Origin of the sequence: Collinsella sp. LCP19S3_A7 (assembly GCF_052121995.1) — a bacterium.
Lineage (GTDB): Bacteria > Actinomycetota > Coriobacteriia > Coriobacteriales > Coriobacteriaceae > Collinsella.
In genome coordinates this window covers 1-92,864 of record NZ_JBQKDE010000008.1, presented here as the reverse complement: position 1 = coordinate 92,864, position 92,864 = coordinate 1, and the positions used below count along the sequence as shown (strand labels likewise).

Below are 92,864 nucleotides of genomic sequence, written 5' to 3'. Positions count from 1 at the left end.
CGCTTGTAGGGCCGGACGCTCACGACGATGCGCTCGGCCTCGATGCGCGCGCCCAGGACGACCGTGCGGGCCAGACCGAGGGCGAGAAGTAGTAGACTCTTCATGCGTCACACCTCTTCGGTTGTCTGAATTTGGCTTAGCAATCATAGGCGGATGACGCGGAAACGGCCCCTCCCGGGGCCGTTTCAGTTCCAGATCGTTGTTTTCGCCCGCTGAGCTGGGCCTATGCCGGAATCTCTCCCACAGAAACCACCGAAGAGCCCGATATTCTTCGTCGGCATCGAGCGGGCACCGGGTGATGCGTACGCGTGCCTCTGGACGGCTCGCCAGCTCATCATCACCGCGCAACGCCTCGGCACATTTCTCATAACAGCTGAATGGCGCGCCGAAGGCCCCACAAAGTTGCCCGTCGGGCACAATCTCCTCTTCATACTGATAAACGTAGCCCGTCCCACTCGCAAACGCATCGACGCACCGCTTGTTGTAATCGATTGTCCAGCGCAAAAAAGCATGGAAATCGGGGATGGCCGGCCTTCCAAGACCGGCATGGGTTGCCTCCAGCGAACAATTGGGCATGGTTCGGGCGATCTCCTGCCAAGCTTCGCATTTCTGATCGAGCGTGGCGATCTTCGAAAACCAAACCAGATAGGCGGCCTCGATGGTGTCGGGTTGAAAATTGATGCGGCGGAGATGCTCCCGAATGTCCCGGGAGTCCACAAAATCCAAGATGTCCATGGTTAGCTCCTCTTTGTTTCGAATCGCTCCGGCGGGGTTATCGCATCATCGAACAGCTCCGGATAGCGGGTCTTGAGCCCGCCGTCTTCCCCTTCAAACCGCTCGGCTTTTTTCTTGACCAGCGCCTGTAGCTCGCAAAGACTTGATAGCGCAATAAGTGAGTCAAGACCCAGATCGCCGTCGAGATATGCCCGCACGCCGTACAGAATTCTCGCCTCCGGCTTGAGCGGGATGCGGCAGTATTCCATATCGAGAAGAAAGCAACTTGGCTTTCCGATATAGACGGGGTACTCCAGGGGATATTCAATCTGACAGCCGTAGGCGTACATGTCGCTCGTATCGCCATTTTGACGATGGTGCCTGAGCAGGTCGTCGGCCTTTTTTGCGGCGCATTCCCTGTAGGTGGAAGGCGGAAGCTCATCCATGACCCGCTTCGTGGTCCATGTCTGCATATTGAGAAGCAGTATGGGGTCGCTAGGGTCGCCGTGACAACAGATGATGTCGCCGGCATGGAATGGCGTCGGGATGTCAAACCACATCAGCTCAAAGGCGAAAGTGGGGTCTTCTCCCTCGCGTTCCTTGTCGATGCAGCGCAGTTGACAGTCCATGGTCTCGCCTTTCGCGTTGAGCAAGAGTTTGTCGGCGGCATAGTGGCCATCGTCCGGATTGATCGGGCGGCGTGTTACTTCAACCGAGGTAGGATTCTCCTCCTCAAGCACATTCCAGATTGCCTCGAAACATTTTTCGTAGCTGGTGTAGGGGCCATAATTGCACTCGCTCTCAGGGGGACTTCCCGTCTTGTCCTCAAAGAAATACATGTGCTTGCCAGGCTGTTTGAACTGGGCGATTTTCTTGCGCTCCCATCTGATGACGTCGCGAAGAAAGACATGGAAGTTGGGGATATTGAACGTGCCGTATCGCCTGCTCATTGCACAATTGGGCATGTTTTCGAGAATCTTTTGCCAGGCCTCAATTTTCTGTTGCAGCGTCTTCTCTTTCGAATGGTCGACGATGAACGCTGCCTCGGGCGTGGTGGGCTCGTAGCCGATGCCTTCCAAATGCTCTCTGATATCGGGCGAGTCGAGAAACTCGAGAATGTCCGAACGTATGGCGTTGACGCCGGCGCCGGCCGATGTGCGATATGGCTGCAGGCAGTCGTGTACGACCGATCCATCCGACCAATGTTTGCCACAGCCGGGGTCATCGTGCAGTTTTTTCGAGAGTTCGAGCATAAAGGAGCAATCATCGGGCAAGTCGCCGATATAGCGTTCGGCGGTGTAGAGCGCAGAGGGTGTGAAGTCGTCGAGGAAGCCGTCCGTGAAATCCCTCAAGCGGAGATTGCCTTCCTCAACGCCGTAGATTTTGCTCGGATAGGCGCACCAAACCTGGCCTTTGAACGAACTATCGTAGTCGTCTTCGAGCACGATGGCGAAACGAGGGCCGTGGTCGAAGGGCCGACCGTCGATCTTGATGATGTCGCCGGGGACCCAGGGAGTGTAAAAGACCTCACCATTGGCGCAGAAGTGCTTGCTATTGTTCCACGGCAAGTGATTGATGCTTTGATGCGGAGTCCGCTGATTCCGGCGGTCGCTCAAAAAGACCAAATCGCCAGCCATGGTTGCGGCGAATATCAGCGAGGCTTGAGCGCGTGGGCGGTCGTGTAAGTCTTCGGCGGTATAGAGCTTAATCTGCCAGAATGATTCGGACCAATCTTCATCGGGGTCGTCATCGACGTATTGCTTCATAAGGGTTTGAGCGGCATCCCAAGAGGCAACGGGGAAGGGGCCATCAAAGGTGTCGTGCCCGCGCTCGTCTTCACTGTAAAACACGCCGGAGACCAGCAAGATACCGCGGTCACGGTCAACGTTGTAAAGCATATCGAGTGCAGTGTCGAGTTGTTCGAGGCCGGAGTCGATCGTCTCGGCGTAATCCGATGAGACCTCTTTGCGAAGCTGCTCGAGCATGGTCCGTTTTTCGTCGAGCGTCTTGAGGGAGCCGCCGATGGTTTTACAGAGGGAGCCATCTGCCATTCCCATGTGTTTGAACATATGAGCACGCAGCTCATCGTCCTTGATGCAACTGCAAACGAGCTCCCTGCCGGCATCGGTGATCACGGTATCTGCTTGGCTGTCCATTGCAACCTCCAATTCGGTCGTTGCCGTTAGCATCCATCAGAGGTTGTGCTTTGTGGTCCCATTAACGGGTCTGATATGAATCTCGCGTCAAACATACTTTTGGAAACGCACTGGTACATGAGTGTGCGCGTACTGAAAGGACAATCGGTAGTGGTGTTTCAAAAACTAAGTGTAACTGGCGCAACCGCCGTCTTCTTCTAAGAAGGGATCGGCCGTCGCATCGAACAGCTCCGGGTAGCGGTCCTTGAGCCAACCGTCTGCATCCTCGAAGTCACGCGCCTTTTTCTCCGCCAGCGCCTGTAGCTCGCATGCGCTGGCCATTGCGGCGAGCGAATCAACCGCCAGGTCGCCTTTGACATATGCCCTGACGCCGTAAAGGATTCGCTCCTCTGACTTGAGCGGCTTGCGGTAATAGTCGATGTCCAAAAGAAAGCCCTCAGGCTCCCCAATGTAGAAGGGGAAATGCAAGGCGGATGAGACTTGGCAGCCGTAGGCGTACATGTCGCTGGTGTCGCCGTCATATCGGTGCCAGCGCAATAGCTTGTCGGCCTTTTGAACGAGGCGCTCTTTGTAGACGGAGGAGGCCAGCTCTTTGTCGACTCGTTCGGATCCCCAAGTTTGCAGGTCAAATAGCACCATCGGCTTGTCGGGGCGTTGGAGGTTGCAGACGATGTCTCCGGCATGGAAAGGCGTCGGGATATCAAACCACATGTCCTCGAAATCGCTGGCGGTGCCCGCCTCGTCCCACTCGCTTTTGTTGCGGTAATCGCAAGACATTACTTCGCCGTTCGCATTGAGTAAGAGCATGTCGTCGGCATAGTGGTCTTCTTCTGGGTCGATGGGACGACGAGTGATCCTGATGGCTTTGGGATCGTCACCGTCGAGCTCTTTCCAGATGGCATCGAAGCACTTTTGATAACTGCTGTACGGGCCGTAAAGATAGCCGCCCTGCCCGCGCCGGTCCCACGAGTAGTCCTCAAAGAAGTACAGGCTTTGACCGTCCGTCCTTTTAAGGTGCGCGAGCTTTCGTTTCTCCTGCTTGATGACATTGCGCAGAAAGGCATGGAAGTCCGGGATGACGACCGTGTCATTTCTGCGGCTCATGGTGCAATTGGGCATATTGTCGATGATCTTTTGCCAGCCTTCGAGCTTTTGCTGCAGCGTTGCTTTATGCGAGCAATTGACAATGAAAGCCGCTACGGGCGTGGTGAGCTCGTAGTTGATTCGTCGTTGAAGATGCTCCTTAATACTTTGCGAGTCTAAAAACTCGAAGATGTCCGGACGAATATCCAGCTCGCTTTGGTTGGCGGGCTTGCGATACGGCTGAAGGCAGTCATGTCCGACCGAGCCTTCGGACCATTGCTTGCCGTAGTCGGGGTTGTCGTGCAGCATCTGCGAAAGCTCGAGCATAAAAGCGCAGTCGTCCGGCAGCTCACCGGTGTAGCACTCGGCGGTGTAGAGGGCGGAGGGGATGAAGGGGTCCAGGAGACTGTCGCTGTAGGTGCCGGATGAAAGTGAACCCTCCTTAACGCCGTGATCTTTACTAGGCCCTGCGCACCAGATCTGTCCCCGGAGCGTGTGCTCGTAGTCGTTTTCGAGCACAATGGCAAAGCGAGGCCCGTGATCAAAGGGGCGACCGTCGATTTTGAGGATGTCGCCTGGGACCCACGGCGTATAGATGGGTTCGTTGCTGTTGCAGAACCGTCTGCTATCGTTTCGCCAGGCGCTTTCGACATACGATTTGCGAGTGCGGTTATTGCGCTGATCGCGGAGAAATATAAGCTCGCCATCTTTGGTTGCCGCAAACGCCAGGGAGGACTGCGCCGTTTGATGTTCGTGAAGGTCTTCTGGGGTGTATAGGTCGATCTTCCAGTACGATTCGGACCAGTCGTCTTCAGGATACTCTTCGATGTAGCGCTTCATGAGTGCCTGCGCGGCCTCCCACGATGCGGTGGGGAAGGGACCGTCGAGGGCGTCGGCGTCGCGCTCCTCCTCGTTGTAGACCATGACGTATAGCAGGAGGATTCCATGGTCGCGCTCGACGTTGTGGAGCATATCGAGTGCGCTGGTGAGCTGGGCGAGATGCGAATCGATATCTTCGACCAGTTCCGGCGAAACCTCCTTGCGGAGTTGCTCGAGCATGGTGCGTTTTTCATCAAGCGTCTTAAGAGAGCCGGCGATGATTGGCGCTGGCCAGTATAGGTATTTACGCATGTGGTCGCGCAGCTCTTGGCTCTTGATGCAGCTGAGGACGAGGTCCTTGCCGGCATCGGTGATGCCATCGCATGCCTGATTGTTCATGTCGGCCTCCTTATCGATCATTACCGGCATGATGCAACGGGCGTGGCGATTGTTGGTCCCATTAACGGGACCAAGCAGCGGCTCGATGTGACAAAGGGACTGCCCCTTCGTCGCATCCAAATATTGCCTTTACGTGTTGATACACACGGTGTGCAATAATACTCGCACTGTGCAATAGCGCACAGGCAGAGTAACAAGGAGGACGCTTGTCCCAGCTCGAGAAATGCGATCGCCGGTCCCTTCGCTCGCAGCGTGCCCTTCGCCAGGCACTTGCCAGCGAACTAGCCGAAAGCGGCGATCTTTCGCGCATTAACGTCGCGTCGCTCACCGAGCGCGCCGGCCTTACGCGCCGTACGTTCTATTCGCATTACCGCGATATCCCCGACTTTATCAATCAAATCGAGGACGGCTTGCTGGCCGAGATTCGTGAGCGTATTGAGCTCATCACCGCAGCTCGGCTGCCCGATCTCTATCACAACATCGATGAGCTCGAGCCGGCGCCCGGTTCGGTTGAGCTACTGCGTTATCTTGCGGCCAACCGCGACTTGATCGGTGCTCTGCTGGGTCCGGGCGGCGACCAGGCCTTCATTAAAAGGATTATCGACACCGCGCGTGAGGCTGTGGTGCCGCGTGCACAGACGGGCATTTTGGGCCTGGCGCTGGGCACGTTCTTTGACTACTACGTCACCTACGTCGTGAGTGCCGAGGTCGGCATGATTCAGCGCTGGTTTGAGCGTGGGCTCACCGAATCGCCCGAGGCCATGGCGCGCATGATGACGGTGCTCGCTTTTGTGCGTCCTGGTGACCTGTATGGCCAACCCATCGATATCAACGTGCCGGAGTACGGCATGAAGCTATTGAACTTGCAGCTCGAGGACGCGGCCGACACCGCCGTAACCGTCGAGTCCAACAACTAAGAGGAGAGACAATGAGCAAACTCGTCGAGGGCATCAAGGACCGTATGGTCGCCGCCGCACGCGAGGCTGCGCCCACCGTGGTGGACGCCGCGCAGAAGGCCGCGACCGCGGCTGCCGAGAAAGTTGCCGAGGCAGTTGCCGATGCCAAGAATGCGGCAGGGGAGACGTCCGTCGCTAGCGAGCCCGCCACCGCCGCCGAGCCCGCAGCCGCCGCCCACGCCCCCGAAGGCGCGATCTTCAACCCCGACAACGCCCACGGCAACCTGCACCTGGGCATCGACGTTGGCTCCACCACCGTCAAGCTCGCCGTGCTCAACGATGACAACCAGATCGTCTACGCCAAGTACCAGCGCCACCATACCGACGTCCGCGCCTGCGCCCGCGACCTGTTCGAGGGTGCTGCGGCCGTGCTGCCGACGGCCCAAATGACCTGCGCCATTACCGGCTCGGGCGGCCTGCTGCTGTCCCAGTGGCTCGACCTGGAGTTTGTCCAAGAGGTCATCGCCAGCAAGCGCGCCGTCGAGACCCTCATCCCGGCCACCGATGTCGCCATCGAGCTGGGCGGCGAGGACGCCAAGATCATCTACTTCGATAACGGCATTGAGCAGCGCATGAACGGCACCTGTGCCGGTGGCACGGGTGCGTTCATCGACCAGATGGCAACCCTGCTGCACACCGACGCCAGCGGCCTTAACGAACTCGCGGCCAACGCCACCACCATCTATCCCATCGCCAGCCGCTGCGGCGTTTTTGCCAAGACCGACGTGCAGCCGCTGCTCAACGAGGGCGCCCGCCCCGAGGACGTGGCCGCCTCCATCTTCCAAGCCGTCGTGACCCAGACCATCTCGGGCCTGGCGTGCGGCCGTCCCATCCGCGGTAACGTCGCCTTCCTGGGCGGCCCGCTGCAGTATCTCTCCGAGCTGCGCCATCGCTTCTACCTCACGCTCAATCTGGACGAGGAGCACCGCATCGTGCCCCAAAATGCTCACCTGTTTGTGGCGAGCGGTGCCGCCATGGCGCACGAGTCCAATAAGCTCAGCACGTTCCCGCAGCTCATCGAGGCCATCGATGCCCTGGGTGACACACAGGGCGCCGAGGTCGAGCGTCTGGATCCGCTCTTTGCCACCGACGAGGACTTTGCCGAGTTCAAGACCCGCCACGACACCGAAGTCGTCCCCAAGGGCAAGCTCGAAGGCTACACCGGTCGCGTGTTCATCGGTATCGACGCCGGTTCCACCACCATGAAGGCCGCGCTTGTGGGTGAGGACGGCCAGTTGCTGCATACCTGGTACGGCAACAACAACGGTGACATCCTGGGTACGGCCAAGGTCATCATGGCCGATTTCTACAACCACATCCCCGCCGGCTGCACCATCGGCCACGTGACCACCACGGGTTACGGCGAGGCGCTGCTCATCGAGGCCCTCAAGGCCGATTCCGGCGAGATCGAGACCGTCGCGCACCTGCGCGGCGCCAAGGCGTTCCTGCCCGGCGTCGAGTTTATCCTGGACATTGGCGGTCAGGACATGAAGTGCCTGCGCGTAAAGGACGGCGTCATCGAGCACATCATGCTCAACGAGGCCTGCTCGTCGGGTTGCGGTAGCTTTATCGAGAGCTTCGCCGTCTCTATGAACATGGACGTGCGCGCGTTCGCCGATGCAGCCATCCATGCCAAGGCTCCGGTGGACCTGGGCAGTCGCTGCACGGTCTTTATGAATTCGCGTGTTAAGCAGGCGCAAAAGGAAGGCGCCACGGTGGGCGACATCGCGGCCGGTCTGTCCTATTCCGTCATTAAGAATGCCCTGTTCAAGGTCATTAAGCTGCGCGATCCCAAGGAGATCGGAAGCCAGGTGATCGTCCAGGGCGGCACCTTTATGTCCGATGCCACGCTGCGCGCGTTTGAGCAGCTCACCGGCGTTCACGCCGTGCGTCCCGACATCGCCGGCTGCATGGGCGCCTATGGTGCGGCCTTGCTCGCCCGCGATCGCGCTGGCGCCGATGGCACCTCGACCATCCTTTCGGCCGAGGACATCGCGCACCTCACTGTGACGCAAAAGCACGTCCGCTGCGGCCGTTGCTCCAACAACTGCCAGCTCACCGTCAACGACTTTGGCGGCGGCAGGCGCTTCATTACCGGCAACCGCTGCGAGAAGGGCGCCGGCCACAAAAAGCAAAAGACCGAGGCCCCTAACCTCTTCAAAAAGAAAAACGAGTTGCTCTTTAATCGCGAGGTGCTGAGCCCCGACGAGGCCCCGCGCGGCACCGTGGGTATCCCGCGCGCACTCAACATGTACGAGAACTACCCCTTCTGGCACGCGTTCTTTACGCGCTTGGGCTTTAGCGTGCAGCTGTCCGACCAGTCGAGCAAGAAGACCTACCAGGCGGGCATCGAGTCCATGCCGTCCGAGAGCGTGTGCTATCCGGCCAAGATGAGCCACGGCCACGTGATGAACCTTATCGACCGCGATGTCGACTTCATCTGGATGCCGTGCGTGCGCTGGGAGCGCAAGGAGGATCCGACGGCTGGCAATTGCTATAACTGCCCCATCGTCATGAGCTACCCCACGGCGCTGGCACTCAATATCGACGAGATTCGTGAGCAGAACATCGAGTTCCTGTACCCGTTTGTGCCCTATCACGACAAGACCGAGCTCAAGCGCCGCTTGTACCAGGTGCTTGCCGTCGACCGCGTGGCCGATGCTGAGGCCGGTCGCGGTCGCGTGCGCGGTCCCAAGATCACGCGCTCCGAGGTCGATGCCGCCGTCAACGCTGCCTTTGAGGCCGATGCACGCTTCCACGAGGACATCCAGACCATGGGCGAGGAGACCCTTAAGTGGGTCGAGGACCACGGCGGTCACGGCATCGTGCTCGCCGGCCGCCCCTACCACAACGACCCCGAGATCAACCACGCCCTGCCCGAGCTTATCTCGAGCTTTGGCTTTGCGGTCTTTACCGAGGATTCGCTTGCGCACCTGGTGAAGCCCGAGCGCCCCATCCGCGTCGTCGACCAGTGGATGTACCACAGCCGCCTGTACGCCGTCGCCCGTTTTGTGACGATGCGCAACGACCTGGACCTGATCCAGCTCAACTCTTTCGGCTGCGGCCTGGACGCTCTGACTACCGATCAGGTGCAGGAGATTCTGGAGGCCAGCGGCAAGATCTACACCGTGCTCAAGATCGACGAGGTGTCCAACCTGGGCGCCGCGCGCATCCGCATCCGCTCGCTCATGGCCGCGCTTAAGGACCAGGAGGCCGAGCGCTTGGCCGAGGCCGCGGCCGCGGGCGAGACCTACGAGCAGGGCGATGCCGCGCCGGTGGCTCCCTCCACGGATGCCCCCGCATTCGCGAGCCGCAAGTACACGTTCGAGGCTCAGCGCGAGAGCGCATCGACCGCGTGGCCCAAGGTGCCCTTTACCGAGCAGATGCGCGAGGAGGGCTACACCATCCTGTGCCCGCAGATGGCGCCGATCCACTTTGACCTGGTCAAAGAGGTGTTCCGCGGTGCCGGCTACAACTTGGAGCTGCTGCCCTCGACCGATCACGACGCCGTCGAGGCCGGCCTGCGCTATGTGAACAATGACATTTGCTATCCGTCCATTTTGGTGACCGGCCAGATTATGGAGGCCATCGAGAGCGGCCGGTACGACCTGTCCAAGACGGCCGTGGTTATCAGCCAGACCGGCGGCGGCTGCCGTGCCACCAACTACATCGCACTCATCCGCAAGGCCCTGCGCGAGAGCGGCCACCCCGAGATCCCGGTGATCTCGCTTTCGGCGGTGGCGCTCGGTGAGGATAACCCCGGCTTTAAGATTACGCCGGCGCTGCTTAAGCAGGCAGTCTACGCGGTGCTCTTTGGCGACGTGATGATGCAGATGCTTTATCGCTGTCGTCCATACGAGGCTACGCCCGGCGCCGCCAACGCACTCTACGAGGAGTACATGGCGCGCGCCCGCAAGCTGGCGCCCAAGTTCAACCGCCACAACTACACCAAGCTGTGCCGCGAGGCCATCCGCGCGTTCGACACCATGCCGCTCGTGGGTGAGGGCACCAAGCCGCGCGTGGGCGTGGTCGGCGAGATCTTGGTCAAGTTCCACCCTACAGCCAACAACCACGTGGTCGACGTTATCGAGCGCGAGGGCTGCGAGGCCGTGGTGCCGGGCCTGCTCGACTTCTTCCTGTACTCCATGAGCAACGCCGAGCTGCAGAAGGATGAGCTCGGAAGCTCTGCAACCACGCGCGCTGGTATGCAGGCGCTCATCAAGCTCGTGGACTGGATGCGTACGCCGGTGGAGGAGCTGCTCCAAAAGTCCCGCCGCTTTGAGGCGCCCGAGCGCATCGGCACCATGGCGGACAAGGCCCGTACGGTGCTTTCGGTTTGCAACAACATGGGCGAAGGCTGGCTGCTCACGGCCGAGATGCTCGACCTGATTGACCATGGCGCGCCCAACATCATCTGCACGCAGCCCTTTGCGTGCCTGCCTAACCACGTGGTGGGCAAGGCCGTGATCAAGGAGCTGCGCCGTCAGCACCCCGAGAGCAACATTGTCGCGGTGGACTACGACCCCGGCGCGTCCGAGGTCAACCAGCTCAACCGCATTAAGCTCATGATCAGCGTGGCCAAGGAAAACATGCGCACCGGTAAGGGCTTTAAGCTCGAGAAGGTGGCGCCGCTCGCGATGGACGAGGTCACTGGCCAGATGCGTGCCCATGATGGCTGCGTGAGCTGTGGCTCGGCCAGCGAGGAGGCCGTTGCATCGGTCGCCAAGCGTCTGGGACGCGGCATTAAGAAGTAGTTGGCCTGCTATGTGCTAGATATGAGACAAACGGGTGGTAGCCGTATCGGCTACCACCCGTTTTTGCTGGACATATGCTGCGTAAACGCCCCAACTATCATCTCTTCCGAAAGCGACGTGTTAGTGGCACCAAAAATCGCCCTTGGAACCCTGAGATAATGAACATATGTAGCCGTTCGCCGCAAATTACCGTCCGTTTATGGAACCCACCCCCAGCGGGCGTCATCCTTACGGTTGAATAAATACACATCCATGGAATTACGTAAGAGAGGACTGTTCCTATGAGCTACAAGACCGTTTGTGTTGCCGGTGGCGGCGTGTTGGGAAGCCAGATTGCCTTTCAGGCTGCCTACTGCGGCTTCGATGTGACGATCTGGCTGCGCAGCGAGGGCAGCATCGGCCGCACTCAGCCCAAGATCGATCATGTGCGCGAGGAGTACATCGCGGCTATCGAGGGCATGGCGGACGGCACGGGCGAGTGGTGTGCCGGTATCGCCGATAGCGACCAGCCCTTCGACAAGGAGGCGGCGCTCGCCGCCGTCGAGCGTGCCTACTCCACACTCAAGCTAGAGCTCGATCTTGCCAAGGCAGTGGCCGACGCCGATCTGGTTATCGAGTCGATGGCCGAGGACACCCAGGCAAAGATTGACTTCTACAAGAAGCTCGCCCCGGTTCTCCCGCAAAAGACCGTTGTCGTGACGAACTCCTCCACGCTGCTGCCGAGCACCTTTGCCAAGTACACCGGCCGCCCCGAGAAGTACCTGTCGCTGCACTTTGCCAACTCCATCTGGAAGAACAACATGACCGAGGTCATGGCTCAGGACCAGACCGACAAGCGCTATTTCGATGAGCTCGTCGACTTTGCCAGCGATATCCGTATGCTTGCCCTGCCCGTCAACAAGGAAAAGAACGGCTATCTGCTCAATTCCATGCTGGTGCCGTGGCTGCTTTCGGGCCTTGATCTGTACGTCTCGGGCGTCAGCGACCCCAAGAGCATCGACCTCGCATGGACACGCGGCACTGGCGCGCCCAAGGGCCCGTTCCGCGTGTTCGACACCGTGGGCATCCAGACGGCCTACAACATCGTCATGCAGTATCAGAAGGTGCCGGGCTTGGTGAGCCCGCTGCTCAAAAAGATGATGATGCCCTACAACTTTAAGGCCATGGCATCCGTCCTCAAGCAGATGCTCGACGAAGGCAAGCTGGGCGAAAACTCGGGCGAGGGCTTCTTCAAGTACTAAAAAGATCCCTCGGCAACATTGAGAAACGTGTCATTTGCAGTGTCAGTGCGCCGCAGCGCCGCTCGGCAACGGGACAATCCGCTTTATGCGCCAACGCGAACTTGTCGACTTTGCCGTGGACTGGATCGAGCACCATCGCGGCCGCCCCGATTGATCACTTGGGAGCGGAAGAGTTGCGGATTCCCTTCGCGCCCCGCGTTTCCGTATCGCTACAAGCTTAAACTTGCATTAAGGGGCGTTTGTTAAACTGCGAGTCATAATTAGACAGGGCTGGGCAAACGCCGTGGTATATGAGGGAACAACAATGGTATTCAAAGACGGTAACGATATGGAATTGAGTGACAAGGACAGCAGACTGTTTTCGCGTCGAGCGGCTCTTGCGGGTGCGGCGGGCACGCTGGCGCTTGCCGGGACAGGGCTCATGGGCTGCTCGGTCGGCGGGGCCGGCACGGGCGCCGCATCTACTGCGAGCAACGAGCTCACTGACGAGCAAAAGAAACTCCACAAGCAGATTGTCGCGACCTACGACGTCGAGAAGCAGGCGGCCATCAAGGAGCGGCTCGATGCCGAGTACGCTGACGGCGGCTACAACGAGACCACTCCGTTTATCGCGCAGGATCCCTTTGGCACCGATACCCTGAGCTGCTACGTTCGCTTTGCGACAACGGATTCCGTAACCGTCTCCTACAAGGTCGCCGGTCGTAAAAAGACTGGCGACACGCCCAAGGTCGCCGCGTTTTCCCATACGCCCCACGGCGGCGACGCGCCGGCCACGGAACACGAGTTCAAGGTCATCGGCCTCATTCCCAACCACAAAAACACGGTAACCATCACTTGCACGGCACAAGATGGTATCAGCCGCACCTCGACGTTCACGGTCAAGACGCCGGCTCTCAAAGGCGAGGAAGAAGAGCAGCTTGCCGTTACGTCGGGGGAGTCCAATACGCCGCTTGCCGATGGTCTCTTTACCATCTTGGGCAACGACTCGTCCAAGCTCGACTTTATGTACCTCTACGACAACGACGGCCAGATTCGCGGCGAGGTGCCGATTGTCGGCTACCGCAGCCACCGCCTGCTGTTCCCGGGCGACGGCAGCATGATCATGAGCGTCTCGACTACCAAGATGGCCCAGATCAACGCCATCGGCCAGGTGGTAAACGTCTGGAGCACGGGCGACTACGAGCTACACCACGACTACGCTTTCGATGACGATGGCAACCTGCTGGTGCTGGCGAGTCACGCCGGCTCCGAAGCCGATTTGGACGTCGATCGCGCGGCTGCCAAAAAAGATAAGGACGATCGCGTTAATGTAGAGGACCTCATCATTAAGGTCGACATAACAACAGGTGACGTCTCTCTCGTCGTGGACCTGGGCGATATGTTCCCCGACCTCAAGGCAAGCGCCAAGGTTGCCTCGGACGGCGACCTGGATTGGATTCACATCAACACGATCCAGTGGCTCGGCGGCGGCACCGTTTTGCTCAGCTCGCGCGAGACCTCAACGGTCATCAAGCTCACGGATATCTACGGTACGCCTACGGTCGATTGGCTTATGGGCTCGCCAGAGTTTTGGGCCGGCTCGGGCTTTGAGGACAAGTTGCTGCAGGCTCAAGGCGATTTTTCGCTCAACGCAGGCCAGCATAGTGTGACCTATCTGCCAAACGACGAGACGACCGCGACTGGTCGCTACCAGGTGCTGCTATACGACAACAACTTTGGTGTTGCCGAGAGCTATCCCAAGTTCGACTGGGGCCAGCTGGGCGCTGCGGTAGTGACCGACTACAGCAAGGGAACGCATTCGTTTGGGCGCATTTTTACGGTGGACGAGACCACGCGCACCTACGAGCTTGTGGACCAGATCGCAGTGCCGTTCTCAGGTTACGTAAGTAGTGCGCAGCGCGTCGGCGATTCGAATAGCATGCTCGTGGCATCGGGCATAGCCAAGACCTTTGCCGAGTACGATCGCTATGGACTGCCCATTGCCACGTACGAGATGGAAGCCGAGAAGTACATCTACCGCGTGTACAAGTACGAGCTGTAGCGCTGCGCTTGGCTGTGCCTGTGCCCCGCGGCTGCGCGCGCTCGTACCGGGCCTACCTCACGTTCCGCATCACTTCACGTCAAACTCCACGCGATCGAGTTCGGGTACGTTGAGGTCGATGAGCTTGCGGGCAACACGGCGGTCGTGCGCCCCGAGCGTCTCGCTTGTCGTTACGCGAGCGACAGTCTGGCGCTCGACAACGCCCTCCTTGTCGCCCTCGGTAGCCGAGGTCTCGACGGCGACGGTGTAATCCTTAAAGCCCGGCAGCACCGCCGCAAGTTCGCGCGTGGTTTCAGTGACGCCGTAGCCGTCTTGCACGCCGGCCTGCGCCGAGCCAATAGACCCCGCCGTCATAATAATGCAGGGGATGGCAAAGATCACCGTGCCCACGATGATGCGGCGGCGCACCTTGCGCGATAGCTCGTTGACCTCGGCGTTTTCTTCAGCAGTCACAATACCGTCGCCGTTCAGGTCGCGCTTGAGCGGCACGCGCAAAAGAAGCAGCACGGCTTCGGCAGCCAGTGCGATAAAGACCACGTTGATGCCAAACTCATAAAGCGCCGAGAGAAACAGTGACCCGCTTGCAATGGCGATGCCATAGCCCGCCGCGCACAGGGGCGGCATGAGCGCGGTCGCCACGGCCACGCCGGCGATAAGCGTGGCAGGTTCCTGGTCACGCGAGTTGCCCAGCCCGCCCGCAAAGCCGCCCGCGAGCGCGACGGCAAGGTCCCACACAGTGGGCGTCGAGTTGTCGATGATGGCGGCCGTGGTGGTGCCAAGGGGCGAGAGCTTAAAATACAGCGTGGACGTGATCAGACAAAAGGCCATCTGTAGCGCGAGGCCGGCGACGGCCTCGACGGCAATCTCGCGGTCGAGCGTGGCGATGCCATATGCCATGGCAAGGACCGACCCCATGAGTGGGCAGATGAGCATGGCGCCCACGATGGCAATGTCCGAGTCGATATCGAGGCCGATGCTCGCGATGAGCATGGCGATGATGAGGATGCATAAGTGCGAGCCGGTCAGCCGCGCCCCGTTTACAAAGCGCTTGCGAATCACGTGATAGGGTGCGCGACCCTCGCGAATGTTGAATGCGCGCTTTAGGAAGCGGCCGGTGTTCTCCAGGGCCTCACTATGGGCAGGTCGAATGCCGTGGCGCCGGTGATGGCGTTTGCGTAGTCGCTTGATCTGTTGTTTGTCGAGTTCCATGTCCACCTCGTATTGCCGCAGGAACGCGGGTGCGCTCGTAGCATGTACTCTACACCGTGGCGGGCGGGGCGGTCATCTTGACGTGAAACTTAGACGAGCAGGTAAGGGGGACGTCAAATGCGGTTGCGGCCGAGTGTTTCGACAGTTACAGAGCGCGGGGCCGGATGGTCTCCGGCCCCGCGCTCTGTACGGGTACGTTGTTGTTGGGTTTAGCCCAGCAGACTCAGGCCGACGGAGACAAACGCCAGGATAACGCCAACGACAGACTCGCCTCCCAACAGGCCGCTGGCGACGACCAGGCCCTGCTCCTGGAAGGCAGCATCCTTGGAAGCCTTCTCTTTGCCCGAAAGACCGGCGGCGTCGCGGTGTGCGGCCCACTTGTCGTAGGCGAGCTTGACGCAGGAGCCCAAGAAGGCCGTGAGCGACATGTAGAACGGCAGGTACACGCCCAGACCGATCATCATGGCCGGAATGCCGAGCCAATACATGACGATGCCGGCGATAAAACCGCCTGCGAACCACGGCACGCTCGGGATGCCCGAGACCATGGTGGCGACTACGCTTGCCTGCGTGGCCACAAAGCTCTTGTCGGGACCAAAGGCGTCCGGACCATAGGCGGTGACGAGCGCGACCATGACGGCGGCAGCGACCAGTGCGCCCACGATGCCGCCGATGGCCTGGCCGATCCACTGTGCGCGCGGGTTGGTGCCCAGCACGGCGCCGGCCTTAAAGTCGTTCATGACGTCGCCCGCAAGGCCGCACGCCACGGCCACGATGCCGGCGATAAAGAACAGCTTGACCTGCGCAAGCTGCGCGAAGGCCGCTACGATGAGCATGACGATGAGGCCAAAGATCTCCATGGGGTCGATACCCGTCTGACCGCAGCTCTGCGCACTCATGATGGTGGTGACAAAGGTGAACAGCGTGACGATGACGGCTGGGACGGGGCCAAGGTCGAGCGCGATGGCGATGATCACGGCGATGGCGGCGGTGCCCAGGCCGATGATGCCGGCGTCGAGCTTAAGCGAGCCCGAGATGAGCGACTGCTCGTCGGTGTCGGTGGAGCTGTCGGCGGCAAGACCGCGGACGATACCGGCGACCTGCGGCAGGATGTCTTTGAGGACGACGGCGACGCCAAAGCCCATCATAAGGCCCATACCTAAGGACTTGACGATACCCTGCGCGGTCACAATATCGAACAGGCCGGCAGCGGTGCCGCCGACGATAATGCCAAAGTTGCCCAGCAGCGCGCCGGCAAACCAGAAGGCGACGGGGGCAAAGCCCACCAAAAAGCCGATGGACAGCAACATGGGCGAGTTGTAGATGGCAAAGGTCACGCCGGGGATATTGAGCGTGCACAGCATGCTGGGCACCACGCCCAGGGCGTCGCGCAGCACGCTATAGATGCCTGCGATGGCCATGGAGCCAAAGAGCTGCTTGCCGGTCTTGCCGCCGGCCTCGGTAGCACGCAGGGTCTGGGCTGCGGCGTTGCCGGTGGGAAACTCCAGCGCGGCGTCCACGATAAAGTGACGGTGGATGAGCGCCGTTGCCAGAAGGCCCAAAATGGTGCCGGCGAGCGCCACGATAAACATGTCGAGCCAGCTGATCTGGTCGGCATAGCCCAGCATCCAGGCGCCCGGGATGGTAAACGCCAGGCCGCCGGCGACCATGGCACCCGCGGACATGATGGTGTGGGTAACGTTGGCCTCGTTGAGGCTGGCATTGCCCATGAGCTTAAGGAAGAACAGCGAGATGACGGCAGCGAAAATGATCGGCCAGGGGAGGGCGCCCATCTTGAGGGCCGTGTAGGCCGAGCTTGCCGTGATAATCACGCAGCCAAGGACGCCGATGACGACGCCGCGCAGCGTGAGTTGACCGCGCATAGAAGTGCGGTTCGAGGGATTGCCCATATAGAACTCCTTTGCGTATATCCGCTTCCCCCGCAAGCGCCGCTACGGATACGGCTCGGGAAGTCGGGTTACCAAGGGCCGCCGCGTGAGCTCGCGCACGACCGCGCATCAGTATAGCGGCATCGCCCATCCCATGCCCTGCCAAAACCAGCTAATTTGGGACGGGGCTTTTTAGTCATTTTGGGACGGGGCTATTTTAGCTACCCTTTGACAGTCGACGAATTATCTGGGATTGGGGCAAATATCAACCGACATATTGGGGTAGCTAAAATAGCCCCGTCCCAAAATGACTACCTGGGATGGCTGGTTCGGGTAGGCGATATACTGCTGGGCAGACGAAAGGAGCGCCGACGATGCTTAATGGGTGCGCATATATATTGACGGTCGACGTGGGCAACACGTTCATTCGCTTTGGTCTGTTTGCCGAGGATTCGGCCGCGGCGCAGGAATGCCCGCTTGCGACGTGCGAGATCACGACGCCGCCGAGCATTACGGCCGATGAGGCGCGCATGAGGCTCGCGCGGGTCATGGGCGCACTGGCAGCCGATGCGGGCATGCCTGGTGTGCTCGTTCCCGCGGCAGCAGTGCTGAGCTGCGTGGTGCCGGCGCTCGAGCGCCCGTGGAAGGCGGCACTTTCCCGTACCTGCACGGGGCGCGTGCTCACCGTGGGGCCGGGACTTAAGACCGGCATGCCCGTGCACTACGACGACCCGGCCGAGATCGGTCCCGATCGCATCGCCGACGCCGTGGCGGCCCGTGTCGTCTACGGCTCTCCGTGCATCGTGATCGACCTGGGCACTACGACCAATATCGAGGTCATCGATGCGCGCGGAACCTTTGTCGGCGGTGTTATCGCGCCGGGGCTGGCGCTCGGCGCTCGCTCGCTCTCGGCCGCTGCGGCGCGCCTGCCGCAAGTCGAGCCCTCGGCACCCACGCATGTGATCGGTCGCAACACGCGCGAGGCCATGCGCTCGGGCGTGGTCTTGGGCGAGGTGGCCCGTATCGACGGCATGCTCGACATGGTGCTTGCCGAGATGCGCTCGACCAAGGCGGCAGGCGAGGGCAGCGTGCCCATTGTCATCACCGGCGACGATGCCGAGGCGCTCGCGTCGTTGGTCGGCCACAGCCTGACGGTAGACGACGCGCTGACGCTGCGGGGTCTCGCCGAGCTGTACCGCATCAACCAAAAGCCTCGCCGCGCATAAAGCCAAGAACGTCGGCGGGGGGAGGAAACAGCCCCGCCTTTCACCTGCTACAATGGGCCAAACTATTTCGATTTCGGAGGTGTCTGCCATGTCGGACGATCTTCATCAAACCGCGTCGGGCAAGCGCCGCGACGTTATTAGCTGGGACGAGTTCTTTATGAGCGTGGCCATCGCCGCGCAGCGCCGCAGCAAGGATCCCAATACGCAGGTGGGCGCGTGCATCGCCAGCACCAACCACCGCATTCTTTCGGTGGGCTACAACGGTACGCCCTCGGCGCTCAACGACGACTTTTTCCCGTGGGGCACGAGCGATGACCCGCTGCAGGACAAGCATAACTACGTAGTTCATGCCGAGGCCAACGCCGTGCTCAACTACCGCGGCTCGCTCAAGGACCTTGAGGGTTCCACGGTCTACGTCACGCTGTTCCCGTGCCACGACTGTGCCAAAATCCTGGCGCAGGTAGGTGTGGGCGAGGTTGTCTATCTGGACAATAAGTACGCCGACACCGACGACGGCCGAATCAGTCGCCGCATTCTCGACTCCTGCGGCATTAGCTTCCGCCAGGTTATCGTCGATGTCCACATTGGTACCGGGGAACAAACGCAGCAGTAGCGGCAGCGTGTACGAGCGCCGGGCGTTGGCAAAAGCGGCTAATTAAGCCCCGTTCCAAATTGACTGTCAAATTAACTGCTCGTGAAAGTCGTGTCCGCGCGCATGGACGGCTCGCGAGCGGGTACATGGCTGTAGTAACATAGCTCTGTCCGCGGGCGCGCCCGCGTTATTGTGAGAAAGGAGCCCCTGTGGCTGTTAACGAAGAGCTGCTTAAGAAGGTTCTTGAAGAGATTCGCCCCAACCTGCAGGCCGACGGCGGCGACATGGAGTATATGGGCGTTGATGACGAGGGCGTCGTCAAGCTGGAGCTCCAGGGCGCCTGCGCCGGTTGCCCCATGAGCGCTCTGACGCTTTCCATGGGCGTCGAGCGTATCCTCAAGGAGCACGTGCCCGGCGTTACGCGTGTCGAGCAGGTCAATGCCTCCGGCGAGGTCGAGGATCTGTACGACGAGTATGCGCCGTTCTGAGAAGCGAAAGCTGCGGGCGATGTGCTCCGCATAGACGTCATGCCCAAATGTGCGGCTGCGAGCGAAAGGCCCGCGGCCGCATTTGTATGTAGGGAACAGGGGGACCGATATGCTCAACGACCTCTACCATATGCTTGATCCTGTCGCCATTTCGGCGGGGCCCATCACCATCTACTGGTACGGCTTGGCCTATGTGGTCGGAGCTCTGCTCACGGCGGTCGTCATGTACCGCACGCAGCGTCGTTGGGGTTTTGACATTACGGTCGACGACCTGATGAGTGTCGTGGTTGGTGTGGTCTTTGGCCTCATCATTGGCGCCCGTCTGTTCTACGTCATCTTTTACGGTGACGGCTACTACTGGTCGCATCCGCTTGAGATCTTTGCCACCAACGAAGGCGGCATGAGTTTCCATGGCGGCCTGGTGGGCGGCATCATCGGCGGCGTGCTCGTGTGCCGTATGTACAAGCTCGACGCCTGGACCATCGCCGACCTTGCCGTTATCGGTGCTCCGCTGGCCTTGTTCCTGGGGCGCTGCGCCAACTTTGTCAACGGCGAGCTGTGGGGCAAGCCGACCGATCTGCCCTGGGGCGTGATCTTTGGCGGGACAGCGGGCGATATGCCGCGCCATCCATCCGAGCTCTACGAGGCATTTCTCGAGGGCATTGTGCTCTTCTGCATTCTACAGGTGCTCAGCCGCAAAAAACCGCTGCTGCCCCAGGGTGCGTTTATGGGTGTGTTTGTGATGGGGTACGGCATCGTCCGCTTTTTCGTTGAGTTCGTGCGCGTGCCCGATGCCCAGCTGGGCTATCTGCTGGGCGGCGTCATCACCATGGGTCAGCTGCTGAGTTTGCCACTCGTGATTGCGGGCCTGGCGCTCATCATTTTTGCCCTCCGCCGCAACCGTCCCCAGCGCATCTATCTCGACGCCTAACCACCACATACACCACAAAGGGGACAGGCGCCTTTGTGGCGGTTTTGCAAGGCAACGATGACAGAACCGTAACGTTTCCCCAGATAAAACCTGCCAAAATAAACCTGTCCCTATTTGGCAGGTTTCTAGAAAGGCTTTTCGGACTGTGAAGGATTCCGATCTCTCCACAACGGCTGCGCGCGACGCCGCCCGCATCGTTTGGTTTAAGCGCTATCCCGCCAAGCAGACGCTCGTCGCATTTTTGCTCGCCCTGCTGGCGACCACGGCGTTTTCCATCGATCCCGCCCCGGTGTCGAGCAACGCGGTCCTGGCGATCGATCCAAAGGCCTCGGGCATGCTTTACGTGTGCTACGAGGTACTCCTCTCATTTGCCGGCCATACCGACGCTGTGATGCTGCTCGCGCTGGCCTGCCTGCTTACGCTGCCGTTTCGCTATGTGTTCTTTGGCCGCGGTGACGCTTGGCGCCCCTCGGTCGTGCTGCCATCGCTATTCTTTGCCGTCTGCATGGTGTTCGGCCGCAGTTACGACCTCACCGATTCGGCCGAGATTGTGCTGGGCGACAAGGCGCGCGTTATCTGCGCCTGGATTGGCGGCGCGGGCTGGATGCTTCTGGCGATTGTGTCCTTCTATCTGGCTTTTGAGTTTTTGGATTGGTTGAGTTCTCGCCGCATTCCGTTTTCGGAGGCGCATTTTGGCCGCGTGTGGCGTGTTACCCACGCCGTGCTCTCGGTCCATCCTTTTGTTGGGCCGTTTCTTGTACTCATGATTGTCTGGGCGCCCACGCTTATCGCCTCACTGCCCGGCCTCTTTATGGGAGATACGGGCGCGCAGATCCGCCAATGGTTCAACTACCCCAACGGCACGAGCGACTATCTGCGCCTGCTTAACCCCAACGTGCTACTCAACGGCCATCATCCGGTGGTGCACACGGCCATCATCGGCTCGTGTGTGCAACTGGGGCTTTCGCTATTCAATAGCGCCAATGCGGGTCTAGCCATCTACACCTGCGCCCAATTTGTCATCACGGCCGCCTGCGTGGCCTATTCCATATCGTCGCTGCGTAAGCTGGGCGTGAGCCTGCCGGTCCGCGGCGTCATCTTGCTGTTCTTTGCGTTTATGCCGATGTTCTCCAACTACGCGGCGCTGCTGACCAAAGACGTACTGTTTGCCGATGCGTTTCTGGTACTGCTCGTTCAGACCGTCAAGCTCGTGGCATGTGGCCTGCCCCGTCGCGATGTCAATGCCGAGCGCGCGGGCGAGCGCACGCCTGTGCTCTTTGCGCGCCACGACTGGCTGTTGCTCGTGCTGGGCGCCATGGGTTCCACGTTTTTGCGCAATGGCGGCCTGGTCTTTCCGTTGGCGGCCTGCGTGATTGCGGCGGCGTTTTGCGCCTGGGACGCGCATGTGGCCCGTCGCGTGGTCAAACAGTCTGGCGTCGCACCCTCATGCGCCACGCCGCGCTTCCGCTGGGCCGGCGTTCTCGCGGTGCTCGTGCTCTGCCTTGCCTCCAACATGTACTTTACCAAGGTCTTTATGCCCGCGCACGATATCACGCCGGGCTCCAAGCGCGAGATCCTCTCGATTCCGTTTCAACAGACGGCGCGCTTCGTCCAAAAGCACGACGGCCTTAATTCGGGCGTTAACCCCAAGGTCAAAGACGACGGCACGATTGAGGAAGCTCCCTGCGACGGTCTGGTGACCGATAAGGAACGCGCTGTGATCGACCGGGTGCTTAAGTACGAGAATCTGGGCCGCCGTTACAACCCCGACAAGTCGGATGCCGTAAAAAACTGTTTTAACGAGTACGCCTCGCAGGAGGACATCAAGGCCTATTTTGAGGTGTGGGCCCAGATGTTCAAAAAGGATCCCGAGTGCTATATCTCGGCGCTCATCAATAACTACTACGGCTACTTTTATCCGAGTGCCCGCGATGCGTGGGTCTACAGCACGGCGCGCAGTGCCGAGATCATGGCGAAGCCCGATAACCTCAAGTACTTCGACTTCCATCCGGTCGATAGCAAGGTTGTGCGCTGGTGCGACCACCTGATCAACCTGTATCGCGTGGCAGTACAACGCATCCCGTTTATCTCGCTCACCATGAGCTCGGCCACCTACGTGTGGATCATGATCGCTGTGGTGGTCTATCTGCTACGTCGTCATTCGTGGCGCGGGCTGGCCATTTGGGTGCCGCTGCTGGGCGTGCTCGCCGTGTGCCTGATCGGTCCCTGCAACGGCTCGACCTACATGCGCTACCTGTATCCAGTCATCGCCTGCATGCCCTTTGCCATCGGCGCCACCATCACCCGCAGCGACCTTCTCTGGTTCTAACTTGGTGCAAAGGGGACAGGTTACTTTGCACCAAAGGGGCTGCATCATCACGACGCCTTCATTTTGGGGTTTATCTCGCAGGCCAGTAGGTATATCATAACGACGTTTGTTTATATTGCCCGAGCATCTGCGCTGGGCTTTAGGTCGAAACCGATAGGAGACACGTATGTCCGGACACTCTAAGTGGGCCACAACCAAGCATCGTAAGGGCGCGCAGGACGCCAAGCGTTCCGCCCTCTTCTCCAAGCTGAGCCGCAACATCACCGTTGCTGCCCGTCTCGGCGGCGACCCGCTGCCCGAGAACAACGCCAGCCTCGCCGCTGCCGTTGCTAAGGCCAAGGCTCAGTCCATGCCCAAGGACAAGATCAAGTCCGCTATCGACAAGGCCTTCGGTTCGGGTGCCGATGCCGCCGTCTACGAGAACATCGTGTACGAGGGCTATGGCCCCGCCGGCGTTGCCGTCTACGTCGACTGCCTGACCGATAACCGCAACCGTACCGCCGCCGATGTCCGTTCCGCCTTCTCCCACGCTGGCGGCAACCTGGGCACCTCCGGCTCCGTCGCCTTCCAGTTTGAGCGCAAGGGCCAGATCGTCGTCGCCAAGGAGATCCTGGACGAGAACGCCAAGAAGGAGACCATGATCGCCAACGGTGCTGCCGGTGACGAGGAAGAGTTCATGATGGCTATCGCCGAGGCCGGTGGCGACGACTACGAGGACGCCGGCGAGGAGTGGATCGTTTGGACCGCCGCCAACGACGTCATGGCTGTTTCCAAGGCGCTCGAGGAGCAGGGCATCCAGGTCAAGGGCTCCGAGACCACTATGGTTCCGACCACCCCGACCGAGGTCTCCGGCGCCGATGCCAAGAAGGTCCAGCGCCTCATCGACCGTCTCGAGGAGCTCGACGACGTTCAGGATGTTTATAGCACCATGGACATGACCGACGAGGTTATCGCCGCCCTCGAGGAGGAGTAGCGCCTGCACGGGTTAAGCCGTGCATATCTGGGCATAATGAAGCGAGCATACAAGCCTCGTGGAATAGATGAGCCGGATCCGCGTGCGTATGGCACCGGACCCGGCTCTTTTATAATGATGCGAATCGTTTTGCATTCTGTGGACCGAAACCTGAAGGGAGCGCGCGTGCGCGTACTCAAACGAGCCCTAGCAATCGTGTACCTTGCCGCCGCCATCGTGGCGCTGGGCACGCTTGTCTGCCAGTTCTGGGGACCGTATACGTATCGCTTTATGCTGCTGTTGCGTGACACCATGCCTCGCGTCGTCGTTACGGTGTGCGCCGCCATCGTGGCACTTGGCGTGCTCATCGGGTTTTTCCGCCTGATGTTCGCGCGTCGCGAGCCGTCTTGCGTGCATCCGGCGGGGGAGCGCAACATCGAGGTCACCCTCGCAGCGCTTTCCTCGTGCGCTCGCGCTGCGGCAGAGCGCGACGACCGTGTGATGGTCGAGCATGTCGAGGCGCGCGTGCAGGGTTCCGACGAATCGCTCGTCCGTTTTAAGGTCGACGCCATCGCGCTCGATGACCGGGACGTGGCCTCCCTTGCAACCGCGATGCAGCAACGTATCGAGGAGGCCTGCGACACCATGCTCGGCACGCCGGGCACGACCGCACGCGTCCGTTTTTTGCCGTCCAAGACTACCGTCCAGACCGTGGAGGTTTCCGGTGAGTGATACCAATCAAGACAAGACCGTCCGCACCCCGCGCCTGACGATCGACCAGAACGCTACGCCGGCAGGCGAGTCCGCCGACACCAAGCCCGAGGCCGGCGAGCGGCACGACAGCGCCGCCAGCGACTTTGACGAGGCCATGGGTCTCATCAAGGGTACGGGGGCGGCCATCTGGAGCTATGCCGTCCGTCATCCCAACACCACGCTCGGAGCCGTCGCTGGTTTTGTGCTCGCCGTGCTGGTGCTCACGCTCGGCCTGTGGGACACACTCGTCATCGCATTCTTTGTGCTGATCGGCGCCGTGATTGGCCAGATCCGTGACGGCGAGAACGGGATCGTCAACTTCTTCGGCCGTCTGTTTAGCGGCCGCTAGTATGTATTCGACCGCCGCGTGTGCGGTGGGCATAAGGAGGAACCATGGCTTTTAACACGAAGGTCGATGTGGCCGATACCGAGCTCGAGGCAGACGAGACCGTCGCCGCCGAGGCTGAGGACGTAACGCTCGAGGACGGGGCGCTCGTCGAGGCCGAGCCCGCCGACGATGCGGACGAGGATGATGAGGAAGCGGACGAGTCCGAGGATTCGCTGACCTATTCCAACGGTGTCATCGAGAAGATCGTCGCCATGGCCACCCGCGAGGTGCCGCACGTCCTGGGCATGAAGGGCAACCTTATGCACTTTGTGCAGGAGCAGTTTGGTGCCGAGAACCTGACCAAGGGCGTGACGGTCGAGGTCACCGATGACAACCGCGTGGTCGTCAACATTTCCGTCATTATCGAGTACGGCGCCTACGCACCCGCGATTTTCGACGACGTTAAGGCGCGCGTGACCGAGCGTCTGGCCGCGATGACCGGCCTTGAGGTGGCAGGCGTCAACCTGCGCATCGAGGATGTCATCACTCCCGAGGAGTACGAGCACCGCACCAGCCAGCACGAGTAACCTACCAAATAGGGACAGGTTTGTTTCGATAGGTTTTACCTGCGAAAACGCTAAACGGTCGACCGCGCAAGCAAAAGTGCGGTCGACCGTTTTCTATATGCCCCCGATGTAGGCATACCGCTCGTCTAACTAGGGGTTGCAATCTTCGCGCTCCGCGTTACCCTAATGGGCGCATTGTTTCCAAATTGTTAACGAGGGGTTGCCGTAATGGCCGACGAGCACGAAACAGAAAGCAAGGCATGGGCGATTGAGGCCGCTGCGGCAGAGGCGGCGTCGCGTGCCGCCGAGGAGGTGCATCGTCCTCCCGTGGTGCCGATGGAGCGCGTGGTCGATCGTGCCGATATCGAGCGCGGCGAGCGCGCCGGCCGCAAGCGCAGCCAGGAGCCGGGCTTCCCGCGCTTTTTCGCCGAGCTCAATCTGGGCCTGATCCTCACGGCGTTCGCCATCGTGGCCTTTAAAACCCCCAATCACTTTGCCTTCGGCGGAACCTCGGGCGTGTCGGTCATTCTTTCCACGCTGTTCCCGACTCTGCCCGTCGGCGTCTTTATGTGGATCATCAATGCGGTTCTCGTCGTCTTGGGCTTTATCTTTTTGGAGCGCAAGGCAATCCTGTGGAGCGTTTTTGCCTCGTTTGCGCTTTCGGCCTACGTCTCGCTGTTTGAGCTCTTCATTCCGACGGATGTTTCGATGACGGGCGATATGTGGCTCGACCTGTGTTTTGCCGTGATTTTGCCGGCGCTGGGCAGTGCCATTGTCTTTGACATTGGCGCCTCGACGGGCGGCACCGATATCCTTGCCATGATCCTCAAGCGTCGCACGACGCTCGAGATCGGACGCGCCTTGCTACTGGTCGATATCGGCATCGTGACCATCGCGGCCTTTTTGTACGGTCCGCGCGTTGGCCTGTACTGCGTGCTCGGCCTGTTTGCCAAGACGCTTGTGGTCGACAAGGCCATCGAGAGCATTCACTTGCGCAAGGTCTGTACGATTATTTGCTCCGAACCGCGCAAAGTCGAGGAGTTTATCGTCAAGCATCTCAACCGCACGGCAACGATCAGCCGCGGCTACGGCGCCTTCTCGGGCAATTGCGTGACGGTGATCATGAGCGTGCTGAGCCGTCGCGAAGCAGTGCAACTGCGCCGCTATACCCGCGATATCGATCCAGATGCGTTTATCACGATCGTTGACAGCTCCGAGATCGTGGGCAAGGGCTTCCGCGGCACGAACTAGCGCGGATATACCCTTCGAACCATTGAATAAAGCCGCCTACGTTTCAAATCGGTCATCTTGGGGTATTTGTCCCCACATTGCGCGATAATGTTGCCAAAGACGTCGTTTGCGATCCAGGTGATTCACTCTAGATACGAAGGGATGATTTCGATGTTCTGTTCGCAGTGTGGCGCCCCCATGGGCGATAACGACAAGTTCTGCGGCGTGTGCGGTGCCCCTAATACCGAGGTCAGGGCCGCCGGCCCCGCTCCCCAGGGACAGTCTCAGCCCCAGCAGTTTGTTCCGCAACCGCCCGTGGCGAATGCGCCAAAGGGCTGTGTGGCTCAGGCGTTCCAAGACATGACCAAGACTCCGGGCGTGCTGCAGCGCGTGTGTCAGATTGCTTTTTTGCCGGCGCTTATCTGTGTCGTGTCGGTGCTCGTGCTGTTCATTCCCGTTATCGGCGGTATTGCAGCTGCCATCGGCTTTTTGGCCGCCTGCGTGGCGAGTGTGTGCGGTTCGGGCTTTGGCATCGAGTGGGGTCGCGACCTGTCGCTTAAGATCGATGACGGCATGGATCGTCCGTTGATGCGTTCCACATCGTTTGGCCTCGGGGTCTTTTCGAGCGTTATTTCGGTCGTGCTCGAGATTATCGCTGCCATTCCCGTTATTGGTGTAGTGCTTTCGCTGGTGGAGAGCGTGGTAATTGGCGCGGCGGGCTCGTATTCGTATTACGGCTCTTCTGCGCTCGAGACTGCGCTGTTTGGCTCGCTTGGCCTGCTTGTCCTGGCTATGATTGCCACGGCGGTCCTGGGAGTCTTCTTTAAGATGTTCGCCGATATCGCCGTGATGCACTTTGCGGTGACCGGTCGCGTCGAGAGCGCGTTTTCGCTCGACAAGGTCTGGGCGGCCTTTAAGAACAATAAGACCAAGCTGTTCTGCGCTTCATTCCTTCCCGAGTTTTTGACGGGCCTGGTCGCCAACGTTGTCACATGGATCTTGACGGCGGTCTTTGGCGCTATTGCCTCTGTCGGTATGTATAGCTACTACTATCGTCCTACGGGTATTGAGGCAATTGTTACCGGCGGTGGCATCTCACTCGTGCTGTTCCTGGTGCTGGTCGCTTTCGTCACCGTATTTCTAACGGTCTTTGGCAAGATGCTCAAGCACCGTGCCGTTGGCTATTGGGTCGCACGTTATGCAAGCGAGTGGGCCGACGAGGACAAGGACGACGTCCTGACTTTTGTATTGCCCTTCGAGAAGAAGTCCGCTCCTTCGGGTTACAGCGCTCCGGATGTCGCGCCTGAGCCCGAGCCTGAGTCTGTCCCGGGATCTGCGCCGGAGTCCGAGCCCACGACGGAGCCCGCGCCAAGCTCCGACGAGGACCCGCAAGACGAGTAGCCCTGTCACCTGCCATTTGGGGACGGGGTGGAAATGGTAGAAATAGTGCTTGACGAATGAGCGGGGGCGGACGTGTCGAAACGTCCGCCCCCGCTTTGACATCGCGATGTGGCTACGGCTGCGAGATGGTCGCGATTCGACTACTCGCCATGCTTCTCCTCGTGGCGAGCGGCGGCACGGGCATCGTGAATGCCCTTGATGGCGGCATGGCGGGCGGTACGGGCGTCGTGCATGGCGTCGCGGGCCTCGGCGGCTGTTGCCTTGGCAGAGCGCAGTTTGGCGGCCAAGTCGGGATTGGTCTCGGCAACCGCGGCGATCGTGGGGCCGTCGAGCTCCTCTTGCGTGGGCTCGGCCAAAAAGTCGATGGCATACTGAGCGGCTACCATGGAGCCCTTGGCGAGCACGCTCTCGTCGATCTTATAGAAGCAGGAGTGCTGGGCGTACGTGGCGCCGATCTGGGGATTGCGCGTGCCCACAAAGGCAAGCACGCCCGGTACACGGCGCAGGTACTCCGAGAAATCCTCGCCCGAAAGCGTGCCGCGATAATGGCCTTCGCCGGCTGCACCCAGACACTTGACCACGGCCTGACGACAACGCTCACTCGAGGCGACGTCGTTTTCGACCTTGTAGTTGGCGATGGTGTAGTCGGTAAGTTCAGCCTCGGCGCCCAGGGCCGCCGCAGTGTGCTCTACGATGCGGCGCATGAGCTCGGGCATTTCCTCGTGCGTCGAATCGCCATAGGTGCGCACCGTGCCGGCGAGGTAGGCGGTACCGGCGATAACGTTGCGCGCGGTGCCGCCGTGCAGCTCGCCGACGGTAATGACGGCCGGCTCGTAGGGGCTGATCTCGCGCGAAACGATGGTCTGCAGGGCGTTGACGATCTCTGCCGCCACCATGACGGCGTCGTGGCCGCGCTGGGGCATGGCGCCGTGGCACGAGGTGCCGCGGACATCGATGCGGAACCAGTCGGTATTGGCCATGCGCGGACCGGGCTCGCAGCTTACGGTGCCGGCGTCGACCTCACTCCAGATATGTGCGGCGTAGGCGCCGTCGACGCCGTCGAGCACGCCCGTGCCGATCATGAGTTTGGCGCCTTGGCCGTTTTCCTCACTGGGTTGGAAGACGATGCGGACCTCGCCGTGGATGTCGTCGGTCATATGGCGCAGGATCTGCAGCGTGCCGAGCATCATGGCAATGTGGCAGTCGTGGCCGCAGGCGTGCATGCAGCCCTCGTTGACGCTGGCGAACTCCTCGCCGGTCTGCTCGGTGACGGGTAGGGCGTCGATATCCGCGCGCAGCAGGATGCGGCGGCGCGGCGTGCCGTCCTCGCGGTAGGCGTCGGGTGCGGTGCCGCGAAGGGTCGCCACCAGGCCCGTCTTAAGCGGGCGCTCGTAGGGGATATTCATGGCGTCGAGCTGGTTGGCGATGTCAGAAGTCGTGCGCTCTTCGGCGAGGCTCAGCTCCGGGTGCTTATGGAAGTGCCGGCGCTGCTTGATGATGTAGGGCTCAAACTCGGCGGCGATATCTTGGATGGCTGCGGTGACGTCATCAGCCGCGCGGGCCTCGGTCGCTGCCATAATCTGCTGTGCCTTGGTCTTCGTCATGGTCGATTTGCTCCTTGCTGGTTTATCGCAAAATCGTACAGGCTCTTTCCAGTATGCCACCTGCCACTTGGGGACGGGGCAGAAATGGTAGAAATGGATACCTCCGTAACCTTGACAGGTCCAAATTGCTTGTGCACGCAGCCTTGGATGCGGCTTTCAAGCTTGAAATCTACCATTTCTACCCCGTCCCCAAGGGGCAGGCGGGGCCGTTGGGGTTGGGAAAGGTGCCGTTTACCGCTTGACGTTTTGCAGCTGTGGCGGTGGAGTACACTCGGGGGTGTTGAATTTCCTGCCAGAGATGGGGATGCCCATGCAACATATCGATCGGATTATCCGCTCTAAGAACGTCTTTACCTCGCAAGATGGCATCGATACCGCCCGTGAGCTGGCGATTGCCATCGCAGGCGACCGTATCGTCGCAGTCGGCAAGCCCGATGACGTGATCGCCGCCGCGCCTGCCGCCACGCCGGTTATCGACTACGGCGAGCAGTTTGTCTGCCCCGGTTTCCATGACGCTCATCTGCACTTCTTTCATACCTCGGTCGGTTCCTCGCCGTATATGCTCATGGATGGGGGCACGTCCGAGGTGGCGCTGGTACAGCACGTGCTCGAGTTTTCCCAGGATCTGCCCGACGACGCTTGGGTTGTGACGCAGGGCTGGCGCGACTACCGTTGGGACCCGCCCGAGCATCCTACCAAGGCGTCGCTCGATGCGGTATTTCCCGATCGTCCCTGCGTTATGTACTCGGGCGACGGCCACACGCTGTGGCTCAACAGTCGCGCTCTCGAGGCGCTCGGCGTCACGCGCGATAGCGAGCCGCCAGCGGGCGGCAGCTACGACAAGGACGCAAACGGTGAGCTCACGGGCATTGCTCACGAGGCGGCTGCCATGCAGCTGTTGCCGCGCTGCCTTGAGTGGCTGGGCGAAGATCGCATCGCAAGCGCTTACGCCGATCAAATGAGGCGCATGGCCGAGCAGGGCATCACCTCGATCTGCGACATGTCGCTCATGCCCATGCCGGGCTGCGATTTTATCCGCGACGACGTCTACGACAAACTGCAGACAGCCGGCAAGCTGGGCATTCGTGCCCATCTGTTCCCCACGCTGCTGGATGACCAGTCGCGTCTAGAAGAGCTGCAGGCACGTTACGCGAACAACGCACTGCTTTCGGCGCCGGGCTTTAAGCAGTTCTTTGACGGCGTGTCGAGCGAACATACGGCATATCTCACCGAGCCCTATACCAATCCGCGCTTCCCGGGCGACCAAGGCCGTCTGACGGTTTCCGCCGAGCGCATGCGCAAGCTGGTTCTGGCGGCTGCGGAGCGCGGCCGCGCCGTGCGCATCCACGTTATCGGCGACGGTGCGATTCATGCCGCGCTGGATATCTTCGAGGAAGCCGCCGGTCTGTACGGCCTGCCCCAGCACGGCCACAACACGCTCGAGCACCTGGAGAACCTCCTGCCCGAGGACATCGACCGCCTGCGCAAGCTCAACGTCGTCGCCTCGAGCCAGCCCTGCCACATTACGCTCGACCCGGGTGGACCGGAGCGCGATTTGGGCTTGGAGCGCAGCCGCATCATGTGGCCGTTCGCAACCTATAAGCAGCGCGGCATTCGCCAAGCCTTCGGTACCGACAGCCCCATCACGCCCGTTACCAGCATGGACGTGCTCTACACGGCTATCACGCGCCAGGACCCCAAAAGCCACTGGCCCGAGGGCGGCTGGTTGCCGAGCGAGCGCATCGACGCGGCAACGGCTTTGCGCAACTACACCTTGGGCAGCGCCTATGCAGCAGGCGACGAGCAAAACCTCGGCAGCTTGGAGCCCGGCAAGTATGCTGACCTGGTAGTCCTGGACCAAAACCCGCTCACTGTTGACCCCCAAGAGCTTCAGGCCACCAACGTTCAGGCCACCTACCTGGCAGGTAACGTAATCTACGAGCGCTGATGCTCATGCCGTGTCGTTAAACGCGGCCCGGGCGACTTATTTTGGGATGGCGCTCGAGCCACGTCTGCATATCGGTGGGGACTCGTTATGAGCGTCCCTGCTCTGTCGGATTTGTGCGTGGGGTGGAGGCGCTGCTGCCCCGCGCGTTCAAATTGGACATTTGCAATGCTGCCTCATGGTGTTTTGCATACTTCCCATTACAGATTGCATAAAAAGGTTGGGATGTTCTTTCTGGCCCTGATGTACCCCCGCCTGGGCCGTGCAAAAAACGGAGTATTCAGCACTGCGAGCTCTGCCGGCGCCGTTGCGGTTGGGTAATGTCATGGGGATTGACGTCATTTTGGCGTCCGGGCAGGCACGAGGCATGCCTTTATGCCCTGATGGGGTCTGCCTGCCGACCCAAATCGCCGGTCGAAGGCGTCCTTGGGACCAATAAGATGTGTCTGGCGCGTATACAGCCATCCTGGTCTGCTGAATACTCCCAAAAATGCACGGTGCTCCCCAGGGGACCCGTGCGTGCAGCGAAAGCCATGCCCATGTTCCCATCTGCATCGCCATTTTGCTGCACTGACGTTTCTGAATGCCGCGCCCGAACTAGTTAACTTGGCTCCCGTGTGGCGCCGGAGGGGCGGGATATAAGGTTTATCGCGAGTTCCGCACGAGCCGAAGGCCACTTAATGTGGCCTTCGTGCGAGCAGGACTGCCCGAGCAGGAAACCTTATGCCCCGCCCCTCCGGCGCCACACGGGAGCTGCGCACAAGTTATCCCCCCGGCATTCAGAAAATCTAAGTGCCAAAAAATAAGATTTTTTGACTCTGTGTTGTATAACCCGCCATTCGTGGGTACCATTCAACGCGTACGCAAACAAATAGGGTTAATTCGCGTGGCATAACCACGCGGCCCAAAAAGGAGGAGACAAGCATGTCGTCTTTGAAGCCGCTTGCAGATCGTGTTCTGGTCAAGCCCGACGAGGCCGAGCAGAAGACCGCTTCTGGTCTGTATATCGCCAGCAACGCTCAGGAGAAGCCGCAGCGCGGCACCGTCATTGCCGTTGGCGCTGGCAAGGTCAACGACAAGGGTGAGCGCATCCCCATGGACGTCAAGGAAGGCGACGTTGTCATCTACGGCAAGTTCGGTGGCAACGAGGTTAAGGTCGACGGCGAGAAGTATCTGCTGATGCGCGCCGACGACATTTACGCCGTCGTCGAGGCCTAGTCTCATCAGGCTCTCTGATTCGTCTTTGAACGCGGTCGCCGCATAGGACTCGGAAGCGGCGACGTGAGTCACATTTCTTTTGGAGGATTACCTACCATGGCAAAGAACATTACGTTCAATACCGATGCCCGCGCTAAGCTCGCCAAGGGCGTCAACACTCTGGCCGATGCCGTTACCGTCACCATGGGCCCCAAGGGCCGCTATGTCGCCCTGCAGCGCACGTTCGGTGCCCCGACCATCACCAACGACGGCGTTTCCGTCGCCAAGGAGATCGAGCTCGAGGACAACATCGAGAACATGGGTGCCCAGCTGGTGAAGGAGGTCGCCACCAAGACCAACGACACCGTGGGTGACGGCACCACCACCGCAACCCTGCTCGCTCAGGCCATCGTTAACGACGGCCTGCGCAACGTCGCCGCTGGCGCCAACCCGCTGGCCATCCGTCGCGGCATCGACAAGGCCGTCAACGCCGCCGTCGCCGAGATGAAGAAGCAGGCCAAGCCGGTCGAGACCAAGGAGCAGATTGCTTCCGTCGGTACCATCTCCGCCGGTGACCCCGAGGTCGGCGAGAAGATCGCCGAGGCCATGGAAGTCGTGGGCAAGGACGGCGTCATCACCGTCGAGGATTCCCAGACGTTCGACATCACCATCGACACCGTCGAGGGCATGCAGTTCGATAAGGGCTACGTCTCCGCTTACTTCGTCACGGACAACGACCGCATGGAGGCCGTGATGAAGGATCCGTACATCCTCATCACCGACCAGAAGATCTCCAGCGTCCAGGACATCATGCCTGTTCTCGAGGCTGTCCAGCGCGCTGGCCGTGGCCTGCTCATCATCGCTGAGGACATCGACGGCGAGGCTCTGCCCACCCTCGTCCTCAACAAGATCCGCGGCGCCCTCAACGTCTGCGCCGTCAAGGCTCCGGGCTACGGCGATCGCCGCAAGCGCATTCTCGAGGACATCGCCGTCCTCACCGGTGGTCAGGCTGCTCTGGACGAGCTGGGCGTGAAGGTCGCTGACATCACCGCCGATATGCTCGGTACCGCTAAGTCCGTCACCATCTCCAAGGACAACACCGTCATCGTCGGCGGCGCTGGCTCCAAGGAGGCCATCGACGCCCGTATTGCTCAGATCAAGGGCGAGATGGAGAACACCACCTCTGACTTCGACCGCGAGAAGCTCCAGGAGCGCCTGGCCAAGCTCTCCGGTGGCGTTGCTGTCATCAAGGTCGGCGCTGCCACCGAGTCCGAGCTCAAGGAGATCAAGCATCGCGTCGAGGACGCCCTGCAGGCAACCCGCGCTGCTGTCGAGGAGGGCATTGTCGCTGGCGGCGGTGTCGCCTTCATGGACGCTGTGCCTGCGCTCGATGCAGTCGAGATCGACGACCCCGAGGAGAAGATCGGCGTCGACATCGTCAAGAAGGCTCTGACCGCTCCGGTCGCAACCATTGCCAAGAACGCTGGCTTTGAGGGCGCTGTCGTGGTCGACAAGGTCGCCGAGCTGCCCGCTGGCCAGGGTCTCAACTCTGCCAGCGGCGAGTGGGGCGACATGATCGAGATGGGCGTCCTCGACCCCGTCAAGGTCAGCCGCGTCACCCTGCAGAACGCTGCTTCTGTCGCCAGCCTGATCCTCATCACCGAGGCCACGGTTTCCGATGTGCCCAAGAACACTCAGCTTGAGGATGCTATCGCTGCTGCTACCGCTGGTCAGCAGGGCGGCGGTATGTACTAAGGCCGACAAGGTCTAGAACTCCCACCGGGAATCCCGGGGGCGTGACGGGGTTTCTCTCCGGAACGTCCTCGGACATGCAAAGAGGCTCCGCATCGCGCTTCGCGCTGCGGAGCCTCTTTGCGTCCTGCGGAATGTTCCGGAGAGAAACCCCGTCACGCCCCCCGGATCCCCTGCGTTTACGGCCTTGAAGTCGGCTCGCGGAGAAGGACGTGGTTGTTGGGGATACGTATCCCGGACGCTGTTTCGCGGCTTTGCCGCGAAAAGCGCGTTACTTTGGGGAGGGTGGGGAACGTGGTTATTGCGGCAACTGATCCCCACCACAAATTACCTTTGGCGTACTTGCGCGAAAGCCTGCCCGTGCTAGACTTGGAATTGCTGTTTCAGGGCGGGGTGAAATTCCCCACTGGCGGTAAATCGGACGGTGCCAGAGGGGCGCCGTGGCGCAGGCGAGGTACCTGCGTCCGAGCCGATGAGTCCGCGACCCGTGCGTGCGTTGGTTCGCATGTCGGCTGAACTGGTGAGATCCCAGTACCAACGGTTAGAGTCCGGATGAAAGAGGCAGGTGATCTTATGTCTGAACAGTCGCAGCATATCCATTTTGAGAACACGAATAGGTGGAGCACCAAACAGCTCGTTACCATGGCGCTGATGTGCGCCTTGGGCGCCCTGTTTATGTACGTGCAGCTGCCCATCCTTCCTTCGGCGCCGTTTTTGACCTACGACCCGTCGCTGGTGCCGGCGATGGTGTGCGGGTTTGCGTATGGTCCCGGCGCCGGTACTGCTGTTGCCGCTATGGCTATCGTTATTCACGCGCTCACCACGGGTGACTGGGTCGGTGCGCTTATGAACCTGGTTGCCACGCTGGGCTACATTCTGCCCGCGGCTATCGTCTACCAGAAGATGCATACCTATAAGGGTGCCGTGATTGGCCTGGTGTTCGGCGTCATTGCCGCTACGGCGCTGTCTATGGTTGCAAACCTTACCATTGGCGTATGGTTCTGGTATGGCTCGGTCGATGCGATCGCTCCGCTCATGGTTCCTGCCGTGCTGCCGTTCAACCTTATCAAGACCGTGCTCAACTCGGTGCTCACGCTTGCAGTGTACAAGGCGGTCTCCAACCTCATCACGCCTAAAAAGAACCAGGTCAAAGGCCGCGCATGATTGATTGTCGAGGCGTTTCCTTTAGCTATGACGGTGTCACGCCGGCGCTCGACGGTATCGATCTGAACATCGAGGATGGCGAGTTTTTCTGCATCCTCGGCGGCAATGGGTCGGGCAAGTCGACGTTTGCCAAGCATCTGAATGCGCTGCTGCAGCCCGATGCAGGAACGGTGCGTATCAACGGCATGGACGCGTCCGATCCCGAGCTGGTCTACGACATCCGCTCGACTGCGGGCATGGTGTTCCAGAATCCCGACGACCAGATTGTGGCGACGCTTGTCGAGGACGATGTTGCGTTTGGTCCCGAAAACCTTGGCGTGCCATCGGCGCAAATTGCGCAGCGCGTACGCGAGGCGCTGAAGGGTGTGGGCCTGGTGGGCTTTGAGCGCCACGAGACCCATGCACTTTCGGGCGGCCAAAAGCAGCGCGTGGCGCTTGCCGGCGTGCTCGCCATGGAACCGCGCGTGCTCATATTGGACGAGGCTTCCTCGATGCTCGATCCGCGTGGACGTAAGGGCCTCATGAAGGTTTGCCGCGCGTTGCACGATCGCGGCATGACCATCGTGATGATTACGCACTTTATGGAAGAGGCCGCCGAGGCCGATCGTGTCGCGGTGTTTCGGGCGGGGCGCGTTGCCATGCTCGGTGCGCCCGAGGAAATCTTGACGCGGGCGGACGAACTTGCCCAGCTCAACCTGGATATGCCGGCGTCGTGCTGTCTAGGTAGGGCACTCCGCGCGAAGGGCGTACCCGTTTGCGCGCAGGTGCGTGAGGCGGATATGGTCGCCGAGATTGCACAGGTTTATGCTGAGCGGAGCGGGGCGGACGTCGCTGGGCGGCCCTCCGCATCCGATTCTCGTGTGCTTGACCATGCATCCTCTGCAGCCGACGGGATGGTCGCGTCGGAACCCGTCATCGAGATTTCGCACCTCTCGCATAGTTACTCGCTGAGCGCCCGCGAGCGCCGCCGATGGCGCAAGCGCTCGACCACTGTGGGCGCATCGGGCAAACAGGCTCTTTGGGGCAACGATCCAAACAGCCCCTGGGCGCTACGTGATGTTTCGCTGACGGTGCGTCGCGGCGAGTTTCTGGGCCTGGCGGGTCATACCGGCTCGGGTAAATCAACGCTGGTTCAGCATCTCAACGGGCTGATTCGTCCACAGGAGGGGAGCGTTTGCGCACTGGGGCTCGACCTATCAAGCAAGAAAGGCGCCGCCGCGGTTAAGGCCAAGGTCGGCGTGGTGTTTCAGTATCCCGAGCGCCAGCTATTTGCCGAGACCGTGGCGCAGGACGTGGCGTTTGGCCCGCGCAACCTTGGCCTGCCGCAAGACGAGGTTGTTCGCCGTGTCACAACATCGCTTGCGCGCGTGGGCCTCGACCTTGCCGCGATAGGCGACAAGAGCCCCTTTGAGCTTTCGGGCGGTCAGCAGCGCCGCGTGGCGTTTGCCGGCGTGCTCGCCATGGAGCCCGAGGTCCTGGTGCTCGACGAGCCCATGGCGGGGCTCGATCCGGCTGCGCGCAGGGATTTCCTGGAGCTCATCGATCGGCTCCATCGTGAGGGCCTGACCGTTGTCATGGTTTCGCACAGCATGGATGACCTGGCAAATTGTTGTGACCGTATCGTTGTGATGAACGAGGGCGCGGTGTTTGCCGATGGAACGCCCGCACAGGTTTTTGCGCACGCGAACGAGCTCAAATCGATCGGTTTGGGCGTTCCCGCTGCGCAGCGCATGGCATTGTCGCTCGTGCAAGCCGGTGTGCCGCTCCGCTGCGACAAGCTTTATACGGTTGAGTCGCTGGCCGACGAGCTGTCCGGCATGCTGCTAGGCTGCGCGGACGGACCTTTGAGGGCGTCGCGTCAGGCTGGTTTCAAGATGGCCACGCAAGAGGAGGGCTGCTAATGGAGGCATTCTCATTTGGCAGCTACTATCCGGGGGAAAGCGCAGTGCATCGCCTGGATCCGCGCACTAAGTTGCTCCTAGGTTTCGCATTTCTGATCACTGCGCTCACCGTCGGCAGCTTCCGCGGGCTGGTTCCGGTCGAAATTTTTGTCGTGCTGGTCTATGTCGCGGCCCGGGTTCCGTTGCGTCGGGTCCTATCGTCGATGGCACCACTGCTGGCGATTGTCGTGGTGGTCGCGGTGCTCAACCTGTTTTCCGATCAGAGTGGCCGCATTTTGTGGCAGTTTGGCTTTTTGCAGGTGAGCGAGGGCTCGCTGCGTTCTGCGACGTTTATGGCGTGTCGTCTGACGATGATGATGGCCGGCATGAGCGCCATTACGCTCACCACGCCGACGCTCGACCTCACCGCGGGTTTTGAGCGCCTGCTCGCACCATTCGCGCGCGTGGGGCTTCCGGCGCACGAGCTCGGCATGATTATGGGTATCGCACTGCGGTTTATGCCACAATTTGCCACCGAGATGAAACAGACGGCCGATGCACAGGCAAGCCGTGGCGCGCGCGTGACGGGCGGTCCGCTCGGTGGCGTGCGCATGCTCGGCAGTGTGGCGATTCCGCTGTTTACTGGCGTGTTCCGTCATGCCGAGACGCTTTCGGCCGCCATGGATGCGCGCTGCTATCACGGCGAGCGGGGACGCACGCGTCTGCATGCGCTTACGTTTGGCCGCGGGGATGCACTGGCCGCGGTGGCGATGGCGCTGCTGGTGGCATGCGTTGTCGTTATCAATCTTCAACTCGTCTAAGCTCGATTCGAGCGCAAGAAAGGGGTCTCTATGACCGACATCGATCGCACGGCTCAGCTCGAACGCGTCTGCTCGTATCTCAGGCGCATTCCGGCGTGGTATCTTGCCACGACCGATGCAAACGACGGGCATCAGCCCCGCGTGAGGCCGTTTTCGTTTGCCATGGTCGATAACGACAAGCTGTGGTTTTGCACGTCGCGCGACAAGGACGTGTGGGCGGAGTTGAGCAAGAATCCCAAGTTTGAGGTGTCGGGCTGGAAGCCGGGGGAGTGCTGGATCGTGTTAACTGGCGAGGCCGCACTCGAGGACGATGCATTCGTGAGTGACAAGGTGCGCCAGACGGGCTTTAAGCACATGGTGGGCATTGGCGAGCAACACGATAGTGCCAACGATGACCGCCTTGCGTTCTTCTCGGTCCGCAACATCGCCGCGCGGTTCTGCGATATCGACGGCAGCGAAGAGCTCCTCGAGCTTTAATTTCCCAAATTGGCTGCCCATTCCAAAAAGACTGGTCAGATGACAGGAGGAAACGTGGACGGATTGAATACGGTGCTGGAGTATCTGACGTCGGTGCCGGCGTGGTACCTAGCGACGAGCGTGGACGGGCAGCCGCATGTGCGTCCGTTCTCGTTTGCGCAGATTCAGGACGGCAAACTGTGGTTTGTAACGGCGCGCACCAAAGATGTGTGGCAAGAGCTGCTGCAAAACCAGCGCTTTGAGGCCACGAGTTGGTGGCCGGGCCATGGTTGGTTGATCCTGCGCGGACGTGCGGGTCTGGACGACCGGGCTTCGGATGAAATGCGCGAGGCCGGGTGGAAGCATCTTGAGCGCTTGAGCGAGCACTATGAGGGGCCTAACGATCCCACGCTTGTCTTCTTTAGCGTCGAGGACCCCGAGGCTTTTATCTGCAATCACGACGAATGGGTTCCGGTCGAGCTCTAGGCTGCTCTGGGCGACCCTTAAGTTTGGTATTCCGTATAAGGTGGGCTCCGCATTGGCCAGCAGTATGATGCGCTGCGGCTAATGCAGAGCTCGCTTATTTTTTGTCAATTCTTTCAAGCGAATGTGTCGGGTATGCTTCAATGCATGAAGACACAAATTATTTGCGTAAATATGCATTCTCGGGTGCTAAAGTTTCAACCTACCTCATAACGACGGCTGCGGAATGCGCAACGACGCATAAGACCGCAGACAAGGAGTCCGATATGTCTTTAAAGGTTGGAATCGTCGGCGCGGCTGGATATGCCGGCGCCGAGCTTATTCGCCTCGTGCTCGGCCATCCCGAGTTTGAACTTGTTGCCATTACGTCCAACGCCGATGCCGGCCAGCTGCTGTCCGCGGTGTATCCGAGCTTTGCTGGCGTGAGCGATCTGGTTTTCACCACGCATGACGCCCCTGAACTCAAGAGCTGCGATGCGGTATTTCTCGCCGTGCCGCACACGGCTGCCATGGCACAGGTGCCCGCTCTGCTTGCGTCGGGTGTCTCTTGCTTTGATCTTTCGGCCGATTACCGTCTGAGCGACGCGTCCGTCTTTGAGACATGGTATGCCGCCGAGCACACGAGCCCCGAGTTGCTTAAAACACGTGCCTTCGGTCTGCCCGAGTTGTTCTGCCAGGACTTAGAGACCGCTGCATCCGACCACGCCGACGGCAAGCCCGTACTGGTCGCCTGCGCCGGTTGCTATCCCACCGCAACGAGTCTTGCTGCCGCGCCTGCCGTGCGTGCGGGCTGGGTGGCCCAGAGCGGCCCCGTAGTCGTCGACGCCATCAGTGGCGTGACGGGTGCCGGTAAGTCGTGCAACACCCGCACCCATTTTTGCAGCGCGGACGAGAATCTGGAGGCCTATGGCGTAGGAAAACATCGCCATACGCCAGAAATCGAGCAAATTCTGGGCCTTACCGATCGCGTCGTCTTTACTCCGCACCTGGCACCGCTCAAGCGCGGCCTGCTCTCTACGGTGACGCTGCCGCTCGCAACGCAGGCTCTCGAAGCGCTGACTCTTGAGGATGCCGTCGACCATTACAAGAAGTTCTACGCCGGTCGTACCTTTGTGCGCGTGCTCGATGCCGGCCAGCAGCCCAAGACGGCTTCGGTTGTCGGTACCAATGCCGCCCAGATCGGCCTTGCGCTCAACAAGCGTGCGGGCGTGCTGGTGGCGACGGGCGCCATCGACAATTTGTGCAAGGGCGCTGCGGGCCAGGCGGTCCAGTGCGCCAACATCGTCTTTGGTTTTGACGAGCGACGAGGCTTGCCCACAGTGGCGTGCCCGGTGTAGCACATTCGATTATTAACGATTTGGTAGTCGGGTATCGAGTTTGGCGCCACTTTTAAGCTGGTCTCATGATTGTGGCTGGCATGGCGCACCAACCGATGCCCATTTTTTGTTTGACATAAGGAGTCGTAAAGACGATGAATGCTGAGCAGTTCGATATCAAGATTCGTGCCGTAGAGGGCGGCGTAACGGCGGCAGCCGGCTTTAAGGCGGCGGGCATCCATGCCGGATTCCGCAAGAATCCCGAGCGCCTGGATTACGCGCTCGTTGTGCCCGATAAACCCTGTCCCGGGGCCGGCGTGTTTACGACTAACCGCTTTTGTGCGGCGCCCGTGCAGGTGAGCCGTGCCAACCTGGGCGGTACGGACAAGGGCTATGGCATCATCGCCGGTGTTTCAATCAACTCCGGCAACGCGAACGCCGCCACGGGCGAGACCGGCCTTGCCTGTGCGCGTGAGACGTGCAATATCGCCTCGCAGGTCATTGGCTGTGAACCCCAACAGATTTTAGTTGCCTCCACGGGCGTGATCGGACAGATTCTGCCGATCGACACGTTTGAGACGGCAATTCCGTCCGCCTACGAGGCACTCTCTGCCCATGGCGGCGCCGATGCAGCCCGTGCCATCATGACGACCGATACGCATTCCAAGGAGTATGCCGTTCGCTACAGCAGCGAGGCCGCGGGGCACGCAGGCAATACCTATACGGTGGGCGGCATGTGCAAGGGATCGGGCATGATCATGCCCAATATGGCCACCATGATCGCGGTCATTACTACCGATGCCCCCGTCGAGTCGGCGGCGCTCCACACCCTACTGCTCTCGACCGTTAAACAGACCTTTAATAAAGTGACGGTCGATTCCGATACCTCGACCAACGACACCTGTATCATGCTGGCTTCTGGCGCTGCCGCCGCGGATGCCGAGGCCATCGTCGAGGGCACTGACGCCTTTGACGAGCTGGCCTTTGCCGTGCACGAGGTGTGCGAGAGCCTGGCGCGTAACATCGCGGCCGATGGCGAGGGTGCGTCAAAGCTCGTGACGGTTAACGTCACCGGCGCCGCCAACGACGAGGAAGCCGATATCGCCGCCCGCGCCGTCGCCAACTCGCCGCTCGTCAAGACCTGCATCGCTGGCCACGACTGCAATTGGGGTCGCGTTGCCATGGCGCTCGGCAAGTGCGGCGTAAAGTTTAATCAGGAAGACGTTTCCATCGACATGATGGGCATGCCCGTCTGCCGCGATGGCCTGACTGTTCCTTTTGACGAGGACGAGGCCCTGCGACGTTTTGAGGCGCCCGAGATCGTGATTTCGGCCGACCTGGGCGCAGGCGACGCGGCAACGACCGTGTGGACCTGTGACCTCACGCACGAGTACATCTCAATCAATGGTGACTACCGCTCCTAGACTCCAGGCACGCTGCGCATCTCGCCGCGATTGCGGGCAGCGGAGCACAGCGCGATAACGATACGAAAGACGAGGCAGATTATGAAATTCGCACGCGATTGTCGTTCGAGCGAATCCAACGAAGCAACTGCGCAGCTGCTGTTCGAAGCGCTGCCGTGGATTAAAAACCTGACCGGCAAGACGGTCGTTATCAAGTATGGCGGGGCCGCCATGGTAGACGAGCAACTGCGTCGCGACGTGATGAGCGACATCGTTTTGCTCAAGATTATCGGCATGCGCCCCGTCATCGTGCATGGCGGCGGTAAAGCCATCAACGAGGCGCTGAGCCATTACGATATGCCCGTCGAGTTTAAGAACGGCCAGCGCGTGACCACGCCGGCGACCATGGATATCGTGCGCGAGGTGCTGGGCGGCAAGGTTAACCAAGAGCTGGTGGCGGCAATCAACCACCACGGTAACTTGGCCGTGGGCGTATCGGGCAGCGACGCCGGCACGCTCATCGCCGAGCCGCTCGACCCCGAGCTCGGACGCGTGGGCAAAGTGACGCATGTCAACACCGACTACATCGAGAACTTGCTCGATAGCGAGTATATTCCCGTCATCGCTACCGTCGCGGCGGGGGAGGACGGTGGCTTCTTCAATATCAACGCCGACACCGCCGCCGGTGCCGTTGCGGCGGCGCTCCACGCGCACAAGGCGATCTTTTTGACCGACGTCGACGGCCTGTACAAGGACTTTAGCGATAAAGACTCGCTCATCTCCAACCTAACGCTCGACGAGGTTAATGAGATGCTCTACGCCGGCGAGGTCGATAAGGGCATGATTCCCAAACTGCGCGCAGCCGTCGATGCGCTTGTCGGCGGCGTATTTCGCGCTCACATCATTAACGGTACCACGCCGCATTCGCTGCTCCTGGAGCTGCTGACCGATGCCGGCGTCGGCACCGTGATCCACTCTACCGAGACGGCCTACGAATTTGATACGCACCCGCACCCGCTTTCGACCTTTGCGGCGCGCCTGACCGAGAACCTCGACGAGGTCGAGAAGCTCCAGACGGTCTAGCTGGTTAGAAATCGTCACACCGTTACACCCACAGTCCGCGCCACCTGGCGCTTAACGAAAGGCATCTCATGTCACTTGCAGCTCAACAATCGCTCGAATCCCACTACGTTATGCAAACCTTTGGCCGCTCGCCGGTCGAGTTTGTCGAGGGCCACGGCATGAAGCTCACCGGCGACGACGGTCGCGAATATCTCGACTTTCTTGCAGGTATTGGCGTATGCAGCCTAGGCCACGGCAACCCGGCGGTGCTCTCGGCGCTCGAGGCCCAGGCCAAGAAGCTCCTTCATGTCTCCAACTACTTCTACATTGAGCAGCGCGGCCAGGTCGCGGCGTTGCTGTCCAAGCTCGCCAACGACGATGCGGACGGTGCGCGCGTGCTTGCCGACGCGATTGCCGCTGGCGACGAGACCACGGCGGCGGCGCTTGGCGCTCCGGCTGCGGGCGAGCAGGTGTGGGAGACGTTCTTTGCCAATTCCGGTGCCGAGGCCAACGAGGGCTCTATGAAGCTCGCGCGTCTGTATGCCAAACGTGCCGGCAACGGTGGCAACACCATCGTGTGTATGCGCGGCGGATTTCATGGTCGTACGCTCGAGACCATTGCGGCGACCATGCAGGATTGGCTGCAGGACAGTTTCCGCCCGCTGCCGGGTGGCTTTGTGGCATGCACACCCAACGATGTAGATGAACTGCACGCAATCTTTAAGCAGTTGGGAAGCGAGATTTGCGCTGTGATGCTCGAGCCGATCCAGGGCGAAAGCGGTGTGCATCCCATGACTGAGGAGTTTATGGCTGCGGCGCGCGACTTGGCACACGAGGTGGGTGCCGTGCTGATCGCCGACGAGGTCCAGTGTGGTATTTTCCGCTCCGGCAAGCCGTTTGCGTTCCAGACTTATGGTGTGGAGCCCGATATCATGAGTCTTGCCAAGGGCATCGCCGACGGCGTGCCCATGGGTGCCGTGGTGGCAAAGAAAGAAATCGCTGACATCTTTAAGTCCGGCGACCATGGTTCGACCTTCGGCGGCAGCTGCTTGGCCATCGCGGCGTGTGCCGCGACGCTCTCCGCGCTTGTGCGCGGTGACTACGCAGACCATGCCGCCAAGGTGGGTGCCTATATGGAGGCAAGGCTCGCCAAGCTGCCGCATGTTACCGAGGTGCGTGGTCGCGGCCTAATGCTCGGCTGCGATTTGGACGATGCTGCGGGTGATGCGCACGACGTTGTGGCTCGCGCATTGGTGGCTGGTACCGTGATTAACGCTACAGGTGCACATACACTGCGCTTCTTGCCGCCGCTCGTGTGCGAGGAAGCCGATGTGGACAGCCTAATCGAGATCCTGGCGGGTGTCTTGGGCTAACGCGGCGCAATAACTCAATTTGGACCGGATTCCGGACTGCGGACGTGCCCTATGCGGCATGATTCAGCGGTCTGGAGCCCGTTTTGCCTTAGATTTGCTAAGGCAGGGAGACCTGCTGGTCAAAAAACATCAAATATGAGTACTGTTACCGATTTGGTAGCAGCAATTTTGGACTAATAAGGCCAGATGGCAAGTCGAAATGGCGATGAATACACGATTTTGATCTGACTGTTAGTCCTTATAATGGACATATGTTGCGTAACCTAAGCAAACACTATCTGTTTATATGTTGCAAGCAAAGTAGCAGTACTCATTTTTGCCATTTTTTGACCACGGACCTTGAAATAAGGGGTCCTTAGGGTTCGAATCCCATGCGCCGGGCACAAAAAAGAAAGGCCTCCAACACCGGAGGCCTAACAATTCAATGGTGGGCGATGAGGGATGTCCGCGTGCGGCTGGCGCCGCCCGCTTCCGCTTCGCCGCTCCGCTCCTCGCGTGCTGCGCTGGAAAACGCTTCGCGTTTCCTCAGCTCCGCACCCTTGCGGGTTCGAATCCCTCTGCACTGGGCCCAAAAGGGAAAGGCCCCCATCGCTGGGAGCCTTTTCAATCAAGTGGTGGGCGATGAGGGATTCGAACCCCCAGCCTTGTGCGTGTAAAGCACCTGCGCTAACCGTTGCGCCAATCGCCCGCGGGAATTGAGTATAGCGGAAACCCTGCGGGGTTCACCGCTAATTCATAACGAAATCTAAGCGGAGACTTCGGTGCCCTTGTTCTCGTCGATAAAGAAGCGCTTGTACCAAATGAGGAACGTCAGCGTGGTATAGATCTTGCGCTGGTTGAGCGCGCGGCCCTCAAAGTGATCGTCGAGCAGCTTCATGAGCGCATCGGTGTCAAAGAAATCGGCAGCCCACGGTGCGGTGAAGTACTCCTTGACGTAGTCGTAGTACTTCTGCTCGCGCAGCCAGAACTTAACTGGCACCGGGAAGCCAACCTTCTTGCGTGTTGCCCACTCATCGGGCAGCGTGCGATTGGCGGCGTGGCGCAGGACAAGCTTGCAGCCCTCTTCGTTGACACGGTAGTTGGCGGGAATATGCTCGGCGAACTCCATGACCTTTTTGTCTAGGAACGGAACGCGGAGCTCCAGGGAGTGTGCCATGCACATCTTGTCTGCCTTGAGCAGGATGTCGCCCGGAAGCCACATGTTCATATCCAGATATTGCTTCTTAGAGAGCTCGCAGCAGTCGGGGACCTGCTTGTAGTACTCTGCGCACATTTCGGAGGCGTTCTTGCCGGTGTCGTAAGCTGGCTTGAGAACCTCGTCAACCTCGGACGGGTCGAACACCTTTGCCTGGCCCACGTACCAGCGCTCGGGGACCTCGGCGCACTTGGTCAGGAAGTTGTGACCCTTAAAGTAGGGGAGATGCTGAACGAGCGATCCCAGGGCACGGCGCACGCCGAGCGGCACGCGCTTCTTGAAGGATCGCATCTCGGGGGTGTCCTCGTACCACTCGTAGCCGGCAAACAGCTCGTCAGCGCCCTCGCCCGAAAGGACGACGGTAACTTCCTCGGCGGCCATCTGTGCCAGATAGTACAGCGGTACGCTGGAGAGGTTCGATTGCGGCTCGTCCATGTGGTACTGGATATCGGGTAGCGCGTCGAAGAACTCGTCGGCGGTGATCATCTTGCGCACGTTCTTAATGCCAAGCTTGTCGGAAAGCTCGGCGGCGTAGTTGGTCTCGTTGAAGTTCTTGTAGTCAAAGCCGACGGAATACGTGGTGTCGGGCATGAGGCAGGCGGCAATGTAGCTGGAGTCGACGCCGCCGGAGAGGAACGAGCCAACTTTAACATCGGCGATGCGGTGCGCGGCAACGCTCTCGTGCACGACCTTGTCGCACTCGTCCACGTACTCCTCGAAGCTCTTGGAGTTGTCATCGGTAAAGTCGCAGCTCCAGTAGCGCTTGATATCCATAGTGTTGGTCGTAAGGTCGTACGTAAAGCAATGCGCGGGGGCAAGCTTGAACACGCCCTTAAAGAACGTCTCCTCCGTGGCAGGGAACTGCAGCGTGAGGTAGGGACGCAGCGCGTCGCGGTTGACGGCCTTCTCAAACTTGGGGTGGTCCAGGAAGCTCTTGATCTCGGAGCCAAACAGCAGCGAGCCGTCGGAGGCCCGGTAGTAATAGAACGGCTTGATGCCAAAGATGTCACGGGCGCCGAAGAGCTTGTTCCTGTTCTGGTCGTGAATCACGAACGCATACATGCCGCGCAGGCGGTTGACCAGGTCCTCGCCCCACTCCTCGTAGCCGTGCACCAGGACCTCGGTGTCGGCGTTGCAGTGGAAGACGTAGCCGGCAGCCTCGAGCTCGGCGCGAAGCTCCTGGAAGTTGTAGATCTCGCCGTTGAAGACGATGGTGACCTTGCCGTCATCGCTCGACATGGGCTGAGCGCCAGCCTCGGAAAGGTCGAGAATCGAAAGACGGCGGAAGCCGAGGGCGACGTTATCGACGATGTGCTGGCCACCCATATCCGGCCCGCGATGGATGATGCGATTCATCATGGCCGTGAGAACCAGCTCACTCTGTTCATCTGTACCGGTAAAACCGACAAAACCGCACATGCAAGATCCTTTCTGCTGACGGCTTAGGTGCGCTGCCGCAAGGTTTGCAGCAGTCGATATCAATCAATCCTTACTATCATGCCAATCTTTTGCTTCGTGATGGGGCATAAGCGCCGAGGGGACCGAAAAACCACGGCCCGCACGTTGGGTGAAGCGGCGGGCCGTGACTGCGACGATTGCTGTGTGGGAGAGCGCGAGAGGGGCTAGCGCTTGCCGCGCTTGGCAAGGCGGTGCTCTACCTTGGTGACGACGTGGATGAGCGGAATCGTCACAACCAGATAGTAGAGTGCGGCGCAAATGTAGGATGTGATGTTGCCCGTGGTGGTCGTGAGGTTTTTGGAGAACAGCATGAGTTCCATGACGCCGACGCTCGAAAACAGCGACGTGTCCTTGTAGAGCATGACAAACTCACTGGTCATCCCCGCATCACGCGCATTTGTAGGGCGGGGTTTTGTTATTTCGAATTAACCGTGCGCTGGTCCTTGCAAGTTTTTAGGGTGCTGAGACACTCGCAAGGTCAGGTGGCATATTAGGATGGTTGATAATACAGGGGCGCGGCCGGATTCATCTGGGACGGTTTTTGCTCTTTTAAGGTTAGGTTTAGCGAGAAAGGTCGTTATATGTCGGGTACGACGAAGGAGAAGCTGGCTTTGATGCGCTATGTGGAGCTGCTCGAGGCCGAGGCCCTTGTTGTTTCCAAGCCGGATACTCTTTGCGACCAGCGCATCGAGTTTGCGACCGACGACTCGCGCCAGGTACGTCCGGGCACATTGTTTGTCTGCAAGGGCCGTGCGTTCAAGCCCGAGTATCTGGTCTCGGCGATTGCCGAAGGCGCCGTGGCGTACGTGTCCGAGGTTGATTACGACGTCGATATTCCCGCTGTGATCGTCAACGATATCCGCCGCACGCTCGCTGTGGTGGCGGACGCCTATTACGGTCATCCCTCGGGCAAGGTGAAGGTCTGCGCTTTTACGGGCACCAAGGGCAAGTCGACCTGCAGCTTTTATCTGCGTGGCATTCTTGCCAACGAGGCTAAGCTCACGGGCCGTCATCGACCAGCCCTCAACACGGGTATCGAGTTCGATGACGGTATCGAGGCCGGTCCTTCTAAGCTAACGACCCCCGAGTCCTTCCTTTTGCAGTCGCGTATCGCACATGCCGCCGAGGCGGGCGCTCCGTGGCTGGTCATGGAGGCGTCGAGCCAGGGCCTCAAATACGAGCGTACGGGCAAGATTGACTTTGAAGTGGGCGCCTTTACCAATATCGGTGAGGACCATATCTCGCCGATCGAGCACCCCACGCTCGAGGATTACTTTGCCAGCAAGCTCAAGATTTTTTCGCAGAGCCGCTTTGCCGTGGTCAACCTCGATATGGACCACGTCGACCGCGTGCTCGAGGCGGCGTCCCGCTGCGAGCGCACGGTGACGTTCTCGCTGACCGATGGACGCGCCGACGTGCGTGCGTTGGCCATTCGCAACGGCGATTGCGGCGTGATCGCCACGGTCCGCACGCCGCGCTTTACGCGTGACATCGTGATCCCCACGCCCGTCAAGTTCAACGTGTCCAATGCGCTTGCCGCTATTGCCTGCGCCGAGGCCCTCGGCATTTCCGAAGAGGGCATCGTCCATGGCTTTGAGGGCGTCTTTGTTCCCGGTCGCATGGAGCTCTATCCGTCTGCATCGGGCAAGATTTTGGGCGTCGTTGACTATGCGCACAACGGCATGAGCCTCGAGACGCTTTTGCGCGACCTGCGCGAGAACTATCCCGAGCGCGAGCTGGCGGTTGTCTTTGGTGCAACGGGAGGCAAGGGTGTCGATCGCCGTACTACGATGGGTATCGCTGCCGGCAAGTACGCCGATCGCATCGTGATTACCGAGGATGACCCGGGCCCCGAGGACGTCGAGGACATCTGCGCCGAGATTGCGCGCAATGTCCAGGCGCAGGGAAACGATAGCTGGCAGATCGTGTGCGACCGCGCCGCCGCTATCGAGACGGCCGTGCGCGAGACCGACCGCCCCGCTGTGGTTATCGTGACCGGCAAGGGCGAGGAGGAGTGCATGCTGCGCAAGAACGGACCCGAGCCCTGCGAGCGTGATGGCTCGGTTCTCAAACGCATCCTTGCGGCGTACGACGCCTAAGCGCCGCTGCCTTTAGGATGGCGTTTGCGGATCCTCGACGCCCGATGATGCGGTGCCTCTCAAGCGTGTTCACCTTAGGGAAAACACGGTACCAAGATTAAGTCTTTTCTACGTAATAAATGGAGTAACCATGTCCCACAACACCCTGCCGACCGTTGCCGAGCTTTCGGGCGAGATGCGCGAGCGCCTTGCCAAGGTCAAGTACGTCTTTACCGATCTGGACGCCACGATGCTCGCGCCCGGCTCGTGCGTGCTGCGCGACAACGACGGCAATCCCTCGACCAAGCTCGTCGAGGCCGTCGTGGCGCTTGCCCGCGCTGGTATCCAGGTAATTCCCACCTCGGGTCGCAACCGCACCATGATCCACGAAGATGCCCGCGTGCTCGGCCTCAACTCCTACATTGGCGAGATGGGTGGCCTGGTCATGTACGACCTCAAGGCCAACGACTGGGAGTATCTGACCGGCGACATGCCTTACGACCCCGCCTGCGGCCTTACGCCGCACCAGGTGATTGAGCAGACCGGCGTGTGCGAGAAGATTCTCGCTCGCTGGCCGCACAAGATCGAGTACCACAACGACATGTCGACTGGCTATAAGTACCGCGAGGTCACCGTCGGCATGCGCGGCGATATTCCCGATGACGAGGCGCAGGCCATCCTCGACGAGGCCGGCTGCGGTCTGGTCTGGGCCTGCAACGGCCACTTGACTCATCTGTCCAAGCCGACGACCCTCGAGCTCGATCGCGTCGAGGACGGTCGTGCCTTTAACATCAATCCGTCGGGTCTCGACAAGGGCGTGGCGGTCGCGCGTTTCTGCGAGCATCTGGGCATCGAGCGCGACGAGACGCTGGCACTCGGCGATTCCGAGTCTGATTTCTACATGGCCGACCACGTGGGCACGTTCTGCCTGGTCGAGAACGGTCTGACCAGCGCCGGCGCGTCCGAGTTTCTTGCGTCCTGCGATAACGCCTTTGTCACGCGCGGCAGGATCGTTGACGGCTGGGCGGCGACGGCGGAGCTGCTCGTCGCGGCCCGTTCATAGCGCAGTGCCGTTACGCTTGGCCATATCTTTTCGAGAGAGAATCTGGTGAGGTAATGTCCGATATCGAGAATCTGGCCGGTGATACGCGCCCCATCGGCGTGTTCGACTCGGGTCTGGGCGGCTTGACGGTTGCGCGCGCGATTGCGACGGCGCTTCCGCACGAGTCCGTCTACTACTTTGGCGATACCAAGCGCTGCCCTTACGGCACCCGCACCGAGGACGAGGTACGCTCGTTTGCGCTACAGGCGGGGCGCTGGCTTTCGAGACACGACGTCAAGATCATGGTCATCGCCTGCAATACGGCGACGGCAGCGGCGCTTCGCCTGGCTCAGCAGGTGCTCGATGTCCCCGTGATTGGCGTAATCGCGCCGGGCGCGCGTGCCGCCATCAACAGCACCCGCACGCGCCGTGTGGGCGTGCTCGCCACCAACCTCACCATCCGCTCGGGCGCCTACACGCGCGCCATCCAGGACTTGGATGCCGGCGTGGACGTGTATGGCTGCCCTGCCTCGAGCTTTGTCGAGGTTGTCGAGCACGAGCTCGCCTCGGGCGCGCACCTGCAGGAGCAGTGGCTCGAGAACGAGGATATTTTTGATACGCCAGCCGTTCGCGCGCTGGTCAACGCCACTGTCGAGCCACTGCACGATCGTGGCATCGATACCGTGGTGCTCGGCTGTACGCACTTTCCGCTGCTGGTGGGCCCCATCCGTCATGCGTTGGGGCCCGGGGTGCGCGTGGTGAGCTCCGCCGAGGAGACCACCCGCGAGCTGACCGATATCCTCACGCGCCGTGAGCAGCTGGCGGGCAACACCGCCGAGCCGCAGCATCGCTTTGCCACCACGTCCGACAACATTGCCGAGTTTGCGGTGGCGGGCAGCTTTATCTTTGGCCAGCCGCTCAAAAGCATCGAGCATGTCGATATCGACGAACTCGGTTAGGCACGCAATGTCGCCGGAGTCTTCGCCACATCTTTTGCCGAAAGGATAGTTCCATGGAATATATGCAGGTCAACCGCGCCAACGGCCGCGCCGCAAACGAGCTGCGTCCCGTTAAGCTCACCCGCGGCGTCATGAAGCACGCCCACGGCTCGTGCCTGGCAGAGTTTGGCGACACGCGCGTGCTGTGCGCCGCCACCATCGAGGAGGGCGTTCCGGGCTGGCGCAAGGGCGCTAAGGCCGGTTGGGTAACGGCGGAATATGCGATGCTGCCGGCGTCGACCGGCAAGCGCTGCAAGCGCGAACATGCCAACCGCAAGGGCCGTTCCATGGAGATCGAGCGCTTGATCGGCCGCAGCCTGCGCACCGTCGTCAATATGAAGGCGCTCGGCGAGTACACCGTTACCGTTGACTGCGATGTGATCCAGGCCGATGGCGGCACGCGTACGGCGAGCATCACCGGCGCCTGGGTGGCGCTGCACGACGCCCTTGCCATGTGGGTCGAGGCGGGCAAGCTCGAGCGCATTCCGCTTACCGGTCAGGTTGCCGCTATTTCCATGGGCGTCGTCGACGGCAACACCCTGCTCGACTTGGATTATTCCGAGGACAGCCACGCCGAGGTCGACATGAACCTCGTCGCCACCGACTCCGGCGAGATGATCGAGCTCCAGGGTACCGGCGAGCAGGCGCCCTTCGACCGCAAGCGTCTCAACGCCCTGCTCGATCTGGGCGACAAGGGCATCGCCGAGCTCATCGAGCTTCAGCGTCAAGCCCTCGCCTAACCTGCCAAAAGGGGATGTTGATTTTGGCAGGTTTAATCTGCGAAAACGCCGAAGTATAAGACTGCCGTTGATTGAGAGGGGAGAGGCCGAGGCCCTCGTCGTCCTCTACACGGCATTGCTATAAGAGACAAGGAGGCCAGCTATGGCACTTGAGAAGATTGACATCGACACCCTCGACCCGGCGGCGACCATTGTTGTGGCCACGGGTAACGCCCATAAGCTCACCGAGATCGAGGCCATTTTGGGCACGGTCATGCCCGAGGTGCGCTTTGTGGCGCTCGGCCAGCTGGGCGATTTTGAGGACCCCGAGGAAAACGGCACGACGTTTTTGGAGAACGCCATCATCAAGGCGCAGGCTGCGGTCGAGGAGACGGGCCTTATGGCCATCGCCGACGATTCCGGCTTGGTCGTAGACGCGCTGGACGGTGAGCCGGGTGTGTATAGCGCGCGTTATGCGGGCGTACACGGCGATGATGCCGCCAACAATGCCAAGCTTCTCGTTAATCTGGAAGGCGTGGCAGACGAGGATCGCACCGCACGCTTTATGAGCGTCGTTGCGCTCATCGACCAAGACGGCCTGGTCACCTATGGCGAGGGTGCCTGCGAGGGCGTTATCGCACACGAGGGCCGCGGCGACCACGGCTTTGGCTACGACCCGCTGTTCCTGCCGGTCGATACGCCGGGCAAGACTATGGCCGAGCTCACAGCGGACGAGAAGAACGCCATCAGCCATCGTTTCCATGCACTCGAGCACCTGTCCGCCAAACTCACGGGCGAGGAGTAGGCCGTGCGTGCGGTGGTGCAGCGCGTGCTCAACGCCGGTGTGACGGTCGACGGCGAGTGCGTGGGCCGCATTGGGCGCGGCTATCTGGTATTGCTGGGTGTGGGCCATGGCGATACGCGTGCCGAGGCCGATAAACTATGGGGCAAGCTCCGCGGGCTGCGTATCAACGAGGACGAGAACGGCAAGACTAACTTGGCGCTTGCCGATGTCGACGGCGAGGTGCTCGTGGTGTCGCAGTTTACGCTGTTTGCCGATTGCCGCCACGGCCGTCGTCCGTCGTTTACGGATGCTGGCGCGCCCGATGTCGCCAACGAGCTTTATGAGTACTTTCTGACGCTCGTCGCCCAGGACGTCGACCACGTGGCGCACGGCATCTTTGGCGCCGACATGAAAGTCGACCTGGTCAACGACGGCCCGTTCACCATTGTCCTCGATACCGACAATCTGTAAGTAGCCTAATTAGCTACTTGCGTGGGGTTGTAACAGGGTGCTATAGTATTAGAGTTTTGTCTATCTTAGGGGTATTATCCCCTTTTTGAATTGCACCTTCTGGAGGCCCTGTTCATGGAAGAGATGGAAGTCAATTACGTCGACGACATCCACGAGAAGCTGACCGATATGGTGGGCGATCGCGTCAAGGTGAAGGCCAACATGGGCCGTACCCGCGTTGTCGAGCGCATGGGTACCATCAAGAGCGTCCACCCGGCTGTCTTTATCGTCGAGGTTGACGAGCGCCGCGGCCGCAAGTCGCGTCAGTCCTACCAGTACATCGACGTCCTTACCGGTCAGGTTGAACTGTTCGACCCCGAGAGCGGCGAGCACATCTTTACTCCGCTCGGCAACCAGCTCGAGGAGCATTAACGGTGACCGATCGGTCCCTCATCCTTACTGCGCCGGCAAAGATTAACCTCTACCTGGGGGTTCATACCGAGCGCGATACCCGCGGCTACCACAAAGTCGATTCCCTGATGGCAGCTGTCGGCCTAGCCGATACCGTGACGGTCACGCCGGCGCAGGCGTTGACCGTCCAGACGGTTCCGGCATCAGATTTTCCCATGCAAAAGAATACTGCCTACCGCACCGCCGTCGCCATGGCCGATCATTTCGGGCGCGAGGCAAACGTGTGCGTGACGATTGAGAAGCGCATCCCGCTGTGCGCCGGCCTGGGCGGCCCCTCGACGGATGCCGCGGCGGTTATCGTTGCCCTGGCTGAGCTGTGGGGCATCGACCGCACTGATCCTGCGCTGGACGAGATTGCGCGTGGCATCGGCGCCGACGTGCCGTTCTTTTTGCATGCGAGCCCCGCATTCTACGTGGGTGGGGGAGACGTTCTGGCAACTGAGTACCCCGCGCTTCCTGTGACGCCCGTTGTGCTGGTCAAGCCGCGGGAGGCGAGCGTTTCGACAATTGAGGCCTATCGACGTTTTGACGAGGCCCCGGTGCCCGCGACTGCGCCCGGTGCCATTGCATCGGCTCTTAGCGTGAGTGATGCGAAGATGGCGTATTCGCTCATCCATAACAACTTGGGCGTCATTTCTGCTTTGATGGAGCCGCAGATCCAGGCGGTTCTCGACTGGCTGAGCGAACAGGAGGGAACCGTTGCCGTGGACGTGTGCGGGTCGGGTGCCTGCTCGTTTGCCATTTGCGACACCGCCGCCACGGCCGAAAGGCTTGCCGGGGCTGCCCAGCAAAATGGCTGGTGGTCCTGCGCGACTGAGCTTATTCCCAACACGGTTCAAATCGACGCGCCAAAGAAATAAAAATTTCTCTAGCACGTGGCGAAAAACTTTGTTACTATAGTCGAGCTAACGGGTTGTGGCTCAGTTTGGTAGAGCACTGCGTTCGGGACGCAGGGGTCGCTGGTTCAAATCCAGTCAACCCGACCAGAGCATGAGAAGGGACCGCTTCTTGCGGTCCCTTTTTTTAGCTATTGTTGTGATACCGCGATACCCGCGGTATACTCATTCGAGCTTGTCTCGCTGTTTTGTGGAGGTCTACATGTTTGGACTGAGGGCTCCTGAGCTCATCATTATTCTCGTCGTTGTCCTGATTATCTTCGGGCCCAAGAACCTGCCGAAGCTCGGCAAGTCCCTCGGCTCTACCGTCAAGAATATCCGCGAGGGTATGGAGGGCGACGATAAGGACGAGACCAAGCAGGCCGAGGACGTTGTGGTCGAGGAGTCCGAGGAGGACAAGAAGATCGCAGAGCTCGAGGCCCAGCTCGCCGCCGCCAAGAAAAAGAAGGCAGAGGACGGCGACGCGGACGCAGAGTAGTCCCATCCCTTTGGGGTGAGCACCTGACCGGCTTGCCCGCAGGCTAGCCGGTCTTTTTCGTTATGTTGACAGTTGATTGTTACATCATAGTTGGGGAGATATCCGTATGGACGCAAGCCAGATCGTACTGACCGCTGAGGGCCGCCAGAAGCTCGTCGAGGAGCTCGCTTGGCGTGAGGGCGATTACGCCAAGGAGATCGTCGAGGACATCAAGGAAGCCCGCGCGTTTGGCGACCTTTCGGAGAACTCCGAGTACGATGCCGCCAAGGACAAGCAGGCTCAGAATGCTGCTCGCATTGCCGAGATTCAGGCTATTCTCGCCAACGCTCAGGTTGCTGCCACCACGGGCGATCTGACCGTCTCCATCGGTTCCACCGTTTCGCTGATTGATCCCAACGGTGAGGTCATGGAAGTCACGCTCGTCGGTACCACCGAGACCAACTCGCTCGAGCACAAGATCTCCAACGAGTCCCCGGTCGGCCACGCCATCATCGGCCACGGCGAGGGCGACTCCGTCGAGGTCGTTACGCCTTCCGGCAAGACTCGCGTCTACACCATCGCCAAGATCACACGCTAGACCACGGTCCCGCGTAAAGGTATGTTTTCGCTCCCTGGGACCGAATCCTGGGGAGCGTTTTAGTTTGAGGAGCTAACTTATGGCAGAGAACCAAAACGCCGCCGAGCAGGCATCGACGCTCAACGACGAGCGTGCCACGCGCCTGGCCAAGCGCGCCGCCCTGTTCGAGGCGGGCCAGAACCCCTATCCCGAGCACTCCGAGATCGAGGACTACGTTGCCGACATCGAGGCTAAGTATGCCGATCTTGCCGATGGCGAAGACACCGAGGACGTCGTGAAGATCGGCGGCCGCGTGGTCGCCAAGCGTGGTCAGGGCAAGATCATGTTCATCGTCGTGCGCGACGCAACCGCCGAGATTCAGCTGTTCTGCCGCATCAACGACATGGACGAGGCAGCCTGGAATACGCTCAAGGCCCTCGACCTTGGCGATATCCTGGGTGTGACCGGTGTGGTTGTGCGCACTCAGCGCGGCCAGCTCTCCGTCGCCCCTAAGAGCGCGACCCTGCTCTCCAAGGCCGTTCGCCCGCTGCCCGAGAAGTTCCACGGTCTCTCCGACAAGGAGACCCGCTATCGTCAGCGCTACGTCGACCTGATCGCCAACGACGATGTTCGCGAGACCTTCCGCAAACGCTCGCAGATCCTCTCCACCTTCCGTCGCTTTATGGAGTCCGACGGCTACATGGAGGTCGAGACTCCCATTCTGCAGACCATTCAGGGTGGCGCTACGGCTAAGCCGTTCATCACGCACTTTAACGCTCTCGATCAGGAGTGCTACCTGCGCATTGCTACCGAGCTGCACCTCAAGCGCTGCATCGTCGGTGGCTTTGAGCGCGTCTTCGAGATCGGTCGTATCTTCCGTAACGAGGGCATGGACCTCACCCACAACCCCGAGTTCACCACGATGGAGGCCTACCGTGCCTTCTCCGATCTCGAGGGCATGAAGGCGCTCGCCCAGGGCGTCATCAAGGCTGCCAACAAGGCCATCGGCAACCCCGAGGTCATCGAGTACCAGGGCCAGACCATCGATCTTTCCGGTGAGTGGGCAAGCCGCCCCATGACTGATATTGTCTCTGACGTGCTCGGCAAGAAGGTCACCATCGACACGCCTGTCGAGGAGCTTGCTGCCGCCGCGCGCGAGAAGGGCCTGGAGATCAAGCCCGAGTGGACTGCAGGCAAGATCATCGCCGAGATTTACGATGAGCTGGGCGAGGACACCATCGTCAACCCGACCTTCGTGTGCGATTACCCCATCGAGGTCAGCCCGCTCGCCAAGCGTTTTGAGGACGATCCGCGTCTGACCCACCGCTTTGAGCTGGTCATCGCCGGCCACGAGTACGCCAACGCATTCTCCGAGCTCAACGACCCGGTCGACCAGGCTGAGCGCTTTGCCGCCCAGATGGCCGAGAAGGCCGGCGGCGACGATGAGGCCATGGAGTATGACGAGGACTACGTGCGCGCCCTCGAGTACGGTATGCCTCCCGCGGGCGGCATTGGCATTGGTATCGACCGCGTGGTCATGCTACTTACCAACCAGGCTTCTATCCGCGACGTCCTGCTGTTCCCGCACATGAAGCCCGAGAAGGGTTTCCAGTCCGGTGCCGCTGCCGCCAAGGCCGCCGAGGCCGGCAACGCCGCGAGCCCGTTCGTTAAGTCGCTTAAGCCCACGCTCGATTACTCCAAGATCGCCGTTGAGCCGCTGTTCGAGGAGTTCGTCGACTTCGATACCTTCTCCAAGAGCGATTTCCGCGCTGTGAAGGTCAAGGCGTGCGAGGCCGTCAAGAAGTCCAAGAAACTGCTGAACTTTACGCTCGACGACGGTACCGGTGCCGACCGCACCATCCTTTCTGGCATCCATGAATACTATGAGCCCGAGGACCTGGTCGGCAAGACCCTGCTCGCCATCACCAACCTTCCTCCGCGCAAGATGATGGGCATCCCCAGCTGCGGCATGCTCATCAGTGCCATCCACGAGGAGGAGGGCGAGGAGCGCCTCAATCTGATTCAGCTCGACGCTTCCATCCCCGCCGGCGCAAAGATGTACTAGGGGGTTACGCGGTTCTACGAACCGCGTAACGGCTCGACGCTGCGCGCCGCCCAGGGCGACAATTTGTCATTCAAAAGGCAAGGCATGACCAGAAGGTCTATGCCTTGCCTTTTTCATGCCAACTTGTTCGCCCTGGACGTCGCTCGCTGTCGTTGCCAAAACATCGGCGTTGCCGGAGTAGTCGTTGGGGACGTTCTTAAACGACTACCCAACGGCTATTGTGCACATGTCTCGCATGACAGTTGTCTCTTTTATGTTTCCTTTAGCCGTCGCTGTCTAGGATGGGGGTTAGTCGATAGGAAGGGAGCACCGGGATGGACGATGCGAGCGAGCGCGCAATCGAAGAGGACATGCTCGATCAGTTCAATTACTTTGATGATGAGGACGAGGAGCTGATCGACCGTCGCGAGCCAGCGCCGCTTGATTCCTTTGATCTGGTCGATGAAGAGACTGATGAGGTTGAGGACGAATCAACGGAGTCCCCACAGTCTTCGCGCCTTAACTCGCTGCTTTCGAGAGCCCCCATGCACCACGGCGTTCGTGCCGGCGCGCTCCATATGAAAACTGACTGGCACCAGATCGTGACGGCAGGCGATGAATTTGCCGTCGATGCGCCGCTCACCGATAAATCATCCATCGTCTGCCGCACCGGTATGCTTATGCTCGCGAGTGGAACGGGTGCCTGGCGCGTACGCGATACCATGAATCGAGTCGCCGCCGTACTCGGTGTCACCATCCATGTTGACTTAAGTCTCCTGTCGTTTGAGTGTACTTGCATCGAAGATGGCCACTGCTTTAACGAGGTCGTCAGTCTGCCGACAACCGGCGTCAACACCCATCGCATTTGGATGATGGAGAGTTTCCTCAAGGAAATCGAGACCTATGGTCGTCGCTTCACGGTGCACGAGTATCACGAGATGCTCAAGACCGTTGAGAGTTCAAAACCTGATTACGCGCCCTGGCAACAGGGCCTTGCGGCAGCCTGCGCCTGTGGCGCCTTTGTCTTTTTACTTGGTGGCGGTCCCATTGAGATGGCATGCGCGTTCGTGGGCGCGGGTGTCGGCAACTTTGCCCGCTCCCATATTCTCAAGCAAGGCCTTGGTCAGTTCAGCGCTTTGACGCTCGGTGTCGCACTGGCCTGTATCTCATATTTGCTGGCATTGCTCGGCCTCGCCCAGGTTGTTCCGGGTGCAATGTCGCACCAAGAAGGCTATATCGGCGCCATGCTCTTTGTGATTCCTGGCTTTCCGCTCATTACGGCAGGTCTCGACATCGCTAAGCTCGACATGCGAAGCGGTATCGAGCGTCTTTCGTATGCTGTGTCGATTATTGTGATGGCGACCCTCGTAGGTTGGATGGTTGCCGAGTGTGTGGGACTGGCGCCGGACGACTTTGCCCCACTGGGCCTTTCGCCGCTTGCCCTTACGCTCCTGCGCGTGGTGATGAGCTTCGTTGGCGTATTCGGCTTCTCGGTGATGTTCAACAGCCCGGTAAAGATGGCCGCGGCAGCTGGGTTGATCGGCGCCGTGTCAAATACCCTGCGTCTGACCCTTGTCGATGCGCCGACGATGATTCCCTTCCTGGGCCTCAGCACGGGAATGCCTCCCGAGGCAGCAGCGTTTATCGGCGCGCTGGTATCGGGTCTGCTGGCAAGCTTGGCCGAAGTCAAGCTCACCTACCCGCGCATCGCCCTCACGGTGCCTTCGATTGTCATTATGGTGCCCGGTCTGTATCTCTATCGCTCTATGTATTACATGTGCACCTTCGACACAGTCAATATGCTCGGCTGGTTTGTGCGCGCAGTGCTCATCGTAGCGTTTCTGCCCGTTGGGCTGGGTGTGGCGCGTACGCTCACCGACCCTCGCTGGCGCTACACCAGCTAATTGGTACAAGGGGGACAGGTTACTTTGCACCAAATGAGTTGCGGTGAAATAGGGACTGAATTGCTGCTTAAAGGGTCAAAACAGTCCGTATTCCACTGCAACTTATGGGGTCGGGGGATTATCGGTGCCCTGCATCTTCATAAACTCAACGCTTACGAAGCGCGCGCCGTTCGTGTTAGGGTAGTTCCACCACATAAGTAGTCGCAGACGCACGTACCACGGGCGGGCGAGATGAAGTCCCAGTAGCTCCATCTCGCCCGCCCGTTTTTGTTGTGCACCGCGGCGTAACACAGAAAGGATTTTGCCCTTTATGCCTATCAATAAACGAGAGAGCTTGCTGTTTACCTTTATCATGTGCTTTTGCATGGTGCTCTGGATGAGCATCTACAACGTTGCCCTGCAGCATGGGGCCATCAACGGCGAGGTCATTGCCGCCGCGTGGCTCGGCTTCCCCGTTGCCTATATTTTTGCCATGTGCTGCGACTGGTTTGTTGCCAGTCCCCTTGCCAAGGGTTTCGCTTTTAAATTCCTGGTCACGCCGGGTAAGAGCTCACCGCTTGCCATGACGCTCGCCGTCAGCTCCTGCATGGTCGTTCCCATGGTCATCATCATGTCGCTCTACGGCGCGTGCGAAGGCCTGCTCCATATGCCCGGCGGCCCGCTTGCCAATCTGCAGGTGCTGCCGATGATGTGGCTCGTCAACATTCCGCGCAACTTTATCATGGCCCTGCCCTGGAACCTGCTGGTGGCTGGTCCGGTTGCTCGCTTTATCTTCCGCCATGCCTTCCCCATGGGAACCGTCTTTGAAGAGCAGCATATGGAGCTCGTACGTATGCCGGGCGCTCCCGTTGCCGATGTCGTCGATGACGTTGCCGAGAGTATGGACGCCGAGCCCGTCTGCTAGGCAAGAGCCACTAACCTAGAGCGCCCGCCGCACCCGGCGATTCCTTTTTTGTAGACGTTGTCGTATGGCTGCACGCGGAAAAGGCCACAGCGGTTAACATATACTCCATATGGGTAAAGAGACCAAAGCGCCGCCACGAGTGGCGCTTTGCGTTTGAAAAACTAGCTCGTCTAAGAGGAACTAGCATGTTGGACCGTTTTACCGATCGCGCGCGCAAGGTCATGTCCATGGCCAAGCAGGAGGCGCTCGATCTTCACTCAAATAAGGTGGGTACCGAGCATCTGCTGCTCGCGCTCGCCAAGGAGGACGAGGGCATTGCCGCCGAGGCACTGCGCTCACTCGATATCTCCTACGATGACATCATGGACACGCTCAAGGAGGTCCAGACCACCGTTCCCGAGCCCAGCGAGGAGACCGAGGCCGCTAAGCTCGCCTTTACGCCGCTCGTCATCAGCGTGATGGAGCGTTCCTTCCGCGTGGCGCGCGAGAACAACCAGACCTATGTGTCGACCGAGCACCTGCTCATCGGTATCGTCGAAGAGGGCAACGGCATGGCCATGGACATTCTCATGCGCCTGGGTGTTTCGTCCGCTTCCATTAAAAAAGCCATCGAGAAGCTTACCGCCAAGGATCAAGACAAGAAGCGCCCGCTCGCCGGTGCCGGTGCCGGGCGTCCCGGTACAGGCCTGCCGTTCTTTAGCGGCTCGGACGCCTCGCAGCAAAAGGGGAGCGGCACCGACACGCTCAAGCAGTTCGCCACCAACCTTACGCAGAAGGCGCGCGACGGCGAGCTCGACCCGGTGATCGGTCGCGAAAAGGAAGTCCAGCGCATGATGGAGATCCTTTCGCGCCGCACCAAGAACAACCCGCTTATCTTGGGTGACCCCGGCGTGGGCAAGACGGCCATCGTCGAGGGCCTGGCGCAGCAGATCGCTGCCGGCAACGTGCCCGAGAACCTTATGAACCAGAACATCTGGACGCTCGACCTGCCGGGTCTTGTCGCGGGCGCCAAATATCGCGGTGAGTTTGAGGAGCGTCTCAAGAACGTAATCCAGGAGGCAACCGAAGCCGACGACGTCATCCTGTTTATCGACGAGATGCACACCATCATCGGTGCCGGTTCTGCCGAGGGATCCATCGATGCAAGCTCCATGCTCAAGCCCGTGCTCGCGCGCGGCGCTTTCCAGATCATCGGTGCCACCACGGCCGAGGAGTTCCGCAAGTACCTCACCAAGGACCCGGCCTTCGAGCGCCGCTTCCAGACCATCGATGTTGAGGAGCCAAGCGTCGAGGACACGGTCAAGATCCTGACCGCGCTCAAGCCGCGCTACGAGGAGCACCACCACGTGCGCTATACGCAGGGTGCCATCGAGGCCGCCGCGAACCTCTCCAACCGCTACATCCAGGATCGCTTCCTGCCCGATAAGGCCATCGACCTCATCGACGAGGCCGGCGCCCGCGCCCGCATTGCCGCCAACCGTGCGCCTGAGCCGGTGCGCGAGGCCGAGCATCGCGTGGAGGAGCTCAAGGCTGCCGCGCAGGAGGCCACCGAGGGCGACGACATGAACAAGGCCGCCGAGATTACCGAGCAGCAGAAGGCTGCCGAGATTGAGCTCGCCGAGGCCAAGGCAGCTTGGACGGCCGAGCTCGACGCCAGCCCGCTCACCATCGATGTCGCCCAGGTTGCCGACATCGTGTCCGTGACCTCGGGCGTGCCGGTGTCTTCGCTCACCGAGAGCGAAAGCCGTCGTCTGTTGCAGACCGAAAGCGTGCTCAAGACCCGCATTATCGGCCAGGATGAGGCTGTCGAGGCCGTGGCCAAGGCAGTGCGCCGCAGCCGCTCGCCGCTCAAGGACCCGCGTCGTCCCGGCGGCAGCTTTATCTTCTTGGGTCCTACCGGCACAGGCAAGACCGAGCTCGCCAAGACGCTCGCCGAGTATCTCTTTGGCAGCAAGGACGCGCTCATCAGCTTCGACATGTCGGAGTTTGGCAGCGAGTTCGAGGTCTCCAAGCTTATCGGTAGCCCCCCGGGCTACGTGGGCCACGACGAGGGCGGTCAGCTCACCAAGGCCGTTCGCCGTCACCCGTACTCGGTCGTGCTGTTCGACGAGATCGAGAAGGCGCACCCCGATATCTTCAACATCTTGCTGCAGGTGCTTGAGGAGGGTCGCCTGACCGATAGCCAGGGCAAGACGGTCGATTTCCGCAACACCGTGATCATCATGACGTCCAACGTGGGCGCCCGCGAGATTGCGCAGGATGCGAGCGTTGGCTTTGGCACCACCGGTGAGCAGGGTCTTACCTCGAGCGAGATTAAGGGCCGTGCGATGGGCGAACTCAAGCGCCTGTTCCGCCCCGAGCTGCTCAACCGTATCGATGACATCGTGGTGTTTCAGAAGCTTTCGGGCGAGAACCTGACCAAGATCGCTCACCTGCTGGTGGACGACCTGCGCCAGCGCCTGATTGCCAACGGCATGAACATCAAACTCACCGATGCGGCCTACGACAAGATCGTAGCCGAGGGTACCGACCTCACCAACGGCGCACGTCCGCTGCGCCGCGCCATCCAAAAGCTCATCGAGGATCCGCTATCCGAGGAGCTGCTGGCCGGCGAGTGGGGCAGCGGCGATACCGTCATGTGCGACGTGGCCGACGGCAAGTTCGTCTTTAGCCACGGTACGGGCGAGATCCCAGCGCCGCGTCCGGCAGGTGCGCTTGGGGGCGATACCGCTCCGGAAGCGCCGCACACCGGAAACGCCGCGCCTGTGAGCAGTGGCGTAAGCTCGGGCCCCGGCGGCATGATGCAAGCCGGTTCCGGCGCGCTGTAGGGCGTAACAAAACCTTGTGTCCACGAGGGCGTTCCAAAGGAGCGCCCTTTTTTGTTGGAAAGGCCCCTCGTTCAAAGCAAATCTCATTAAACATACCAACGGTGTATGCATAAGCGTTGATCAGGCGTTGAGGTTGGTTGAAGGGTCCAACGTCCCTTCGGCGCGGTCCGTCTACCTGCTTTATCTTAATAAAGCGGCGTTTCTCCGCCGTTAGCCGATGATGCGAGAGCGCTCGGCGTTTTCGACTGGTTTATGCAAACGAAGTCTGGGAATATACAAGGCGCATGTCTTATTGTCTAACCAGTTGCGCCAAGGAGGCACCATGGACTACAAGATCACCGGCTATGAGCCCGCCCAGCTGTTCCATTTCTTTGAGGAGGTCAGCGCGATCCCCCGTGGGTCTGGCAACGAGAAGGGCATCAGCGATTTCCTGGTTGCGTTTGCCAAGGAGCGCGGTCTCGATGTGTATCAGGACGAGGTCTACAACGTCATCATTCGCAAGCCCGCATCTGCCGGTGCCGAGAATGCCCCGACCGTGATGCTGCAGGGCCACATCGATATGGTGTGCGACAAGTTGGGCTCCGTTGAGCACGACTTTACGACCGATGGTATCGATCTGCTCGTCAAGGACGGCGTTCTCACCGCTAACGGCACCACGCTGGGCGCCGACAACGGTATCGCCGTCGCTCTGATGCTCACTGTTCTCGATGACGATTCGATCGTTCACCCCGCCCTCGAGTGCGTATTCACCACCGACGAGGAGACTGGCCTGGTCGGCGCCGAGACGCTCGACAAGTCCCAGATTAGCGCCCGCACCATGATCAACCTTGACTCCGAGGAAGAGGGCGTTGCCACCGTCAGCTGCGCCGGCGGCGTCGTCGTTACCTACACCTGCCCGATCGCGCGCGAGCACAAGACCGGTAGCACCCTCACGTTCGACATCTCCGGCCTGCTGGGCGGTCACTCCGGCAGCGATATCCACCTGGAGCGCGGCAACGGCAACCTCATCATGGCCCGCATCATCGACCGCCTGATGGTTGCCGGCGAGCCCGCCATCGTTAGCTTTAACGGCGGCACCAAGGACAACGCCATCAACCGTGAGTGCAAGGCTGTTCTGGTCTACGCCGACCACGCTGCCGCCGAGGCCGCGGCCCAGATCGCAAAGGGCATTATCGCCGACGTCACTGCCGAGCTCGAGGTCTTCGACCCCGGCTTTACCTGCACTGTCGAGATTGCCGACGACGCCGAGGTCGAGGCCATGGACGAGAAGTCCGCGCTTGCCCTCATCCGCGCCCTGCGTCTTGCCCCCAACGGCGTGATCCGTCGCAACGTCGCTACCGACGGCTCCGTTGAGGTTTCCTCCAACATCGGTGTGGTTGCCACTTCTGACGACGAGGTCAAGATCATGCTGTCCCCGCGCTCCTCGATCACCTCGCTGCAGAACGAGTTCAAGGACCGCCTGCAGACGCTGGCCGATGTCCTGGGCTTCGACGCCAAGTTTGAGTTCGAGTATCCCGGCTGGAGCTATGCCGAGCATTCGCCGGTCCGCGACGTCTTTGTCGAGAGCTATCGCGAGCTCTTTGGCTCCGAGCTGCGCATCGAGTCCATTCACGCCGGCCTTGAGTGCGGCCTGTTTGCCGAGGCCCTGCACGGCCTGGACGCCATCGCCGTGGGCCCGACGCTCTCCGATGTCCACACCCCGGACGAGAGCATGGAGCTCGCTTCTGCCGAGCGCTTCTACGAGCTGCTCATCGACGTCCTCAAGCGCCTTGCCGCGTAAAGGTCGCCTTGGTTAAGCCGCTCTAAAACGGCTGGCTATGAAAACGGCCGCCTGGCGTAATGCCGGGCGGCCGTTATTCGTTACAGTGCGAGGATCCCAAGGTGCTCAAGTAGGATCTTAAGCCCGATGAGGACGAGTACGACGCCACCCACGATGGTGGCGGGTTTTTCGTAGCGCGCGCCAAAGGTGTGACCGATCGCTACGCCGGCGACGGAGAAGATAAACGTTGTGACGCCGATAAGTGATACAGAGGGCACGATATCGACCGAGAGCGCGGCAAACGAGATGCCCACGGCGAGCGCGTCAATCGAGGTGGCGATGGCAAGGATTAGGTACTCGCCCAGGTCGATCTTTTCGGCATCCTTGCCGTCGCCTTCGTCCTCATCCTCGTCTTCGGTAAAGGCTTCCCACAGCATCTTGCCGCCGATAAAGGCCAAAAGGATAAAGGCGACCCAATGGTCTGTGGGACCGATGATGCCCATGAACTGGCTACCGAGTGCCCAGCCGATTACGGGCATGCCGGCCTGAAAGCCGCCAAAGAACAGGCCGAGCACAACGGCGACTTTAAGGTTGATCTTTTTCATGCCGAGACCCTTGCAGATGGAAACGGCAAAGGCGTCCATCGAAAGGCCAACGGCGAGCAACACGAGCTCTGCGAGTCCCATAGTCTGGCCCCCTCTCTGCGGGCGAACCCGATTACACGACCACTCCCTCATTTATATGAGACCCGATGCTACCACATGAGCAGCCAAAAGAGCCCCGTCCCAAATGAGCTACCTAAGCGGTGTTCGCTCATTCTGTAAGCATCGGAATTTGCGGGCGTCACAGGGGCAAACCGTGAGAAACTTATTGACGTTTATGGAGCGTATACGATGGGAGCGATGCCTTGGATAAGAACGAGCTGCAAAAGCGTATGGAACAGGCCATCCGCCTGACGGCACCTGGTCAGCCGATCCGCACCGCCCTTGACATGATCATCGCCGGTCACCTGGGCGCCCTTATCTGCGTCGGCGACACCGAAAACGTGCTCGCTGCCGGTAACGACGGCTTCCCGCTCAACATTTCGTTTACCTCGAACCGCCTGTTCGAGCTTTCCAAGATGGACGGCGCCATCGTCATCGACGGCGACCTTACCCAGATCCTGCGCGCCAATTTCCACCTCAATCCCGACCCCTCGCTCGCCACGAGCGAGACGGGCATGCGTCACCGTACTGCCGCTCGCATGTCGGTGCTCACCGACGCCATCGTGATCTCGGTCTCGGCCCGTCGTGCCGTCGTCAACGTGTATGTGCACGGCAAGAGCTATGAGATTCAGCCCGTCACCACCATCATGAGCTCGGTCAACCAGCTCGTCGCTACGCTTCAGACCACCCGTCAGTCGCTCGACCGCTCCCTGCTGCGTCTGACGGCCCTCGAGCTGGACGACTACGTCACGCTCGCCGACATCACCGGCATTTTCTCGAGTTTCGAGATCATGCAGCAGGCAAAGACCGAGCTTAAGGATTGCATTGTCAAGCTGGGCAACCAGGGCAAGCTCGTGCAGATGCAGCTCGAGCAGCTCGCCGGCTCCAGCATGGATACCGAATACGACTTGATGATTCGCGACTACGCAAGCGATTCCTCCGAGGCAAACGCCGAGAAGATCCGTGCCGAGCTTAGCCGTATGACGCCCAAGGACTTGTCCGACCCGCAGCATGTGGCGGCGGTTCTGGGTTACGACGACCTGGACGAGGACTCCGTCATGACGCCGCTGGGCCTGCGCACGCTTTCGCGCGTGTCCGTCGTGCGCGACGGCGTGGCCGAGAAGATCGTCGACGAGTATGGCTCGCTGCAGGAGCTCATGGACGACATCAGCAAGGATCCGGAGCGCCTGGGCGACTTTGGCGTTAACAACCCTGCCATTCTTGCGGACTCCCTGTACCGCATGAAGGGCACCAAACAGGGGAACGCATAATGGCGCCCGTATGCGCCGTGGTCGTTGCCGGTGGCAGCGGCCAGCGCTTTGGTAATCCCGGTGGCAAGCAGCTCGTCAATGTAGCGGGCCGTCCGCTTATGAGCTGGTCCATCCGCGCGTTTGACCGTAGCGATAAGGTCGGCCACATCGTCGTGGTTTGCCCTGCCGAGCGTCGTGCCGAGATGCGCCGCCTGGCCATCAGCCCGTATTCGTATAACACACCCATCAGCTTCGCCGATGCCGGCGATACTCGCCAGGACTCCACTCGTGCCGGCGTGCATGCGGTGCCGGCAGGCTTTGAATACGTCGCCATTCACGACGGCGCTCGTCCGCTCATTACTACCGAGGCCATCGATCACGCTATCGACGTGCTCGTGAGCGACCGCTCGCTCGACGGTGTCGTGTGTGGCCAGCCCGCGATCGACACGCTCAAGATCGTCGATGGGGACAACATCGTCGAGACGCCGCCACGCGAACTCTATTGGGCCGCGCAGACGCCGCAAATCTTTAGTGTCGACGCCATGAAACGTGCCCATGCCGCGGCGATTGCCGAGGGCTTTATCGGTACGGACGATTCGTCACTGGTCGAGCGCATGGGTGGGCGCGTCCGCTGCGTCCAGAGCCCGCGCGACAACCTTAAGGTGACGGTGCCCGAGGACTTGCGTCCCGTAACCGCGATTTTGCTCGGGCGGATGGCCGAGAGAGAGGACCTTCCCCATGTTCAGTAACCTGCGCATTGGCCACGGCTACGACGTCCACCGTTTGGTGGAGGGGCGTCGATGTATCATCGGCGGGGTCGACATTCCCTACGAGCGCGGCCTGCTGGGCCACTCGGATGCCGATGTGCTCGCGCACGCGCTGGCCGACGCTATTCTGGGCGCCTGCCGCGGGGGAGACATTGGCAAGCTGTTCCCCGACACCGACCCCGCCTACGAGGGTGCCGACTCGATGGTGTTGCTTGCCCGCGTAATGGACTATGCGCGCGAGCTGGGCTTTGAGTTTGTCGATGCCGACTGCACCATTGCCTGCCAGCAGCCTAAGATCACCCCGCACCGCGATGCCATGCGTGCCAACTTGGCCCATGCCCTGGGCGTTGACGTCGAAAACGTGGGCGTCGCCGCCACCACGACCGAAAAGCTCGGTTGGGAAGGTCAAGGCGAGGGAATTGGCGCCTGGGCCGTCTGCCTGCTACAGAAAACCGTTAAGGAGTAACGAATGCGTATCTACAACAGCGCTACCCATAAAAAGGAAGAGTTCCAGCCCATCGAGCCCGGCAAGGTCCGTATGTACGTGTGCGGACCCACGGTTTACGACAACATCCACATCGGCAACGCCCGCACGTTCATCAGCTTCGATGTGATTCGACGCTGGCTCATCGCGAGCGGCTACGAGGTCACGTTCGCCCAGAACCTTACCGATGTCGACGACAAGATCATCAAGCGCGCTAACGAGCAGGGCCGTACGGCCGCCGAGGTCGCGACGGAGTTCTCGGATAAGTTTATTGGCGTCATGCGCGCTGCCAACGTGCTCGATCCCGATGTGCGCCCCCGCGCAACCAAGGAGATCGGCCCCATGATTGCCATGATCAAGGCGCTCATCGAGCAGGGCCACGCTTACGCCGCCGATAACGGCGACGTGTACTTTGCCGTGCGCAGCGATCCCAACTACGGTCAGGTCTCGGGCCGCAACATCGACGACCTTATGGTGGGTGCGCGCATCGAGGAGAACGAGGACAAGAACGACCCGCTCGACTTTGCCCTGTGGAAGGCCGCCAAGCCCGGCGAGCCCAGCTGGCCGAGCCCCTGGGGCGAGGGCCGTCCCGGCTGGCACACCGAGTGCGCCGCCATGGTGCACCGCTACCTGGGTACCCCGATCGACATTCACGGCGGTGGCTCCGACCTTGCCTTCCCGCATCACGAGAACGAGTGCGCCCAGGCTGCCTGCGCCTGGCACCAGGGCTTCTCCAACACCTGGATGCACACGGGCATGCTGCTGGTCGACGGCGAGAAGATGTCCAAGTCGCTTGGTAACTTCTTTACGCTGGCCGAGGTGCTCGAGCAGCACTCCGCTGCCGCCCTGCGCCTGCTGATGCTGCAGACGAGCTATCGCTCGCCGCTCGACTTTTCCTGGGAGCGCCTGGAGGGTGCCGAGAATTCGCTCACGCGTATCGCCGGTACGGTAGAGAACCTGCGCTGGGCCGCGAACCATGCGACGGCCGATGCCGATGAGGCAGCATCTGAGGCGTTTGCCGCCAAGGCTGCCGAGACCCGTGCCGCCTTTAAGGAGTGCATGGACGACGACTTTAACACCGCCGGTGCCATGGGCGTCGTCTTTGGTTTTGTCACCGAGTGCAATCAGTATCTGGAGCAGGCGGGCGACGCTGCCGACAAGGCCGCGGCTCTTGCTGCCGCCGATACGCTGGTCGAGCTGCTCGATACGTTTGGCGTTGAGCTTCCCGAGCCCAAGGTCGAGCTGCCGCTGGGCCTTTTGGGCGTTGCCGCCGGCTTGGTTGCCTACACTGGTGACGACGTGGACGAGGCCGCTGCCAAGATTCTCGAGGCTCGCGCCGAGGCCCGTGCCGCCAAGAACTGGGACTTGGCAGACGCCATCCGCGATCAACTCAAGGACCTGGGCCTGACGATTGAAGATACCGCCGCCGGCACCCGTATCAAATCCCTCTAACCCCTGCGGGTTTCCCAAGCACCCGACCGCCCGAGCCACGGCACCTTGCCTTTCAATCGTCGGGCATGGCCCCAAGGTCTATGCCCTCCTCTTTCAAGGCAATCTGCCGCACCTCGGGCGGTCGGTCTATTTGTTTCGTTTGATAGTTGTATTTAGGAGGCCGTCCTATGGCCGACAATCGCAAGCGTGCGCCTCGTGGCGGCAAGCAGGCCGCTTCTGGCTCGCGTCCGATTCGCCGAAATGACCGCGCTGCCGCTTCCAAGGGCCAGCGCGATCGCACCCAAGCTGCGCGTCCGCAGCGCGATCGCAACCGCGACGCTGTCCAGGCTCCCAAGGGCGAGTTTATCGAAGGTCGTCGCGCTGCCGCCGAGGCACTACGCACCGGTTTTCCCATCAAGTACGCGCTCATTGCCGAGGGCGGGGAGCGCGATGCCGCCCTGTCTCGTCTGGTCGATGACCTCAACGCCGCGGGTATCCGCATTAAGTATGTGCCGCGCGCGCAGCTCGATGCGCTGTCGAGCCACGGCGCTCACCAGGGCATTGCACTCGAGGTGGGCAACTTTCCTTATGCGGATGTCGCCGATATCCTCGACCGTGCAGGCGAGGGTCCGGCACTTGTCGTGGTGCTCGACCACGTGACCGACGACGGTAACTTTGGCGCCATCGTGCGCTCCGCTGAGGTCGTGGGCGCCGCGGGCGTCATTATTGCCAACAAGCGCGCTGCCGGCGTGACCGTGGGCAGCTACAAGACCTCAGCCGGCGCCGTCATGCATCTGCCTATCGCGCAGGTCCCCAACATTGCCCGTGCGCTCGACGATCTTAAGGCCGCTGGCTTTTGGGTGGGCGGTGCCTCCGAGCACGCCGAGGGCAGTTGCTGGGATGCTCCCTTCGAGGGCCGCGTGGCGCTTGTCATGGGCTCCGAGGGCGACGGCATCTCGCGCCTGGTGCTCGAGAAATGCGACTTTTTGACCAAGCTTCCTCAGCGTGGCATGACCGAGAGCCTCAACGTTGCCCAGGCAACGACGGCACTGTGCTTTGAGTGGCTACGTCGCAACGCCGGCGAGCTCATGGGGGAGGAGTAGCGCATGTCCAAGAAGAACCGCGCCAAGTCTAAGGCCAAGCGCTTTGGCGAAGGCTCGGCCAAGCCGATTGTCTCGGCCACGACCTACGGCGTAGGCGGCAATGCGTTTGCGCAGGCTATCGCCGACCCGGTCTCGACGGTGCACTCCAATAAGCCCGAGCTGCTGGTGGTCGACGGCTACAACGTGATCCACTGCACGCCGCGTTACGAAAAGCTCGTGTACGACCATTCCGACGATCCGTATTCCAGCGACGTTCACGATATGGCGCGCACCGCCCTTATCAACGACGTTGCCGCCTTTGCCCAGGGCCGCTACGAGGCCGTGATTGTGTTTGACGGCGCTGGCAATATCTCTAGCGAGCGCCCCAACCTGCCGGCTCGCGGCGTGCGCATCGAGTTTTCGCCGACGGGTGTATCGGCCGATACCGTGGTACAAAAGCTCTGCATTGAGGCGCGCGAGGAAGGCCGCGCGTGCTCCGTGGTATCGAGTGACGGCACAATTCAAGCCGTCGTCATGGGCAAGGGCGTTACGCGCATCTCGAGCCGCATGCTGGTGGACGAGATCAAACAGATCGATAACGACGTCCGCGAGGCCGAGGAGGCTCCGCAGATCAAGATGACTCTGGGCAGTCGCCTGAGCCCCGAGGCACTGGCAAAGCTCAAGGCCCTGCGCGGGAGGTAGGGGAGTTGGCGGGGCGATACTGTTTCGCTAACTCCATTCAGCGATGTCGATCATTCTTTTGAGGCGCCATGTTAGCGCCTCTTTTAGATAAGGCAGTCTTGCTGTAAGAGCGTCGTTTTTGGATAGGATTTCGATTGCCTCGTCAACGAAACCCTCGAGCTTGCCGTCGTCAAACCAGCTCATATCCTCGACAAGCAGCATTTGTTTCGCGGGGCTTGAATGAAACTGCGCGCTGGTAAAACTGTGCTCCCCTGCCTTAAGCTCCTCTAGAGAAACGTTGCACCAGAGCGATGAGCCCGAATCGAAGATGGGGGCAGGTCTGCAGGCTAGCGTGTTGACGTTTCGCACAAGGCCAAAGTTACGCCAATGACGATCATAGTTGGCGATGATGTCGTCGCACACGATCATGCGGTCAAGGGCATCCTTGACGCCTGTTACCCCGAGCTTCTCGCAGTTTGCTACATATCGCTCGTAGTCGGTTAGTCTTTCATCTGCGTTTGCGTACTGGTTTACATAGAACGCAGGGACATACTCTTCTTCATCAGTTAAGAAGACATCGCATATGCTCAGGGCGGAAGTGCCCGTGCCCTCGAGCGAGTAAGGCACATAATCGCAGGCGTTTAGGATGCGACGATGGAGCGCGGTCGCTACCAGCTCGTTATATGGTTCTTGGTTCAGGTGCGCTCCTGCCTTGTGCAGAATTCGACGCCCGCCCTCGCATGTCCAATACTTCTGAAGGTTGCCGTCCGAGGTGTTATCGGGCTTTGCGGCGGCTGCTTTACCCTCTGGGGCGAAGGGTGCGATGGACAGAGAGACGTCGTCAAAAGCATTATTGAAGAAGTTAATATCCTCCCACGCGAGACCGGAATCTTGGGGTCTAATCCAATACTGGTCGGATAGGGAGAGGCCGAGATTTCGCTGGATGAGTTCGTCGGGAACATCGACTGCTGCTTCTGCCAACAGGGATGCAAGTCCTATGCGCGCGAGCGGGATACCGCGGCCTCGCCACCAAATGCGGAAAGAGTCGAGCGACACGGGACTATTGGGGCCAAGTATTCCAATAGGGGCGTGGGTGTAATCGATGTCGGCACCGATGTGGGTAAAGTCTTTTCGCGATGTGCTGTAGACCAGCTGGGCGACTTCGTGCGTGCGGTTCATGAGGGTAAACGTAATCTCGCTTTTTCCATGGCCTCGACGGGGACGTCCCCCCGCTTTGGTCACGGAGCGGAGTCGTGCGTTGACGCTGCCTTTGTCGATGAGCCATACACCAGAAGCCTTGCATGCCTCAAGTGCTCCGTTTTTTATGAGCTCTTGCACCCTGCGCGGGGTGATGTCGAGTAGCTCTGCAGCTTCCTTCGTGGTCAACATCGCGAAACCCTTCGCCAGAACGAATAGTTTTATCTATTCCATTGTAATTAATACTATTCGTTCTGACGAATAGTTTTGAAATTGAGGTCGAAATGGCTGAAATGAATGGGCTTTTGGCTGAACGATTGTAGAGAATTACGCATTTTAAATGCCTGCGGAAGATCAACCGCAACGCACGGTAGCTTCTTAGCGGACAAGGGGGTTGATTGCTTGGCACGGTTGTTGAAGCTGTCCAGATAACATGCAGACTTTTTATCTGGCTAAGATGGTGAGCGATGCGGGTAATTACGTTAATAGAAAGGGGCAAGCCGAAGCTCGCCCCGGAGAGTAACGTCTATGCGTTCGCTGTGACCTCGATTACGGGATGGTTGCCGCGGTATGAGGTGACATACGCCTTGGCAGTTTTATTTTGTTCCGCCGCTTTGATTCGATCAGCGAACTCCTTGTTGAGGGCGCCGACCGGCTCGCCCACAAGGTTAGTGGCTACGAGCGTGTCTCCCTCCTCTTGGAACGTAATGCTTGAACCAATGGGGGCATCTACGGCGCCGGTACAGGCTTCGAGCTCCATAGGCGTGTCAATTGCCTTCTGGACTGCGAGGATGGTGCGCTTATTGGCAATGAGGAGATTCGTTCCGATCCATGCGATGCCAGAAACGACGGCAGCGGAAATTGCCAGTGCGGATACTCCTATACAAAATGTGGCGGTTGAGGTCGCGTTGTTGTATTTATCCAGGTAGTCGCTCCCGTCGAGAAATTCGTACGTTGACGTAATACGCAGGTACTCTGAGTAGTTGCTCTGTGCATCCGACTGGACTGATACGGCAATAATGACGAATACCACCGAGATGACGATGAGCGCCAGGGTCGTGATGACGGTCTTCTTTCGGAACTGGCCGAGTGGAGTTGAGTCGATATCGTTCACGGCTGATTTTCTTTCTTAGAACATCTGCTTATACGGTGTGCTGTAATCGCTGCGCGTGGGGTCGTCCTCGTCCCCATACTCGCAGTAACGACTCTGCATGCCGGCGACGTTGTCATCGACGGCCTCGGTGAGGTCGATCGTATAGGACTGCCCGGGTTCCACAGTGGTGTAGGCAGCGTTCTTGTTATAGGACATGTAGGAGTCGATGATGTTTCCGTCCATATCTAGCTCGTCGATGTGGAAACCAAGGAACTGCTGGGGTTCCTTGCTGTTGTTCACGACGGTGACATACATTTCCCAGTAACCGTAATCATCGTCCTCACCACGTTCAACACCGCTTATCGTGAAGACGTCTTTGGGTTCTGCTTCACCCTCAGTCTCTTTGGATTCCTGGGTGTTTTCGCCCTCTGTCTCCTTGGGCTCTGAATTGGATGCGCGCTGTTGGCAGCCTGCGAGGGTCAGAAGTGCACCGATGCCGGTGGCAACGAAGGCCTTGCGAGACATGGGTTGTGTTTGCAGCATGGCAAATCTCCTTTTGCTAGTTCCCGACAAGCAGATTATAAAATTACCGTTTGTGCGGCGGTGTTGCCGTAATCACTGTTCAGCGCGCACGCTGCTATTAGGCGCTTTCATAAAAGTCTGTGCGCTTTGATACAGTTATCAGTGCGGAATGAATATGCCGGGTTAATTAAACAGGCTAAACGTGCATCACGTGCGCATGTCGTGTCGCAGACCTGTTGCGCCGTGCCTCTAATTCCTTTATTCTTATCTGGCTTCGCGCGAAAGCGCCAAGTGTGCCAGTGTGGCGCAACGGTAGCGCAACTGATTTGTAATCAGTGGGTTGCAGGTTCGATTCCTGTCACTGGCTCCATGAGAGTTTCGGGCTCTGTTCCTTGTGGGACAGGGTCCGTTTCTATTATATGTCGATATGTAAGCGGGTTTGACTCCCACCAAGCTTCAGGTTGGTCTCGATCTGTAACACGAGGACGAGCTTTCAGCTCCCAGCTGTTACAGATTTAGACAATCTGGGGGCGAGCTGAGATGTGTCTCAATCTGTAACAACTAGGGAAGGAAAACCGTTCTAACTGTTACAGAATGAGACGTAAGCTAGGGTCTCTGCGAAACATCTCAATCTGTAACAACTAGGGAAGGAAAACCGTTCTTGCTGTTACAGATTTAGATAAATGGGAGACCGCCAGGGAAACATCTCGATCTGTAACAGATAGGGGAGAAAATGTTCTCTAAATGTTACAGATCGAGACAAAGGCCGGACCGGTCCCAGTCATCCTGGTTGAGCGAGGATATTCGGACGCACGAGGATCGGTATCGAAAGTCGATACCGCAAGGGTACTCCACCATACCAAAGTGTTCCCTCGGGAAATGTCGCCAGCGCAGCCAAATCCGCCGTCCTTCATATCTAAATTCAGCAAAACCGCAGGTCAAAGGTATATAGATACGCCCGGCACCGTGTATTTAGAGGTTTTCGTTGACAGCCCCCAAGGTTGCATCGTATTATCTTTTTCGTTCGCGGGGGCGGAGGCCCAAAAGACCAAAGAACCTGCGGATACTTGAACGATTGGGAGTTTGCCCGAGTGGTTAATGGGGACGGGCTGTAAACCCGTTGGCTCTGCCTACATAGGTTCGAATCCTATAGCTCCCACCCGTCAAGTGCCTGTATAGCTCAGTCGGTAGAGCACTTCGTTGGTAACGAAGAGGTCACCAGTTCAAGTCTGGTTGCAGGCTCCATCCGGCGGTGTAGCTCAGTTGGTTAGAGCACACGGTTCATACCCGTGGCGTCACTGGTTCGAATCCAGTCACCGCTACCATAGGTAACACGGTGGCTTCTCAATAGTATGTTGAGAGGCCACTATGGTATAAAGGCATAGTCCCGTCCGGGGACGACCTGTTTAGAGGAGGGCTTTATGGCCAAAGAGAAGTTTGAGCGCACTAAGCCGCATGTTAACATCGGCACCATCGGTCACGTCGACCACGGCAAGACCACGCTGACCGCTGCCATCACCAAGGTTCTCTCCGAGACCGAGGGCTGCAAGGCTGACTTCACTGCGTTCGAGAACATCGACAAGGCTCCCGAGGAGCGCGAGCGCGGCATTACGATCTCCGTCTCCCACGTCGAGTACGAGACTGCTGCCCGTCACTACGCTCACGTTGACTGCCCGGGCCACGCTGACTACGTCAAGAACATGATCTCCGGTGCTGCTCAGATGGACGGCGCTATCCTGGTCATCGCCGCTACCGACGGCCCCATGGCTCAGACCCGCGAGCACATCCTGCTCGCCCGTCAGGTCGGCGTTCCCTACATCGTCGTCTTCCTGAACAAGTGCGACATGGTCGACGATGACGAGCTCATCGACCTCGTCGAGATGGAGACCCGTGAGCTCCTTTCCGAGTACGAATTCCCCGGCGACGACATCCCCGTCATCCGTGGTTCCGCTCTGGGCGCTCTCGAGGGCGACCCCAAGTGGATGGACGCCATTCGCGAGCTCATGTCTGCCGTCGACGAGTACATCCCGACGCCTGCTCGTGACAACGACCTCCCGTTCCTGATGGCCGTTGAGGACGTTATGACCATCTCCGGCCGTGGTACCGTTGCTACCGGCCGTGTCGAGCGCGGTGAGCTCAAGCTCAACGAGCCCGTCGAGATCGTCGGCATCAAGGATACCCAGAACACCGTCGTTACCGGTATCGAGATGTTCCGTAAGTCCATGGACTTCTGCGAGGCTGGCGACAACGTCGGTCTGCTGCTCCGCGGCATCAAGCGCGAGGACATCGAGCGCGGCCAGGTTCTCTGCAAGCCCGGTTCGGTTACCCCGCACACCAAGTTCACCGGTGAGATCTACGTTCTGACCAAGGAGGAGGGCGGCCGTCACACCCCGTTCTTCGATGGTTATCGTCCTCAGTTCTACTTCCGTACCACCGACGTTACCGGTACGGTCAAGCTCCCCGAGGGCACCGAGATGGCTATGCCTGGTGACCACATCACCATCGAGGGCGACCTCATTCACCCGATCGCTATGGAGGAGGGCCTGCGCTTCGCTATCCGCGAGGGTGGCCACACCGTCGGTTCGGGCATCGTCTCCACGATCATTGAGTAAATTAGCTCTCTGATACAGCTGACTTAGAGAACCCGGCACTTATATGGGTGCCGGGTTCTTTTCTACGCTGGTCTTTTTGCCTGATGATTACGCTTAGCTCGCTCTTAAGTTGAGCGTGAGGGATTGATTAGATCTCGTTGGCTCCATTGATGTGTTCCAAATATGAATGGATCTACCGAGAACCAATTGATGCGAGGTTTTCATTGACAGCACTTACGTAGAGCTGATAAAGTACCAACTCGTGCCCGTACGGGGCGGATATGAAAGGTTCAGGATACATGCGTACTCTAGTTACTCTTGCGTGCACTGAGTGCAAGCGCCGCAACTATACGACCACTAAGAACAAGGCGAACATGCCTGATCGTATGGAGATCAAGAAGTATTGCCCCTGGTGCCGTCACCACACGCTGCACAAAGAGACTCGCTAGTCTCTAGTCACATACGCCAGTAGTTCAATTGGTAGAGCATCGGTCTCCAAAACCGAGTGTTGAGGGTTCGAGTCCTTCCTGGCGTGCCAGTCATTATTCCGTAAGCTCCCATTTGGGGGCTTACGGTTTACTCATGTATAAGCGCATTGCGCGGAGGTAACCCAAATGGCCAACAAGAAGAACAAGAAGAAGGCACAGCAGCAGGCGCCTGCCAACAAAGCTGCCGCCAACTCCAAGGTTGAGGCCAAGAAGGCCGTTGCCAAGAAGAGCGAGAAGGCTGCGAAGTCCAAGAAGAACGAGAAGCCCGGTTTCTTCGCCCGCACCAAGAAGTATTTTGCTTCGGTGAAGTCCGAGATGAAGCGTGTCACGTGGCCCGATAAGAAGGAGCTCGTGAACTACTCGGTCGTCGTTTGCGCTTCTCTGATCGTCGTCGGCGTCGTCATCGCTCTGCTCGATGCTGGCTTTGGCGAGGCTCTTGCTCTGTTCTCTGGATTGAGGGGCTAAACCATGTCTAAGCGTTGGTACGTCGTCCACACTTACTCTGGATACGAGAACCGCGTTAAGTCCGATCTCGAGCATCGCATCGAGACCATGGGCATGCAGGATCGTATCTTTGATATTGAGATTCCTATGGAGCGCGTCACCGAGATCAAAGAGGGTGGCAAGCGCGAGACCAAGGATTCTAAGATCTTCCCGGGTTATGTCCTGGTTCGCATGGAGATGGATGACGATGCATGGACGTGTGTTCGCAACACGCCCGGCGTCACCGGTTTCCTGGGCGGCAACGGCAAGCCCGCTCCGCTTTCCCGCGACGAGTACAATAAGATGACTCGTCGTCCCGGTAAGGGCGATTCGCCCAAGCGTACGTCGGTTGATATTGAGGTTGGTACGTCCGTCCGCGTCACCGATGGCCCGCTTACCGACTTTGATGGCAAGGTCTCCGAGGTTAACGCCGAGGCAGGCAAGCTCAAGGTCACGCTGATGATCTTTGGCCGCGAGACGCCGGTCGAGCTTGACTTTAACCAGGTCGCTGTCATCGCTTAAGTTTTCGTCCGTTCGCGCGAGCGTGCTTCTTCTGTGACTGCTCATCTCAGGAGTGCTTCTAACACGTGCGTGCTTACGATATAGCAAGTACTTCACACTCGTGATTCGAAAGGAATGACCATGGCTGAGAAGAAGGTTGCCAACGTCATTAAGCTCCAGATTCCTGCTGGTGCCGCTAACCCCGCTCCTCCCGTCGGCCCCGCCCTGGGCGCTGCTGGCGTGAACATCATGCAGTTCTGCCAGGCCTTTAACGCCGAGACGCAGGACAAGAAGGGCGACATTATCCCCGTTGAGATCTCTGTCTACGAGGATAAGTCCTTCTCCTTCATCACCAAGACTCCGCCGGCGGCTCACCTCATCAAGAAGGAGCTGAACCTCAAGTCTGGTTCCGCTAAGCCCCAGGCCGACAAGGTTGGCCAGCTCTCTCAGGAGCAGCTCACCAAGATCGCCGAGATCAAGATGCCGGACCTCAATGCCAACGACATTGACGCCGCCAAGAAGATCATCGCCGGTACCGCCCGTTCCATGGGCGTCACCATCGCTGAGTAGCGTTTTTCTAGGTAACGACGGGTGCTCCGACCGGGGCGCCCGTTAAATGTGTGCAATAGGGCACACGATACGATGTGGGAGGGCTCACGCCCGTTTAACCACAGGAGGTAATGCACATGGCTAAGCATGGTAAGAGCTATAACGCCGCTGCCGAGAAGGTCGACCGCGCCACGCTCTACACCCCCCTTCAGGCTGCCAAGCTCATCAAGGAGCTCGACACCGCCAAGTTCGACGAGACCGTCGAGGCCCACTTCCGTCTGGGCATCGATACTCGTAAGGCTGACCAGAACATCCGTGGTTCCATCTCCCTGCCCCACGGCACCGGCAAGACCGTTCGTGTTGCCGTCTTCGCCGAGGGCGAGAAGGCCCGTGAGGCCGAGGCTGCCGGCGCCGACATCATCGGTTCCGACGAGCTCGTCGCCCAGATCCAGAAGGGCGAGATCAACTTCGACGCCGCTATCGCTACGCCGAACATGATGGCCAAGGTTGGCCGCATCGGTAAGATCCTTGGTCCCCGTGGCCTCATGCCGAACCCCAAGCTCGGCACCGTGACCATGGACGTCGCCAAGATGGTCTCCGAGCTCAAGGCCGGCCGCGTTGAGTATCGCGCCGACCGTTATGGCATCTGCCACGTGCCCCTGGGCAAGAAGTCCTTCTCTGAGCAGCAGCTCGTTGAGAACTACGCTGCCCTGTACACCGAGATCCTGCGCGTCAAGCCCTCTTCTGCTAAGGGCAAGTACGTCAAGTCCATCTCTGTGTCTTCCACCATGGGCCCTGGCGTCAAGGTCGATCCCGCTGTCCAGCGTGACTTCCTGGCTGAGTAACTTCTAGTTACTGCCTGAGCAAAGCAAGCATTGCTAAAGGAACCCGGTTCTGTCTCGTGCAGGACCGGGTTCCTTGCTGTTTCGGGCCAAAACCAACATGAAGGGGGACAGGCACCTTTGTGGTGGTCTGATGCGATGCCCTCGTAGCTTAAGGCTGCGGGGGCTATTTACCGTTCACGGCATAAATGCTACCGCCAACGCCTTGATTTCTAAGATGGCTAAACAAGGCGTATAATTCGATTAAATATGTAATTACTGTACCGAAAGGCGCAGTGGAAATTGCAGTTGATGTATTGCCTTGCAGCATTGATTTGCCGTGATTGTTTTGTTGGTGCGCTAGAAGTATAAGCAATTCGTAAACGCATCGGCAACCGAACAGCGGCATCGATGGGAACGAGAGGGCTGCTAACTCTCGACTGAACTTGCATGAAGCAACGCCTTGGCTGCGCGCCGCGACACACCGCCGCGGCGGGACGAACGTGCTCGGGGGAGTCATCATGTTCAAGCACGAAGACCGAAAAGACGGGGACACCAAATTTGCCAAGGGAACGGGGGTCGCCTCGACGGAGATGCCCCAACGTCGTTACTTTCGCAGGACACGCCTGAAGGCCGCCTTTGCTGTCAAGATTGCTCTGGTCACCATTGCTTCGGCTGTGATGGTCATGCAGACTATGCCCGTTTCCGCCATAGCCGAAGCGGTCGAACAAGAGCAGCAAGACCAGCAACTGCTCGCAGAGGTCCAGAGTGCCAACGAAGGCTCCACTACAAATGTGGGCGAAGGCGACAACACTGGTAGCAACGGTAACGCCACGAACGATTCTACGTATCAGGGCGATGCCACACCCGGCTCCGATACCTCCGACTCCTCCTCGATCGACGACTCCGACAAGACTGATGGCGCTACGGCGCCCGCAGCCAACGCCGCCGACAGCATAGACGCCGACTCAACCGGCGTCGTCGATGCCTCCAACTTCGACAGTCCGAACGTGAAGCTCGTTGCCCCGCCGGCACAGTCTGAGCAGGCGCTTGCGGCACAGGCATCTCCCTCGGCCCTGCGTGCGGCAAAAAAACAGGGCAAGCAAGAACCCCAGACAAATAATCAGAATCCTATTACGGGCGACGACCAACGCATCGATAACATCAGCGTTGCCTGGGTGACGCCCGATGATGCCGAGGACGGCAACCCCGCGCGTCTTTCCCTTGTGCCCAAAACCGACGAGTTCTCGGTCAAGATGAAGCTCTCGGTCGCACTCTCGGGCCAGTACAGCTATAAGGAGGGCGAGATCCAGATCGTCGTCCCCAAGTACATTTTCGCCGACCGTGACGGCAAGCCGACGGGCGAGCTGGAGGCGGCGGTCCCCGAGGCGCCGAGTCAGCAATCCACGTTTGCCTATACCGAGATTGGTGACGGCTACGTTCTGAGCAACACCTGCGAACTCTCTGCCGCCATGCAGGCGAATTTTGAGTTCTCCGTAAATAAGCTCGACCCCGTGGCGCTCGTGGGAAATGGTCAGCTCGCCGACGGTTCTAAGTCGCCCACTACCGATGTTTTTAGCAACCAGCTAGAAAAGTACGTCACTGACAACTTCTACGGCACGGTTAACCTCACCACGCATGCGGGTAACGTGCTTTCCATGACATCAAATAAGCTCAACGCGAGCGTGGATACGCAGGAGACAATCGATAAAACCGAGCTGCGCGGCCAAAGCCTCTCCGAGACCTGGCCTTCAAGCTGGCCCGAAGAGCTCAAGCCCACCGATGACGACAAGTACATCTACGTTGACTGGTACTCGTGGACAAATGTGAGCGGAAATCAAAAGTACGTGCTGCAGGGCATGACTGCCGACAACAATTCCAACCACAAGCCAAAGCTTCTGGGTGTGAGATATAACGGCGAGACGGTCGCCAACAACGGGGAGGACGTCTCGCAGGACGTGCGCTTTACCGCCGAGAACAGCGTTGATTATGTAAGCCCCAATAACAGTACGGGCTATCTGCATACCTATATGGCATACCCAAAGGACCAGTTTGAACTGGGCGGGCACTATGAGCTCAAGCACAAGGTAAACTACACTCTCACCTCTGCAGATGACCGCGCTGCCATTGCAAAATCAGCGGATGCCACGTTTAAGTACTCGCCTATAGAGTTCAAAGACCCGGGCGGTCACTTTAACGTGTTCAAGTATTCCAATGGATCGTACTCAAGCAAGCACGGTAAAGCCGACTACCCTTACGCGCTCGACAGCCTGCGCTCGGGGAACGATGTCGTGTGCGAGTACGACGTCAAGACGGTGGGCTTTACCGGTCCCTGGACTACGGACAAGGGTGGCAACAGCGACTATAACAAGTTTCTTGCAGGTGACTACGGCAAGCAAGCCGTGCGCATGGATACCGTTGACTACTCAGTGAACTTCGACCATACCGACGATGACCTCACGGCGGACGACTTTGAGTTCGAGGGTGTGAGTATCGATAAGCCCACGGTCTACAACTATCAGCGCTACTCGCAGTCGGGAAAGGGCTACTACGAGGCGTCCGACGGAACTGCTACCTATGGCAATATCGAAGCGGGTAGCTACGGCTATGTCAAAGACGGTGACAATGCCAACCAACCCGATATCGAGGTCTATGGTTCGGTGAAGTCCAGCACCGTTGAGGGCGATAACTGGGTGTGCTACGGCACCGTCAGCTACAGCACGGGTACAGTTGTTATCACTCCGCAAAACGGCGCAACCGTGGTCGAGGATGGCAAACGCCTGGTCTTCCCTAGGGATGCCGGGGTGACCGACATTAAGACCGGCCTGAGCACTAAGTCGGGCGGCGTTATCTATACCATGCATCCCTACGTGCGCCTTAAGCCCACGGAGCGCGTCCGTGCGTGTGTGGACCAGCTCTTTAAGGACTCCGACACGCCCGAGACGATCCTGCGCAATACCGCAAAGTCGTACAACTACGACTACAAGGGCAATCTGATTGTGGAGTGCGGCCCCAAGAGCGATGATGATTTCCTGACGGGCGCGGCATCGGGCATCAGCATGGACAAGAGCGTGAGATACGACACCGATAAGGACAGACAGAAGACCACGCTCCACTACACGGTCAACGTGTACGAGCAGACCAACCTCACGACCCTTGCGGACTATAACAATGCCGTGGCGGCCGGTGCCATCACTCCCGACACGGCGGGCACGTTCTACGACCTGTTGCCCAAAGGTGTGGAGCCCAAGCTGGGCACCGTCAAGCTCAATGGAGACAATGCGGTGGAGAGCGTGAGCCTCAAGCGCAACTATAAGGGCACCGGGCGTACACTCATGACGGTGAAAGCGCGCGTTAACCCCAATCCGGAGTACCGCAGCAGGCGGAGCGCCGGTAACCAGCCCTACGACGGCTACGGCGATAAAATTACGCTGACGTTCGACGCGGTCTACTCGTTCGACACCGAGCGCGACTATGGATCCACGCTCGTCAACAACATCGCCTACGAAAGCGCGGAGCCCAGCTGGGGTACCATCGCCGGCTACAAGGGCGAGCCCGACAACCCGCTTGCGGGCAACAACCAGGCGTCCAAGGATGCGGTCAAGGGCGTCGAGGATGCCATGACCGACCTTGATCCCGAGAGCGATAACTCGTCGTTTGTATATGCCCGCGTATCGGTCAAGCTCGACCACCTGTCGTGGTCGGTGGCGCAGCTCGACAAGAAGGTTGACACTAATGACGAGGGCGCGTGGAGCTCGGGCCTCGACAAGGACGGTGCTCGCAACGTGTACGAAAACGGCGCGTACAACTACCGTATCTCGCTCAACAACCCCGATAGTTCGGGTGCCAAGGACATATGCTTCTTCGATGCGCTTGATGCATTCGACCCGTCGAGTGCAAGCGGGTCAGTCGGTAAGGACGACGTAGGGGATATCACGTGGAAGGGACATCTGCAGGGCGTGGACGTGAGCGCCCTCACTCGCGCGGGTGCCGACGCCCATGTGTACTACTCCACGCTGCCGGCGAGCGAGCTTAAGCTCGATGCTAAGAATGGTGGCAAGACAACAGACCTAACGGACCGTTCTGTCTGGACACCTGCGGAATCGTATGCAGGCAGCCTTGACGAGGTGACCGCCGTCGCCGTCGATGCGACCAAGAAGGCCGACGGCAATGACTTTGTGGTGGGCGAGGGCGATACGGCATCGTTTACCATTCGTATGCGCGCGCCCCGGGTAGAGGACCTGGAGCAGGATTCTGCTGCGTATAGCAACTGGTTCGACACCGATCTTGCAAAAGGCGAGAGCGAATCCGGCCTTGCCGGCGGCGCCCATGCCTACAATAGTTCCGTTCTTCGTTGCACGACAATCAGCAATGCCGGTGTGGATTCTCCCAACCAAGTGATCCGCAAGGAGTATACCAAGGTGGGCCTTAAGCCCTTTGGCATCACGGTCAAGAAGGCATGGTCCGACAGCGATGACCAGGACGGCAAGCGCCCCCAGAGCGTGACGGTGCATCTGTACGCCGATGGGCAGGATACGGGCAAGAGCGCCGTGCTGAGCGATGCTAACAATTGGCAGGCAAGTTTTGGGTCTGATGATGGACTGTGCGTTCTCAATGACGAGGGTGATACCATCGCCTACAGCGTCAAGGAAGAGACGCCCGAGGGCTATCTGGCCGACGTGCGCATGAATCCTACCGATAGGGGTTATGAGTTCACGGTCACCAACAAGCATAGGGTCGAGACGATCGAGATCGCCGGCCGCAAGATTTGGGACGACGCCAACGATGCCGCGGGTAAGCGCCCCAAGGAGGTCAAGATTGACCTCTACGCTGATGGCGAGCTGGTCAAGAGCAAGACCGTCAAGGCCGCGGACTCTGGCGATTGGAACTACAGCTTCGGTAGTCTGCCCAAGTATCGCGACCATGGCATAGAGATTGCATACGAGGTGCGCGAGGACACCTACTATGAGGGCTACGTGACGAGCATTGCCGGCACGGATGTAACCAATACGTACAACCCTTACGGTACGCTCAAGATCAGCAAGGCCGTACAGGATGCCACGGACGTGAACGCGCAGAAGGAGTTCTCGTTTAAGTTGACGTTGGCCACCCCCGAGGGCGAGCCCGAGGGCGGCACGTTCGCCTACACGGTGACCGATGCGGCAGGCGCGCAGGTCGCCACGGGCAAGGTGGGCAACGGCGACAGCATTAAACTGCGCGGGGGCCAGACGGCAACGATTCCCGGCATTCCCTCCGAGACCACCTACCAGGTGACCGAGGCTAAGGCCGCGGGCTTCAAGAAGACCGATTCCACGGGCGCTACGGGCACGATTCGTGCCGGCGAGGAGCGCGCCGCCACCGCGAGCTTCACCAATACGTATAACGCCACCGGTAAGGCGTACCTCAGTGCCATGAAGGTGCTCAGGGGGCGCAAGCTCAAGGCCAAACAGTTTACGTTCGACGTGGTGGACGAGGCCGGCAACATCGTGGTTACCGCGCGCAACGGCGCCGACGGTGCGGTGAACTTCGGGGCCATTAAGTATGGTCTGGCCGACGTGGGCAAAACATATACCTATACCATCCGTGAACGAAATACCGGAGCCGCGGGCTACACCTATTCCGATGCCGCCGCCACGGCTACGGTTTCGGTGACCGACAACGGTGACGGTACGCTTGCGTGCGACGTCTCCTACGGGGATGGTTCTGCGCCGACGTTCACCAACGCATACCATGCGTCAGGAGCTGTCGACCTCAAGGCATGGAAGACGCTCGAAGGCCGCGACCTCAAGGACAATGAATTCACCTTTAAGCTGGAGAAGCTGACGGGCGAGGGCGACAGCGAGCAGGCCGAAGCGGTCGGCATTGCCACCAACTCGGCCGACGGCAAGATCGTCTTCAGCCATAAGAACATCCAGGCGCTGCAGTTTACCGAGGCAGACGCCGACAAGACCTATCGCTTCCGCGTGAGCGAGGACGTGCCTGCGGGCGAAGGTGCCGATCCCACAGTGGACTACGACAGCCAGAGCTCGTTTGTCTACACCGTGAAGGTGGTAGACAGCGGCGACGGCACGCTGGGCTTTGACGTAAGCTCCGATGCCAAGCCGGTTTTTAAGAACAAGCTCAAGGACGGTAAGCTGCGCATCGCTAAGACGATGGAAGGCGACAACCCCGATCCCAACAAGGAGTTCACGTTCCGCGTGCAGCTCACCGGCAAGAACCTGCCCGAGGACGGCTCGTATTCCTTTAAGCGCGAGGCCTATACCGGCGAGGGCGACGCCGTGGACGAGGCGGCGACTGCCGCCGCCCAGTCGAGCGAACCGCCTGCCGGAGAGATGGTTTTGAGCTCGGACGGACGGTCGTTGAGCGCTCTCCTGGGCACGGCTGCCGTTGCGGCAAAGCCTGTTGAAGCATCCGCGAGCGCGGTTGAGCCGCTGGGAGCGCAACTTGCCGCCGCCGGTACTAACAATGAGGCCGGCGAGACTGCCGAATCCGAGCAGACTTCTGCAGGAGTGGACGATTCATCCACGAATATGTCAAAGGCCCCCGCAAGGGCAAGGGCAAAAGCAAAGACGGCTGCCGCCGAGGACCCCAATATCAAGGAGTGGTACGGAGATTTCCGAAATGGTCTCTACGAGGACAAGGAGATAAAGCTGCCCGACGTATCGGTGCACGGCGAGCTCAAGAAAAGCGGCAAGGTGGGTTCCAGCAAATGGTACCTCTATAAAGACGGCGCCATGCGCGTGAAAGCGGGAGAGTTTAATTGGCTCGAGTTGATAAATGTCATTAAAACAGAAGGGAATGTTGTCAGGTACCTTGAGCTTGAGAAGGGATGCACGGCGCTCGACTGCCAGTCTCAATACACATATCTGGGTAATCTCGTTTCAATAGTGGGCTACTTGTCAACTCCCAAGGCAACCGACATGAGTTCCATGTTCAGCTGCTTCTCGGCCCTGACGTCCCTCAACCTCTCCGGCTGGAACACCTCGAGGGTGACCAACATGAGATCCATGTTCAGCGGCTGCTCGGCCCTGACGTCCCTCGACCTCTCCGGCTGGAACACCTCGTGCGTGACGAACATGAACTCCATGTTCCGCGGCTGCTCGGCCCTGACGTCCCTCGACCTCTCCGGCTGGAACACCTCGAAGGTGACCGACATGGGCTACATGTTCTACGGCTGCTCGGCCCTGACGTCCCTCGACCTCTCCGGCTGGAACACCTCGGAGGTGACCAGCATGTACGTCATGTTCCGCGGCTGCTCGGCCCTGACGTCCCTCGACCTCTCCGGCTGGAACACCTCGAAGGTGACCGACATGAACTCCATGTTCGAAGGCTGCTCGGCCCTGACGTCCCTCGACCTCTCCGGCTGGAACACCTCGAAGGTGACCGACATGGGCGGCATGTTCTACGGCTGCTCGGCCCTCAAGTCCCTCGACCTCTCCGGCTGGAACACCTCGAAGGTGATCAGCATGTACAAGATGTTCTACGGCTGCTCGGCCCTGACGTCCCTCAACCTCTCGAACTTCGACACCTCCAAGGTGACGACCATGGAGAGCATGTTCGAAGGCTGCTCGGCCCTGACGTCCCTCGACCTCTCCGGCTGGAACACCTCGAGCGTGACGAACATGTACTGGATGTTCCGCGGCTGCTCGGCCCTGACGTCCCTCGACCTCTCCGGCTGGAACACCTCGAAGGTGACCGACATGGGCGGCATGTTCTACGGCTGCTCGGCCCTGACGTCCCTCGACCTCTCCGGCTGGAACACCTCGGAGGTGATCAGCATGTACGAGATGTTCTACGGCTGCTCGGCCCTGACGTCCCTCGGCCTCTCGGACTTCGACACCTCCAAGGTGTCGACCATGGAAAGCATGTTCGAAGGCTGCTCGGCCCTCAAGTCCCTCGACCTCTCCGGCTGGAACACCCCGAAGGTGATCAGAATGTACGAGATGTTCGAAGGCTGCTCGGCCCTGACGTCCCTCGACCTCTCGAACTTCGACACCTCCAAGGTGACGAGCATGGATAACATGTTCTACGGCTGCAAAACACTCAATGAAGTAGTTTTGGGGGGAGAGACCAGACTGAATTGGGGTTCAAGATTTGGGTCCTCCTATGATGATTCCCTGTTTACCGATACGTGGGTGTGTGAACAAGACGGCGCTAAGCGGACTTCGTCAGAGCTTGCCGACCGTGTCGCTCACCCCGGCACGTGGAACCGTATGCGGATTGATTTTTCGTATACCGTGAACTATGCTGCGGACTCCGATGACGTCACTGGAGAAATGGCCTCGGCGAAATCCAAGGAGGGCGAAGCCTTCACCTTCCCGAAGTGCATGTTCTACTTGCTGAACTATGAATTCGCGGGATGGAAGGTCGCTGGCGACAGACTGAGCGAAAGTGTCGACCAGTCCAAGATCTATCAGCCGGGAGACGTGGTCGAGGGGGGCATCAGCCACAGGGGCGGCACGGCGACCCTCACCGCACAGTGGAAGCCCATTAACAACAACGTCGATATTAAGGACGGTTCGTTCGACATCACCCTGCGTGCGGGCGAGGCCGGCGTGATCGACGGCCTGCCGGCGGGCACGGGCTACAGCGTGTACGAGAAGACGCCCGCGGGCTACAAGCTCGTGAGCTCGTCCGATACGTCGGGGACTATCGATCCTGCGGGCATGAAGACCGCAGTGTTTACCAATGGGTATGCGCCCGACGAGCGCTCCACGAGCGCTACGATCGCCGCACTCAAGACGCTTGACGGCGAGCCTGCCGCAGACCGCGCCTTCAACTTCACGCTTACCGCGGAGAACGGGGCTCCCATGCCCGAAGATGCTGCGGACGGTAGCCTGACGGTCGCCAACGGCGCGGGCGGCGCGGTGAACTTCGGCTCAATCACCTATGACGAGGCGGGCACGTATGGCTACACCGTCAGCGAGGTTCCGGGCGCCGATGCCAACGTGACGTACGACGGCAAGACCGTCGACGTGACGGTGGAGGTCAAGGCTGCCGACGACGGCTCCCTGAGCGCGGACGTAACCTACGACGGCAAGTCCTCGCTGCCCGTGTTCGCCAACAAGACGAAGACCGTTGAGCCTCACTACGGCTCGCTCACCTTCACCAAGAAGGTCGAGGGCGCGCCCGAGAGCGATGCGGGCAGGAAGTTCAAGTTCCGCGTCGACTGGGACTCCGCGCGCGATGGCGAGGAGTTCGCCCTCGCAGCCGGCGAGTCCAAGACCTGGGAGGACCTCGACCCCGGTCTCGGCTACACCATCACCGAGCTCGACGTTCCCGCGGGCTATAAGGCGAGCGGCGCGGTGACGGGCTCGATCGAGGCGGACAAGCAATCCAGGGAGAGCATCACCAACACCTACACCGTGAAGCCCAAGGGCAGCTTTACCGTGAGCGCTAAGAAGACGCTCGAGGGCCGTGAGCTCAAGGCCGGCGAGTTTACCTTCGAGCTCGTTGAGGCCGGGGCGGACGGCACGGCCGGCAAGACGATCGCGACGGCCACCAACGATGGCGACGGCAACGTGGCGTTCCCGAGCGTCACGGTGGCCTCCGCAGGCGAGCACCGTTACCTCATGCGCGAGAAGGCTGGTTCCGAGACGGGCGTTGCCTACGACACCGGTAAGCACTATGTGACGGTGACCGCTAGCGTTGCGACCGATGACCCTGCCAAGCTCGACTGCTCCGTCAAGTACGAGGACGGCGGCATCCCCAACGCTACGCCGACGTTTACCAATACGTACAAGGCGCCCGAGGGCAGCTTTACCGCGAAGGCGGTCAAGAAGCTCGACGGCCGCAAGCTCACGGCGGACGACAAGTTCACCTTCGAGCTGCTCAAGGTGAAGGCCGACGGCTCCGACGGCGATGTCGTCGCGACGGCGGAGAACGACACTGACGGCAATGTGATGTTCCCGAGCGTCACCGTGGCCTCCGCCGGCGAGCACCGCTACCGCATCCGTGAGAAGGCCGGATCGGCGGCCGGCATCACCTATGACAAGCGTGCGTACGACCTGACGGTGACTGCGCGTGCGTCTCAGGCCGATGACAGCAAGCTCGAGTGCACGGTTGCCTACATCGGCACCGACGCCGCTGCGGAGCCTCCCGTGTTCACCAATAGCTACGAGGCGAAGGGCACGTTTGCCGCCCATGCGACCAAGAGCGTGAAGGGCGCGGACCTCAAGAAGGATGCCTACACGTTTGAGCTGCTCAAGGTGGAGACCGACGGTTCCGACGGCGAGGTCGTCGCCACCGCGAAGAATGACGCTGAGGGTAACGTGACGTTCGGCGACGTGACCGTGACCTCGCTGGGCGAGCATCGCTACCGCATGCGCGAGGTCGTCGGCGACGAGGCCGGCATGGCCTACGACACCGCGGCGCGCGACCTGACAGTTACGGCGACGGACGCCGGTAACGGGAAATTGGACTGCGAGGTCGCCTACGAGGGCGGCGCCGAGCCCGAGTTCGTCAACGTGTTCCAGAAGCCTGGGACCTTCGTGGCCCGCGCCCACAAGGCGCTCGACGGCCGCGACCTCAAGGAGGGCGAGTTTGAGTTCGAGCTCGTGAAGGTCAAGGACGACGGCTCTGACGGCGAGGTCGTTGCTTCCGCAAAGAACGACGCCAAGGGCAACGTGGTGTTCGGCAAGCTGAGTGTCGACGCCAAGGGCCGCTATAAGTACCGCATCCGCGAGAAGGCGGGCAAGGACGGATCCGTCATTTACGACAAGACCGAGTACGACCTGGACGTGGTGGTAACCGACGACACGGATGGCAACCTCAGCTGCCAGGTGGTCTACGGTACGCCCGACCACGTTGTGCCGACGTTTACGAACAATATCAAGACGCCCGAGGGTTCCTTCAAGGTCGAGTCGACCAAGAGACTCGAGGGGCGGAAGCTCAAGGAAGGCGAGTTCGAGTTCGAGCTCGTCGAGGTCGAGGCTGACGATTCCGACGGTGACGTGGTTGCCACCGCGAAAAACGATGCCGACGGCAAGATCTCGTTCGGCAAGGTCGAGCTGAAGGGCGCTGGCGAGCGCAGCTACCGCATCCGCGAGGTCAAGGGTTCCGAGCGCGGCGTCACCTACGACACCGCTGCACGCGACCTGACTGTCAAGGCGACGGATAACGGAGACGGCACCCTCAAGTGCGTGGTCTCCTACGAGGGCGGCTCTGCCCCGGTGTTCACCAACAAGTACACGGTGCCTAAGGGCTCGTTCAGGGTCGAGGCGAGCAAGGTCCTCGAGGGTCGCAAGCTCAAGGCCGGCGAGTTCGAGTTCGAGCTGGTGAAGGTCAAGGCTGACGGTTCGCTCGGCAAGGTTGTCGCTACCGCGAAGAATGGCGCAGACGGCAAGGTCGAGTTCTCGGCCGTCGAGCTGACGGGCGAGGGTACGCGCAGCTACCGCATCCGTGAGGTCAAGGGCGACGCCGGCGGCGTAACCTATGACGGGAAGTCGTACGGTCTCACGGTGGACGCGCACATGTCCGAGGGGGACGACGCTAAGCTCGACTGCACGGTCTCCTACGACGGCGGCTCGGCCCCGACGTTCACCAACGCCTACAGGGCAAAGGGCTCCTTCAAGGCCGAGGCCACCAAGAAGCTCGACGGGCGCGAGCTGAAGGCCGGCGAGTTCGCCTTCGAGCTCGTCGACGCGGACTGCAAGGTCGTCGCCACCGCCGAGAACAAGGCCGACGGCAGCATTTCGTTCCCCGAGGTCGAGCTGACCTCCGCGGGCACCTACGGCTACCGCATCCGCGAGGCAAAGGGCGACAAGCCCGGTGTGGCCTACGACGAAAATGAGTACGGCCTGACCGTGGCCGCGACCGACAACGGCGACGGCACCCTCAGGTGCGACGTCTCCTACGACGGCGGCTCGGCCCCGACGTTCGCCAACCGCTACGAGGCCAGGGGCTCCTTCAATGCCCAGGCGACCAAGAGGCTCGACGGCCGAGAGCTGAAGGCGGGCGAGTTCGAGTTCGAGCTGGTCGACGCTGACGGCAAGGTCGCGGCGACCGCCGAGAACAAGGCCGACGGCAGCATTTCGTTCCCCGCGGTCGAGCTGACCGCCGCGGGCACCTACGCCTACTCCATCCGCGAGAAGGCCGGATCCGTGCTCGGCGTGAGCTACGACTCGAAGGGGCGCGGCCTGACCGTCAGGGCGACCGACAACGGCGACGGCACCCTCAGGTGCGACGTCTCCTACGACGGCGGCCCGGCCCCGACGTTCACCAACCGCTACGAGGCCAAGGGCTCCTTCAAGGCCCAGGCGACCAAGAGGCTCGACGGCCGAGAGCTGAAGGCCGGGGAGTTCGAGTTCGAGCTGATCGGTCTCAATGACGACGGTACCGAGGGCGACGTTGTCGCCACGGCTGAGAACGACGCCGCGGGCAACGTGGTGTTCCCGGCCGTGGAAGTCGCCTCTGCCGGTACGTATCGCTACCGCGTCCGTGAGAAGGCCGGGTCCGAGTCTGGCGTCACCTACGACACCGCGACGTACGATCTGACAGTGACGGCCGTCGACAACGGCGACGGCACGCTCACCTGCAGCATCGCCTACGCGAATGGGTCGGAACCGCAGTTCGTGAACACGTACACGCCGCCGATCAACCCGCCTGCTAACCCGCCATCGACCACGAAGACCACGCAGACGACGACTACGCACAAGCGGAAGCGCGGCACGATGCCTTCGACGGGCGACGATACATGGGCGCTCGCCTGTGGCATGGTACTTGCGGGCTCCGTGACCTGCGCGCTCGGCATTGCCTCCCGCCGTCGCAAGCGTCGGTAGAATCTGACAGGCGGGCAGCCATGCGAGTGCACACGGCTGTCCGCCGGCTAACTGGTGCAGCTGCCAATGAAAACCCGGTTCCGTTGCTGCGGAACCGGGTTTTTTCTGTCCCGTCTGTCTCATCACAAAGATGTTTGTCTGCGAGGCTCTGTGCTTCGAACCGGCAAACATCTCGATCTGTAACACCAAGCGCGCAAAACCGCTCCTAGAGATCGCGTCGAAAATGTTGGTGTAAGGGTGACACCCTAGCGCCCGTTTAACGAAGAACGGCCTTCGTCCTAGAATCTGAAATCACCACAACAACAGGTTCTAGGAAAGGACGAAGACCGCTATGGAAATCTTATCAGACCCGACGCCGGACATG

The 92,864-nt window shown here is 60.0% G+C and carries 67 protein-coding genes, 7 tRNA genes and 1 riboswitch; of the genes, 62 read left to right on the top strand and 12 right to left on the bottom strand.

The window, feature by feature from the left end; translation table 11 throughout:
- Nucleotides 1-225 precede the first annotated feature (225 nt).
- Nucleotides 226-741 (top strand): hypothetical protein, encoded by a 516-nt coding sequence (locus ACTQV3_RS05385; protein ID WP_441535943.1) that lies wholly within the window; start codon nucleotides 226-228, stop codon nucleotides 739-741.
- Here the strand turns inward: ACTQV3_RS05385 and ACTQV3_RS05380 are convergent.
- The gene (locus tag ACTQV3_RS05380; protein WP_441535944.1) at nucleotides 738-2,870 is read right to left on the bottom strand and encodes a hypothetical protein; all 2,133 of its coding nucleotides are present in this window, start codon (nucleotides 2,868-2,870) and stop codon (nucleotides 738-740) included. The genes ACTQV3_RS05385 and ACTQV3_RS05380 overlap by 4 nt on opposite strands.
- A 165-nt stretch (nucleotides 2,871-3,035) precedes the next feature.
- Entirely contained in the window at nucleotides 3,036-5,171 is a 2,136-nt protein-coding gene (locus ACTQV3_RS05375) for a hypothetical protein (protein WP_441067607.1), read from the bottom strand.
- Between the two features lie 206 nt (nucleotides 5,172-5,377).
- On the opposite strand from ACTQV3_RS05375, the gene ACTQV3_RS05370 reads away from it, so the two are divergent.
- The 4 genes from ACTQV3_RS05370 to ACTQV3_RS05355 all read left to right on the top strand — a co-directional run bounded on the left by ACTQV3_RS05370 (nucleotide 5,378) and on the right by ACTQV3_RS05355 (nucleotide 14,163).
- Nucleotides 5,378-6,088, top strand: coding sequence for a TetR/AcrR family transcriptional regulator (locus ACTQV3_RS05370; RefSeq protein WP_154514843.1), 711 nt, complete (start codon nucleotides 5,378-5,380; stop codon nucleotides 6,086-6,088).
- Between the two features lie 11 nt (nucleotides 6,089-6,099).
- A complete protein-coding gene (locus tag ACTQV3_RS05365) occupies nucleotides 6,100-10,881 on the top strand; it encodes an acyl-CoA dehydratase activase-related protein (protein WP_441067609.1) in 4,782 nt (1,593 codons plus the stop codon).
- A 281-nt stretch (nucleotides 10,882-11,162) separates the two neighbouring features.
- Nucleotides 11,163-12,122: a 3-hydroxyacyl-CoA dehydrogenase gene (locus ACTQV3_RS05360; RefSeq protein ID WP_441067611.1), complete on the top strand. Its 960-nt coding sequence runs from the start codon at nucleotides 11,163-11,165 to the stop codon at nucleotides 12,120-12,122.
- A gap of 304 nt (nucleotides 12,123-12,426) precedes the next feature.
- Nucleotides 12,427-14,163, top strand: a complete 1,737-nt coding sequence (locus ACTQV3_RS05355) for an aryl-sulfate sulfotransferase (protein WP_441067613.1) — start codon at nucleotides 12,427-12,429, stop codon at nucleotides 14,161-14,163.
- 69 nt (nucleotides 14,164-14,232) lie between these two features.
- Here ACTQV3_RS05355 and ACTQV3_RS05350 read toward each other — a convergent pair whose 3' ends face one another.
- Together ACTQV3_RS05350 and ACTQV3_RS05345 are read right to left on the bottom strand one after the other, a co-directional pair.
- On the bottom strand, nucleotides 14,233-15,372 hold the full coding sequence (locus ACTQV3_RS05350; protein WP_441015161.1) for a DUF389 domain-containing protein: 1,140 nt from the start codon (nucleotides 15,370-15,372) through the stop codon (nucleotides 14,233-14,235).
- 209 nt (nucleotides 15,373-15,581) lie between these two features.
- Nucleotides 15,582-17,282, bottom strand: coding sequence for an OPT/YSL family transporter (locus ACTQV3_RS05345; RefSeq protein WP_441535946.1), 1,701 nt, complete (start codon nucleotides 17,280-17,282; stop codon nucleotides 15,582-15,584).
- Between the two features lie 353 nt (nucleotides 17,283-17,635).
- On the opposite strand from ACTQV3_RS05345, the gene ACTQV3_RS05340 reads away from it, so the two are divergent.
- The 11 genes from ACTQV3_RS05340 (at nucleotide 17,636) to ACTQV3_RS05290 (ending at nucleotide 28,057) form a co-directional block, all read left to right on the top strand.
- Nucleotides 17,636-18,487: a type III pantothenate kinase gene (locus ACTQV3_RS05340; protein WP_441535947.1), complete on the top strand. Its 852-nt coding sequence runs from the start codon at nucleotides 17,636-17,638 to the stop codon at nucleotides 18,485-18,487.
- Between the two features lie 88 nt (nucleotides 18,488-18,575).
- Nucleotides 18,576-19,100 carry a deoxycytidylate deaminase gene (locus tag ACTQV3_RS05335; RefSeq protein ID WP_154514829.1) on the top strand — a complete coding sequence of 175 codons (525 nt, stop codon included), beginning with the start codon at nucleotides 18,576-18,578 and terminating at the stop codon, nucleotides 19,098-19,100.
- A gap of 188 nt (nucleotides 19,101-19,288) precedes the next feature.
- A complete protein-coding gene (locus ACTQV3_RS05330; protein WP_427718265.1) occupies nucleotides 19,289-19,567 on the top strand; it encodes a NifU family protein in 279 nt (92 codons plus the stop codon).
- 109 nt (nucleotides 19,568-19,676) lie between these two features.
- Nucleotides 19,677-20,498, top strand: a complete 822-nt coding sequence (gene lgt / locus ACTQV3_RS05325; RefSeq protein ID WP_441535948.1) for a prolipoprotein diacylglyceryl transferase — start codon at nucleotides 19,677-19,679, stop codon at nucleotides 20,496-20,498.
- 145 nt (nucleotides 20,499-20,643) lie between these two features.
- Nucleotides 20,644-22,827, top strand: a complete 2,184-nt coding sequence (locus tag ACTQV3_RS05320; RefSeq protein WP_441535949.1) for a DUF6020 family protein — start codon at nucleotides 20,644-20,646, stop codon at nucleotides 22,825-22,827.
- Between the two features lie 166 nt (nucleotides 22,828-22,993).
- Nucleotides 22,994-23,800 (top strand): YebC/PmpR family DNA-binding transcriptional regulator, encoded by an 807-nt coding sequence (locus ACTQV3_RS05315; protein ID WP_154514825.1) that lies wholly within the window; start codon nucleotides 22,994-22,996, stop codon nucleotides 23,798-23,800.
- Nucleotides 23,801-23,965: 165 nt separating this feature from the next.
- On the top strand, nucleotides 23,966-24,511 hold the full coding sequence (locus ACTQV3_RS05310; protein ID WP_195838499.1) for a hypothetical protein: 546 nt from the start codon (nucleotides 23,966-23,968) through the stop codon (nucleotides 24,509-24,511).
- The gene (locus ACTQV3_RS05305) at nucleotides 24,504-24,881 is read left to right on the top strand and encodes a DUF2273 domain-containing protein (protein WP_441535950.1); all 378 of its coding nucleotides are present in this window, start codon (nucleotides 24,504-24,506) and stop codon (nucleotides 24,879-24,881) included. Before ACTQV3_RS05310 ends, ACTQV3_RS05305 begins: the two co-directional genes overlap by 8 nt.
- Nucleotides 24,882-24,925: 44 nt before the next feature.
- The gene (locus tag ACTQV3_RS05300) at nucleotides 24,926-25,447 is read left to right on the top strand and encodes an Asp23/Gls24 family envelope stress response protein (RefSeq protein ID WP_154514821.1); all 522 of its coding nucleotides are present in this window, start codon (nucleotides 24,926-24,928) and stop codon (nucleotides 25,445-25,447) included.
- A 207-nt stretch (nucleotides 25,448-25,654) separates the two neighbouring features.
- Nucleotides 25,655-26,677, top strand: coding sequence for a YitT family protein (locus ACTQV3_RS05295; protein WP_427747673.1), 1,023 nt, complete (start codon nucleotides 25,655-25,657; stop codon nucleotides 26,675-26,677).
- Between the two features lie 150 nt (nucleotides 26,678-26,827).
- Nucleotides 26,828-28,057 carry a zinc-ribbon domain-containing protein gene (locus ACTQV3_RS05290; protein ID WP_441535951.1) on the top strand — a complete coding sequence of 410 codons (1,230 nt, stop codon included), beginning with the start codon at nucleotides 26,828-26,830 and terminating at the stop codon, nucleotides 28,055-28,057.
- A gap of 140 nt (nucleotides 28,058-28,197) precedes the next feature.
- On the opposite strand, the gene ACTQV3_RS05285 is transcribed toward ACTQV3_RS05290, so the two are convergent.
- Nucleotides 28,198-29,661, bottom strand: coding sequence for a M20 family metallopeptidase (locus ACTQV3_RS05285; protein ID WP_441535952.1), 1,464 nt, complete (start codon nucleotides 29,659-29,661; stop codon nucleotides 28,198-28,200).
- 304 nt (nucleotides 29,662-29,965) lie between these two features.
- On the opposite strand from ACTQV3_RS05285, the gene ACTQV3_RS05280 reads away from it, so the two are divergent.
- From ACTQV3_RS05280 to ACTQV3_RS05225, 12 genes are all read left to right on the top strand, one after another.
- Nucleotides 29,966-31,609 carry an amidohydrolase gene (locus ACTQV3_RS05280; protein WP_441015146.1) on the top strand — a complete coding sequence of 548 codons (1,644 nt, stop codon included), beginning with the start codon at nucleotides 29,966-29,968 and terminating at the stop codon, nucleotides 31,607-31,609.
- A 921-nt stretch (nucleotides 31,610-32,530) separates the two neighbouring features.
- Nucleotides 32,531-32,824: a co-chaperone GroES gene (gene groES, locus ACTQV3_RS05275; RefSeq protein WP_154514813.1), complete on the top strand. Its 294-nt coding sequence runs from the start codon at nucleotides 32,531-32,533 to the stop codon at nucleotides 32,822-32,824.
- Nucleotides 32,825-32,920: 96 nt separating this feature from the next.
- Entirely contained in the window at nucleotides 32,921-34,558 is a 1,638-nt protein-coding gene (gene groL / locus ACTQV3_RS05270) for a chaperonin GroEL (RefSeq protein ID WP_154514811.1), read from the top strand.
- A gap of 372 nt (nucleotides 34,559-34,930) precedes the next feature.
- Nucleotides 34,931-35,123, top strand: a riboswitch (FMN riboswitch).
- Nucleotides 35,124-35,128: 5 nt separating this feature from the next.
- Nucleotides 35,129-35,719: an ECF transporter S component gene (locus ACTQV3_RS05265; RefSeq protein WP_229770605.1), complete on the top strand. Its 591-nt coding sequence runs from the start codon at nucleotides 35,129-35,131 to the stop codon at nucleotides 35,717-35,719.
- Nucleotides 35,716-37,620, top strand: a complete 1,905-nt coding sequence (locus ACTQV3_RS05260) for an energy-coupling factor transporter ATPase (RefSeq protein ID WP_441535953.1) — start codon at nucleotides 35,716-35,718, stop codon at nucleotides 37,618-37,620. The genes ACTQV3_RS05265 and ACTQV3_RS05260 overlap by 4 nt, the downstream gene beginning before the upstream one ends.
- On the top strand, nucleotides 37,620-38,420 hold the full coding sequence (locus tag ACTQV3_RS05255) for an energy-coupling factor transporter transmembrane component T family protein (RefSeq protein WP_441535954.1): 801 nt from the start codon (nucleotides 37,620-37,622) through the stop codon (nucleotides 38,418-38,420). The genes ACTQV3_RS05260 and ACTQV3_RS05255 overlap by 1 nt, the downstream gene beginning before the upstream one ends.
- Nucleotides 38,421-38,450: 30 nt before the next feature.
- The gene (locus ACTQV3_RS05250) at nucleotides 38,451-38,897 is read left to right on the top strand and encodes a pyridoxamine 5'-phosphate oxidase family protein (protein WP_441063642.1); all 447 of its coding nucleotides are present in this window, start codon (nucleotides 38,451-38,453) and stop codon (nucleotides 38,895-38,897) included.
- A gap of 54 nt (nucleotides 38,898-38,951) precedes the next feature.
- Nucleotides 38,952-39,362: a pyridoxamine 5'-phosphate oxidase family protein gene (locus ACTQV3_RS05245; protein ID WP_427718303.1), complete on the top strand. Its 411-nt coding sequence runs from the start codon at nucleotides 38,952-38,954 to the stop codon at nucleotides 39,360-39,362.
- Between the two features lie 263 nt (nucleotides 39,363-39,625).
- A complete protein-coding gene (gene argC / locus ACTQV3_RS05240; protein ID WP_427795080.1) occupies nucleotides 39,626-40,696 on the top strand; it encodes an N-acetyl-gamma-glutamyl-phosphate reductase in 1,071 nt (356 codons plus the stop codon).
- 134 nt (nucleotides 40,697-40,830) lie between these two features.
- Nucleotides 40,831-42,099, top strand: coding sequence for a bifunctional glutamate N-acetyltransferase/amino-acid acetyltransferase ArgJ (argJ, locus tag ACTQV3_RS05235; RefSeq protein ID WP_441535955.1), 1,269 nt, complete (start codon nucleotides 40,831-40,833; stop codon nucleotides 42,097-42,099).
- Nucleotides 42,100-42,180: 81 nt separating this feature from the next.
- The gene (gene argB / locus ACTQV3_RS05230) at nucleotides 42,181-43,161 is read left to right on the top strand and encodes an acetylglutamate kinase (RefSeq protein WP_441535956.1); all 981 of its coding nucleotides are present in this window, start codon (nucleotides 42,181-42,183) and stop codon (nucleotides 43,159-43,161) included.
- Nucleotides 43,162-43,229: 68 nt separating this feature from the next.
- Nucleotides 43,230-44,513 carry an aminotransferase class III-fold pyridoxal phosphate-dependent enzyme gene (locus ACTQV3_RS05225; RefSeq protein ID WP_441535957.1) on the top strand — a complete coding sequence of 428 codons (1,284 nt, stop codon included), beginning with the start codon at nucleotides 43,230-43,232 and terminating at the stop codon, nucleotides 44,511-44,513.
- A 612-nt stretch (nucleotides 44,514-45,125) separates the two neighbouring features.
- On the opposite strand, the gene ACTQV3_RS05220 is transcribed toward ACTQV3_RS05225, so the two are convergent.
- The 3 genes from ACTQV3_RS05220 to ACTQV3_RS05210 form a co-directional block, all read right to left on the bottom strand.
- A tRNA-Val gene (locus ACTQV3_RS05220) sits at nucleotides 45,126-45,201 on the bottom strand.
- Between the two features lie 57 nt (nucleotides 45,202-45,258).
- Nucleotides 45,259-47,127, bottom strand: coding sequence for an asparagine synthase (glutamine-hydrolyzing) (gene asnB / locus ACTQV3_RS05215; RefSeq protein ID WP_154514792.1), 1,869 nt, complete (start codon nucleotides 47,125-47,127; stop codon nucleotides 45,259-45,261).
- A gap of 203 nt (nucleotides 47,128-47,330) precedes the next feature.
- On the bottom strand, nucleotides 47,331-47,546 hold the full coding sequence (locus ACTQV3_RS05210; RefSeq protein WP_441067643.1) for a hypothetical protein: 216 nt from the start codon (nucleotides 47,544-47,546) through the stop codon (nucleotides 47,331-47,333).
- Between the two features lie 201 nt (nucleotides 47,547-47,747).
- On the opposite strand from ACTQV3_RS05210, the gene ACTQV3_RS05205 reads away from it, so the two are divergent.
- The 16 genes from ACTQV3_RS05205 (at nucleotide 47,748) to ACTQV3_RS05130 (ending at nucleotide 65,098) form a co-directional block, all read left to right on the top strand.
- Nucleotides 47,748-49,265: a Mur ligase family protein gene (locus ACTQV3_RS05205; RefSeq protein WP_441048838.1), complete on the top strand. Its 1,518-nt coding sequence runs from the start codon at nucleotides 47,748-47,750 to the stop codon at nucleotides 49,263-49,265.
- A 130-nt stretch (nucleotides 49,266-49,395) separates the two neighbouring features.
- Nucleotides 49,396-50,307 carry an HAD family hydrolase gene (locus ACTQV3_RS05200; protein ID WP_427793596.1) on the top strand — a complete coding sequence of 304 codons (912 nt, stop codon included), beginning with the start codon at nucleotides 49,396-49,398 and terminating at the stop codon, nucleotides 50,305-50,307.
- A 53-nt stretch (nucleotides 50,308-50,360) separates the two neighbouring features.
- Nucleotides 50,361-51,245 carry a glutamate racemase gene (gene murI / locus ACTQV3_RS05195; protein WP_117769301.1) on the top strand — a complete coding sequence of 295 codons (885 nt, stop codon included), beginning with the start codon at nucleotides 50,361-50,363 and terminating at the stop codon, nucleotides 51,243-51,245.
- Between the two features lie 53 nt (nucleotides 51,246-51,298).
- Nucleotides 51,299-52,024, top strand: coding sequence for a ribonuclease PH (gene rph, locus ACTQV3_RS05190; RefSeq protein WP_117799672.1), 726 nt, complete (start codon nucleotides 51,299-51,301; stop codon nucleotides 52,022-52,024).
- Between the two features lie 142 nt (nucleotides 52,025-52,166).
- Nucleotides 52,167-52,808 carry an RdgB/HAM1 family non-canonical purine NTP pyrophosphatase gene (gene rdgB, locus ACTQV3_RS05185; protein ID WP_441535958.1) on the top strand — a complete coding sequence of 214 codons (642 nt, stop codon included), beginning with the start codon at nucleotides 52,167-52,169 and terminating at the stop codon, nucleotides 52,806-52,808.
- 3 nt (nucleotides 52,809-52,811) lie between these two features.
- Nucleotides 52,812-53,258 carry a D-aminoacyl-tRNA deacylase gene (dtd, locus tag ACTQV3_RS05180; RefSeq protein WP_117797049.1) on the top strand — a complete coding sequence of 149 codons (447 nt, stop codon included), beginning with the start codon at nucleotides 52,812-52,814 and terminating at the stop codon, nucleotides 53,256-53,258.
- 114 nt (nucleotides 53,259-53,372) lie between these two features.
- Entirely contained in the window at nucleotides 53,373-53,669 is a 297-nt protein-coding gene (locus tag ACTQV3_RS05175; RefSeq protein WP_118206416.1) for a Veg family protein, read from the top strand.
- A gap of 2 nt (nucleotides 53,670-53,671) precedes the next feature.
- Nucleotides 53,672-54,568, top strand: a complete 897-nt coding sequence (ispE, locus tag ACTQV3_RS05170; protein WP_441535959.1) for a 4-(cytidine 5'-diphospho)-2-C-methyl-D-erythritol kinase — start codon at nucleotides 53,672-53,674, stop codon at nucleotides 54,566-54,568.
- 49 nt (nucleotides 54,569-54,617) lie between these two features.
- Nucleotides 54,618-54,694, top strand: a tRNA-Pro gene (locus ACTQV3_RS05165).
- Nucleotides 54,695-54,806: 112 nt separating this feature from the next.
- Nucleotides 54,807-55,082: a twin-arginine translocase TatA/TatE family subunit gene (gene tatA / locus ACTQV3_RS05160; protein ID WP_195838497.1), complete on the top strand. Its 276-nt coding sequence runs from the start codon at nucleotides 54,807-54,809 to the stop codon at nucleotides 55,080-55,082.
- 106 nt (nucleotides 55,083-55,188) lie between these two features.
- Entirely contained in the window at nucleotides 55,189-55,659 is a 471-nt protein-coding gene (gene greA / locus ACTQV3_RS05155; protein ID WP_441535960.1) for a transcription elongation factor GreA, read from the top strand.
- Nucleotides 55,660-55,738: 79 nt separating this feature from the next.
- On the top strand, nucleotides 55,739-57,703 hold the full coding sequence (gene lysS, locus ACTQV3_RS05150) for a lysine--tRNA ligase (protein WP_154514782.1): 1,965 nt from the start codon (nucleotides 55,739-55,741) through the stop codon (nucleotides 57,701-57,703).
- A 314-nt stretch (nucleotides 57,704-58,017) separates the two neighbouring features.
- The gene (locus ACTQV3_RS05145) at nucleotides 58,018-59,586 is read left to right on the top strand and encodes a threonine/serine ThrE exporter family protein (RefSeq protein WP_441535961.1); all 1,569 of its coding nucleotides are present in this window, start codon (nucleotides 58,018-58,020) and stop codon (nucleotides 59,584-59,586) included.
- 310 nt (nucleotides 59,587-59,896) lie between these two features.
- On the top strand, nucleotides 59,897-60,490 hold the full coding sequence (locus tag ACTQV3_RS05140) for a DUF2798 domain-containing protein (protein WP_441535962.1): 594 nt from the start codon (nucleotides 59,897-59,899) through the stop codon (nucleotides 60,488-60,490).
- Between the two features lie 185 nt (nucleotides 60,491-60,675).
- On the top strand, nucleotides 60,676-63,318 hold the full coding sequence (locus ACTQV3_RS05135; protein ID WP_441535963.1) for an ATP-dependent Clp protease ATP-binding subunit: 2,643 nt from the start codon (nucleotides 60,676-60,678) through the stop codon (nucleotides 63,316-63,318).
- 322 nt (nucleotides 63,319-63,640) lie between these two features.
- Complete coding sequence (locus tag ACTQV3_RS05130; protein ID WP_154514776.1) at nucleotides 63,641-65,098, top strand: aminoacyl-histidine dipeptidase; 1,458 nt, start codon at nucleotides 63,641-63,643, stop codon at nucleotides 65,096-65,098.
- Nucleotides 65,099-65,178: 80 nt separating this feature from the next.
- Here the strand turns inward: ACTQV3_RS05130 and ACTQV3_RS05125 are convergent, their stop codons facing one another.
- The gene (locus ACTQV3_RS05125) at nucleotides 65,179-65,763 is read right to left on the bottom strand and encodes a manganese efflux pump MntP (protein ID WP_441535964.1); all 585 of its coding nucleotides are present in this window, start codon (nucleotides 65,761-65,763) and stop codon (nucleotides 65,179-65,181) included.
- Nucleotides 65,764-66,011: 248 nt separating this feature from the next.
- Here ACTQV3_RS05125 and disA point away from each other — a divergent pair, with 248 nt between their 5' ends.
- The 6 genes from disA (at nucleotide 66,012) to ACTQV3_RS05095 (ending at nucleotide 71,497) form a co-directional block, all read left to right on the top strand.
- Entirely contained in the window at nucleotides 66,012-67,052 is a 1,041-nt protein-coding gene (gene disA, locus ACTQV3_RS05120; protein ID WP_370450554.1) for a DNA integrity scanning diadenylate cyclase DisA, read from the top strand.
- Nucleotides 67,052-67,780, top strand: a complete 729-nt coding sequence (gene ispD / locus ACTQV3_RS05115; protein WP_154514770.1) for a 2-C-methyl-D-erythritol 4-phosphate cytidylyltransferase — start codon at nucleotides 67,052-67,054, stop codon at nucleotides 67,778-67,780. Before disA ends, ispD begins: the two co-directional genes overlap by 1 nt.
- Complete coding sequence (gene ispF / locus ACTQV3_RS05110) at nucleotides 67,770-68,264, top strand: 2-C-methyl-D-erythritol 2,4-cyclodiphosphate synthase (protein ID WP_006234975.1); 495 nt, start codon at nucleotides 67,770-67,772, stop codon at nucleotides 68,262-68,264. Before ispD ends, ispF begins: the two co-directional genes overlap by 11 nt.
- Before the next feature lie 3 nt (nucleotides 68,265-68,267).
- Nucleotides 68,268-69,734: a cysteine--tRNA ligase gene (gene cysS / locus ACTQV3_RS05105; RefSeq protein WP_441535965.1), complete on the top strand. Its 1,467-nt coding sequence runs from the start codon at nucleotides 68,268-68,270 to the stop codon at nucleotides 69,732-69,734.
- A gap of 167 nt (nucleotides 69,735-69,901) precedes the next feature.
- Entirely contained in the window at nucleotides 69,902-70,816 is a 915-nt protein-coding gene (rlmB, locus tag ACTQV3_RS05100; protein ID WP_441535966.1) for a 23S rRNA (guanosine(2251)-2'-O)-methyltransferase RlmB, read from the top strand.
- Nucleotides 70,817-70,819: 3 nt separating this feature from the next.
- The gene (locus tag ACTQV3_RS05095; protein ID WP_441535967.1) at nucleotides 70,820-71,497 is read left to right on the top strand and encodes an NYN domain-containing protein; all 678 of its coding nucleotides are present in this window, start codon (nucleotides 70,820-70,822) and stop codon (nucleotides 71,495-71,497) included.
- A gap of 27 nt (nucleotides 71,498-71,524) precedes the next feature.
- Here the strand turns inward: ACTQV3_RS05095 and ACTQV3_RS05090 are convergent, their stop codons facing one another.
- The 3 genes from ACTQV3_RS05090 to ACTQV3_RS05080 form a co-directional block, all read right to left on the bottom strand.
- The gene (locus ACTQV3_RS05090; RefSeq protein WP_441535968.1) at nucleotides 71,525-72,865 is read right to left on the bottom strand and encodes a DNA-binding protein; all 1,341 of its coding nucleotides are present in this window, start codon (nucleotides 72,863-72,865) and stop codon (nucleotides 71,525-71,527) included.
- A gap of 334 nt (nucleotides 72,866-73,199) precedes the next feature.
- Nucleotides 73,200-73,787: a hypothetical protein gene (locus ACTQV3_RS05085; RefSeq protein ID WP_441535969.1), complete on the bottom strand. Its 588-nt coding sequence runs from the start codon at nucleotides 73,785-73,787 to the stop codon at nucleotides 73,200-73,202.
- 15 nt (nucleotides 73,788-73,802) lie between these two features.
- On the bottom strand, nucleotides 73,803-74,309 hold the full coding sequence (locus ACTQV3_RS05080; protein WP_154514758.1) for a hypothetical protein: 507 nt from the start codon (nucleotides 74,307-74,309) through the stop codon (nucleotides 73,803-73,805).
- A 274-nt stretch (nucleotides 74,310-74,583) separates the two neighbouring features.
- Here ACTQV3_RS05080 and ACTQV3_RS05075 point away from each other — a divergent pair.
- The 12 genes from ACTQV3_RS05075 (at nucleotide 74,584) to ACTQV3_RS05020 (ending at nucleotide 92,500) form a co-directional block, all read left to right on the top strand.
- A tRNA-Thr gene (locus ACTQV3_RS05075) sits at nucleotides 74,584-74,658 on the top strand.
- Nucleotides 74,659-75,365: 707 nt separating this feature from the next.
- Nucleotides 75,366-75,447, top strand: a tRNA-Tyr gene (locus tag ACTQV3_RS05070).
- A gap of 10 nt (nucleotides 75,448-75,457) precedes the next feature.
- A tRNA-Thr gene (locus tag ACTQV3_RS05065) sits at nucleotides 75,458-75,533 on the top strand.
- 3 nt (nucleotides 75,534-75,536) lie between these two features.
- Nucleotides 75,537-75,613 (top strand) — tRNA-Met (locus tag ACTQV3_RS05060).
- A gap of 96 nt (nucleotides 75,614-75,709) precedes the next feature.
- The gene (gene tuf, locus ACTQV3_RS05055) at nucleotides 75,710-76,900 is read left to right on the top strand and encodes an elongation factor Tu (protein ID WP_427795069.1); all 1,191 of its coding nucleotides are present in this window, start codon (nucleotides 75,710-75,712) and stop codon (nucleotides 76,898-76,900) included.
- 260 nt (nucleotides 76,901-77,160) lie between these two features.
- A complete protein-coding gene (gene rpmG, locus ACTQV3_RS05050; RefSeq protein WP_427795067.1) occupies nucleotides 77,161-77,328 on the top strand; it encodes a 50S ribosomal protein L33 in 168 nt (55 codons plus the stop codon).
- A 13-nt stretch (nucleotides 77,329-77,341) separates the two neighbouring features.
- A tRNA-Trp gene (locus tag ACTQV3_RS05045) sits at nucleotides 77,342-77,417 on the top strand.
- Between the two features lie 76 nt (nucleotides 77,418-77,493).
- Nucleotides 77,494-77,832 (top strand): preprotein translocase subunit SecE, encoded by a 339-nt coding sequence (gene secE, locus ACTQV3_RS05040; RefSeq protein ID WP_154514754.1) that lies wholly within the window; start codon nucleotides 77,494-77,496, stop codon nucleotides 77,830-77,832.
- Nucleotides 77,833-77,835: 3 nt separating this feature from the next.
- Nucleotides 77,836-78,372: a transcription termination/antitermination protein NusG gene (gene nusG, locus ACTQV3_RS05035; RefSeq protein ID WP_427718370.1), complete on the top strand. Its 537-nt coding sequence runs from the start codon at nucleotides 77,836-77,838 to the stop codon at nucleotides 78,370-78,372.
- Between the two features lie 120 nt (nucleotides 78,373-78,492).
- A complete protein-coding gene (gene rplK, locus ACTQV3_RS05030) occupies nucleotides 78,493-78,921 on the top strand; it encodes a 50S ribosomal protein L11 (protein WP_022093893.1) in 429 nt (142 codons plus the stop codon).
- A gap of 116 nt (nucleotides 78,922-79,037) precedes the next feature.
- Nucleotides 79,038-79,745, top strand: a complete 708-nt coding sequence (rplA, locus tag ACTQV3_RS05025) for a 50S ribosomal protein L1 (protein WP_154514750.1) — start codon at nucleotides 79,038-79,040, stop codon at nucleotides 79,743-79,745.
- Between the two features lie 497 nt (nucleotides 79,746-80,242).
- Complete coding sequence (locus tag ACTQV3_RS05020) at nucleotides 80,243-92,500, top strand: Spy0128 family protein (RefSeq protein WP_441535970.1); 12,258 nt, start codon at nucleotides 80,243-80,245, stop codon at nucleotides 92,498-92,500.
- Nucleotides 92,501-92,864: the final 364 nt, after the last annotated feature.

What these genes read in the sequence shown, in the direction of transcription:
- ACTQV3_RS05385 (WP_441535943.1), top strand. Translation starts at nt 226, where the DNA reads ATGCCGGAATCTCTCCCACAGAAACCACCGAAGAGCCCGATATTCTTC.
- ACTQV3_RS05380 (WP_441535944.1), bottom strand. Translation starts at nt 2,870, where the DNA reads ATGGACAGCCAAGCAGATACCGTGATCACCGATGCCGGCAGGGAGCTC.
- ACTQV3_RS05375 (WP_441067607.1), bottom strand. Translation starts at nt 5,171, where the DNA reads ATGAACAATCAGGCATGCGATGGCATCACCGATGCCGGCAAGGACCTC.
- ACTQV3_RS05365 (WP_441067609.1), top strand. Translation starts at nt 6,100, where the DNA reads ATGAGCAAACTCGTCGAGGGCATCAAGGACCGTATGGTCGCCGCCGCA.
- ACTQV3_RS05360 (WP_441067611.1), top strand. Translation starts at nt 11,163, where the DNA reads ATGAGCTACAAGACCGTTTGTGTTGCCGGTGGCGGCGTGTTGGGAAGC.
- ACTQV3_RS05355 (WP_441067613.1), top strand. Translation starts at nt 12,427, where the DNA reads ATGGTATTCAAAGACGGTAACGATATGGAATTGAGTGACAAGGACAGC.
- ACTQV3_RS05350 (WP_441015161.1), bottom strand. Translation starts at nt 15,372, where the DNA reads ATGGAACTCGACAAACAACAGATCAAGCGACTACGCAAACGCCATCAC.
- ACTQV3_RS05345 (WP_441535946.1), bottom strand. Translation starts at nt 17,282, where the DNA reads ATGGGCAATCCCTCGAACCGCACTTCTATGCGCGGTCAACTCACGCTG.
- ACTQV3_RS05340 (WP_441535947.1), top strand. Translation starts at nt 17,636, where the DNA reads ATGCTTAATGGGTGCGCATATATATTGACGGTCGACGTGGGCAACACG.
- ACTQV3_RS05335 (WP_154514829.1), top strand. Translation starts at nt 18,576, where the DNA reads ATGTCGGACGATCTTCATCAAACCGCGTCGGGCAAGCGCCGCGACGTT.
- lgt (WP_441535948.1), top strand. Translation starts at nt 19,677, where the DNA reads ATGCTCAACGACCTCTACCATATGCTTGATCCTGTCGCCATTTCGGCG.
- ACTQV3_RS05315 (WP_154514825.1), top strand. Translation starts at nt 22,994, where the DNA reads ATGTCCGGACACTCTAAGTGGGCCACAACCAAGCATCGTAAGGGCGCG.
- ACTQV3_RS05300 (WP_154514821.1), top strand. Translation starts at nt 24,926, where the DNA reads ATGGCTTTTAACACGAAGGTCGATGTGGCCGATACCGAGCTCGAGGCA.
- ACTQV3_RS05295 (WP_427747673.1), top strand. Translation starts at nt 25,655, where the DNA reads ATGGCCGACGAGCACGAAACAGAAAGCAAGGCATGGGCGATTGAGGCC.
- ACTQV3_RS05290 (WP_441535951.1), top strand. Translation starts at nt 26,828, where the DNA reads ATGTTCTGTTCGCAGTGTGGCGCCCCCATGGGCGATAACGACAAGTTC.
- ACTQV3_RS05285 (WP_441535952.1), bottom strand. Translation starts at nt 29,661, where the DNA reads ATGACGAAGACCAAGGCACAGCAGATTATGGCAGCGACCGAGGCCCGC.
- ACTQV3_RS05280 (WP_441015146.1), top strand. Translation starts at nt 29,966, where the DNA reads ATGCCCATGCAACATATCGATCGGATTATCCGCTCTAAGAACGTCTTT.
- groES (WP_154514813.1), top strand. Translation starts at nt 32,531, where the DNA reads ATGTCGTCTTTGAAGCCGCTTGCAGATCGTGTTCTGGTCAAGCCCGAC.
- groL (WP_154514811.1), top strand. Translation starts at nt 32,921, where the DNA reads ATGGCAAAGAACATTACGTTCAATACCGATGCCCGCGCTAAGCTCGCC.
- ACTQV3_RS05265 (WP_229770605.1), top strand. Translation starts at nt 35,129, where the DNA reads ATGTCTGAACAGTCGCAGCATATCCATTTTGAGAACACGAATAGGTGG.
- ACTQV3_RS05260 (WP_441535953.1), top strand. Translation starts at nt 35,716, where the DNA reads ATGATTGATTGTCGAGGCGTTTCCTTTAGCTATGACGGTGTCACGCCG.
- ACTQV3_RS05255 (WP_441535954.1), top strand. Translation starts at nt 37,620, where the DNA reads ATGGAGGCATTCTCATTTGGCAGCTACTATCCGGGGGAAAGCGCAGTG.
- ACTQV3_RS05250 (WP_441063642.1), top strand. Translation starts at nt 38,451, where the DNA reads ATGACCGACATCGATCGCACGGCTCAGCTCGAACGCGTCTGCTCGTAT.
- argC (WP_427795080.1), top strand. Translation starts at nt 39,626, where the DNA reads ATGTCTTTAAAGGTTGGAATCGTCGGCGCGGCTGGATATGCCGGCGCC.
- argJ (WP_441535955.1), top strand. Translation starts at nt 40,831, where the DNA reads ATGAATGCTGAGCAGTTCGATATCAAGATTCGTGCCGTAGAGGGCGGC.
- argB (WP_441535956.1), top strand. Translation starts at nt 42,181, where the DNA reads ATGAAATTCGCACGCGATTGTCGTTCGAGCGAATCCAACGAAGCAACT.
- ACTQV3_RS05225 (WP_441535957.1), top strand. Translation starts at nt 43,230, where the DNA reads ATGTCACTTGCAGCTCAACAATCGCTCGAATCCCACTACGTTATGCAA.
- asnB (WP_154514792.1), bottom strand. Translation starts at nt 47,127, where the DNA reads ATGTGCGGTTTTGTCGGTTTTACCGGTACAGATGAACAGAGTGAGCTG.
- ACTQV3_RS05210 (WP_441067643.1), bottom strand. Translation starts at nt 47,546, where the DNA reads ATGACCAGTGAGTTTGTCATGCTCTACAAGGACACGTCGCTGTTTTCG.
- ACTQV3_RS05205 (WP_441048838.1), top strand. Translation starts at nt 47,748, where the DNA reads ATGTCGGGTACGACGAAGGAGAAGCTGGCTTTGATGCGCTATGTGGAG.
- ACTQV3_RS05200 (WP_427793596.1), top strand. Translation starts at nt 49,396, where the DNA reads ATGTCCCACAACACCCTGCCGACCGTTGCCGAGCTTTCGGGCGAGATG.
- murI (WP_117769301.1), top strand. Translation starts at nt 50,361, where the DNA reads ATGTCCGATATCGAGAATCTGGCCGGTGATACGCGCCCCATCGGCGTG.
- rph (WP_117799672.1), top strand. Translation starts at nt 51,299, where the DNA reads ATGGAATATATGCAGGTCAACCGCGCCAACGGCCGCGCCGCAAACGAG.
- rdgB (WP_441535958.1), top strand. Translation starts at nt 52,167, where the DNA reads ATGGCACTTGAGAAGATTGACATCGACACCCTCGACCCGGCGGCGACC.
- ACTQV3_RS05175 (WP_118206416.1), top strand. Translation starts at nt 53,373, where the DNA reads ATGGAAGAGATGGAAGTCAATTACGTCGACGACATCCACGAGAAGCTG.
- tatA (WP_195838497.1), top strand. Translation starts at nt 54,807, where the DNA reads ATGTTTGGACTGAGGGCTCCTGAGCTCATCATTATTCTCGTCGTTGTC.
- greA (WP_441535960.1), top strand. Translation starts at nt 55,189, where the DNA reads ATGGACGCAAGCCAGATCGTACTGACCGCTGAGGGCCGCCAGAAGCTC.
- lysS (WP_154514782.1), top strand. Translation starts at nt 55,739, where the DNA reads ATGGCAGAGAACCAAAACGCCGCCGAGCAGGCATCGACGCTCAACGAC.
- ACTQV3_RS05145 (WP_441535961.1), top strand. Translation starts at nt 58,018, where the DNA reads ATGGACGATGCGAGCGAGCGCGCAATCGAAGAGGACATGCTCGATCAG.
- ACTQV3_RS05140 (WP_441535962.1), top strand. Translation starts at nt 59,897, where the DNA reads ATGCCTATCAATAAACGAGAGAGCTTGCTGTTTACCTTTATCATGTGC.
- ACTQV3_RS05135 (WP_441535963.1), top strand. Translation starts at nt 60,676, where the DNA reads ATGTTGGACCGTTTTACCGATCGCGCGCGCAAGGTCATGTCCATGGCC.
- ACTQV3_RS05130 (WP_154514776.1), top strand. Translation starts at nt 63,641, where the DNA reads ATGGACTACAAGATCACCGGCTATGAGCCCGCCCAGCTGTTCCATTTC.
- ACTQV3_RS05125 (WP_441535964.1), bottom strand. Translation starts at nt 65,763, where the DNA reads ATGGGACTCGCAGAGCTCGTGTTGCTCGCCGTTGGCCTTTCGATGGAC.
- disA (WP_370450554.1), top strand. Translation starts at nt 66,012, where the DNA reads ATGGAACAGGCCATCCGCCTGACGGCACCTGGTCAGCCGATCCGCACC.
- ispD (WP_154514770.1), top strand. Translation starts at nt 67,052, where the DNA reads ATGGCGCCCGTATGCGCCGTGGTCGTTGCCGGTGGCAGCGGCCAGCGC.
- ispF (WP_006234975.1), top strand. Translation starts at nt 67,770, where the DNA reads ATGTTCAGTAACCTGCGCATTGGCCACGGCTACGACGTCCACCGTTTG.
- cysS (WP_441535965.1), top strand. Translation starts at nt 68,268, where the DNA reads ATGCGTATCTACAACAGCGCTACCCATAAAAAGGAAGAGTTCCAGCCC.
- rlmB (WP_441535966.1), top strand. Translation starts at nt 69,902, where the DNA reads ATGGCCGACAATCGCAAGCGTGCGCCTCGTGGCGGCAAGCAGGCCGCT.
- ACTQV3_RS05095 (WP_441535967.1), top strand. Translation starts at nt 70,820, where the DNA reads ATGTCCAAGAAGAACCGCGCCAAGTCTAAGGCCAAGCGCTTTGGCGAA.
- ACTQV3_RS05090 (WP_441535968.1), bottom strand. Translation starts at nt 72,865, where the DNA reads ATGTTGACCACGAAGGAAGCTGCAGAGCTACTCGACATCACCCCGCGC.
- ACTQV3_RS05080 (WP_154514758.1), bottom strand. Translation starts at nt 74,309, where the DNA reads ATGCTGCAAACACAACCCATGTCTCGCAAGGCCTTCGTTGCCACCGGC.
- tuf (WP_427795069.1), top strand. Translation starts at nt 75,710, where the DNA reads ATGGCCAAAGAGAAGTTTGAGCGCACTAAGCCGCATGTTAACATCGGC.
- rpmG (WP_427795067.1), top strand. Translation starts at nt 77,161, where the DNA reads ATGAAAGGTTCAGGATACATGCGTACTCTAGTTACTCTTGCGTGCACT.
- secE (WP_154514754.1), top strand. Translation starts at nt 77,494, where the DNA reads ATGGCCAACAAGAAGAACAAGAAGAAGGCACAGCAGCAGGCGCCTGCC.
- nusG (WP_427718370.1), top strand. Translation starts at nt 77,836, where the DNA reads ATGTCTAAGCGTTGGTACGTCGTCCACACTTACTCTGGATACGAGAAC.
- rplK (WP_022093893.1), top strand. Translation starts at nt 78,493, where the DNA reads ATGGCTGAGAAGAAGGTTGCCAACGTCATTAAGCTCCAGATTCCTGCT.
- rplA (WP_154514750.1), top strand. Translation starts at nt 79,038, where the DNA reads ATGGCTAAGCATGGTAAGAGCTATAACGCCGCTGCCGAGAAGGTCGAC.
- ACTQV3_RS05020 (WP_441535970.1), top strand. Translation starts at nt 80,243, where the DNA reads ATGTTCAAGCACGAAGACCGAAAAGACGGGGACACCAAATTTGCCAAG.